This is a genomic window from Streptomyces sp. NPDC058295 (assembly GCF_042880655.1).
GTDB lineage: Bacteria > Actinomycetota > Actinomycetes > Streptomycetales > Streptomycetaceae > Streptomyces > Streptomyces coriariae.
This window is the reverse complement of sequence record NZ_JBHVYO010000011.1, coordinates 1-115,343: the sequence shown is the minus strand read 5'-3', so window position 1 is coordinate 115,343 and position 115,343 is coordinate 1. Positions and strand designations below refer to the sequence as shown.

Genomic DNA, 115,343 nt, shown 5'->3' with positions numbered 1-115,343 from the left:
GGGCGTTGACGGCCAGGTCGAGCAGCCAGGACCGGATGACCGTGCCCTCCTGCCAGGAGCGGAAGACCTCGCGCACGTCCGTGACGGAGTCGACCTTCTCCAGCAGCTCCCAGCCCTCGGCGTAGGCCTGCATCATGGCGTACTCGATGCCGTTGTGGACCATCTTCGCGAAGTGGCCGGCGCCGACCTTGCCGGCGTGCACCGCGCCGAAGTCGCCCTCGGGCTTGAGCGCGTCGAAGACGGGCTGCACCTTGGCCACGTGCTCCGCGTCGCCGCCGTACATCAGCGCGTAGCCGTTCTCCAGGCCCCAGACGCCGCCGGAGACTCCGCAGTCCACGAAGCCGATGCCCTTGGCGGCCAGTTCCCCGGCGTGCTTCTCGTCGTCCGTCCAGCGGGAGTTGCCGCCGTCCACGACGACGTCGCCCGGCTCCAGCAGCTCGGCGAGCTCGTCGACGGTCGACTGGGTGGCGGCACCGGCCGGGACCATCACCCAGACCACGCGCGGGCCCTTGAGCTTGCCCACAAGTTCTTCGAGGCTGTGGACATCGGCGAGGTCCGGGTTGCGGTCGTATCCGACGACGGTGTGGCCCGCGCGGCGGATCCGCTCGCGCATGTTGCCGCCCATCTTGCCGAGGCCGACGAGACCGAGCTCCATCAGTTGTTCCTTAGGTCGCTGTGTGGCGTGTGGGGCACCTTCGTACCCATGTCCGAGCCTAAACCCGGACGGTCACGCACACCTGTGGGCATACGCGCTCAGACGTACGACCCCACCTGGGGGTTCACCGGTGACTTCTCCCCAGGGACCGCCCCGGTCGTCCACCGCCTGTGGACGACCGGTCGGATCACGGCACGAGCGTCAGCCGCTGAGACGCACCGGCATGATCAGGTACTTGTAGGCCTCGTCCGCCTCCGCGTCCAGCGCCGGCTTGCCGCTGAGCAGCGCGGGCTTCGTGGACGTCGTGAAGGACAGCTGGGCGACCGGGGAGTCGATGGCGCTCAGGCCGTCCAGCAGGAAGGTCGGGTTGAAGGCGATCGAGATGTCGTCGCCCTCGAGCTGGGCGTCGACCCGCTCCACAGCCTGTGCGTCGTCACTGGAGCCGGCCTCCAGGATGAGCACGCCCTGCTCGAAGCTCAGCCGCACCGGAGTGTTGCGCTCGGCGACCAGGGCCACACGCTTGACGGCCTCCACGAAGGGGGCGGTCTCGATCACGGCGACGGAGTTGAACTCGGTCGGGAACAGCGTGCGGTACTTCGGGAGGTCGCCCTCCAGGAGGCGGGTCGTCGTACGCCGTCCCGCGCCCTCGAAACCGATCAGGCCCTCGCCCGCGCCGGATCCGGAGAGCGCCAGGATGACGCTGTCGCCGCTCGTGAGCGCCTTGGCGGTGTCCAGGAGCGTCTTGGCGGGCACCAGGGCGACCGCGGAGGCCTCCGGGTTCTCAGGCTTCCACAGGAACTCGCGGACCGCGAAGCGGTAGCGGTCGGTGGAGGCCAGCGTGACCGTGTCGCCCTCGATCTCGATGCGCACACCGGTGAGCACGGGCAGCGTGTCGTCACGGCCGGCGGCGATGGCGACCTGGGCGGCGGCGGAGGCGAAGACCTCGCCGGGGACCGTGCCCGTCGCGTTCGGCATCTGCGGCAGGGACGGGTACTCCTCCACAGGCAGTGTGTGGAGGGTGAAGCGCGAGGAACCGCAGACCACCGTGGCCCGTACACCGTCTGTGGAGATCTCCACCGGGCGGTTGGGCAGGGCCCGGCAGATGTCCGCGAGCAGACGGCCGGAGACGAGGACCGTGCCCTCCTCCTCGACCTCGGTGTCCACGGAGACCCGCGCGGAGACCTCGTAGTCGAAGCTGGACAGGCTCAGCTGGCCGTCCTCCGCCTTCAGCAGCAGGCCGGCGAGGACAGGCGCCGGCGGACGGGCAGGGAGGCTGCGTGCCGCCCAGGCCACGGCCTCCGCGAGTACGTCGCGTTCCACCCGGATCTTCACTCTTGCCGCCTCCTGCTGTTGCCGGCGCTTCTCGCCCTGCCTGGCCTTCGTCGTCTGTCTCGGTGTGGTCGGCCCCGGCGAGGGGCAGGACCAACGAGGACCAGTCTGACGCACCTCACTGACAGTCGGTGCCCCTCGGGGTCAAGTCGTGACGAGGGGCAGCCGGGCACCGAGGAGCGAGTTGTGCACAGGACCCCCTTCTAAACGGATTTCTCGCTCTCTCTAGTTGGGAGTAGTAGTAGGGGCTGTGGAAACGGTGGATAACCCTGTTTTCGCAGCTCAGAGGCGGAATTTTATCCACCGGGCCTGTGGGCGGAGGCGGTGGACAACCAGGGCCTTCTGTGGAGAACAGAAAGTTCTGCACACGCCGTGCACAGGCTGAGGCGAGTTCTCCCCAGCGGCGTCCCCAGGTTTACCCACGTTTCCCACAGGGCAACCCGGCACCTTCGTGTGACGCCTTTCACTCGACTCGGTGAGGAGCCGCGTCGTGTTGCCGAACAGTGGACAGACATGTGGAGAAGCCCGAGATCGCTGGGGACAACGGGCCGCAGCCTGTGGGTTGTCGGTGGACAACTTCATGCACAGCCTGTGGATCATTTTTTTGTCCACAGGCTGTGGATATCCTTCGTCCACGAATCCACAGCCAGGTGACCTGGTCCGATGGTCCCGCACCGGCGGCGCCTGTGGACACAGTCTGGACAACTTCCCGGTCCCCAGGGTGTGGACGGGAAAAAGTCACCGAATCTGTGGAGAGTGGCCGTAACCCGGCCGTTAATCGAACAACGGGTGAGCGGTGGACGACCGTCGGCGGGCGCGGTTCGGCCCGACTTCGGTGCCGGTTCGGCCCGGAAACGGCCTCGGAGTGGCCTCGGAGCGGCTCGGCAGCGGCCTCGGATCGGCATGGAGCGGCTCGGGATCGGGCTTGTGCTCAGCTCCGGGACAGCCCGGGATCAGCCACGGATCAGCCACGGATCAGCCTCGGATCGGACCTGCGGCCGTCCCGCGCCGGGCCCTGGCTCAAGCCCGGTAGCGGTCTCCCGGACCAAGCCCGGGTTGGGCGGCTGTCGGCTCGCGTCCGTCCCGCGCCGCCGTCCCGCGCCGCCGTCCGGCGCACGCCCCGCGCAGCCCCGCGTCGAGCCGGGTGGCCCCCGGTGGCCCCGGCGGGCCCGGCGGGCCCCGGAACGACGGAGGGCGCCCCCGGATCTCCCTCCGGGGGCGCCCTCCGTGCCGTCTGTGAGGCGTACTGCGGTGCCGTCAGCCGTTCTTGATGCGGTTGGTCAGCTCGGTGACCTGGTTGTAGATGGAGCGCCGCTCGGCCATCAGATTGCGGATCTTGCGGTCCGCGTGCATGACCGTCGTGTGGTCACGGCCGCCGAACAGCGCGCCGATCTTCGGCAGCGAAAGGTCCGTCAGCTCGCGGCACAGGTACATGGCGATCTGCCGGGCCGTCACCAGCGCGCGCCCGCGCGAGGTGCCGCACAGGTCCTCGACCGTCAGCCCGAAGTAGTCGGCGGTGGCGCCCATGATGGCCGTCGAGGTGATCTCGGGGGCGGAGTCCTCGCCACCGGGGATCAGGTCCTTCAGGACGATCTCCGTCAGGCCCAGGTCCACCGGCTGCCGGTTGAGCGAGGCGAACGCCGTCACCCGGATCAGCGCGCCCTCCAGCTCGCGGATGTTGCGCGAGATCCGGGACGCGATGAACTCGAGCACCTCCGGCGGCGCGTTCAGCTGCTCCTGGACCGCCTTCTTGCGGAGGATCGCGATCCGCGTCTCCAGCTCGGGCGGCTGCACATCGGTGATCAGGCCCCATTCGAAACGGTTCCGCAGCCGGTCCTCCAGCGTCACCAGCTGCTTCGGTGGCCGGTCGCTGGACAGCACGATCTGCTTGTTGGCGTTGTGGAGCGTGTTGAAGGTGTGGAAGAACTCCTCCTGCGTCGACTCCTTGTCCGCGAGGAACTGGATGTCGTCGACGAGCAGGATGTCCATCTCGCGATACCGCTTGCGGAAGCTGTCGCCCTTGCCGTCGCGGATGGAGTTGATGAACTCGTTGGTGAACTCCTCGGAGCTCACGTAGCGCACGCGCGTGCCCGGGTAGAGGCTCCGTGCGTAGTGCCCGATGGCATGCAGCAGGTGCGTCTTGCCGAGGCCCGACTCCCCGTAGATGAACAGGGGGTTGTAGGCCTTCGCGGGCGCCTCGGCGACGGCGACGGCGGCTGCGTGCGCGAACCGGTTGGAGGCGCCGATGACGAAGGTGTCGAAGAGGTACTTCGGATTCAGGCGCGCGGTCGGCTCACCGGGGCCGGGCGTCGGCGAGGACTGCTTGGCCGACTGACCGGGACCGCCGCCGGGACCCGCCGGGCCGCCGCGGTGCGGATGACCGGGGCCGGCCGACGGGTCGGACAGCTCGCGCCGGCCGGTGTCGCGCTGGTCGTAGTCGGAGCGCGACTGCTCGTACTCCGAGCGCTTCTGCCGGTACGGCGAGGGATCGTACGGCGGCCGCTCCATCGACTGGGGACGGTAGTCCTGCGACGGCGGGCCGTAGGAGTCCTGCTGCGGCGGGGCGCCGTACGGGGCCTGGGACGCGGGCCCGCCGTACGTGTCCTGCGACGAGGGCGACGCGTAGGGGTCGCGCTCCGGGAAGCCGAGCCGCTGCTGCTGCCAGCTGTGCTCGTCCTGCTGCGGTCGCGGCCAGGCGCCGGGCTCCGGGCGCTGGTACTCCGACGGGTACGCGGGCCGCGCGGTGGGCATCTGGTCCGGGCGCGAGCCGGGCAGCTGGTCGCCGGGCGTCGGGGGCAGCTGCTCGGCGCGGTGCCGGCCGTAGCCCTCGTACTGGCTCTCGTGCGACTTGTCGTAGCCGCTGTCGTAGCGGCCGTCCCCCTGACCTTCGTACCGGCCGTCCTGGCCGTCGTAGGGGCCGGCGGGAAGCTCGGTCTCCTCGTAGCGCGACTGCTGCTGCGCGGGCGGTGCCGACGGGGCCGGGGGTTCGCCGACGGAGTCGTCGACGGTGATCGCGATGCGGATCGGCCGCCCGCACTCGCGGCTCAGCGTGTCGCTGACGATCGGGGCGAGACGGCCTTCGAGGACGCCCTTCGCGAACTCGTTCGGCACGGCGAGCAGGGCGGTGTCGGCGACCAGCGCCAGCGGCTGGCAGCGCCGGATCCAGTGCTCGTCCTTCACCTCGACACCCTGGCCGCGGCCCTCCCCGAGGAGCTGCTCCAGTACTCGTGGCCACACTGCGGCAAGATCGGCAGGCACGTCAGCCACAGGGCACGCTCTCTCGTGGGTCCCACGAACGTGTGGTTGTGGGACGGTCGGGATTCATATCGGTGGGGGCAGGGACAAAGGAACGAATCGGAGTTCAGCCACGGTAGTCAGGGCGACGGCTACGGTTCAAGTTGTTGTCCCCAGCCTGTGGATAGTGTCTCCCGTGACCGCCGGTTTGACCGAATGGCGCAGCCGCGCGTACCGTAACCAGGTCGAGTTGTCGATGGCTGCTGCCGCCTGCCTCCGATGGGCACAGATCACGTCAGGTGATCGGGAAGCGGTGCACTCGGGCGTTTAACCGCGAGCTACCTCGTGGGCGCACGGTGACAGCCAGGACGGCACCCCGCCACCACCGATTGATTTCTGGAGCCCCCGAGTGAGCAAGCGCACCTTCCAGCCGAACAACCGTCGTCGTGCCAAGACCCACGGCTTCCGCCTGCGGATGCGCACCCGTGCCGGTCGCGCGATTCTCGCGAACCGCCGCAGCAAGGGTCGCACCAACCTGTCCGCCTGAGCCTGATCAGGTCATGACGTCGTGCTGCCTACCGAGCATCGGCTGAGGCGGCGCGAGGACTTCGCGACCGCTGTACGACGAGGTCGTCGGGCCGGCCGCCCGACCCTCGTGGTCCATCTTCGAAGCGGTGCCACGGACCCGCACGCGCCTGGGGAGAGCGCTCCCCCGACGCGTGCGGGTTTCGTCGTGAGCAAAGCCGTGGGCGGCGCGGTCGTGCGCAACAAGGTGAAGCGCAGACTGCGTCATCTGATGCGCGACCGAGTCACCCTGTTCCCCCCCGGTAGCCTGGTAGTCGTACGGGCGTTGCCCGGGGCGGGCGACGCCGACCACGCACAGCTGGCCCAAGACCTGGATGCCGCCCTTCAACGGCTACTGGGAGGGGGCGCGCGATGAAGTACCCGCTACTGGCTCTGATCAAGCTCTACCAGTGGACGATCAGTCCGCTGCTCGGGCCGGTGTGCAAGTACTACCCGTCGTGCTCCCACTACGGCTTTACGGCCATCGACCGGCACGGCGCGATCAAGGGAACGGCACTTACCGCCTGGCGGATCCTGCGGTGCAACCCGTGGTCGCTCGGTGGCGTGGACCATGTTCCGCCGCGCAAGCGCCCGCGGTGGCACGAAATGTTGCGTGACGCCTGGCGTGCACGCAGGGGCGGGACCTCCGCCGCCGAAACGGCCACCGAAGAGGGACTTCCTTCTCCTTCGAGCCCGGCCGCAGAGACACCGTCCCATGCCCAAGGAGCATGATTAGTGGACACGATTGCCAGCCTCTTCAGCTTCATCACGACACCTGTCTCCTGGGTCATCGTCCAGTTCCACAAGGTGTACGGGGCCATCTTCGGCCCTGACACCGGGTGGGCCTGGGGCCTGTCGATCGTGTCCCTGGTGATTCTGATCCGTATCTGCCTGATCCCGCTCTTCGTGAAGCAGATCAAGGCGACACGGGCGATGCAGACGCTGCAGCCCGAGATGAAGAAGATCCAGGAGCGCTACAAGAACGACAAACAGCGTCAGTCCGAAGAGATGATGAAGCTGTACAAGGAGACGGGCACCAACCCGCTCTCCTCGTGCCTTCCCATCCTGGCGCAGTCCCCGTTCTTCTTCGCCCTGTACCACGTGCTCAACGGCATCGCCAACGGTGACACCATTGGCGTGATCAACGAGAGCCTTCTGGCGAGCGCGCAGAAGGCGCACATCTTCGGTGCCCCGTTGGCCGCGAAGTTCACGGACAGCGCGTCGGACCTGGTGTCGTTCGACGCCTCGCTGACCAACGTCCGCATCGTGACCGCGATCATGATCATCATGATGTCGGCGTCGCAGTTCTTCACGCAGCGCCAGCTGATGACGAAGAACGTCGACACCTCGGTGAAGACCCCGTTCATGCAGCAGCAGAAGATGCTGATGTACGTCTTCCCCGTCATGTTCGCCGTCTTCGGCATCAACTTCCCCGTCGGTGTGCTCGTCTACTGGCTGACCACCAACGTGTGGACCATGGGCCAGCAGATGTACGTGATCCGCAACAACCCGACCCCGGGTTCCAAGGCTCAGGCCGCGTACCTGGAGCGCCTGTACAAGCACGTCACGCACCACGGCAAGACCCGCAGCCGCGGCGAGCGGGCCATCGTCAAGGCCATCGTGGCCAAGGGCCGCGAGCGCAACGACGCAGAGCGCAAGTTCATCAACGGTCTGACCAAGGTGGGCTTCGCCGCCCAGGCCGACGGCACCGTGATCAGGAGCGAGTCCCAGGCCGCGGCCCAGGCCGAGGACGGCACGCCCACGAGCGCGGCCGCCGCCAAGCGGCAGCAGCCCAAGCGGCAGTCCAAGTCGCAGCGCCAGTCCACGGCCGCGGCGAAGGGTGCCGACGAGACCATCTCCCTGAGCAAGTCCGACGAGCCGGAGGACGCCAAGCCCTCCGGAGCCGCCGGTACGGCCAAGCAGTCCGCTCCCAAGCCCGCCGGCAGCGGAGGCCGTAGCAAGGCCCAGTCCGGGCAGCGCAAGGGCGGCCCGCAGCGCCCCAAGTCCCCGTCCAAGAAGTAAGAAGGAGCCCATCCCGTGACGGAAGGCACCACCTCCGCCGCCGCCGAGGGTGCAGACACCCTGACCCGCCTGGAGCAAGAGGGCGAGATCGCGGCGGACTACCTCGAGGGTCTGCTGGACATCGCCGATCTCGACGGCGACATCGACATGGACGTCGAGGCCGACCGAGCCTCCGTGTCGATCATCAGCGACGCGGGCCCCCGTGACCTGCTCAAGCTGGTCGGCCGGGACGGCGAGGTGTTGGAGGCGCTCCAGGAACTCACGCGCCTGGCCGTCCACCGGGAGACCGGCGACCGCAGTCGGCTGATGCTGGACATCGCGGGCTACCGTGCCCAGAAGCGTGCCGAGCTCTCCGAGCTGGGTGCCAAGGCCGCGGCCGACGCGAAGAACAGCGGTGAGCCGGTCAAGCTGAAGCCGATGACGCCCTTCGAGCGGAAGGTCGTCCACGACGCGGTCAAGGTCGCCGGCCTGCGCAGCGAGTCCGAGGGCGAGGAGCCGCAGCGCTTCGTCGTCGTCCTGCCCAACTGATTCGGTACGTACGTGTCTCCGGCCCCGTCTGTTGCGCAGACGGGGCCGCACTTTGTCAGCCCGGTAGTTCTGGTGGTCGGCGCTCACAGCGCTGATGCGGTACGGAAGGACGGTCCCCGTGACGGAGGCAGCGGAGCTCCCCCCTGCGCCTGAGGTGGCACGAGAGGTATTCGGCGATCGCTTCGGTGATGCGGTCCGATACGCCGAGCTCCTGGCCGAGGCAGGCGTACAGCGTGGGCTCATCGGCCCACGAGAGGTACCCCGCCTCTGGGAGAGGCATATGTTGAACTGCGCGGTGCTCTCCGAGGTCGTGCCCGAGGGCGTGACCGTCTGCGACGTCGGTTCGGGTGCCGGACTGCCCGGCATTCCCCTGGCGCTCGTGCGGGAGGATCTGAAGATCACCCTGCTGGAGCCGCTCCTGCGACGGACCAACTTCCTCACCGAAGTCGTCGAGCTTCTCGGCCTGGACCATGTGACGGTCGCGCGTGGTCGTGCCGAGGAGGTCATGGGGACGATGCCGCCGGTGCACGTGGTGACCGCCCGTGCGGTGGCGCCGCTGGACCGCCTGGCAGCCTGGGGCATCCCGCTGCTGCGCCCCTACGGCGAGATGCTCGCCCTCAAGGGCGACACCGCCGAGGAGGAGCTGAAGAGCGCGTCCACCGCGCTGAGCAAGCTCGGAGCCGTGGGCACCTCGATCCTGCATGTCGGGGAGGGCGTGGTGGATCCGCTGTCCACGGTGGTGCGGGTCGAGGTCGGAGAGAGCCCGGGCGGTGTGAGGTTCGCCGCCAAACGGGCCAAGGCGGCCCGTACCAGTCGAACGCGCCGACGCCGCTGAGACGTACTCCACACAAGCTGCCAAACCTACGCATCACGGAGTGTCGCGAGGGATCCGGCCGTCGGGGCTGTGCATCGTGTTTCACGTGAAACGTCGCTCCCTGCTCCACGGCATCATCAGCCGCGGTCGCGCCGCAGCCGAACCCCGCGATCGTAAGCCTCTCGGTTCACTCGATGAGGGACGGGAGTTGTCCACAGAGGTGGATTTCTCCACAGAACAACAGGCCTCACTGGTTCACGACCCCGCAGCCATGGGAGGCTCTGTGCATTGCGAGCCTGAAGTCGAGGAGAGTGAATCCTTGCGGTCCGACGCCAACATCGCGGGACCGATGACCGATCCGGTCCCCGGTCCCCGTACCGAGTCCTTTGGGGAGGATGTTTCACGTGAAACACCGCCCCCGATGGACGACACCCCGATCGGTCGTGCTGCCCAACTCGCGGTGGAGGCTCTGGGCCGCGCCGGCGAGGGCCTGCCACGTCCTGAGCAGACCCGTGTGATCGTCGTAGCCAACCAGAAGGGCGGGGTGGGCAAGACGACGACGACCGTCAACCTTGCCGCTTCCCTGGCCTTGCACGGTGGCCGAGTCCTGGTGGTCGACCTCGACCCGCAGGGCAACGCGTCCACAGCCCTGGGAATCGACCACCACGCCGAGGTTCCGTCTATCTATGACGTGCTGGTCGACAGTCGCCCGCTCGCGGAGGTCGTTCAGCCCGTTCCTGATGTAGAAGGCCTCTTCTGTGCTCCCGCCACGATCGATCTCGCCGGCGCGGAGATCGAGTTGGTGTCCCTGGTGGCACGTGAGAGCCGCCTCCAGCGAGCGATCCAGGCCTACGAGCAGCCGCTGGACTACATCCTCATCGACTGCCCGCCGTCGCTCGGCCTGCTGACGGTCAACGCGATGGTGGCCGGCGCCGAGGTCCTCATCCCGATCCAGTGCGAGTACTACGCGCTGGAAGGTCTGGGACAGTTGCTGCGCAACGTCGACCTGGTGCGGGGACACCTCAATCCCACCCTGCATGTGTCGACCATTCTGCTCACCATGTACGACGGCCGGACGCGCCTCGCGTCGCAGGTCGCGGAGGAGGTGCGCACCCACTTCGTGGAGGAGGTACTGCGGACGAGCATTCCTCGCTCGGTCCGTATCTCCGAGGCGCCGAGCTATGGACAGACGGTGCTGACCTACGATCCGGGATCGAGCGGTGCTCTCTCCTACCTTGAGGCAGCACGAGAGCTGGCGCTGAGGGGTGTCGGGGTCAGCTACGACGCGACACACGCCCATATCGGCGCCCAGAACAACGCGAACATGGTGGAGGGCATTCAGTGAGTGAGCGACGGAGGGGGCTGGGCCGCGGTCTTGGTGCACTGATCCCTGCTGCCCCGACGGAGAAGACACCGGCGCAAGCCGCGCTGGGAGGCGGAGGATCCGCGTCCCCCGCAGCCCTGCCGGTTCTGACGACCGACCGCGGGGTGGCAGCGGCGAAGGTGGCCGCACTGCTGCCTGTTTCACGTGAAACAGAGGAGCTGTCGGCGAACAGCTCCGTGGAGATGCCCGCGCCGCCCGTCGGCGCGCACTTCGCCGAGATTCCCCTCGAGCACATCGCGCCGAACCCGCGTCAGCCCCGTGAGGTCTTCGACGAGGACGCGCTGCACGAGCTCATCACCTCCATCAAGGAGGTCGGTCTGCTCCAGCCGGTCGTCGTGCGCCAGTTGGGCCCCGCGCGCTATGAGCTGATCATGGGTGAGCGGCGTTTCCGGGCCTGCCGTGAGGCCGGCCTGGAGGCGATCCCCGCGATCGTGCGGGCCACGGATGACGAGAAGCTTCTCCTGGATGCTCTGCTGGAGAACCTCCACCGGGCCCAGCTGAACCCGCTGGAAGAGGCAGCCGCATACGACCAGTTGCTGAAGGACTTCAACTGCACGCACGACCAGCTGGCGGACCGCATCGGTCGATCCCGGCCGCAGGTCTCCAACACGCTGCGTCTGCTGAAGCTCTCGCCGGCTGTTCAGCGCCGGGTTGCGGCCGGAGTGCTCTCCGCCGGTCACGCCCGGGCCCTTCTCTCGGTCGATGACTCGGAGGAGCAGGACCGGCTGGCTCACCGCATCGTGGCCGAGGGACTTTCCGTACGGGCCGTCGAGGAGATCGTGACCCTCATGGGCTCGCGTCCGCAGACGGCTCAGCGTGCCAAGGGGCCGAGGGCCGGCGGCCGGGTCTCCCCGGCACTGACCGACCTCGCGACCCGGCTCTCGGACCGCTTCGAAACCCGGGTGAAGGTCGACCTGGGCCAGAAAAAGGGCAAGATCACCGTCGAGTTCGCCTCCATGGAGGACCTGGAGCGCATCCTCGACTCGCTCGCGCCCGGTGAAGGTCCCGTCCTGCAGAAGGGCCTCGTGGACGGCGACGCCGAGGAGTCGGAAGACTGAGCCGCGGCTTGGCCGAGCGCCTGTCGGCCGTGGGACCTGTGAGCGAGCCGTGTCCGGTGTGTACCGGAACACGGCTCGCTCTTTGCTTTCAGGCGCTATCGATGGAATCGCATCGTGGATACGATGCGATGAGGTTGTGGCGCATCCACCTGGCAGTACCTCGGAGCGGGAGGCTGGGGCCATGCGAACGATGAGCCGGACCGGACTGGTGAGCGCCGGGCTGGGCCTGGGCGCGGTCGGCGGCTTCGTCGGCAGCCTGCTCAGGGAACGGAGCGCTCTGACAGCCGCTCGCGATGCTGCGAGCGAAGGAAGCGAGGAACAGCCTTCATGGGGCGTCGGCTCGTACCGCTCACGCTGGACAACCTTCAAGACCTACCCAAGCGCTGTCGGGCGTGTGTCTTCTGGGAGCTGGACCCCGTCAGCAGTGCGGCCGCGGTAAGGGCGGGTACGCCCGCTCTGGAGAAGGAGTCCTGGATCTCCGCTGTCCTGTTGGACTGGGGGTCGTGTGGCCGGGTCGTCTATGTGGACGACGTTCCCGTGGGGTTTGTCCTCTACGCGCCGCCCGCCTACGTTCCCCGCTCGACCGCGTTCCCCACGAGCCCTGTGTCGCCGGATGCCGTGCAGTTGATGACCGCGTTCATCATGCCGGGCTACCAGGGGCAGGGGCTTGGCCGTGTGATGGTCCAGACCGTAGCCAAGGATCTGCTGCGGCGGGGCTTCAAGGCGATCGAGGCGTTCGGCGACGCACGCTGGAAGGAGCCGGCCTGTGTCCTGCCGGCCGACCATCTGCTGGCGGTGGGCTTCAAGACGGTGCGTCCCCATCCCGCGCATCCTCGGATGAGGCTGGAACTGCGGACCACGCTCTCCTGGAAAGAAGACGTGGAGATGGCGCTCGACCGGTTGCTGGGCGCGGTCCAGAAGGAGCCGGCGCTGCGCCCGCTCTGAAGAGTTCGGTCACGCAATGGGCCAGCCCCGAGGGGCTGGCCCATTCGTGTTTCACGTGAAACATCAGCCGTCGACGGGACGGCTCAGCGTGTCACTCGGAGATGAAGCTCTCCAGGTCGCGCACGAGCGCGGCCTTCGGCTTGGCGCCGACGATGGTCTTGGCGACCTCGCCACCCTGGTACACGTTCAGTGTCGGGATGGACATGACGCCGTACTTGGCGGCCGTACCCGGGTTCTCGTCGATGTTGAGCTTGACGACCTCGATCTTGTCGCCGTGCTCGGCGGCGATGGCCTCGAGCGAGGGGGCGATCTGGCGGCACGGACCGCACCATGCGGCCCAGAAGTCCACCAGGACGGGCTTGTCGCTCTTGAGGACGACCTCTTCGAAGTCGGCGTCGGTCACATTCTTCAGGGTGCCGGCCACAGGGGGCTCCTTAATTCTCTGTGCGGTGGGGCGGGGAGAGGGTCAGACGGCGGTCTTCTCGGGCTCGGCCTGCTCCTCGTCCGCGAGGGCGGCGAGGTAGCGCTCTGCGTCGAGAGCGGAGGAGCAGCCGGTGCCGGCGGCAGTGATCGCCTGGCGGTAGGTGTGGTCGACCACGTCGCCGGCGGCGAAGACACCGGTCTGGTTCGTCCGGGTGGAGGGCGCGGCGACCTTCAGGTAGCCCTCCTCGTCCAGGTCGAGCTGACCCTTGAAGAGCTCGGTGCGCGGGTCGTGGCCGATCGCGATGAAGAGGCCGGTCACCGCAAGGTCGGAGAGCTCACCCGTCTTGAGGTTGCGCAGCTTCAGCCCGGCCAGCTTCGGGTCGCCCTGGATCTCGGCGACCTCGCTGTCCCAGATGAACTTGATCTTCGGGTCGGCGAAGGCGCGTTCCTGCATCGCCTTGGAGGCGCGCAGGGTCTCCCGGCGGTGGACGATCGTCACGGACTTGGCGAAGCGGGAGAGGAAGGTGGCCTCCTCCATCGCGGTGTCGCCGCCGCCGATCACGGCGATGTCCTGGTCCTTGAAGAAGAAGCCGTCACAGGTGGCACACCAGGAGACACCACGGCCGGAGAGGGCGTCCTCGTTCGGCAGGCCGAGCTTGCGGTGCTGGGAGCCGGTGGTCACGATGACGGCCTTGGCCCGGTGGATCGTGCCCGCGGTGTCGGTGACGGTCTTGATCTCGCCCGTGAGGTCGACGGAGACGATGTCGTCGGGGATCAGCTCGGCACCGAAGCGCTCGGCCTGGGCGCGCATGTTGTCCATGAGCTCGGGGCCCATGATGCCGTCCTGGAAGCCGGGGAAGTTCTCCACCTCGGTGGTGTTCATCAGAGCGCCGCCCGCGGTGACGGCGCCTTCGAACACGAGCGGCTTCAGCGACGCGCGCGCGGTGTACAGCGCCGCGGTGTAGCCGGCGGGCCCGGAGCCGATGATGATCACGTTACGGACGTCGCTCACGGCTTGTTTCCTCGTCTCTGGACTGCATCGGTTGAGCGGTGGGAGCTACTTGGACTCTCACCCCACCCAACGGATCCTAAGGGGCGTGCATTCCCGGTGTGTCCGGGCACACGGAGGGACCACACCGTAGGGGATGACGGGGGGACACGGCGCAGCAGCGGGACGGGACGTCGGCCGTCAGTGACGCGTGTAGGAGTTCGTCAGCAGAACCTTCGCCGGACTCGACGCCGGATGATCCACACAGGTCTTGTCCATGAGGTAGGCGTCGATCCGCGTGCTGTCGGATGTGTCCGGCAGCACGACGAGAAGGGCGTCCTTCCCCTGGTACGTGCCGTCCTCGACGGCGAGTGCCGTGTCGCTGCGTCCGATGCCCTGCTGAACGCAGGAAGGCACCACGGGCTGCCGGAGGATCTTGGGCGATTGGTCACCGGGTGACGCGGCGTCGGATTGGCCTTGGATGCCCAGGCTGTGCGCGCCACGGGAGCCCGTGGCCTTGGCGAGGAGATCGGTGACCTGCCCCTCCAGCCCGCTCGCGGAGAAGGTGTCCGGCCTGGTCGACTGATGAGCCGAAGTGCCCGGCCCCGCGCCGTCCGTGAGCGACGACACCAGGACGGAACCGAGTCCCAGCGCCGCGACGGTGAGGACCGCCCCGAGGACGGCGATCCTGCGGCGGCCGCCCCGCTTGCGGTCCTTGCGGCCCGGGCCGGTGGCGGCGTGGGCGCGCCCGGCGGGTCGGTCCGTCGCCGTCGTTGTTTCACGTGAAACATGGAGCGCGTCGGTGTCGGTCGCGACCGCGTCGGCCGACGGCGAGGTGTCCGCGTTCTCCGGCACCGTGGCGTTCAGCAGTGCCTCGGCGGCGAGTGCGGCATCGATGCGGTGGGCGACATCGTCCGGCATGCGGGGTGGGCTGGGGAGGGTGCCCAGGAGGCTGCGGATCTCCTCGAGGGAGGCTTGGACGTCCGCGCAGAGCTCGCAGGCGTCCAGATGCCGACGTACGTCGGCGCTCCGGGAGGGAGCGAGCAAACCCTCGGTGAGGTCGGAGATCTCCGCGACGTCCGGATGCCCGGTCGTGTCCTTCGTCGAGGTCACGCTCGCCCACCTCCGCCCTTCACAGCAGCTGAATCGCCTGTCCCGGCGTTGCCCGGCCCCTCGTCCCGAGGTTCCGCTGCCGGTGGGACGGATGTCCCCTGCGCCCGGTTCCGTCCTGTGCCGTTTTCTCTGGCGCCGCCGGTGCCGGCCGGCCGCAGATGGGTGAGGAGCGGGAGGAGTCTGGCTCTGCCCCGGGCGCAGCGGCTCTTCACCGTCCCGGTCGGCACATCGAGGACGCGGGCGGCCTCGGCGACCGGGTAGCCCTGCATGTCCACGAGGACGAGGGCGGCTCGCTGGTCGGGAGGCAGGGTGCCGAGCGCTTCGAGGAGCTGGCGGTGCAGGTCGTTGCGTTCGACGGGCGCGGACGCCGATTCGTGCGGCTCGAGCAGCTGCTCCAGTCGCTCGGTGTCGTCGACCGGTGAGGTCTTGCGGGAAGCCGCTTTGCGGGCGCGGTCCAGACAGGCGTTCACCGTGATGCGGTGCAGCCAGGTGGTGACGGCGGACTGGCCGCGGAAGGTGTGGGCGGCCCGGTAGGCGGACACGAGGGCGTCCTGGACGGCGTCAGCGGCCTCCTCGCGGTCTCCCAGCGTGCGCAGCGCCACCGCCCAGAGTCGGTCGCGGTGGCGCCGTACGAGCTCACCGAAGGCGTCGGGATCGCCCTCTACGTGGCGGGTGAGGAGGTCCTGGTCGCTCGCTCCGTCATATCCGGCGCCTTCCGCCATCGGACCCCCTCCCCCTTCGGTGGGACGTCAGCCCGTGAACTTCACGTCGGTGATGGCCTGCTTGTAGCCGGGGTCGCTGTACTGGTCGCCCGGCGCTTGCGGCGCGGCGGTGATCCATACGAGAACGTACCGCGTCTTCACCGGTGTCTTGGCGGAGATCTTCAGTTCCTGTCCGGACGTCCGGGCGTCGGCGATCTTCGTCATGGACTCGAGTGAGGCCGACGACGAGAGCGAATCGGCTGCGTAGAGGCTCGCGGCGGTGTAGTTGCCGCCGTAGTGAAGTCCTATCGAGGCCGCTGAAACGCTCTGCTCGGAGCCGAGGTCGTAGACGATGCCCACGCCCTTCTTGAACGGCGCGAGTACGGGCCCGTCGTCGAAGGAGCGCGACCGCCAGTACGTGGAGGCGTCACCGTCGTAGGTGAGCTTGGCGTCGTCGGCGTGCTGAGGGGTGCCGTCCGGGTAGTACTCGGCGGCATCGTGGATCTTGAGCGTCTTGACGGGCTTGGGCGCGGTGCTGTTCTTGTCGCCCTCGTCCGTCGTCTGCGTCTGGTTGGTGTCGTCGGACTGGCTCTGGTCCATCAGGGCGTCAGCCAGCTGCCAGCTGCCCAGGCCGAGGGCGGCGATGAGGAGGGCGGAGACCGCCCACTTCAGTGCCTTGCCGGTGCGGCTCTGCAGCGGGGGCGGCGGGGTCGCCAGCTGCGGGGTGGCGCCCGCGTGTGGCGAGGGACGGCCGTAGGTGCCCTGCTGGTACGTCGTGCGCTGGTACTCGGGCGGGGCGGTGAACGCGGGCTCCGGCGGGCGGATGCGGGGCATCTCACCGATCGCCTTCACCAGCTCCTCCGGCGTCGTGCAGGCGGCCTCGTGCCGGGAGGCGGTCGCCCCGTCGTTGACGAGGGCGCGCATCGACAGCTCCGACAGACCCCGGTGGACGCCGGCGCGCACCTGGTCGGGGGCGATCAGACCGATGTCCTTGGGCAGCCCCGAGAGCCCGTAGGCGTCGTTCTCGTAGGGCCAGCGCTGGGTGAGCGCCGCGTACAGCAGGGCGCCGATCGCCTCGGTGTCGGTGCGTTGAGGGGTGTCGGTGGTGACACCGCGCAGGGCGGCGTTCACCGCAAGACCGCGGATGCGCCACTGGCCCGAGGAGGTGCGCAGAACGGCGTTGGGGTTCAGACGCAGATGCGCCAGGCCTTCGCGGTGGGCGGCGGCCATGGCGGAGGCGATCTGACTCACCATCTGGTAGGCGTCGTGCGGCTCCAGCGGGCCGGCCGCGAGCAACGCGGTCAGCTCGGTGGCGTCGGGCAGCCACTCATGGACCACGTAGACGAGGTCGTTCTCCTCGACGGCGTCCAGTACTTGGACGAACCGGGGATCTCCGAGCAGGGCGGACGAGCGGGCCGCTGCCAGTACCGAACGGGCCCGGGTGTGGTCCGCGGGCAGGATATGGACGCCCACGGCACGACGGAGTTTCTCGTCGACCGCACGCCAACTGCTGAAACCGTCCAGACGGGTGACGCACTCTTCGAGGCGATAGCGCCTGGCGAGCTTGTGACCACTGTGCAGTTCCGGCGGTGAGGCCTTCCCGGGACGCTCCGCCCCGCCGCTCCCCTGTGCCTCGTCGCTGTCCGTGTCCTGCTCCCGGTTCTTGACCACCCCGTCGGCCGTGGACTGGTCCGCTTGTGCGGTCAGCGGCTTGTCGCCGCTGTTGTCTGCCACGTCGACGGCAGCTGTGCTCCGTTCCGCCACCGTCGTTCCTGCCTCCCCATTCAGTGCGCGCGTCCGACCTCGTGCGCGCCGTGCGACGCCGAACCCAATTGTGCCCACAGTCCGCCGCTATGCACGACACGCGGCGGCGGACGATGGTTGTGCGCCTACCCCCTGACTCAGCGACCCAGGCGTCCGCGAACCATGCCGACGAGCGAATTGAGCTCCTCGATGCGCATGCGGCGGGCGGCGACGAAGAAGATGCCGAACAGCAGGACCCCGCCGGCCAGCAGCGCGGCAAAGGAACCCAGGACGCCCTGGCCCAGGCTGTGGCCGATGCCGTAGCAGGCCGCGCCGCTGATCAGGGCGGCCGGGACGGAGGCGATGCACAGTCGGGCGTAGGTCCGCAGGACATGGGAGCCGTCCAGGTCGCCGCCGAGCCGCTTGCGCAGCCGGTTCCAGGCGACACCGACGCCGATCGCGTACGCCAGGCCGTAGGAGGCCGCCATGCCGACCACGGCCCAGCGGGAGGGCAGGACGAAGTAACAGATCGCCGAGGCGCTCGCGTTGACCGCGGCCACGATGACGGTGTTGTAGAAGGGGGTCCGGGTGTCCTCGTAGGCGTAGAAGGCACGCAGCACGACGTACTGCACGGAGTAGGGGATCAGGCCGAGGCCGAAGGCCATCAGCATGAAGCCCATGTTCGTGGCCTCGTTGGTGCCGGAGGAACCGAAGATCAGCGTGCACATCGGGATGCCGAGTGCGAGGAAACCGAAGGCGATCGGGACGATCGCGACGGCCGTGGTGCGCAGGCCCTGGGAGATGTCGTCGCGGACCGCGCCGGCGTCGCCCTCGGCCGCCGAGCGGGAGATGCGGGGCAGCAGGGCGGCCATCAGGGAGACGGTGATGATGGCCTGTGGCAGTCCCCAGATCAGCTGGGCGTTGGCGTAGGCGGAGAAGCCGGTGCCGTCGACCGGCGAGTCCTTGCCCGCCGACGTGGACAGTTGGGTGACGACGAGCGCGCCGGCCTGGTTGGCCAGGACGAACAGGACGGTCCACTTCGCGAGGGTCGCCGCCTTGCCGAGGCCGTGGCCCTTCCAGTCGAAGCGCAGCCGCAGCCGGAAACCGGTCTCGCGCAGGTACGGGATCATGGCGAGGGCCTGCACGACGAGGCCGAGCAGAACCCCGATGCCGAGGAGCCGCTCGCCCTCCGGCGGGATGGTCGTGACCTTCATGCCGGAGTCGGCGGCGGTGCCGTAGACCCAGATGAACATGCCCAGCGTCACGATGATGACGATGTTGTTGAGGACCGGCGTCCACATCATCGCGCCGAACTTTTCGCGCGCGTTGAGGATCTGCCCCATCACCACATGGACACCCATGAAGAAGATCGAGGGCAGGAAGTAGCGGACGAACGTGATGCCGACCTCGTTGGCCGCCGGATCGCTGGCGACCGAGTCGGACAGGAGGCGGATCAGTACGGGCGCCGCGGCGACCGCGCCGACCGTGAGCAGGCCGAGCGCCACCATGACCAGCGTGAGCAGGCGGTTGGCGTACGCCTCGCCGCCGTCCTCGTCCTCCTTCATGGCCCGCACGAGCTGCGGCACGAAGACCGAGTTGAGGCCGCCGCCGACAGTCAGGATGTAGATCATCGTGGGCAGCTGGTAGGCGACCTGGAAGGTGTCGCCGAGCAGACCGACGCCCAGCGCCGAGACGATCAGCGCGGAGCGGACGAAGCCGGTGAGGCGGGACACCATCGTGCCCGCCGCCATGACGGCGCTGGACTTCAGCAGGCCACCGGCGCGCCCGCCCTTCTTGGCGGCTGCGGCTGCGGCGGGAGCGGCGGGGGGCGCGGCCGGCGTGGCCATGAGGTTCATGGTCTGCTCTGCCGCGGACGACGCGGCCACCGGAGCCTGGTACGCCGGTACCGCTCCCTGCCCGCCCGGAGCGGGCGCCGGGCCGGGTACCGACGGGGACTCCGCGGAGCGGGCGCCGCCCTGCTGCTGGTCCCGGAAGAGGTGGGCGAAGGCGTCGGGCGGGTGCTGCTCCTCGCTGGAGTGCGTGACCAGGTCGTCCACGCCCACGAACTGCGTCGTACGGGGGTCGTCGCCGTACGGCAGGTACTGGGTGGGGCCCTCCGGCTCGGGCGCCGGGGTCTGGGCCCACATCCGCGGGTCGGGGGCGTACGGGGACTGCGGGGGCCGCCCGTACAGCGGCTGCTGCGGCTGCTGCATGCCCGGTGGCGGCGGGGGGTGCGCGGCACGGTCGTAGAGCGCCTCGGCGACCGGGTCCTGCGCGGTGAGGTCCTGGGCCCGGTAGGGGTCCTGGTCGTAGGCGTCCTGGAGGTACATGTCCGCCGGGTGCTGCGGCGGCACCTGGCCAGGCTCGGGCGGCGGGCCCTCGGGGTGGCCCGAGCCGCCCGCGGCCTGGCCGCGGTCACCGTCGTACGGCGCGTTCATGGTTACCCCACCTCATCGTCCCGGGCCAACCGGCCACGACTTCCTCAACGGTCCACTCTCTCACCCGTGCCGGACGGGTCGGCGCTTTCCACTGCGGTGTCCGGTGTCTCGTCACTCGGCTGCCCCGGGTCGGCTGCCCCTGCTCGGCCGCCGGACTCTTTCTCGGGCCGATTCTCCCGGTCCTTGGCGTTCTCCGGGCCGTCGGCGGGCTCGCTCGCCCCGTCGGCACCGTTCTCGCCTTCGGCACCGTCCTCGCGATCTTCTTCGGTCTCGTCGGTCGCTTCCGTTTCCCGGGCCGCGGCGCGCTTGCGCTGGGTGTACATCCGGAAGCCGGCCAGCACGAGCAGCAGGACTCCGCCGCCGATGACCAGCATCACCGTGGCCGTGATCTCGGTGACCCGCACGTCGAAGGCGACCGCTTCGCCGTACTTCTGGCCGTCCTCGGTGTACAGCTGGGCAACCACCGTCGTCTGGCCGTTGACCTTGGCGGACGTGGTGAACTTCACCGTCGACGTGTGCCCGCCGGAGACCGTCACCGACTGCTCGGCGTAGGCCTCGTCGGAGATCTCGAGGCGGGTCGGGTTCTTCGAGGTGAGCCGCAGGACCAGGTGGTCGACGCCCTGCACCAGGTTGTTCTGCACGGTCACCGGGATCGTGGCGCTTCGTCCGGAGAGCTTGGTCTCGGACTTGTCGATCAGTTTGACCTGGCCGGTGAGGGTGTCGAGATAGGCCTGCACACCCTGACGGAACGAGTTCGCGGCGGTGCTCCGGCCCCGCCAGGACGTGGACATCTCACGGTTCATGGCCCGCCCGAAGGGGGTCACCACCCGGGCCTCGTTGGCGAGGATCACCTTGAAGTTGTCGAGTTTGTCCTGCGTGTACGCGATCTGCTCGAAAGCCGACCGGGGCAGCTCCTGCTTGCGCAGCGAGGAGGGGTACGCCGACCTCGACGGCACCTTCGTGGTGGCGCCCGGGTCGGGCTTGGCCTTGGCGGCTGCCGCGAGCTGCTGGGACTGCGACCAGGTGCCGCCCTGGAGGGTGCTGACGGCCTCCGCCAGCGACCGGGCCTGGCTCGTGGTCGGCATGCGCTGCGGGGCGACGACGGCGCTGCGCTGCTTGCCCGTCTGCAGGTTCAGGGCCAGGCTCTGCGCGAGGAACTCCTGCACGGCGAGCGTGGAGGTGGAGGCCATGGTCAGATCGCCCTTGAACGCCGTCGACAGCCGTGCGTCCGCGACCACCGCCGTGGTGCCGCCGCCGATCGGCCGGGCCGCGGAGGGGGTGTACGTGAGATCGCCGTTCTCCGTGAGGCTGTCGCTGCGCGCGATCACCTTGTCGGCGCCTGCCGAGGTGGCGACCTTGACGATCGACGGGTCGACGGCGCCGTCGACGGGCCAGGCGAAGTCGGTGTTCGGGGTCACATGGAGCACGGTCTCCACCGTGGTGGCGGCGACGTCGGTGGCCGCCTTGAGCTGGCTCAGGGAGCCGGCGACGCCGGTGCCGTTGTGGGCGAGCGAGGCCAGGTCGGGATCGGCGAAGGGCAGCGCCACGACCTCCTTGCCGAGCACCGCCTCCTGAAGATCGTCGAGCCACTGCTTGGCGACCGCCTGGTGGGTGCCGGCCGTGGTGGTGTCCCCGTCGCCCCGGACCCGGTAGGTGCCGGTCATGGCGTCGACGGACGCCAGCAGGTCAGGGTCGATCACCCAGGTGACGTCGAGCTCCTTGCCCAGGCTCAGAAGCTGCTCCAGGCGACCACCGGGCGAGAGCTCCTTGGCCAGGTCGTCGTTGAGGAAGACCGGCGTCTGCTGCGCGTTGGAACCGGTCTCCGCCGACATGTGGACGGTGGAGACCAGCGGCCACAGCACCGTCGTCCTGGTCGGGGTGTCCGCCTCCTCGGGCTGCCACGGCAGGAAGGTCCGCTGGACGCCCAGCACCTGCTCCCACGGCCGCGCGGCCGTCTCGCCCGCGAGGGAGACACCGAGCGGGTAGACGCCGTCGTCGTCCAGGTCGAGCTTGTCGACCGGGACGGAGATGCTGAAGTGCTCGGACACGCCCGGTGTGAGCTTGGCGAACTCGGCTACGTACTTGCCGCCCACCTCGGAGCCCTCATTGCCGGAGAGGGCGTCCGCGCGCTTGGAGGCACTGTCGATCGCCGAGCGGGTGGTGAGAGCGGAACCCACTTGCAGACCCACGTGCGCGTCGGTGACCGCCTGCTTGCCGTTGTTGGTCACCGTGCCGGAGACCGTCAGGGTGTCCCCGTCGGTGGGAGCGGCGGGGCTGAGCGAGTCGACGGTGACGGCGACCGTGCCGGCGTCGGAGGCCTCCTTGGCGGAGGTCTGGCCGGCGGCCTGCGCGGGGGCGGCGGGCAGCTGGAGAAGACCGGCCAGCAGGGGCGCCCCGGCGAGCAGTGTGCCGGTGCGCCGCAGCCACCGGCGGGCAGGTGAGGGAGTCATCCCCGGAAAGTCTGCCGCCTCGGCCACGCGTTCGCCGTCCCTCGTCGTCGTCAGTGGTCGTCGGAATGTGCGTCCACGCATGGTAACGATGCGCGCTGAGGGGAAGTGCCGCGGACTGCTCCACAAGATCGTGAAAGCCTGTCGGATCGTCCGCTATCTATGCGTATGAGAGGGAGTGGACGTATAGGCATCAAGAAACCGGATTGACCGGCTATCGAGAGTGATGTCCGCTGACCCAAATCAGGGCGCCCCGGGTCGGCCGGGCCACGTACCCTCTTCTGTTGTGCCGAACGCCAACGAAGACAATCTCAGCGTCCTGAGCCAGGTGCAGCACCGCGCGGTCAGTGAACTGCTGCGGGTCGCCCCTGTCGCCGACGACCTCGCCCGCCGTTTCCAGGAGGCCGGGTTCTCTCTCGCCCTGGTCGGCGGCTCGGTCCGGGACGCGCTGCTCGGCCGGCTCGGCAATGACCTCGACTTCACGACGGACGCCCGCCCCGAGGACGTACTGAAGATCGTCCGGCCATGGGCGGACGCCGTGTGGGAGGTCGGGATCGCGTTCGGCACCGTCGGGGTCCAGAAGGACGCCCGCGTCGGTGACGTCGATCGATGCTTCGAGATCGAGGTCACCACCTACCGGTCGGAGGCCTACGACCGCACCTCGCGCAAGCCCGAGGTCTCGTACGGCGACTCCATCGAGCAGGACCTCGTCCGGCGTGACTTCACCGTGAACGCCATGGCCGTGGCGCTTCCCGAGAAGGAGTTCATCGACCCGCACGGTGGCCTCGAGGACCTTGAGGCGCGTGTGCTGCGCACCCCGGGTACGCCGGAGGAGTCCTTCTCGGACGACCCGCTGCGCATGATGCGCGCCGCCCGCTTCGCCGCCCAGCTCGACTTCGAGGTCGACCCCGAGGTCGTCACGGCGATGAAGGAGATGGCCGGCCGCATCGAGATCGTCTCCGCCGAGCGGGTACGGGACGAGCTGAACAAGCTGATCCTTTCCGCGAACCCGCGCAAGGGGCTGTCGCTGCTGGTCGACACCGGCATCGCCGACCACGTGCTGCCCGAGCTGCCCGCCCTGCGGCTGGAGAGCGACGAACACCACCGGCACAAGGACGTCTACGAACACACCTTGATCGTCCTCGAGCAGGCGATCGCCCTGGAGGAGAACGGCCCCGACCTGGTTCTGCGGCTGGCCGCGCTGCTGCACGACATCGGCAAGCCGCGCACCCGCCGCTTCGAGAACGACGGCCGCGTCTCGTTCCACCACCACGAGGTGGTCGGCATGAAGATGACGAAGAAGCGCATGACGGCTCTGAAGTACTCCAACGAGCTGGTGAAGGACGTCTCCCGACTGGTCGAACTCCACCTGCGCTTCCACGGGTACGGCACCGGTGAGTGGACGGACTCCGCCGTGCGTCGCTATGTGCGGGACGCGGGACCGCTCCTCGACCGCCTGCACAAGCTGACCCGCTCGGACTGCACGACGCGGAACAAGCGCAGGGCGGCCGCGCTCTCGCGGGCGTACGACGGGCTGGAGGAGCGCATCTCCCAGCTGAAGGAGCGGGAGGAGCTGGACGCGATCCGTCCCGACCTCGACGGCAACCAGATCATGGAGATCCTGGGCGTCGGCCCCGGGCCTGCCATCGGCAAGGCGTACAAGCACCTGTTGGAACTGCGCCTGGAGAACGGGCCGATGGAGCACGACGCAGCGGTAGCGGCGCTCAAGGAGTGGTGGTCCGAGCAGGACTGAGGCTGAGAGGGCGGCCGTGTTTCACGTGAAACACGGCCGCCCTCCTTGCTGCCGTGGCGGTTGGCGGTGAGCGTCTGCTTCTTGTCGAACTGGACGGTGCCACCCGAAACGACGGCGCTGACGTTCCACAGGATGGTGGCTATGGCGGTGTGGCCACCGACGCAGCTGCCGCCGCGCTCGCAGAGCTGCTGCGTGCCGTGCTGCGTGCCGAGGGAGACTTCTTCGCCCTCTCCTTGAGACGCTCCGAATACGCAAGAGCGCCGCATCGGATGAGTCCGATGCGGCGCTCTTGCGGTGCTCGCGGGGATGTTTCACGTGAAACACCGCCTTGGTGCAGCTGCCTTACTTCGTGTAGTCCTTCAGGCAGAGCAGGAAGTTACTGCCGTCACCGGTCTCGGTGTACGAGTACTGGAAGTCCTTGGCCTTCTCCTCGCACTTGCTGTCGGCCGTGAGCGCGGTGTACGTGCCCTTGACCTTCGCCAGCACGATGTACTGCGCCTGCGAGGAGTCGCACTTGACGACCTCGAGGTCGGGGTTGTCGTCGCTGCTGCTGCCTCGGTGCATGCAGTCGCCGACTGCCGCCGTGTTGGCGTCGTCCTGGCTGGATATGTAGGCGGCGATGCCCACGCCGATGACAGCGAGAACGATGACGACGTTCTTGATCAGCTTGAAGCTGACCTTGCGGCGGGGCTGCTCCGGCGGGACCGCACCGTAGGGAGCGGCGCCCGGCTGCGGGTAGCCGGGCTGCGGCGGGTACGGCGCCTGGCCCTGGGGCTGGCCGTAGGGCTGCTGGCCCTGCTGCGCGAACGGGTTCTGGCCCTGAGGAGGCGGAGTCGACACTTGGAGGTCCCCCTAGAAAACTTTAGACGTGTGGCGCGAAATCACTCGCGAAGTAAGACTCACGTAAGTTACCGGCCCCCACTGACAACCCTGTAGCCAGAGCCGGAGTCTGTGTCATTGATGTGACACTGTCCGACGTTCAAAGCGGGCCATAGCGGTAGCAATTGCGCCGTAGATAACGGCGATCGTGACCACCAATGCGGTGGAACGTCCGTCAGGGGGCAGCATCAGTGCGGCGACGGCCGCGGCGCCGACGAAAGCGACGTTGAACAGGACGTCGTAGAGAGAGAAGATCCGGCCGCGGAAGCCGTCCTGCACGGACGACTGGACGATGGTGTCGGTGGCGATCTTCGCGCCCTGGGTGACGAGCCCCAGCACGAAGGCCGCGACGAACGTGGTGACCTGGGTGAACGGCGGCATGAGGGCGAGTACCAGGACCGCGGCGGCCGCGGAGCAGACGACGATCCAGCGTGCCGGGCCCAGTCGTCCCGCAGCCGACGGGGTGACCACCGCGGCGACGAAGAAGCCCACGCCGGAGACTCCTACCGCCAGCCCCAACAGGGCCAGCCCGTCGTCCGGGTCGGACGACCAGGCGTACCGGCACAGCATCAGCACCATGACGGTCAGGGCGCCGTAGCAGAACCGCATCAGCGAGATCGAGCCGAGCGCCCAGGCGGCCTCCCGGCGCTGCGGCTCGGCCAGGTGACGCAGGCCCGCCGAAAGGCCGCGGGCGGTGCCTCTGAGCGCGCTCGTCAGCCGGGGCTGGACCAGATCACGGTCGGGCCCGAGCAGATCCGCGGCCATGGCCAGGGAAGCGAGCGCGGCGGACAGATACAGCGCGCAGCCCAGCAGCACCACGGCGGCGTCGGAGTCCGCCGCCACCAGCCGGACGACGAAGGCGAGACCGCCGCCCGCGACCGCCGCCAGCGTTCCGGCGGTCGGGGAAAGGGAGTTGGCCATCACCAGGCGCTCGCCGTCGACGACGCGCGGCAGGGCCGCCGAAAGGCCGGCGAGGACGAAGCGGTTGACCGCGGTGACGCACAGCGCGGAGACGTAGAAGAGCCAGTCGGGGACATGGCCGATCATCAGGGCGGCCGTCACGAAGGCCAGCAGAGCGCGCAGCAGGTTGCCGTAGAGGAAGACCTGTCGGCGGCGCCAGCGGTCCAGCAGGACGCCGGCGAAGGGGCCGACGAGGGAGTACGGCAGCAGCAGGACCGCCATGGCGGAGGCGATCGCGCCGGCGGAGGTCTGTTTCTCCGGGGAGAAGACGACATAGGTGGCGAGCGCGACCTGGTAGACGCCGTCCGCGCACTGGGAGAGCAGCCGCACCGCGAGCAGTCGCCGGAAGTTCCCGAAGCGCAGCAGGACGCGCAGATCACGGACGACGGCCATGGGGGACAGCCTCACATACGGGGAGGGTCCCCGGGTCAGGTGACCCGGGGACCCTTCTCAGCCCTGGCAGGAGCGAATTTTCCGGCGCGTCGAGTTAGCGCTCGACCTCGCCGCGGATGAACTTCTCGACGTTCGCGTAGGCCTCGTCGTCGAAGTACTGGACCGGCGGGGACTTCATGAAGTACGAGGACGCCGACAGGATCGGGCCGCCGATGCCGCGGTCCTTGGCGATCTTCGCGGCGCGCAGGGCGTCGATGATGACACCCGCGGAGTTCGGGGAGTCCCAGACCTCGAGCTTGTACTCCAGGTTCAGCGGGACGTCACCGAACGCGCGGCCCTCGAGGCGGACGTACGCCCACTTGCGGTCGTCCAGCCAGGCCACGTAGTCCGAGGGACCGATGTGGACGTTCTTCTCGCCCATGTCGCGGTCAGGGATCTGCGAGGTGACGGCCTGCGTCTTCGAGATCTTCTTGGACTCGAGGCGGTCGCGCTCCAGCATGTTCTTGAAGTCCATGTTGCCGCCGACGTTGAGCTGCATGGTGCGCTCGAGCCGGACACCGCGGTCCTCGAACAGCTTCGCCATCACACGGTGGGTGATGGTGGCGCCGACCTGGGACTTGATGTCGTCACCGACGATCGGGACGCCCGCCTCGGTGAACTTGTCCGCCCACTCCTTGGTGCCGGCGATGAAGACCGGAAGGGCGTTGACGAACGCGACCTTGGCGTCGATGGCGGCCTGGGCGTAGAACTTCGCCGCGGCCTCGGAACCGACGGGCAGGTAGCAGACGAGGACGTCGACCTGGCGGTCCTTGAGGATCTGGACGATGTCGACCGGGGCCTCGGCGGACTCTTCGATGGTCTCGCGGTAGTACTTACCGAGACCGTCCAGGGTGTGGCCGCGCTGGACCGTGACGCCCTTGTTCGGGACGTCGCAGATCTTGATGGTGTTGTTCTCGCTGGCACCGATGGCGTCCGAGAGGTCGAGGCCGACCTTCTTCGCGTCGACGTCGAAGGCGGCGACGAACTCGACGTCACCGACGTGGTAGTCGCCGAACTGCACGTGCATCAGACCCGGGACCTTGGACGCCGGGTCGGCGTCCTTGTAGTACTCGACGCCCTGCACCAGCGAGGCGGCGCAGTTGCCTACGCCGACGATGGCTACGCGAACCGAACCCATTCCGGTTGCTCCCTGTGTGTACGAGTGAGGCCCTGAATGGGCGCTCACGTGGCGGTTTCGTCGGGCAGATCCGCCCCGGGGGTGTCCCCGGGGCGGGGCAGGCCGCCCGTCGATCCAGATGTGGTGTTCTGTTGAGCGGGCCCCCCGGAGGCGGGACCTGTCAGGTCCCGTCCGGCCCGCTCGCTCTCGATGAGCTCATTCAGCCAGCGCACTTCGCGCTCCACGGACTCCATGCCGTGGCGCTGCAGCTCAAGCGTGTAGTCGTCGAGGCGCTCCCGGGTGCGCGCCAGGGAGGCGCGCATCTTCTCGAGGCGCTCCTCCAGCCGGCTGCGACGGCCCTCGAGTACGCGCATACGAACGTCGCGCGACGTCTGTCCGAAGAAGGCGAAACGAGCGGCGAAGTGTTCGTCCTCGTACGCGTCGGGACCCGTCTGCGAGAGCAGATCCTCGAAGTGCTCCTTACCCTCCGCCGTCAACCGGTAGACGATCTTGGCGCGACGCCCTGCGAGTGGAGCGGCGAGGGCGTCCTCGTGGGTGTTTCCCGGTTCCTCGATCAACCAGCCGTTGGTGACCAGCGTCTTGAGGCAGGGGTAGAGCGTGCCGTAGCTGAACGCACGGAACACGCCCAGTGACGTATTGAGCCGTTTGCGCAGCTCATAGCCGTGCATCGGAGACTCGCGGAGAAGGCCCAGGACGGCGAACTCGAGGATCCCGGCACGCCGGCTCATCGTCGCCTCCTCTCGGCCTTATGTCGTGCTGATGTATCGACTCGATACATCACGACGATAGAACGGCGTTCCGGATGCGACAAGAGGGGAGAAGGTGAACGGGATCACATCAGCGATTCATTGAGGGCAAGTTGCCTGGTTTGGGATGAACTTCGGGGCTAGGCGGGTTTTGACGGTGCGTAGTCTGTGCGCCATGCACACCACCGGGACCCATGAGACGCCGGGGGGCGTCGAGGTCCTCGGTGCAGTACGGGTGAATGCGCGACCGACCGCATCCGTACTTCGGGGGGACAGGAAACCAGCCGCCCTTTCCAGGCGCGCACGGATGCGCCTGCCCGAGGAGTAATCGTTCGATGAGCGAGCACCGTCGCAAACCGCCGCAGCCGCAGGGAGGCGGACGTGCCGCGGCCCGACGCGGCCAGTCCGGTCCGTCCTCCGGCCGCCGCGCGGCACCGCGAGGCGCCACCGGATCTCCTGCCGACTACGGGTTGGGCCACGGGGCCGGAGGCGAGGAGCAGTCGCACAGCAGCCGTGCCGACGCCCGGCGCGCGTCCCAGAGAGACTCGGGCGGCCGGCGCAGAGCGGCCGAGCCCACAGGGGGCCGCCGCGGAGGCCCGACCGGCCCCGGACGGGGCAGAGGGCGACCGGCGCCCGACAGCAAGCGTCTGATCGACTACCCGCGCGCCGGCAAGTACGGCTGGCAGCGCTGGATGCCGTCCTGGAAGCTCGTCGCGGGCCTGTTCGTCGGCTTCGTGGGCAGCCTGGTGGCCGTTGCGGGCATCGGGTACGCCATGGTGGGCATCCCGGACGTCGCCAAGACGGCGACTGCGCAGAACAACGTCTACTACTGGAAGGACGGCAGCCAGATGGTTGCCACCGGTGGTGAGACGAACCGGCAGAACATCGACCTCTCGCAGATCCCGGAGGAGATGCGCTGGGCGGTGATCTCGCAGGAGAACAAGACCTTCTACGACGACAGCGGCATCGACCCCAAGGGCATCGCCCGTGCCGTGTTCAACATGGCGAGGGGCGGCCAGACGCAGGGTGGATCGACGATCACCCAGCAGTACGTCAAGAACGCCATGCTGAACGACCAGTCGCAGACGATCTCCCGGAAGTTCAAGGAGATCTTCGTGTCCATCAAGGTGGGCGCCGAGGTCGACAAGGACCAGATCATGCAGGGCTACCTGAACTCCGCGTACTACGGGCGCAACGCCTACGGAATCCAGGCCGCCTCCCGCGCCTACTTCAACAAGGACGCGATCAAGCTCAACCCCGGCGAGTGCGCGTTCCTGGCCGCCATGCTGAAGGGCGCCACGTACTACGACCCTGCCGGCACGACCTCCGTCGACCCGGTCGGCGCCACGTCCGCGGCCAACAGCAAGCGGGCCCGGCTCCAGATGCAGGACACCCTCGACAAGATGGTCGAGTACGGCCATCTGGACGCCTCGGTGCGGGCCAAGTACACCGACCTCCCCAAGTGGCAGAACCCCCGCTCGAACACCGACCTGAAGGGCCAGATCGGCTACCTCGTCGACCTCGCCAACGGCTACCTGGTCACCAACAGCAAGACGACCGGGATCACCCAGGACCTGCTCCAGCAGGGCGGCTACTCGATCTACACGACCTTCGACAAGAAGAAGGTCAAGGAGCTCGAGGCATCGGTCACGAAGGTCCAGAAGGCCAACATCAAGCCGAAGGAACGACCGGACACGGACACGCACGTCCAGTTCGGCGGGGCGTCCGTGGAACCGGACACCGGTGCCATCCGGGCTATCTACGGCGGTGAGGACGCCACCAGGCACTTCACCGACAACGCCGACCAGACCGGTGCCCAGGTCGGTTCGACGTTCAAGCCGTTCGTGCTGGCCGCCGCGATGACGTGGGGCGTGCGGGATCCGGATCTGGGGTCGTCGCAGGCTCAGGACGAACGCACCATCGTGTCGCCCAAGAGCCTGTTCAGCGGCAAGAACAAGCTCAAGATCGAGAACTACGACGGTTCGGTCTGGAAGAACGAGAAGGGCGAGGAGTGGCTTCAGACCAATGACGGCAACGTCTCTCTGGGGACTCCGCCCAAATACAAGATCGACCTCCGGGAGGCAATGCGCGAGTCGGTGAACTCCGCCTTCGTGCAGCTCGGCATGGACGTCGGTCTGGACAAGGTGAAGGATTCCGCCGTCAGCGCGGGCCTGAAGGAGTCCAGCCTGACCAACAGCGGCTTCCCGTCGTTCTCGATCGGCATCTCCGACCCGAGCGCGATCCGGATGGCGGGTGCGTACGGCACCTTCGCCGCCAGTGGTAAGCAGCGTGATCCCTACTCCGTGGAGAAGGTCACGAGCGAGAAGGGTCAGATCTTCACGCACGAGACCAAGACGGAGCAGGCGTTCACCGCGAAGGTCGCCGACAACGTCACGGACGTCCTGAAGACGGTTGTCGAGAAGGGCACCGGTACCAACGCCCAGCTGCCCGGCCGCGAGGTGGCTGGCAAGACCGGAACCACCGACGGCAACAAGTCGGCCTGGTTCGTGGGCTACACCCCGCAGCTGTCGACCGCGGTCACCATGTTCCGCTACGACGACGACGAGTCGAACAAGAACCGCACGTTCCTGAAGATGTTCGGAACGGGTGGCCAGGAGAAGATCCACGGTGCCTCGTTCCCGGCGCAGATCTGGCACGACTACATGGCCGAGGCGCTGAAGGGCACGAAGGCGGAGGACTTCCCGGAGCCCCAGCCGATCGGCGAGGTCGTGAACGCGGAACCGTCCCCGACCCCGACGCCTTCGGTCACCGAGACCGAAGAGGAGTCGCCGTCGCCGTCCGCGTCTCCCAGCGAGACGGAGGTCGAGCCCTCGCCTTCGGCGTCCGAGACCTGCTCGAACTTCTTCGACTGCCAGGACGACAGTGCGGGGACGACCGACGGAAACGAGAACGGCGGAACAGGGGAGACCACTCCGACACCGACGGCCACGGAATCGGACGGCAACAGCAGAGGCAACGGAAACGGTGGCTTCTTCGGAGGCCCGGGCGGCTAGCCGCACCGTCGTCCAGCTTGGGCGTTTCACGTGAAACATGCGCATGTTTCACGTGAAACGAGGGCCGCTCCACCGAACGAGGTGGGGCGGTCCTCGGCGTTTTCCTAGGTCCGTACGGCAGGATGTCGCTCATGCCCAGTGCAGAATCGACGCCGACGCGCGCGCACGAGCCGGATCCGGTGAAGCCGACCAGCGATGACCCGGTGGCCACGGCCGGCAGTGAGCTGATCGGCGGTCCCCTGGGCCGCCGGGCCCTGCTCGGGACGTCCTGGTGGACTCCCGTGCGGATCATCGCGCTCGTGGCGATCGGGATGTTCGCCCTAGGACTGATCCAGAAGGCGCCTTGCTACAACGGCGGCTGGTTCTTCGGTGCCACCACCCAGTACACGCACGCCTGCTACTCGGACATCCCGCACCTTTACCAGGGACGCGGTTTCGCCGACGGACTCGTGCCGTACTTCGACAAGCTCCCCGGCGACATGGACTACCTCGAGTACCCGGTGCTGACCGGCGTGTTCATGGAGGTGGCCAACTGGCTGACGCCGGGCAGCGGCAGCATCCAGGACCAGGAACAGTGGTACTGGATGGTCAACGCCGGGATGCTGATGGCGTGCGCGGCCGTCATCGCCGTCTGTGTGGCCCGGACCCACGCCCGGCGCCCCTGGGACGGCCTGCTGGTCGCCCTGGCGCCCGCCTTCGCGTTGACCGCCACCATCAACTGGGACCTGCTGGCGGTCGCTCTGACGGCCGCGGCGATGCTCATGTGGTCGCGGGGCCGGTCCCTCGCCTTCGGCGTCCTCCTGGGGCTCGCCACGGCCGCCAAGCTCTATCCCGTCTTCCTGCTCGGTCCGCTGTTCGTGCTGTGCTGGCGGGCGGGGAAGTGGCGGGACTTCGGAAAGGCCCTGGGCGGTACGGCCGTTGCCTGGCTGGTGGTGAACCTGCCGGTCATGCTCTTCGCCTTCGAGGGATGGTCGAAGTTCTACCGGTTCAGCCAGGAACGGGGCGTCGACTTCGGCTCCTTCTGGCTGATCATGGCGCAGAACTCCAGCGATCCCCTCACCACCGACAGCGTCAACACCCTCGCCACGCTTCTCGTCGTGTTGTGCGCCGCGGGCATCGCCGTACTGGCGCTGACCGCGCCCCGCCGGCCCCGGTTCGCCCAGCTGGCCTTCCTGATCGTGGCCGCCTTCATCCTCACCAACAAGGTCTACTCGCCGCAGTACGTCCTGTGGCTGGTGCCGCTGGCGGTGCTGGCCCGGCCGAAGTGGCGGGACTTCCTGATCTGGCAGGCGTGCGAGGTCGCCTACTTCCTGGGCATCTGGATGTACCTGGCGTACACGATGAGCGGAGACGCCCACAAGGGTCTGCCGACCGACGGCTACCACTGGGCCATCGGCGTGCACCTGTTGGGAACGCTCTACCTGTGCGGCGTGATCGTGCGGGACATCCTGATGCCGGAACGGGACGTGGTGCGGCAGGCGGGCGACGACGACCCCTCGGGCGGCGTGCTCGACGGGGCGGAGGACGTCTTCGTGCTCGGCGCCGCGGCCCATCCGCCCCGGCATGCCTCCCACTTCGACGGGCCGCAGGTGGACTGGGGCAAGCAGGACACCACCGACAGTTCGCTCTGAGCGAACAGGGTGCCGTCCGAGGCATCAAGGCCAGGCAGCGGGCCGACGGGAAAGGCCGTACACGGAGTCTTCGTGTACGGCCTTCTTCGTTGCTGCGTTCTTCGGCGCTCGCGCCTCAGCGGTCCACGATCCGGTCGAACTGGGTGGTGGTGTGCCGCAGATGGGCCACGAGCTCATCGCCGACGTGCGGCTCCGGCGCGTCCGAGGGCACGAACAGGATGGAGACCTGCATGTGCGGCGGCTCGGCGAACCAGCGCTGCTTGCCGCCCCAGACGAACGGAGAGAGGTTCCGGTTCACCGTGGCCAGGCCAGCCCGGGCGACGCCCTTGGCGCGCGGCATGACGCCGTGCAGGGCCTTGGGGGCCTCCAGACCCACGCCGTGCGACGTACCGCCCGCCACGACCACCAGGAAGCCGTCGGAGGCCGCCTTCTGCTGCCGGTAGCCGAAGCGGTCGCCCTTGGCGACCCGCGTGACGTCGAGGACGGCACCGCGGTACTCGGTGGCCTCGTGGTCCCCCAGCCACAGCCGCGTGCCGATACGGGCGCGGAAGCGGGTCTGCGGGAACTGCTGCCGCAGCCGGGCGAGTTCGTCGGCCTTGAGGTGGCTGACGAACATCGTGTGCAACGGCAGCCGGGCAGCGCGCAGCCGGTCCATCCAGCCGATGACCTCCTCGACGGCGTCGGAGCCGTCGGTGCGGTCCAGCGGGAGGTGGATGGCGAAACCCTCGAGCCTGACGTTCTCGATGGCGGCGTGCAGCTGCGGCAGGTCCTGCTCGCTGATGCCGTGCCGCTTCATCGACGACATCACCTCGATGACCACCCGAGCGCCCACGAGGCCGTACACGCCGTCGATCGACGACACGGAGCGCACGACCCGGTCGGGCAGCGGGACGGGCTCCTCACCGCGCCGGTAGGGCGTCAGCACCAACAGGTCGCCGCCGAAGAAGTCCTTGATGCGCGCGGCCTCGTACGTCGTGCCGACGGCGAGGACGTCCGAGCCCAGCCGGGTGGCCTCCTCGGCCAGCCGGTCGTGCCCGAAGCCGTAGCCGTTGCCCTTGCAGACCGGGACGAGTCCCGGGAACTGCTCCTGCACGTGCTTGTGATGCGCCCGCCAGCGCGCGGTGTCGACGTAGAGGGTGAGCGCCATGGCCGGACCTGGGACCTTTCTCGTGGCTGCGGTGTGGGGAAACGCGTCAGAGGTGTCAGAGGTATGGAATCACTGAACGTGACGTCAGCGGCGCGACATGTAGATGTCGAGAGCCTTGTGGAGCAGCTTGTTCAGCGGGAAGTCCCACTCGCCGAGGTACTCCGCGGCCTGTCCGCCGGTGCCGACCTTGAACTGGATCAGGCCGAAGAGGTGGTCGGTCTCGTCCAGCGAGTCGGAGATGCCTCGCAGGTCGTAGACGGTGGCGCCGAGCGCGTAGGCGTCGCGCAGCATCCGCCACTGCATCGCGTTCGAGGGGCGGAACTCACGGCCGATGTTGTCGGACGCGCCGTAGGAATACCAGACGTGACCGCCGACGATCAGCATCGTCGCCGCCGACAGGTTCACGCCGTTGTGGCGGGCGAAGTACAGCCGCATGCGGTTGGGGTCCTCGGTGTTGAGGGCCGACCACATGCGCTGGAAGTAGGAGAGCGGACGCGGCCGGAAGTGGTCCCGCACGGCCGTGATCTCGTACAGCCGCTGCCACTCCTCGAGGTCGTGGTAACCGCCCTGGACGACCTCGACGCCGGCCTTCTCGGCCTTCTTGATGTTGCGGCGCCACAGCTGGTTGAAGTTCTTGTGGACCTCTTCAAGGGAACGGTTCGCCAGCGGCACCTGATAGACGTAGCGGGGCTGGACGTCGCCGAAGCCGGCGCCGCCGTCCTCGCCCTGCTGCCAGCCCATGCGGCGCAGCTTGTCGGCCACCTCGAAGGCGCGCGGCTCGATGAAGTCGGCCTCGATGTCACGCAGTCTCTTCACGTCCGGGCTCTGGATGCCGGCCTTGATGGAGGTGGCCTCCCAGCGGCGGATGATCACCGGCGGGCCCATCTTCACCGAGAACGCGCCCTGCTGCTTGAGGTGCGCCAGCATCGGTTCCAGCCAGTCGGTCAGATTCGGCGCGTACCAGTTGATGACCGGGCCTTCGGGAAGGTAGGCCAGGTAGCGCTTGATCTTGGGCAGCTGTCGGTAGAGGACGAGGCCCACGCCGACCAGTTCACCGGTGCGCTCGTCGAACCAGCCGAGGCTCTCCGAACGCCACTCGGCCTTGACATCGGCCCAGGCCGGAACCTGCATGTGGCTCGCCGACGGCAGGCTCTGGATGTATGCCAGATGCTGCTCGCGGCTGATCGTCCTCAGGGTCAGGCTCATTCGGGGCGCTCCTCGGGCTGGTGTGTCCCCATGGGTACAGGGGCTCCGGCTCTCGCGCCGAAGCCTACTGCGCCTTGCGAGCTGCCTGACTGGGCGTACGGCACCTGCGCCCCGGCCCGCGTGCGGCCGGGGCGTTCCGTCCGGATTCGTAGGTGTCCTACGCGTCTTCCGGCGCGGACGGTGCCCGTGGTGCGGGCACCGTCCGTACCGGTCGGGTCACCAGATTCCGCCGAAGAGGCCGCCGTGAGCCATTCCGATGAAGAAGCCGAAGCCCGCGGCACCGAGACCCAGGATCAGACCGAAGCGCTCACGGGTGGTCTCGGAGATCCACTGTCCGTACGCGCCGGTCAGGATTCCCACCAGGCCGGCCCAGGAGCTGAGCAGATGAAGACTGTGGAAGAACGACGTGATGAAGGCCGTCAGGCCGAGCACCAGCGTCACTGCCAGCAGGGTGTCCTGGATTGGATGGGCTTTGCCGTCGGTGGCGAAGAGAGAACCGGCGGTATTGGGTCGCAATGCCTGTGCCATGGGGCACCTCCTGCGAAAGGCGGCGCATCGTAGCGCCATACACACCCGACGTGTACAGACTGACGGTCATCCACGCCGGATTTCAACCGGAAGCGTGTGTGCAGGTAGTCTGTACCCTCTGCACCGGTGTCTGCCCAGGCTTGCCAGGGTGTCCGTCCAGCTGAGAGCGGGGAAGTCGCCAGCCGACCCCCGATTGTCAGTGGCGGCCGATACCGTTGCGTACGCATCACAACCCTCCTGCCACGGATCGACCGTGGCCGCTGAGTCCAAAGGAGGTGGGTTCCACATGCGTCACTACGAAGTGATGGTCATCCTCGACCCCGATCTCGAGGAGCGCGCTGTCTCCCCGCTGATCGAGAACTTCCTCTCCGTTGTCCGTGAGGGCAACGGAAAGGTGGAGAAGGTCGACACCTGGGGCCGTCGTCGTCTCTCGTACGAGATCAAGAAGAAGCCCGAGGGCATCTACTCGGTCATCGACCTGCAGGCCGAGCCTGCGGTCGTCAAGGAGCTCGACCGCCAGATGAACCTGAACGAGTCGGTCCTCCGGACCAAGGTCCTCCGTCCCGAGACCCACTGAGCTCTCCCGCTCAGCTGATCTCGGGATTCTGAGTAGCAGCACTAGCAGCCAGCAGCAAACCCGCCGAGAGGTTCCCCCATGGCAGGCGAGACCGTCATCACGGTCGTCGGCAATCTTGTCGACGACCCCGAGCTGCGCTTCACCCCCTCCGGTGCGGCGGTCGCGAAGTTCCGTGTCGCGTCCACTCCCCGCACCTTCGATCGCCAGACGAACGAGTGGAAGGACGGCGAGAGCCTGTTCCTGACCTGCTCGGTCTGGCGTCAGGCGGCGGAGAACGTCGCGGAGTCGCTCCAGCGAGGCATGCGCGTCATCGTGCAGGGCCGGCTGAAGCAGCGGTCCTACGAGGACCGTGAGGGCGTCAAGCGCACGGTCTACGAACTGGACGTCGAGGAAGTCGGCGCCAGCCTGCGCAGTGCCACGGCCAAGGTCACCAAGGCTTCCGGCCGCAGTGGCCAGGGCGGCCAGGGTGGTTACGGCGGTGGTGGCGGTGGCGGCCAGCAGGGCGGCGGCTGGGGTGGAAACTCCGGCGGCGGCCAGCAGGGCGGCGCCGCTCCCGCCGAAGACCCCTGGGCCACGGGCGCTCCCGCCGGTGGCAACCAGGGTGCCGGTGGCGGTGGCGGCGGCTGGGGTGGAAACTCCGGCGGCAGCAGCGGTGGTGCCGGTGGCGGCTACTCGGACGAACCCCCCTTCTAGGCCGTTCGGGCCCGGATCTCCGGGCGCGTCCGGGTCGAGGGTGGGTCGTATCCCAACTTCTTGATCACACAGGAGAAACACCATGGCGAAGCCGCCTGTGCGCAAGCCTAAGAAGAAGGTCTGCGCTTTCTGCAAGGACAAGGTCACGTACGTGGACTACAAGGACACGAACATGCTGCGGAAGTTCATTTCCGACCGCGGCAAGATCCGTGCCCGCCGCGTGACCGGCAACTGCACGCAGCACCAGCGTGACGTCGCCACGGCCGTCAAGAACAGCCGTGAGATGGCGCTGCTGCCGTACACCGCTCAGGCGCGATAAGGGAAGGGTGACCGACAAATGAAGATCATCCTCACCCACGAGGTCTCTGGCCTCGGTGCCGCCGGCGACGTCGTCGACGTCAAGGACGGTTACGCTCGCAACTACCTGATCCCGCGGAATTTCGCTATCCGCTGGACCAAGGGTGGCGAGAAGGACGTCGAGCAGATCCGTCGTGCTCGCAAGATCCACGAGATCCAGACCATCGAGCAGGCCAACTCTGTGAAGGCCCAGCTCGAGGGCGTGAAGGTCCGTCTGGCCGTCCGCTCCGGCGACGCCGGTCGTCTCTTCGGTTCCGTCACCCCGGCTGACATCGCTTCCGCGATCAAGGCTGCCGGTGGCCCCGAGGTCGACAAGCGCCGCATCGAGCTCGGCTCGGCGATCAAGACCCTGGGCGCCCACGAGACGTCCGTGCGTCTGCACCCCGAGGTTGCCGCCAAGGTCAACATCGAGGTCGTCGCGGCCTGATCGCTGCGTTTGGCTCGAAGAGCTGAGAAGGGGCCGCACCCTGTGGGGTGCGGCCCCTTCTGCTTGCTTGTTTCACGTGAAACGGTCGGTCTGTGCGCAACCGGCGGCCGTTTCACGCGGCCGCCGGTTTCACGTGAAACAGTCAGCGCGTGGCGCCGGTGATGATCCAGCGGCCGGAGCGGGCACGCAGCCAGAGAGTCAGCATGCGGACCGCCATCATCAGCGTCATCGCTCCCCACACCGCGGTGAGACCACCGCCGAGAACCGGCACCAACAGGGCCACGGGAGTGAAGACTGCCAGGGTGAGCACCATCGCCCAGGCGAGATAGGGACCGTCTCCGGCACCCATCAGCACACCGTCCAGTACGAAGACGATGCCGCAGATGGGCTGGGAGAGCGCCACCACGAGAAGAGCCGGCAACGCGGCCTCCTTTACCGCAGGGTCGCTGGTGAAGAGCGGCAGGAACACGGGGCGGGCGATCACGACCAGCAGACCGAGCAGCGCACCCACGGCGATGCCCCACTGGACCATGCGGCGGCAGACGTCACGGGCGCCCTGGGCGTCGTCGGCACCGAGATACCGACCGATGATGGCCTGTCCGGCTATGGCGATGGCGTCGAGGGCGAAGGCCAGCAGGCTCCACAGGCCCAGAGCGATCTGATGTGCCGCGATGTCGTCGTCCCCGAGGCGGGCGGCCACGGCGGTGGCGATCATCAGAATGGCCCGCAGCGAGAGCGTGCGGACCAGCAGGGGAACCCCGGCCTGGGCGGAGGCCCTGATGCCGGCGGCGTCGGGGCGCAGAGACGCGCCGTGGCGCCGGGCTCCACGGACCACCACGGCGAGGTAGGCCACGGCCATGCCCCACTGGGCGATCACGGTGCCCCAGGCAGAGCCGGCGATTCCAAGGCCCGCGCCGTAGACGAGGCCGACGTTCAGCGCGGCGTTGGCGACGAAGCCTGCGACGGCAACATAGAGCGGTGTCCTTGTGTCCTGAAGTCCACGCAGGACACCGGTCGCGGCCAGGACGACGAGCATGGCCGGGATACCGAGTGCCGAGATGCGCAGATAGGTGGTCGCATAGGGGGCGGCGGTGTCCGAGGCGCCGAAGAGTTCCACGAGTGCCGGGGCAGCGGGAAGGGTGGCCGCGATCACGGCGGCGCCGAGCAGCAGCGCCAGCCAGATGCCGTCCATGCCCTGGCGGATGGCTGCCGGCAGGTCACCGGCGCCCACGCGGCGCGCTACGGCGGCGGTGGTGGCGTAGGCGAGGAAGACGAAGACGCTGACGGCTGTCATGAGAAGCGCGGAGGCGATGCCGAGCCCGGCCAGTTGGGCGGTGCCGAGATGGCCGACGATCGCGCTGTCGGCCATGACGAAGAGAGGCTCGGCGACGAGCGCGCCGAAGGCCGGGACGGCCAGTGCGACGATCTCTCGATCGTGCCGCCGTCGGACGGTCTCGGGGGACGCGGGAGCCTGTGTCATGAGCACCAATCTAATCGTCCACAGGTAAGAGATCCAGTCACCTTATGACCCTTACCCACCCTCACGCCGTGTAGTGTCTTGCGCGCCGTTCGAAGAGATCTTGGTCCGACCGGGAAACTTTTTCTTCTGCACAGCCGGTGGATGGTGAAGGTGCAGGTCAGCGGCGCTCCGCAAGAAAAGACGAGGGCTTGTTCACAGGGCTGTCCACCGGGTCGTGCACAGGTTTTGCGGAGTTCTCCACAGCATCGGGGCCGTCGTCCACATGGCCTGTGGATAACCAGATTGGCTGACGGTGCCGACGGGCCTACCGTGGTCCGGCGCCCGCTCCGTTCGTCGGCCGAGGAAACCCTCATAAAACCGACGCGCCACAACCGGAGTTGGCGCTCTCGATTGTCAGTGCCGTGCCGTAGAAAGAAGGCATGGCGAGGTCCGCTCGGCGGACGGGAGGAGGTTGCTCGGTGAGCATTTCCGAGCCCTTGGACGACCCGTGGGCCGACAGCGGGCCCAGTGATCGTCTGCCTCCTGCCCGGCGGCGCGGCCAAGGAGGGCGCGGTCGTGACGAACAGCACGATCGCGGCCGGGAAAGCGGCGAGTGGGAAGGCGGTGGCACCGCCTTCGAGCGGGTACCGCCGCAGGACCTCGACGCCGAACAGTCCGTCCTCGGCGGCATGCTGCTGTCCAAGGACGCCATCGCCGACGTGGTCGAGGTCCTCAAGGGCCACGACTTCTACAAGCCCGCGCACGAGACGATCTACCAGGCGATCCTGGACATCTATGCCAAGGGCGAGCCGGCCGACCCCATCACGATCGCCGCCGAGCTCACCAAGCGCGGCGAGATCAACAAGGTCGGCGGCGCGTCCTATCTGCACACCCTCGTCCAGACGGTGCCGACCGCCGCCAACGCCGAGTACTACGCGGAGATCGTCCACGAACGTGCCGTGCTGCGCCGCCTGGTCGAGGCCGGCACCCGCATCACGCAGATGGGATACGCGGGCGACGACGACGTCGACGAGATCGTCAACCGGGCCCAGGCCGAGATCTACGCGGTCACCGAGCAGCGCACCAGCGAGGACTACCTCCCGCTCGGCGACATCATGGAGGGCGCCCTCGACGAGATCGAGGCGATCGGCTCGCGCAGCGGCGAGATGACGGGTGTGCCCACCGGCTTCACGGACCTCGACTCGCTCACCAACGGTCTGCACCCGGGCCAGATGATCGTCATCGCGGCCCGTCCCGCCATGGGTAAGTCGACGCTCGCGCTGGACTTCGCGCGCGCGGCGTCGATCAAGCACAACCTGCCCAGCGTCATCTTCTCGCTGGAAATGGGACGCAACGAGATCGCGATGCGTCTGCTGTCCGCCGAGGCCCGCGTCGCCCTGCACCACATGCGCTCCGGCACCATGACGGACGAGGACTGGACCCGTCTGGCACGCCGGATGCCCGAGGTCTCCTCCGCACCGCTGTACATCGACGACTCCCCGAACCTGTCGATGATGGAGATCCGGGCCAAGTGCCGCCGCCTGAAGCAGCGCAACGACATCAAGCTCGTGATCATCGACTATCTCCAGCTGATGCAGGCCGGTGGCTCAAAGCGCTCCGAAAGCCGTCAGCAGGAGGTCTCGGACATGTCCCGTAACCTCAAGCTGCTGGCCAAGGAGCTGGAGGTCCCCGTGATCGCGCTCTCGCAGCTCAACCGTGGTCCCGAACAGCGCACGGACAAGAAGCCGATGGTGTCCGACCTGCGTGAGTCCGGCTCCATCGAGCAGGACGCCGACATGGTGATCCTGCTGCACCGTGAGGACGCCTACGAGAAGGAGTCTCCGCGCGCGGGCGAGGCGGACATCATCGTGGGCAAGCACCGTAACGGTCCGACGGCCACGATCACCGTCGCCTTCCAGGGCCACTACTCCCGCTTCGTGGACATGGCGCAGACCTGATCCGGTGTCCCGGGCGGAATGAACTCGACGCCGGCCGCGCGGGCGGGGTGGACTGGGCCCATGACAACACCTCAGGAAGAGCTGCTTCCCGGAACCCGGCGGGCGCTGCTGCACCGGATCGCCGTGGCCCAGGCCGAGGGGCGTGCCCCGTCTCTGGTCGCCGCGGTGGTACGGGACGGACGGGCCGTGTGGCACGGGGCGCGGACCTCGGTCGACGGGCACGCGCCGGACGAGAACGTGCAGTACCGGATCGGCTCGATCACCAAGACCTTCACCGCCGTGCTCGTCCTGCGACTGCGGGACGAAGGCGTGCTCGACCTCGAGGACCCGCTGGAGAAGCACCTGCCCGGATCCGGCGCGGGGGAGGCCACGGTGGCCGAACTGCTCGCCCACACCGGCGGGTTGGCGGCGGAGTCGCCCGGCCCCTGGTGGGAGCGGACCCCGGGTTCGCTGCGGCCCGAGCTCGCCGATGTCCTCGGCGACCAGGCCGCCCCGTTTCCGGCCGGCCGACGTCACCACTACTCGAACCCCGGCTACGCGCTCCTCGGTGCTCTCGTGGAAGAACTCCGTGGGGCTCCCTGGGAAGAGGTACTGCGACGGGAAGTACTAGAACCCCTGGGCCTCGACCGTACGACCGTCCGGTCGCAACCCCCGGCTGCGGGAGGCTGGGCGGTCCATCCCTGGGCCGACGTCTTGCTGCCCGAGCCCGCCGAGGACTTCGGACGGATGGCCGCGGCCGGCCAGCTCTGGTCCACGGCCGGCGATCTCGCGCGATTCGCCGCTTTCCTGGCCCGGGGTGACGACCGCGTCCTGAGCGTGGAGACCCTGCGCGAGATGTGGACGCCGGCGGCACCGGCCGGGCTGCCGGATGTGGCGGACGGATCCGCCTATGGACTGGGGCTGCAGATCCAGCACCGGGACGGCCGGTTGCTCGTGGGCCACTCCGGCTCGGTGCCGGGCTTCCTGGCCACCCTCACCATCGGTGTGGCGGACGACGTGGCCGCGGTGGTGCTCGCCAACTGCACGTCCGGCGTTCTCACGTCCCAGGTGGCCGCCGATCTCGTACGGATCGTCGCCGAGGCTGAGCCGCGGATTCCCGAGCCGTGGCGTCCGCTGCGGGAGGTGGACCCCGCCGTCCTGGACTTGGCGGGCCAGTGGCACTGGGGGACCAGCCCCTTCGCCCTGCGGGTGACGGCCGACGGGCTGGTCTCCCTGGGGCCGTTGTCCGGCGCCGGCCGGCGCTCCCGGTTCAGGCCGAACGGGGACGGGACCTGGACCGGCCTGGAGGGCTACTACGCCGGAGAGCTCCTGCGGGCCGTACGGCGGCCGGACGGGAGCGTGGACCACCTGGACCTCGGGTCGTTCGTGTTCACGCGTCAGCCGTACGACGAGCGGGCTGCTGTGCCCGGTGGCACCGCCCCGGAGGGCTGGCGCGGCATCGGCTAGCCCCACACGGGGAGGAAGCGCCCTGTTTCACGTGAAACAAGGCGCTTCTGTTCGGGCCCGGAGTCCTCAGAGCTGGAGCTTGAAGCCCACATGCGAGGCGACGAAGCCCAGGCGCTCATAGAAGCGGTGGGCGTCGGTGCGCGTGCTGTCGGAGGTGAGCTGTACCAACTGGCAGTTCTCACGCCGGGATTCCTCGATCGCCCACTCGATGAACCGCGTGCCCAGGCCACTGCCGCGCTCGTCGGCGTGCACCCGCACGCCTTCGATGATCGACCTGGTCGACCCGCGCCGGGACAGGCCCGGGACGATCGTCAGCTGGAGCGTCCCGACGACCTGCCCCTCACGGACGGCGACGACCAGGCGCTGGTTCGGGTCGGCGGTGAGCCGTTCCAAAGCGGTCAGATAGGGGCTGAGATCGTCCGGCGACTCGCGCTGTGCGCCCAGGGGGTCGTCCGCGAGCATGCCGACGATCGCGGGGATGTCCTCGGCGACGCCGGCCCGTATTTCAAGATCTCCCATGCTCGCACCCTATGTGCCCAAGGCGGCGACGGGCGCGTTCAGTGACTCCACGACCCGTACCAGCGGGGCCAGTTCCGCGTTCCTGGCGGCTTCGTCGAGCGCCTCGCGCAGGGCGGCGTCGTTGGTCGGACGGGCTTCGGCCAGCAGCTTCAGACCGGCTTCGGTGACATTGGTGTAGATGCCACGGCGGTCGGTGGGGCACAGGTAACGCTCGAGCAGCCCGCGGTCCTCGAGCCGGGTCACCAGTCGGGTGGTCGCGCTCTGGCTGAGGACGACCGCGTCGGCCACCTGCTTCATCTGGAGATGTCCTCCGTCGCCGTCGTGCTGGCGGCTGAGCACGTCGAGCAGGGAGTACTCGCGCACGCTCAGGTCGTGCCCGCTCTGCAGCGCGCGCTCGATGTGGGCCTCGATCCTCCCGTGCAGCAGGGAGAGGGCGCACCAGCCCTGGGCGAGAGCGGTGAGCGCGGGGTCCGTCGCAGTCATGGGGGTTCTCCTCCGTCCCGGAGCGGCTGAGACCAGGATAGAGCAATCCCGCAATATACGGCGATTGCACCTAGCCCGCGTGTGCAACTATTGTGAGAGCACGTAAAGCGCATCTGCAATCATCTCGGAAGGTGTTACCTCCTATGCCTCTCGCGCTTCTGGCCCTCGCGATCGGGGCCTTCGGAATCGGGACGACCGAGTTCGTGATCATGGGGCTGCTGCCCGAGGTCGCGGGCGACTTCGGGGTCTCCATCCCCACGGCCGGCTTCCTCGTGACCGGCTACGCGCTCGGTGTCATGTTCGGTGCCCCGCTCATGACGGTCCTCGGCACCAAGGTCTCCCGCAAGCGGATGCTGATGCTGCTGATGGGCCTGTTCATCGTCGGAAACCTGCTGTCCGCCGTTGCCCCCTCGTTCGCCGTGATGCTGATCGGCCGCGTGGTCGCCTCACTCGCCCACGGCGCCTTCTTCGGCATCGGCTCGGTCGTCGCGGCCGACCTGGTCGCCCCGGACAAGAAGGCCGGGGCCATCGCGATGATGTTCACCGGCCTCACCGTCGCCAACGTCGTGGGCGTTCCGCTGGGCACTCTCATCGGGCAGAGCGTCGGCTGGCGCGTCACCTTCGCCGTCGTCGCCGTACTCGGCGTCGTGGGCCTGGTCGGCATCGCCAGGCTCGTGCCCGACATGCCGCGGGCCGAGGGAGTGCACCTGCGAGACGAACTGGCCGCCTTCAAGAACGCCCAGGTGCTGCTCGCCATGGCGATGACCGTCCTCGGCTTCGGCGGAGTCTTCGCGGCCATCACCTACATCGCGCCGATGATGACGCACGTGGCCGGCTTCGCCGACGGATCCGTCACCTGGCTGCTGGTCCTCTTCGGGCTCGGCATGGTCGGTGGCAACCTCGTCGGCGGCAGGTACGCCGACCGCGCGCTGATGCCGATGCTGTACGTCTCTCTGGGCGCCCTGGCGGTCGTCCTGGCGCTCTTCACGCTCACCGCCCACAACAAGCTCCTGGCGGCCGTCACGATCGTCCTGATCGGCGCCCTGGGCTTCGCCACCGTCCCGCCGCTCCAGAAGCGCGTCCTGGACCAGGCCCACGGCGCGCCGACGCTGGCGTCGGCGGTGAACATCGGTGCCTTCAACCTCGGCAACGCGCTGTCCGCCTGGCTCGGCGGCCTCGTCATCGCCGCGGGCCTGGGCTACACCGCCCCCAACTGGGTCGGCGCCGCCCTCGCTGCGGGTGCCCTGCTCCTCGCCGTCGTCTCGGCCGCACTGGAGCGCCGTGGCAACGCCCCTGGCGGTGCCGGCGCCGTCGTCGCCGGTGGAACGCCCGTCGAGCGGCGGACGGCCGTCCAGCGATGAAACCCGCCGGTCACCTCGCTGGGCCAGGGCCGTCCCGGCGACCGTCCCTGATCACCGCGGACCTCGACCGCGTTCGGCCTCGGCAGCACCGGGACCTCGGTCACGCCGCACCTCGAAGAACCTCGCCCCGCCCCGACAATCTCGCAAGGAGAAGTTCCCCTCATGAGCACCACCACCTTCGCGCCCCTGACCATTCACGACGCCGAAGCCCTCGTCACGGCCGCCCGTCGTGCCGCCGAGGAAGCCGGGGTCACGGCCAGCGTCACCGTCCTGGACGCTGGCGGCCATCTGCTGGCCTTCCGCCGCGATGACCGGGCCGTACTGATCTCCGGGGAGACGAGCACGCGCAAGGCGTACACGGCGCTTCAGCTCAACGCCCCCACCGCCGACCTCGTCGACGCCGTGCAGCCGGGCGGACCCTTCCACACCCTGCCCACCGCGCTCGACCGGCCGCTGCTGTTCATCGCGGGTGGGGTGCCGGTGCACCGCGACGGCCGGCTGATCGGCGCGATCGGGGTCGGGGGCGGCGCCCCGGAGCAGGACCACGGCTTTGCCACCGCCGCTGTGGAGACGCTCGTCTGACCTGTCACGTCCACGAAGAACGCCGGTTTCCGACCATCACGGGAACCGGCGTTCCGTCGTGTCTCCCGGCTCAGCCGGCCGCCACCGTCAGCGGAGCGAACCGGCGGCGCCAGTCGCCGGGCACCTCCGTGATCCCGTGGGTCATCACCGCGTTGAAGGCAACGGACTCCAGGCCCCGTGCTTTCACCCACTCCAGCAGTTCCTCGTGCCGGACGTCGATGTCGGTGCGCAACGGCCGGTCCGTGCGGGCGGCGAGGGAGGCCAGCAGGGTCTTCGCGGTCCTCGTGTCCCTGGCGATCAGCGGGCCCACGACCTGGGTGTCCATGTTGGGCCATGCGGCCGCGTAACCGATGATCCGGCCGTCGTCCTCGGCGACCCGCAACTGGTCGGCGAAGGCGGGCAGACGGGTGATCACATGCGTCCGATCGGTGCCGAAGACCTCCTCGTCGAGCCGGAGGATCGCGGTGAGGTCCTCGGCCGTGGCCGCACGGGTGACGACGTCCGATGCCGTGTCGTCCGGTGTGAGACGCCCGCGCACCATTTCCGCCCGGCCCGTGGTCTTGAAGCCCAGCTCCTCGTAGAGCGGACGGCCGTTCGGCGTGGCGTGCAGGGTGAGCGGGGTGGTGCCCAGCAGGGAGACGACGTGCCGCATCAGCCGCCGACCGATGCCCTGCCGGGCGTACCGCTCGGCGACCAGCACCATGCCGATGGCGCCGAGGGTGGGGTGGCCGGGCGGGCCGTACTCGGTGACGACGCAGGCGGTGACGAGGCCGCCGTCGGGGTCGTCGATGCCATAGCCGCTTCCGGCCGAGAGAAGCAGGCCCCACTTGTGCTCCTCGCGCGGCCACCCCCGGTCCTCGGACAAGTCGGCACAGGCGGTGAGGTCGCGGTGCGTCAGACGACGGATGGGCAGAGCGGTGTGGGAAGGAGTCGGCACGCAGGTCAGGCTGTCCGACCCGCACCGTCGGCGTCCACCTGTTTCCCCGGGGACATACGTGCTTTTGGCCATGTCACGGCCCGCCATCCGACTCCACGGCCCATCGTCCGGCGCGACGGCAGTGCGGGAGTGCGGCAGTGCGGGAGTGTTTCACGTGAAACAGGGGCGAACGGCAGCTCGGGAGAGGCACTGTCAGGGAAGTATCTGGCCTGCCCGTTAGCCTCGGGCCATGGCGAGACTTCACCTCTTCGACCTTGACGGCACGCTGCTGCACGGGACGTCCGCTCCCTTGGAGATCTCGCGTCAACTCGGCCTGGAGGCCGAGACAGCGGTGCTGGAACAGTCGATCTCGGCGGGGTTGATCGGCCCGCCGGAGTACGCGGCGCAGGTGTACGAACTCTGGACGCAGCTCACCGAGGAGCATGTGACGGCGGCGTTCGAAGGAGCGCCGTGGCTGGCACGCATCCGTGATGTCTGGGCCGAGATAGGGCGCAGAGGGGAGTACTGCGCGGTCGTGTCGCTCTCGCCTTCCTTCTTCGTGGAAAGACTCACCGGGTGGGGCGCCCACGCGACGTATGGGTCGCGATTCCCGGCGGTCCCTTTCACCGAGCCCATGGACCCGGCGGGAGTGCTGAGCGCTGCGGCGAAGGTGCTGATCGCCGACCGACTCTGTGCGGAGTTCGGAGTGGCGCGGAACGACTGTGTCGCTTACGGCGATTCGCTCTCCGACAAGGATCTGTTCGGGGCCGTGCCGGTCTCTGTCGCGGTCAACTCGGACCGCCATCTGGCGGGCCTCGCGACCCACTCCTACGTAGGGAAGGACCTGTGGGATGCCTATGAATTGGTGGGCCACGATGGCTGATTGACCCCTCATTGACCCCGGATTGAAGAGAACCCGCGGTTCGCGTACCGAGCAGGTTCCGGGGACGGAAGGGGGGAACTTGTGTGGCGGACGGCGGCCGGTATGGTCGACTTCGGTTCGCTTCCGGGACGAAGTGCGCGCGACGCGGTGCAGACATTCCGCGCGAGCCGAGAACAGGGCAATGCAGCCTAACGGGACGGAGAGATCGAAGACCCGCATTTCCGGTGATGTGACCGAGGCGCCCGGACAGGATGGGATGCTGCGGTGAGAGTGCCGCCCCAACCTCGCACACCCGCCCCACGTGTGCATACGGACGGGAAATTCGGGTGGACCGTGGCGGTCCTCGCCGTGGAACCGAACGGAAAGGCAAGCCGTCTGCGGGGGAAGCAGGCACCTTCCGATCCAGGAAGTGCGCAGACCGACCGAAAGATGTTCGAGGCGAGGCACACCATGGACGCTCCGACCAGCAGGTCGGCCGACAACGGCATGTCCGACGGCGGGGACGGATGGTTCGCACCGCGCAAGCAGCCGGAGCCGGCTCCGCGGGGTGAGCAAGGGGCTTCCGAGGGCAGTCGTCTGGCCGCACTGCGCCCCGTGGGCAGGAACGCGGTCGACTCCCACGGCGAGGCGCCCCAGGGCGGCACCACGGACGTCGAGCACCGAATACACCCGGACCCGCCTGCCCCTGACGACGCGACGACCGCCCCCGCGAGCGCACCGCCCCCGTCGCCGCCCTGGCAGGAATCCCCCGTCGAGGGCCACCACCCCGCCGAGACACCACCCTTCGTGCCGTCTCGGCCACCGGCCCCGCCCGAGGCGCAGGCCCCGTGCGCGACAACCGACGCCTCTCGAGGCCGCGCAGAACCTGGGGCACCCGTCCAGCAGCGGGCGGCCCTACCGTCGCCGTCGTCGCTGCCGCTGACACAGCAGTCGCAGCCGCAGCCGCCGGTGTCCGCGGAAGTGGCAGGGACCCCCCAGCGGGCCGTGCTCACCGAGTCCCGTTCGGCCGAACGACAGGTCACCGCCTCGTCCGTCGATTCCCTGGTGTCCGCCCAAGGGCCGTCGCCTGTCGGCAACGCGTCTCCGGACGCCGTCCTCATCCGGCGCACGATGGCCGAGGTGGCCCCGGTGGCCGACAAGGTCACGTCGTACTTCTACGCGCTGCTGTTCGTCCGCCACCCCGACCTGCGCTCGCTGTTCCCGCCCGCGATGGACGCCCAACGGGACCGGCTGCTCAAGGCACTGCTCACCGCCGCCGAGCACGTGGACAACAGAGCGGTCCTCGTCGAATACCTCCAGAACCTGGGCCGTGGTCACCGTAAGTACGGCACCAGGGCCGAGCACTATCCCGCCGTCGGCGAGTGCCTCATCGGCGCGCTGAGCAAGTACGCGGGCGCCGTGTGGAACGCCGAGACGGAGGCGGCCTGGGTCCGGACCTACACCACGATCTCCCAGGTCATGATCGACGCGGCGGCCGTGGACGAACTGCGCGCCCCGCCCTGGTGGTACGCGGAGGTCGTCACGCACGACCTCAGAACGCCGGACGTGGCGGTCCTCACCGTCCGTCCCCACCAGCCCTACCCCTTCCTCGCCGGGCAGTACGCGAGCCTGGAGACGCCGTGGTGGCCGCGGATCTGGCGGCACTATTCCTTCGCCTCGGCACCGCGCTCAGACGGCCTGCTGGCGTTCCATGTGAAGGCCGTCCCCGCGGGCTGGGTCTCCAGTGCCCTGGTGCACCGCGCCCGGCCCGGCGACGTCGTCCGGCTCGGTCCCCCGGCCGGTTCGATGACCGTCGACCACACCAGGAACAGCGGGCTGCTCTGCCTGGGCGGTGGCACCGGCATAGCCCCCATCAAGGCGCTGGTCGAGGATGTCGCCGAGCACGGCACGCGGCGCCCCGTCGAGGTGCTCTACGGCGCGCGCAGCGACCACGACCTGTACGACATCGACACGATGCTCCGGCTCCAGCAGTCCCACCCCTGGCTGGAGGTCCGCCCGGTGGTCGACCGGCACGGTCTGCTCCAGTTGCCCGACGCGATACGCACCTTCGGACCCTGGGCCGAGTACGACGCCTATGTCGCCGGTCCGCCCGGCATGATCCGTAGCGGGGTGGACGCGCTGCGGGGCGTCGGCATCCCCTCGGAGCGCATACGGCACGACTCGGTCGAGGAACTCGTCGCAGCGGGGAGCTGACCCGGCGCCCCGGGGGCAGCCCCCGGCCGGGCTCAGCCCCTCAGCCGAGGTCGGGCGCGTGCATGGCGCGGACGCCCTCGATGTTGCCGTCGAGGTAGTGCCGCAGCGACAGCGGTACGAGGTGGACGGAGGCGATCCCGACCCGGGTGAACGGCACCCGGACGATCTCGTACTCGCCGGCGGGTTCCTCGATCTCCGGGCCGTGCCGCAGGGCCGGGTCCATGGACTCCAGACGGCAGACGAAGAAGTGCTGCACCTTCACGCCGGTCGCGCCCCCGTCGTCACCGATGTGCTCGACGGTGTCGACGAAGCAGGGCACCACGTCGGTGATCTTGGCGCCGAGTTCCTCGTGCACCTCGCGGTGCAAGGCGTCCACCACGGTCGCGTCATCAGGTTCGACCCCGCCACCGGGCGTGACCCAGTAGGGATCCACACCGGGCTTGGTGCGCTTGATCAGGATCAGATTGTCGCCGTCCAGCAGAACGGCTCGTGCGGTGCGCTTGACCACGGGTCGGACGGTCATGGGAGAAATGTGGCCCGGCTGGTTCCACGTGAAACATCGTGAGAGGACACCGGAGGAGATCATTCCCTGCCACCAGGTGGAAACCGGGTCAGTACCACGCGGTGGCCGCGCCCAGCAGCCATTCGTGAGCCCGGGCGATATGCGGCGTCGCCAGCGTTCCTGTGCGCGCCACGAGAACGTACGTCCGTAGCGGCGGCACCGCCGGCTCGTGCAGCGCGACGATGTCACCGCGTTCCAGAGCGGCCGCACACAGATAGCGGGGCAGGACCGCCAGACCGGCACCCGCGAGAGCACACGCGAGGACCGCGCGCAGATCGGGCACGATGACGGTGCCCGAGGCGGCGGGGCGCGAGTCGAAGACGGAGGCCCAGTAGCGGGAGACGAGGGGCAGGGACTCGTGGACCTCGACGACCGGGAGGTTCTCCAGCGCGGTCGCGCCCTCGCGGCACAGCTTCCCGGCATCGATCCGCTCGTCCCACTGCGGAGCGGCGACCAGGACGTGCTCCTCGTCGCACAGCGGAGTAGCCGTGAGCAGCGCCCCGCGCGGTCGCGCCGTGCTGATGGCCAGGTCGTGGTGGCCGGCGGCCAGGCCGTCCAGGACCTCCTCGGCGTTGCCGAAGGAGGCGCGCAGGGCGAACCCCTGACCGTCGTCGCCGGACAGCTCGGTGAGCGCGGGAAGGGCCCGCTCGGCGGTGAATTCGGGAGGCCCTGCGAGATGCAGCGTCCGCCCGGCGGACTCGTCGTCGGGGCCGGTTCCGGCGATCTCCACCAGGGCGTCGAGATGGGGAGCGGCCTTGTGGGCGAGTTCGTCGCCGATGCTCGTCGGCGTCACGCCGCGGGCCTGCCGCAGGAACAGGGGGCGGCCGAGCTGCCGCTCCAGCGTGCGGATCTGTGAGGTGACGGCCGGCTGGGACAGTCCCAGCAGCGCGGCGGCGCGAGTGAATGAGCCGGCCCGGTGCACGGTCACGAAGGTGCGCAGCAAGGCCAGATCCACGGAGCGTCCTCCCTTTCCCCGCCTTTCTCCAGCTCTGCGGCAGGGCCCAACTATAAATAAGTCGATAGGTCTCTGTCGCTACTGTGATTGGACACTGACACAGAGTCAACTAGCCTTGTGCGCGCGGTTCTTCGCGCGCAGAACCGAGGACGGTCCGAGCCACGAGGGGGGAGGTTCGGACCGTCCGTTGTGCGTAGCGGGGTCCCGACGGGGGGTCCGTAAGGCGGTCACCGCGCCGACTCCTCCAGCGCGCGCAGCACATCCGCCACCAGGTCCTCGGGGTCCTCGGCGCCGACGGACAGCCGGATGAAGCCCTCCGGCACCGCGTCCCCACCCCAGCGCCCGCGCCGCTCCGCGGTCGACCGCACCCCGCCGAAGCTCGTCGCGTCGTCCACGAGCCGCAGGGCATCGAGAAAACGCTCGGCGTGCGCGCGCGTGGACAGCGTGAAGGAGATCACGCACCCGTAGCGACGCATCTGCTGCGAGGCGACCTTGTGGGACGGGTCGTCCGGCAGCCCCGGGTACCGCAGCCCGCTCACCTCGGGCCTCCCCCGCAGTGCCCCGGCCACGGCCATGGCGGTGGTGTTCTGCCGCTCCACGCGCAACTGAAGGGTGGCGATCGACCGGTGCGCGAGCCAGGCCTCCATGGGCCCGGGGACCGCCCCGACGATCTTGCGCCAGCGCCGTACGGCTGTCATCGGCGTACCGGCCCGCCCGGTGACATAGCCGAGGAGGACGTCGCCGTGACCCGTGAGCTGCTTGGTGCCACTGGCCACCGAGAAGTCGGCGCCGAGTTCCAGCGGGCGCTGCCCGAGCGGGGTGGCGAGCGTGTTGTCCACAGCCACCAGAGCGCCACGCGCGTGTGCCGCCTCGACGAGCCGCCGGATGTCGCACACGTCGAGCCCGGGGTTCGAGGGGGACTCGATCCACAGCAGCTTCGCGCCGTCCAGGACGTTCAGCTGGGCGTCGCCGCCGGTCGGCGCGGTGCGTACCTCGATGCCGTACGCCTCCAACTGCGCGCGCACCAGGGGCAGCGCCTGGTAGCCGTCGTCGGGCAGCACGACGGTGTCCCCGGCCTTCAGCTGGGAGAACAGCACCGACGAGATCGCGGCCATGCCGGAGGCGAAGGCGAGCGTCTCGACGTCGTCCTGGCCCGGCGCCTCGAGCTCGCCGATGGCGTGCTCCAGGTGGGTCCAGGTCGGGTTCTCGTCACGACCGTAGGTGTACGGGCCCGTGGGCTCGCCCGGCAGGTGGAAGTGCGCTGCGAACACCGGCCCGGGAAGGGTCGGCTCGTACTTCACCGGCTCGGGCAGCCCCGCCCGCACCGCGCGCGTGCCCTCGCCGGGACCTCTGGAAAGCTCTCCGTCGGTGGCGGATCCGCTCATGACACTTGCCCTTCCACGTCGTCTCGTACGGCGGCGAGCAGACCGGCGCTCGCCTCCTCCACCATCTCAAGGCACTCCTCGAAGCCGCTCAGACCCCCGTAGTACGGGTCGGGGACGTCGAGGTCGTCGGCTGCCGCGGGAGCGTAGGACCGAAGCAGCCGTATCTTCGCCGCGTCCTCCTCGGCGGGTGCGAGGAGGCGCAGGGCCTCGAGATGGCCGGCGTCGAGGGCTATGACGAGGTCGAGGCGGGCGAACCACGACGGCTCGAAACGCCGGGCCGTGTGGTCGAGGGTGTACCCGTGCTCCTCCAGGACGGAGCGGGCACGAGGATCGGCGTCCTCGCCCTCGTGCCAGTCACCCGTGCCGGCGCTCTCGATCTCGACCAGTCCCTCGAGACCGGCGTCGTCCACGCGCGCGCGGAAGACCGACTCGGCCATCGGCGAGCGGCAGATGTTGCCGGTGCAGACGAAACAGACGCGGTAGGTCATCGCGGCCTCAGTCGCCGTCCGGCATGACGACGTTGAGGGCCCAGGAGACGACGGAAATGATCAGGCCGCCCAGGACCGCGGTCCAGAAGCCCTCCACGTGGAAGCTCAGGTCGACCTTGTCGGCCAGCCACGAGGTCAACAGCAGCATCAGGGCGTTGACCACCAGGGTGATCAGGCCGAGGGTGAGGATGAACAAGGGGAAGGTCAGTACCTTCACGATCGGCTTGACCAGGACGTTCACCAGGCCGAAAAGCAGTGCGACGACTATGAGGGTGCCGATCTTCTTGCCCGTGCTGTCACCGGTCAGGGTGATCTTGTCGAGCAGCCAGACGGCGACCGCCAGGGCGCCCGCGTTGGCGATCGTCTTGACTACGAAATTCTTCATGTGTCTGATCGTGGCAGAGAGATCGAGAACGAGCACCGGACGAGGGCGGACTAGGTCGATGAAGGCATTCCGGTTGGATGAACTGGAGGCGGAGCGAGCCGCCAACGACGGTGCCTACCTGCAGTTTCTGCGTGAACGGAACATGTCGGTCGGGCTGTACGCGCTCGACGCCGGCGCGCATGATCCACAGAATCCGCACAACCAGGACGAGGTGTACTTCGTCGTGAGCGGGCGCGCCTCGATCACTGTCGGTCTGGAGACGACTCAGGTGGCGCGGGGCAGTGTGGTGTACGTCCCGGCCGGGGTCGCCCACAAGTTCCATCACATCAGCGAGGACCTTCGGGTCCTGGTCGTCTTCTCGCCGGCCGAGGGCTGAACTCCTCCGTCCGGAGACCGTCCGTCATGAGGCCACCCGGAGTCCACCCGGAGTCCACCCGGAGTCCACCCGGAGTCCGTCCTGAGCAGGTCCGTACGGTGCCTGTGCGGCGTCTGACCGGGGCGTGTCCGACCGCTGATTGACCAGCGGTCTCGGGGTTCCCTAGGGGTTCGGTCAGGGGAGGACAAGGGGTGCGAGACCCCCGTCGGCACCCTCTTCGGACCTAGCATCGGCGGCAGGACATCGAATCGCTCCGGCCCGACAGGGGTGCCGGAGATCGAACGAAGAGGATGAGGACAAGGGCCATGCGAGAGATCTTCGCGGGAATGCCGTGGTGGGTGAAGTGGGTCGCGGTGCCGGTCATCGCCCTGGTCGTGTTCGGTGGCCTCATAGCCAGCGTCGTCGGATTCGTGATCGGTCTGCTCTTCAAGCTGCTGGTCTTCGTGGCGCTGGTCGGCGGACTGATCTACGTCGTAAGGAAGTTCACTTCGAGTTCCTCCTCGCGCAGCGACTGGTGAGCGGTGCGGGAGGCCGGTGAGCGGTAACAGGAATCGCCTGTTCCCTCGGCCGGGGGAAGTTTCCCTGACAGCCCGTCTGTACGCGGTGGCAGACGGTTAAAGTCCGGAACTCGTCGCGGGGACGGACCCCCGCGAGTGGCGCACACCCCCTCCCGTGTCCCCGCACGGACCTCCCCCTCGCGCTTCGGAAGTGACCCATGGTCATGGTTGACACCGCATCGGCAGAACCGTTCGCACCCCCCGCCCGGCCGCGGTCCGCCGCACCCCCGCTGCAACGCCCACCGAACACGACCACCCCCGAGCATCCACACCCCGCGGCCACCCTGATCGGCTCCGTCCAGCGCGCCATGCGGCTGCTGGAATCCGTCGCGGAGCACGAGTACGGGGCTCCGGCCAAACAGCTCGCCCGCGAGACCGGACTCGCGCTGCCCACGGCCTACCACCTGCTGCGCACCCTCGTGCACGAGGGCTATCTGCGACGCGACAGAGGGCTGTTCTTCCTCGGCGAGGCGGCTGAGCGGCTCGGCAGGAGCGGAGCCGCGCAGAAACGTCGCAGCACGGTCGCCGACACCCTCGCCCAGTGGCGCGATTCGATCGGTGTTCCGGTGTATTACGCCAGATACCGCGACGGCGAGATCGAGATCATGTGCGTCTCGGACACCCCGGGCAATCCGGCGGTCGAGGAGTGGGCCGACTTCGGCGAGACCGGACACGCGCACGCCATCGGCCAGTGTCTGCTGTCCCAGTTGGACGAGGACGCCCGCCGCGACCACCTGGCCCGCTACCCCGCGGAGTCGATCACCCCGTACACCGTGCGCGACAACCACACCCTGCTGCGGCGCCTGGAGCGCATGCGGCGTATGGAACCGGTCGTCGAACGGCAGGAGTACGCGTTGGGCACGGTGTGCGCCGCCGTCCCGATCACTGTGGGCACCACGGCGTCCACGATGGCGATCTCTCTGCCCGCCCACCACGCCGACCGGTTGCTGCCGGCCGCCCGGCAACTTCAGAGCGAGATCGGACGGCTGCTGGGGTCGCTGGCGATCTCTATCAGTATCTGAAAACTCACTCCTTGTGATCTGTTGTGTACTTTCAGCAAGATGCGTGCAGTGTCAGAAGGTCCATTCCCGGCCAGTCGGCGGCAAATGACGAGGTAAGGCGATGCGCGAGTCCGTACAGGCAGTACAGGCAGAGGTCATGATGAGCTTCCTCGTCTCCGAGGAGCTCTCGTTCCGCATTCCGGTGGAGCTGGGTTACGAGTCGTGCGATCCCTATGCCGTGCGACTCACCTTCCATCTGCCCGGTGATGCCCCGGTGACCTGGGCTTTCGGGCGGGAGTTGCTCATCGACGGTGTGGGCAGGCCGTGCGGCGAAGGGGACGTTCGTGTCTCGCCGGTGGATCCCGATGTGCTGGGGGAGGTCCTGATCCGGCTTCAGGTCGGTGGTGACCAGGCCCTGTTCCGCTCCTCGGCCGCCCCGCTCGTGGCCTTCCTCGACCGCACCGACAAGCTGGTCCCGCTGGGCCAGGAGGGTGCTCTCGCCGATTTCGATGCGCATCTGGACGAGGCGTTGGACCGGATCCTGGCGGAGGAGCAGAGCGCCGGCTGACGTGAGGGCGATGCGAGTGGTGGCGAAGCGGGTGTGGCGAAGGCTTCGCTGCGGTCGGTGTTGTGCAGGAACGCTTCTTCAGGGGGTGGCGCAGGCGCCGAACGGCCCTGTCGAGCGGAGTGAGGCGTGCGCCCGAGTCGGCCGGTGTGGTCAGCACTCGGGCGCCCTCCCGCCTCAGCGCTTGCGCCGCCTGCCCCGGCCGCCCCGGGTCTGGGCGCTGCCCGCGGCCGCCGCAGCCGGAGCCGCAGGAGTCGCTTCCGGAGCCGTCACGGGTGCCTTTCCAGGGCCTGTCCGGTCGGCGGAGACCACCAGGGCCGCCAGGACCGTGGTGACGGGCACGGAGGCGACCAGGCCGATCGAGCCCACCAGGGTGCGCACGATCTCCTCGGCCACCAGTTCGCTGTTGGCGACGCTGCCCACGCTGCTCTGCGCGATCGAGAAGAGCAGCAACAGCGGCAGCGCGGCACCGGCGTAGGCGAGGACGAGCGTGTTGACCACGGACGCGATGTGGTCGCGGCCGATGCGGATGCCGGCCCGGTACAGGCCGCGCCAGCCCATGGCGGGGTTGGCCTCGTGCAGTTCCCAGACCGCCGAGGTCTGAGTGACCGTCACGTCGTCGAGGACGCCGAGCGAGCCGATGATGATGCCGGCCAGCAGCAGACCGCTCATGTCGATCGACGGGTACAGGCCGTGGATCAGGCCGGTGTTGTCGTCCGTGTTGCCGGTCAGCGCGGCCCAGTCGATGAACAGCGAGCCGAGGACGCCGATCAGCAGGAGCGAGATCAGCGTGCCGAGCACCGCGACGGAGGTGCGGGCCGAGAGCCCGTGGCAGAGATACAGCGCGATCAGCATGATGGCGCTCGACCCCACCACCGCCACGACCAGCGGGTTCGACCCCTGGAGGATCGCGGGCAGCACGAAGAAGTTCAGCACCATGAAGCTGATGGCCAGCGCGACCAGCGCCATGACGCCCCGCAGCCGCCCGACGACCACGACGGCGACCGCGAAGATGATCGCCAGGACCGCCATGGGGATGCGGCGGTTCACGTCGGTCACCGAGTACTGGAGATCCTTCGGCGCGGAGGGCTCGTAGGCGACCACGACCTTCTCGCCCTGCTCCAACTGCCGTGACTGGTCGGGCTGGACGATCTCCGTGAACGTACGGCCCTTGTCGTCGCCGGTGTCCACCCGGATCGTGGCCCTCTTGCAGGTGCCGCCCGCCTGCTGCTGCGCGGAGGAGCCCTCGGCCGTGGAGGTGTGGCCGGTAGGGGTGTCACCCGAGGCGTTCACCGACGCGCAGCTCAAGCTCACGACCTTGGTGACCGTGGCCTGCTGGGTCTGCCGGTCGAAGCCGACTCCGGTGCGCTCGTGCGCAGGGGCTCCGCCGGGCCACAGCACCACGAGCCCCACCAGTACCGCGGCACCGAACGGGATGAGGATGGCCGCGATGACCTTGCGCAGGTGCTGGGAGACAGGGGCGGCCGGGCCGTGACTGTGGCTGTGCGAATGCCCGTGCCCGCCGTCGGAACCGGATCCGGAACCGTGCCCGTCGCCCGGGCCATGGCCGTGTCCGCCGCCGTGGCCCTCTCCGGAACCGTTCCCGGGGCCACCGCCATGACCGCCGTCGTGACTCTGCCCATGACCGTGTTCGCGGTCGAAGCCATATCCGTCACCAGGGCCGGGACCAGAACCAGGAACAGGACCAGAGCCACGTTCAGGACGAGGGCCCGGGCCGGGACGAGGGCCGGAATCATGGTCGGGTCCGTACTCCTGCCCGGGCACGGACCCATCCCCGTCGTCGTACCCGCGGCCGTTCCCGTATCCCTGGCCGTCCCCGTATCCCTGGTCGTTCTCGGGCCCTTGCCCGCTGCGGTACTCCTGCCCGCTCCGGTATCCCCGGCGGGTCCCGGGCTCTGGACCGTTGCCGTAGCCCAGGCCGCTTCCCGCCCCCGACCCAGACCGCGCCCCCGGTCCCGACTGCGTCCCCGGGCCTGCCCCGCGGCCCTCGATCGGGCGGGGGCGTTGCCCGCCAGGGGTTCCGGCACGTCTCAGTCCGCCGAGGCCGCCTGCGTATCCCGGCCCGTGGTCGGGACTGCGCGGGTGATCGTGACCGTTGCCGGAGTCGCGGTCCCCTCTGGGGCCGCCGGCAGAACCGCTTCCGGAGCCATTGCCGGAGCCATTGCCGGGACCGCTGCCGGCGCCCGGTCGGCGGGGCGGCTCGGGCGGCGGGTACGGGGGCTGGTGTGTCGTGGTCACCGACCGATCATCGCAAGAACGACACGGGCCCTCTGTTCACCGCGCCAGAATTGACGCTAGCGTGGAGACAACCTTTGCACACGCGGGAGCTCGGAGCACCGGGCTGAGAGGGCGCTGACCTCCGTCTTCGCGATGTCTCACGTGGAACGTCTCTCGAATCGAGTGATGTTTCACATGAAACATCGGCAGGCGGTAGCCGCTGCGTCGACCGCCGAACCTGTTACCGGGTAATGCCGGCGTAGGGAGTAGGTCTCATGACCAACAAGGACGCACGCACGCCTGCCTTCACGCAGCACGCGACCAGCGAAAGCACGGTCGACGTGAATGCCTCGGAGGCCGGGAAGTCCATCGGCTGGCACAAGGGGTACGTCGAGGGCACCCGCCCCGATCTACAGGTGCCGGTTCGTCAGGTGCATCTCACCAACGGGCAGTCGGTCAGCCTGTACGACACCTCCGGCCCGTACACCGATCCACTCGTCGAGACGGAGGTCCGCAGGGGCCTGTCGCCGTTGCGCGAGAACTGGATCATCGCCCGGGGCGACACCGAGGAGTACGCGGGCCGGCCGGTCCGTCCCGAGGACGACGGACTCAAGCACACCTCACCGCGCGGCGGGCTGCGTAACCTCGACGCGGTCTTCCCTGGCCGGCCGCGCCTGCCGCGCCGCGGGCGGGACGGCGAGGCGGTCACCCAGCTCGCGTATGCGCGCCGGGGGGAGATCACACCCGAGATGGAGTTCGTGGCCATCCGAGAGAACGTTTCCCCCGAGGTGGTTCGCGAGGAGATCGCGGCGGGCCGCGCCGTGCTGCCGGCCAACGTCAACCACCCGGAGATCGAGCCGATGATCATCGGCAAGCGGTTCCTGGTGAAGGTCAACGCCAACATCGGCAACTCGGCGGTGACGTCCTCCATCGAGGAGGAGGTCGAGAAGATGACCTGGGCGACCCGCTGGGGCGCCGACACGGTCATGGACCTGTCGACCGGCCGCAACATCCACACCACCCGCGAGTGGGTGCTGCGCAACTCCCCCGTTCCCATCGGCACGGTGCCGCTGTACCAGGCGCTGGAGAAGGTCGACGGCCGCGCCGAGGAGCTGACCTGGGAGATCTACAAGGACACCGTCATCGAGCAGGCCGAGCAGGGCGTGGACTACATGACGGTCCACGCCGGTGTCCGCCTTTCGTACGTCCCGCTCACCGCCAACCGCAAGACCGGCATCGTGTCCCGGGGCGGCTCGATCATGGCGGCCTGGTGCCTCGCGCACCACAAGGAGTCGTTCCTCTACGAGAACTTCGAGGAACTCTGCGAGATCCTCGCCGCCTACGACGTCACGTACTCGCTGGGCGACGGCCTGCGGCCGGGTTCCATCGCGGACGCCAACGACGCGGCTCAGTTCGCGGAGTTGAGGACCCTCGGGGAACTCAACCGGGTCGCGAAGCGTTTCCATGTTCAGACGATGATCGAAGGCCCGGGCCATGTCCCGATGCACAAGATCAAGGAGAACATCGACCTTCAGCAGGAGATCTGTGATGAAGCTCCGTTCTATACGCTCGGCCCGCTGACGACGGACGTCGCGCCGGCGTACGACCACATCACCTCCGGCATCGGTGCCGCGATGATCGCCTGGTGGGGCACGGCGATGCTCTGCTACGTCACGCCCAAGGAGCATCTGGGCCTGCCCAACCGTGACGACGTCAAGACCGGTGTCATCACCTACAAGATCGCCGCCCACGCAGCCGACCTCGCCAAGGGGCACCCCGGTGCGCAGGAATGGGACGACGCGCTGTCGGACGCCCGCTTCGAGTTCCGCTGGGAGGACCAGTTCAACCTGGCCCTCGATCCTGACACGGCACGGGAGTTCCACGACGAGACACTCCCCGCGGAGCCGGCGAAGACGGCGCACTTCTGCTCGATGTGCGGGCCGAAGTTCTGCTCGATGAAGATCAGCCAGAGCATCAACGAGCGGTTCGGCGCCGGGGCGGCCGAGGGGGCCTCGGCGGAGGAGATCGCCGAGGGCATGCTGGAGAAGTCGAAGGAGTTCGCGGCGAGCGGGAACCGGGTGTACCTGCCGCTGGCTGACTGACGTACGCGGAACGGCGCTGTCCCCGGAGGTCCGAGGCCTGGGGACAGCGCCATCAGCGACCGGCGCGGAGGGGGGAGAGAGGGCGTTGTTGCGATCGGGGGGAGAGGGACCTTGGAGTGGATGAAGTCGACGGCGCCGGTCCGGTCATTGGCCTGGCGGGGCGATGAGCTGGTCGATGCGGTGGGCGGCCGGGCGTGGAGCACCGATGGTGTGGAGCGCCGGACGGCCACCGATCACGGCCCCGGCTTCGACAGAAGTGTCGTCTCCCCCTCCGGCCGCTACAGCGTCGTCTATGCGGAACGGGGGACCGAAGCGCTGCTGCTGGAGGGCACGCACCCCCTCCGTGCGCTGACGCGCAGCCCGGAGCACGCCGAGGACTACGACTACCCCGTGGCCCTGGGGGTCCTGAGGGACGGCCGGGAGATCCTGGTCCACTGCCCGGAGGAGTACAACGTTCTCCAGATCGAGGACGCGGCGTCAGGGCAGCGGCTCACCACCGGCGCCCGCGAGGCGAAGGACGTGTTCCATTCCCGGCTGTCGGTGAGCGGGGACGGCCGGCACGTGCTGGTGGCCGGCTGGGTGTGGCATCCGTACGGAATCGTCGAGGTCTTCGATCTGGAGAGCGCCTTGGCGGACCCGGCCGTACTGGACGGGCGTGGGGTGTTGCCGACGCAGCCGGGGATCGACGCCGAGGTGGAGTCGGCCTGCTGGCTCGACGACGACCGACTGGCGGTGACGACCGGAGACGAACTCCTCGACGACGAGGGGATCGTCTCGCTCGGGCGCCATCAGATCGGGGTGTGGTCACTGTCCCAGCGCGCGTGGCTGCACCGGAGCTCTGCCGATTTCGAGGTAGGCACGCTGCTCGCGGGCGGTGGTCGCGGCGTCTCCTTGCACGGGCACCCTCGGCTGATCGACGTCACCACCGGTGAGGTACTGGCGGAGTGGCCCGAGGTGAAGGTGTCACGCCGTGTGGGTGCCTTTGGAGTCACCCACATACCGACACCGGTCGCGGTGCTGCGTCCCGACGGCACGCTCTTGGCGGTCGCCCAGGAGGAAGGCATCGCGCTCGTTCGGTTGCCCCAGGGCGCCGGCTCGGCAGACTTGCCTCCATGACAGCGCGATCCCTGAGCAAGGGTGCCAATCTGCCGGTCGACGTGCCGGACGTACGGGTCGAACTCAGCTGGGCCGAAGGGGCCGGTGGACCGGACATCGATGCCTCGGCGTTGCTGCTGGCGCAGGACGGACGGGTGCGTGACGACGGGGACTTCGTCTTCTACAACCAGCCGCTGCACGCGTCCGGCGCCGTGCGGCACGCCGGCAAGAGGAGCGAAGCCGGTGTCATGACCGACACCGTCCAGGTGGACCTCCGGTCCCTGGAGGCCGGCATCACGCGCGTGGTGTTGTGCGCGTCGGCCGACGGGGGCATGTTCGGCCAGGTGACCGGCCTGACGTTGAGGCTCTTCGGTGGTGACGGGCGCTCCGAAGTGGCCCGCTTCGAGATGCAGGCCGACACGGAGACGGCGTTCATCGCCGGTGAGCTGTACCTGCGCGAGGGGCGCTGGAAGTTCCGGGCGGTCGGGCAGGGGTACGCCTCCGGGCTCGCGGGGGTGGCCAGGGACTTCGGGATCACGGTCGACGACGAGCCGGAGCAGGCGGCCACCCCACCGCACCGCCCAACCCCTCCGTACCGCCCGGCGGCCACCCCACCTGCCGTCGCCCCACCCGCGGTCACCCCATGGACCATCACCCCACCCGCACCCACCCCACCGACAACCACCTCACCGTCGGGCCCCCGTCTGACCAAGGGGGAGGAACGGCTTCCCGTCGACATGCGCAAGCGGCTGTCGCTGCGCAAGGAGCAGGTCGCCGTCAGTCTGAGCAAGCGGGGGGCGGTGGGGATCAGCGCGCGGGTCGTGCTCGTCCTCGATGCCTCCGGGTCCATGGCGTTCCTGTACTCACGCGGTGTGGTGGCGGACGTCGTGGAGCGCATGGCCGCGGTGGCGGCAGAACTCGACGACGACGGCGAGATGCAGGCCTGGACCTTCGCCAGCGATGCCGCTCGCCTTCCCGACCTGCGGTTGGGTGAACTCCCCGAGTGGCTGCGGCTGCATGTGCGGGTGGGTGAGATCAGTCTGTTCCGGCGAGGCAAGAAGCCGCGCAAGGGGATGGAGCCGGGGCAGGTCGACATGCGCTCGGTCGGCATCCAGAACGAGGAACAGAAGGCGATCGCCCAGGTCAGGTCGTATGTCCGGGAGAATCCGGCGGCCGCCCCGACCTTGGTGCTGTTCTTCTCCGACGGAGGGGTCTACCGCGACGCGGCGATCGAGCGGGAGCTGCGTGCGGCGGTCGAGGAGCCGATCTTCTGGCAGTTCGTGGGGCTGGGCCGGTCCAACTACGGGGTCCTGGAGCGGTTCGACACACTGCCCGGACGCCGCGTCGACAACGTGGGCTTCTTCTCCGTGGACGACATCAGCACCCTCCCGGACCAGGAGCTCTACGACCGGCTGCTGTCCGAGTTCCCCAGTTGGATCGCCGCGGCCGGCCGGGCGGGCATTCTCTGACCGGATGCCGGATGCCGGATGCCGGATGCCGGATGCCGGAAGCCGGAAGCCGGAGGCCGGAAGCCGGAAGGCCGGGAAGCCCGGAAGCCCGGACGTACGACTCCGCGCTGCCACCCCTGTGACTTCGACCCGTACAGGGCAGCGCTGAGCACCGCAGGGCAGCACCGATCCGTAGGGTGGCTCTCCGTCAGAGCCGTCCGGCGCCCGGCGTACGGCTTGCGCTCCCCTCGGCGGGGTCGGCGGGGGCGCAAGCCGAGTGCCTATTCCGGGTGGTGCTCCGGGCCGCCGAAGTCCGGGCTGCTGTAGTCCGGGCTGCTGAAGCTCGGCCGCGGGCCGGTCGAGCGGCCGTCGTCGGGGCTGCTGAAGCCCGGGCGGTCATAGCCGATCTTCGGGAGGCGACCGGTCGGGGCCGGTGGCGCCGGGTCGGTGTGCAAAGCGGCCGCCGTGCCGGGATCGGCGAGGGCCTCCCGGAGGAACGGCAGGATGCCGCGTTCCAGCAGGGCATCTCGCCAGGCTTCCCGGGCCTGGTCGACCTCCTCGCTCAGTTCGCCGTACGGTCCGGCCTCCAGGGAGGGCCGGTTGCGCAGGGCGGTGAGCAGCAGCGCGACGGTGGCGACGAGGATCGCGGCCACGGCCACGGCCCCGAACGTCCAGCCGGCGGTGACCATGGTCCGGGCGAACGCCTGCTCGGGGTCCAGCGCCCTGAGGAGGTAGCCGACGAGCAGGAAGATCAACGCGGCGGTCCCGGCGAGGACGGGGGTGAGGACGGCGGCGACGGCGCCCGCCCCGGCGGCTTCGGCGGCCTGGACCGCCTCCCCCATGGTGGTGGCGAGCCCCACCGCGGCCGCGCCCGGCTCCGCGGAGCCGGTCTCGGACGGGGACGACGGGGTGGACGGCGCGGGGTGGCGCAGTTCCTCGCGGACCTTCACGTAGTGCTGGTACTCGGCCGCCGCGGCCACCGTGATGAGTGCGGAGGCGTTGAGCGCCATGGTGCGCAGTTGTTCGGGGTTGAGCCGCTGTCCGACTGCGGCCAGTTCCGGGTGGTATGGGGCGGAGCGCAGCGCCTCGTCGAGGATCCGCTCGTACTCTTGGCGGTCCTCGCTGTTCAGGTGCTGCGGAACGCTGTTCATCTGCATCCCCCGATGCTCCGTAGGGCTTGGGGCTCGCATGCCAACGAGCCGTCGGGCAGAAACGGAGGGGAGCCTGCTACGGATAACCCGATGGTAGAGCGGTGACGGCATGAGGTGACAGGGGGTTTGCCGAAATTGGCCCCTGGCCTGCGATGTCGCCGACGGGAACACAGTGGGGTACTTCTGCCCCGGGAACTGCCCCGGGAATACTCAGATTTCCAGGGGCAGTTGCTGGACCAGCAGTTTTCCGGCCATCGTCACGCCGCCGTCCATCGCGATGGCCAGCCCGTCCGCGTAGAGGTGCGGTCCCTCGACGTGCGGACCGCCGTTGTCCTCGCCGTCCTCGGAGCCGACTTCGCCCAGCAGGTAGGGAATCGGGCTGTGGCCGTGAACGATGCGGGTGCCGCCGTACGTATCGAGCAGGGAGCGTACGGCGTCGGCGCCGCCCTCGTCGCGGAAGGAGAAGCGCTTGGTGAACTTGCGGAACAGATCCCACACCTCGTCCGCGTCGTTGCGCGTGATCGTCTCGCGGACGGTGTCGTTGACCGCCTCGATCGAGTCCCCGTAGTCGAGGTAGGCGGTGGTGTCGGAGTGCACGAGCAGATGGCCGTCGACCTCCTCGACCGCGTCGAGGCGGGCCATCCACTGGAGGTGGTGATCCTGGAGACGGTCCATGTCGTACTTCTGGCCGCCGTTGAGCAGCCAGGCCGCCTGGAAGGTGGCGGTGCCCGCGCCGGAGTTGACGGGTGTGTCGCCGAAGCGCTTGGCGCCGAGCAGCAGCAGTTCGTGGTTGCCCATGAGGGCCTTGCAGTACCCGCCGGCCGCGGCGGCCTCGGCGGACAACCGCATGACGAGGTCGATGACGCCGATGCCGTCCGGGCCGCGGTCGGTGAAGTCACCGAGGAACCACAGCCGGGCGGTGCCCGCGCACCAGTTGGCTGCGGAGTCGACCAGGCCCTTCTCCTGAAGCGCGGCCACCAGTTCGTCGAGGTAGCCGTGGACGTCGCCGACGACGAACAGCGGTCCCGGGCCGGTCGCGGCCGGCGGGGCCTGGACGGCTGCCGGGTCCACGGTCACCTGGAGGGTGTCGCCGCGCCGGTTGATGACGGGCAGGTCGCGCTGGGTGGGCGTGTAGCCGTCCGGGTGCTCCAGCGGCTCTTCGAGAGGCGGCGCGGTGTTTCCCGGTTCCGTGCCGGGGTCGTACGGACCGGTCTCGTGGACGTACGCGGGCACCCGGAAGTCGCGCAACGTCGCCGTCCGCTCCACCTCGGGTCCCTGACCGGCCCCCTGAGTCATCAGACCCCTCCACCATCGCGCCGCATCTGCACCGTTCGGGCTGCCTGGTCGCAGCGGCCCGCGGTGCCGTGCGTCCATCATAGGAATGCGGATCGTGCCGTGTGATGACCCAGGGGTGGTGAATCGGAGCAAGGCTCCAGTTCATCGCGGCTTTCGCCCCGATTGGGCCGGGCTTCGGTAGTCCGCGCTCACCCGGCGCGCGCCTTGCCCGCACCCGCCCCCCACCCCTGCGGGCTGCTCCGTCGGACGGAGCGGGGGACGGCATCGGCCGCGCAAGGGTGATTTGGGCGGCCGGAGCGAGGTCGATGAGGCGGCTGTGACCGACGCGACGTCTGATGTCTCCAGCACCGCCGGAAATCGCCCGTACGTGCCTCCCGCCAACTTTCGTTGACGCGGCCCGCCCGGCCGCCCGGCCCGCCCCGCCCCTACAGCCCCGGATTGCCCGGCCCGCCCGCCTCGGCCGCCGCGAACGGACCTCACCCCCGCCCCCCGGCCGCCCCGGAACAGGCCGCCGCTCCCCACGAACCGCACCGTGGCGTCGGTGTCGGCTGTGGGGAGCGGCGGCGGGCTACTTCTCCTCCGGCGCCCGGGGTGGGCTGACCGTGGTCCGAGGGGGGCGTCGCTGCGAAGAGGTCCGTACGAACAGTTCGGTCGGTATGACCTGCTCGACCGGGCGGTCCGCCTCCTCGCCCTCGATCGCGTCGATGAGGAGTTGCACCACCGCCGTACCGATGCGGCGCGGCTTCAACGAGAGGGTCGTGACGGGCGGCTCGGTGTTGGCGTACACCGTGGACTCGCTGCAACACACGATCAGCAGGTCCTCGGGGACCCGCAGCCCGTAGCGGCGGGCCGCGGCGAGCAGATCGGTGCCGTTGGGGTCGAACAGGCCGTAGACGGCGTCGGGGCGGTCGGGGCGGGCCAGCAGCCGGTCGGCGGCCACGGCGCCCGCGCACGGGTCGTGCGCGGGGTAGGCCTCGTAGACCGGATCCTGACCGACCCGCTCGCACCACCGCAGGTAGGCGCTGGTCGACAGGTGGGTGTAGGTGTCCGTGGTGGTGCCGGTGAGGAGGCCGATGCGGCGGGCGCCGGCGTCGGCCAGGTGGTCGAGGATGTCGAGGACGGCGGCCTCGTGGTCGTTGTCCACCCACGCGGTGACCGGGAGCGTGCCGGCGGGGCGGCCGTCGGAGACGACCGGTAAGCCCTGCCTGACCAGCTCGCTGACCACCGGATCCTGGTCGGACGGGTCGATGACGACCGTGCCGTCCAGAGCCACGTTGGACCAGACGTCGTGGCGCGAGGTCGCGGGGAGGATGACGAGCGCGTAGCCGCGGGCGAGCGCGGCCGAGGTGGCGGCGCGCGCCATCTCCGCGAAGTAGGCGAACTCGGTGAAGGTGAAAGGTTCATCCCCGTAGGTCGTCACGGTCAGGCCGATCAGGCCGGACTTGCCGGTACGGAGGGTTCGGGCCGCCGCCGAAGGGCGGTAGCCGAGTCGGTCTGCGACCTCGCGGACATGGCGTCGGGTGGCATCCGGAAGCCTGCCCTTGCCGTTGAGGGCGTCGGAGACGGTCGTGATGGAGACTCCGGCGGCGGCGGCCACGTCCCTGATGCCCGCCCGGCCCGGCCGGCTGCCTCGGCGTGAGGTTTCCGCGCGGCTCACCTGGTGCTTCCCTGCTGCTGTCATGGCGAGCCGATAGTAGGGCTCATCCGGTGGGGTAGGGCGGACGCATATGCACGCATTGACAGGCACGTTTCTGCAAGGCTAAGTGGGGTCAAGTGCCTTGGAAACAATGGTAGTTGACTCCATCAATGCCAAGACGTGACGCGTCGGCACGGATGAGCCTGCCAACGCACCGATGTTTCGAAGAGGTCTCAACTCACCTGCACGAGGGATGCGCGCCACGGAGTGCACTACCGGCGCGTAGATATATGTGCAGCGCGCCCCCTGGCGCGTACGCCTTCGTGCGGCTTCGTCCTCAGAAGTCGCAGAGGTCCCTCCGTTTCGGGCGCCGGTCCCTGCTCGGCTGTACGCACCCGCGCCGAATCCTCATAAGGTGAGCAGTATTGAAGCCGGTGGTGGTCACGAGGAGGACTGCGGTGAGCGAGACGAGCCCCAAGCTGCGCGCCGAGCTGGAGGGGATCCCCACCTACAAGCCGGGCAAGCCGGCCGCGGGCGGTGGTCCGGTGGCCTACAAGCTGTCCTCCAACGAGAACCCCTATCCGCCGCTGCCGGGCGTGATGGAGTCGGTGACGGCGGCGGCCGCCTCCTTCAACCGTTACCCGGATCTGGCCTGCACGGTCCTGATCAACGAGCTGTCCGAGCGGTTCGGCGTCCCCACCTCTCACCTGGCAACCGGCACCGGTTCGGTCGGTGTCGCCCAGCAGCTGGTCCAGGCCACCTCGGGTCCCGGCGACGAGGTGATCTACGCCTGGCGGTCCTTCGAGGCCTACCCGATCATCACGCAGATCAGCGGCGCGACGGCGGTGCAGGTGCCGCTGACGCCGGGGGATGTGCACGACCTGGACGCGATGGCCGACGCGATCACCGAGCGGACCCGGCTGATCTTCGTCTGCAACCCCAACAACCCCACGGGCACCGTGGTGAAGCGGGCCGAGCTGGAACGGTTCCTCGACCGGGTGCCGCGTGATGTGCTGGTCGTGCTCGACGAGGCGTACCGGGAGTTCATCCGCGACCCCGAGGTGCCGGACGGCGTGGAGCTGTACCGGAAGCGGCCGAATGTCTGTGTCCTGCGGACCTTCTCCAAGGCCTACGGCCTGGCCGGCCTGCGCATCGGCTTTGCCATCGCGCACGAGCCGGTGGCGGAGGCCCTGCGCAAGACGGCGGTGCCGTTCGGTGTGAGCCAGCTCGCGCAGGAGGCCGCGATCGCCTCGCTGCGTGCCGAGGACGCGCTGCTCGGCCGGGTCGGTTCCCTGGTGTGCGAGCGCCTCCGGGTGGTCGAGGGGCTGCGCGCGCAGGGCTGGACGGTGCCCGAGACCCAGGCCAACTTCGTGTGGCTGCGGCTCGGCGAGCACACGGTCCCCTTCGCGGCCGCTTGTGAGCAGGCGGGCGTCGTGGTGCGGCCGTTCCCGGGCGAGGGAGTGCGGGTGACGATCGGGGAGAACGAGGCGAACGACATCTTCCTGAAGGTGACGGAAGGGTTCCGCAACGAGCTCTAGCGAGTCACTGCGCCGGTTTTGGCTGGTCAGCAGGGGTCACAGGGGGGTTTCCGCGAGTAGGCGGGGACCCCCCTTCGCCTATCGAAAATCGGTGAGTCATACTAGCTTGTGAATGTGAACGCTTTCACAAGCGTGATCCACGAGCGTGAGGTAAGGAGTGACGACGTGGACCTGGCTCTGGCGCCGGAGACCCTGGCGCGCTGGCAGTTCGGCATCACCACCGTCTACCACTTCCTCTTCGTCCCCCTGACGATCTCCCTCGCGGCCCTCACCGCCGGGCTGCAGACCGCCTGGGTGCGCACGGAGAACGAGAAGTACCTCAGGGCGACGAAGTTCTGGGGCAAGCTCTTCCTGATCAACATCGCGATGGGTGTCGTCACCGGCATCGTGCAGGAGTTCCAGTTCGGCATGAACTGGTCCGACTATTCGCGCTTCGTCGGAGACGTCTTCGGCGCCCCGCTGGCCTTCGAGGCCCTGATCGCCTTCTTCTTCGAGTCCACCTTCATCGGCCTGTGGATCTTCGGCTGGGACAAGCTGCCGAAGAAGATCCACCTGGCCTGCATCTGGATGGTCTCGATCGGCACGATCCTGTCGGCCTACTTCATCCTCGCGGCCAACTCGTGGATGCAGCACCCCGTCGGCTACCAGATCAACAAGGAGAAGGGGCGGGCCGAGCTCACCGACTTCTGGGCCGTGCTGACCCAGAACACCGCGCTCAGCCAGGTCTTCCACACCATGTCCGCGGCCTTCCTCACCGGTGGCGCCTTCATGGTCGGCATCGCCGCCTTCCACCTGTACCGCAAGAAGCACATCCCGGTGATGAAGACCTCGCTGCGGCTCGGTCTGGTCACGGTGGTCATCGCCGGTCTGCTCACCGCCATCAGCGGTGACACCCTCGGCAAGGTCATGTTCAAGCAGCAGCCGATGAAGATGGCCGCCGCCGAGGCCCTGTGGGACGGCGAGGCGCCCGCACCGTTCTCGGTCTTCGCCTACGGCGATGTCGAGAAGGGGCACAACAAGGTCGCCATAGAGATCCCGGGCCTGTTGTCCTTCCTCGCGAACGACGACTTCAGTTCGTACGTCCCCGGCATCAACGACGTGAACAAGGCCGAGCAGGAGAAGTACGGTCCAGGCGACTACCGGCCCAACATCCCCGTCGCCTACTGGGGCTTCCGCTGGATGATCGGCTTCGGCATGACGTCCTTCGCGCTCGGGCTGGCGGGACTCTGGCTCACCCGCAAGAAGTTCCTGCTGCCACAGCACCTGAGGGTCGGCGAGGACGAGGTGCCGCATGTGGTGCTGTTCAGGAACAAGGCGCTCAGTCCGAAGCTCACCAAGCTCTACTGGCTGGCGGCGATCTGGACGCTGGGCTTCCCGCTGATCGCCAACTCCTGGGGCTGGATCTTCACCGAGATGGGCCGCCAGCCCTGGGTCGTCTACGGCGTCCTCCAGACCCGTGACGCGGTCTCCCCCGGGGTCTCCCAGGGCGAGGTCCTCACGTCCATGATCGTCTTCACGGCGCTCTACGCGATCCTTGCCGTCATCGAGGTCAAGCTGCTGGTGAAGTACGTGAAGGCCGGCCCGCCCGAGCTCACCGAGGCCGACCTCAACCCGCCCACGAAGATCGGCGGCGACTCCCGTGACGCCGACAAGCCGATGGCCTTCTCCTACTAGGCCGAGGGAGCTGCACAGTCATGGAACTGCACGACGTCTGGTTCATCCTGATCGCCGTCCTGTGGACCGGCTACTTCTTCCTGGAGGGCTTCGACTTCGGGGTCGGCATCCTCACCAAGCTGCTCGCCCGCGACCGGCCCGAGCGGCGGGTGCTCATCAACACCATCGGGCCCGTCTGGGACGGCAACGAGGTGTGGCTGCTCACGGCGGGCGGCGCGACCTTCGCCGCCTTCCCCGAGTGGTACGCCACGCTCTTCTCCGGCTTCTACCTGCCCCTGCTGCTCATCCTGGTCTGTCTGATCGTGCGGGGTGTCGCCTTCGAGTACCGGGCGAAGCGGGCCGAGGAGAACTGGCAGCGCAACTGGGAGACCGCGATCTTCTGGACCTCGCTCCTTCCCGCGTTCCTGTGGGGTGTCGCCTTCGGCAACATCGTGGGGGGTGTCAAGATCGACCAGGACTTCGAGTACGTGGGCAACCTTTGGGACCTGCTCAACCCGCACGCGCTGCTGGGCGGTCTGGTGACCCTGACGCTGTTCACCTTCCACGGTGCGGTGTTCACGGCGCTCAAGACCGTCGGCGAGATCCGGGAACGGGCGCGGAAGCTGGCGCTGAAGGTGGGGCTCGCCACCGCCGTGTTCGCTTCGATCTTCCTGCTGTGGACGCAGATCGACAGTGGTGACGCCAAGAGTCTGGTCGCCCTGGTCGTGGCGGTCGGAGCCCTGGTCGCGGCGCTTGTGGCGAACCAGGCGGGACGCGAGGGCTGGTCGTTCGCGTTCTCAGGCGTCACCATCGTGGCGGCCGTTGCGATGCTCTTCCTGACGCTCTTCCCGAACGTCATGCCGTCGACGCTCGACGAGAACTGGAGCCTCACGGTGACCAACGCCTCGTCGAGCCCGTACACCTTGAAGATCATGACCTGGTGCGCGGGGATCGCCACACCGATCGTGCTGCTCTACCAGGGCTGGACGTATTGGGTGTTCCGTAAGCGGATCGGTACGCAGCACATCGCCGAGGCCGCGCACTGAGTCTGATGTGGGGTGTGTTTCACGTGAAACACACCCCATGAGGAGAAGGCGTGTTTCACGTGGAACACGCTTTTTGAGAAGAGGGTGTTTCACGTGAAACCGATCGACCCGCGCCTCCTCCGGTACGCCCGCGCCACCCGCCTCTTCCTGGTGGCGGTCGTCGGTCTGGGTGCCGTCGGAGCGGTCCTGGTCATCGCGCAGGCGATGCTCATCGCCGAGGTCGTGGTGGGGGCCTTCCAGCACGGTCAGTCCCTCGCCGAACTGCGCACCCCCCTGCTGCTGTTGGTGGCCGTGGCGGTCGGCCGGGCGCTGGTGGCCTGGCTCACCGAACTCGCCGCCCACCGTGCGAGTGCCGCCGTGAAGTCGGAGCTGCGGGGTCGGCTCCTGGAGCGGGCGACCGCGTTGGGGCCGAACTGGCTCAGCGGCCGGCGTACCGGTTCGCTGGTCGCCCTCGCCACGCGGGGCGTGGACGCCCTCGACGACTATTTCTCCCGCTATCTGCCGCAGCTGGGGCTGGCGGTGGTCGTACCGGTCGCGGTGCTCGCCCGGATCGTGACCGAGGACTGGGTGTCCGCCGCGATCATCGTCGGCACCCTGCCCCTGGTCCCGGTCTTCATGGTGCTGATCGGCTGGGCCACACAGTCGCGGATGGACCGTCAGTGGCGGCTGCTGTCCCGGCTGTCCGGCCACTTCCTGGACGTTGTCGCCGGGCTGCCCACGCTCAAGGTGTTCGGGCGGGCCAAGGCGCAGGCCGAGTCGATCCGGCGCATCACCGGCGAGTACCGGCAGGCGACCATGCGGACGCTGCGGATCGCCTTCATCTCGTCGTTCGCCCTGGAGCTGCTGGCGACGCTCTCGGTCGCTCTGGTGGCCGTGACGATCGGCATGCGGCTCGTGCACGGCGAGATGGACCTGTACATCGTCCTGGTGATCCTCGTGCTCGCGCCGGAGGCGTATCTCCCGCTGCGTCAGGTCGGGGCGCAGTACCACGCGGCCGCCGAGGGGCTGGCTGCCGCCGAGGAGATCTTCGAGGTGCTGGAGACGCCGGCACCGGCGTCGGGCACGGTCGCGGTGGCCGAGGGAGGGGTGGCCTTCGAAGGCGTGACCGTCCGCTACCCAGGGCGCTCCGCCGACGCCGTCACGGACGTGTCGTTCACCGTCGAACCCGGGGAGACGGTCGCACTGGTCGGACCGAGCGGTGCGGGCAAGTCGACCCTGCTGAACGCGCTGCTGGGGTTCGTCCGGCCGGCCGCGGGCCGGGTGCTGGCCGGGGGAGTCGACCTCGCGACGGCCGACCTGGAGCAGTGGCGCTCTCGGATCGCGTGGGTGCCGCAGCGCCCGCACCTCTACGCCGGGACGATCGACGAGAACGTGCGGCTGGCGCGTCCCGACGCGGACGACGAGGCCGTACACCGGGCGCTGGCGGACGCGGGGGCGCTGGCGTTCGTCGAGGCGCTGCCCGCCGGGGCCGACACGGTGCTCGGCGAGGACGGAGCCGGGCTGTCCGCCGGGCAACGGCAGCGCCTGGCGTTGGCCAGGGCGTTCCTCGCGGACCGGCCCGTGCTGCTGCTGGACGAGCCGACGGCCGCGCTCGACGGGGAGACCGAGGCGGAGGTGGTGGCGGCCGTGCGGCGCCTCGCGGCCGGTCGGACCGTCCTGCTGGTCGTGCACCGGCCGGCTCTGCTGGCGGTGGCGGACCGTGTGGTGCGGCTGGCCGAGGCCGAGGCGCCCGTGCCCGTGGAGGCCGCGCCCAAGAACGCTCCCGCCCCGTCGGAAGAGGCGGCCGCTCTGCCCGTCGGCGGTGAGTCCGCGACGGGGCTCGTCGTGACCGGCGGGGGCGTCCTCGCGCGGGTCCGCGCCATGGCCGGCGCCCGACGCGGCCGGCTCGCCCTCGCGCTGCTGCTCGGCAGCCTCGCCCTCGGCAGTGCCGTGGGCCTCATGGCCACCTCCGGATGGCTCATCTCGCGGGCCTCGCAGCAGCCACCGGTGCTCTACCTGATGGTGGCCGTGACGGCGACCCGTGCCTTCGGCATCGGGCGGGCGGTGTTCCGGTACGCGGAGCGGCTCGTGTCGCACGACGCCGTGCTGCGGATGCTGGCCGACACCCGGGTCGCCGTCTGGCGCCGGCTGGAGCGGCTGGCGCCCGCGGGGCTGCGCTCGACCCGGCGGGGCGACCTGCTGACGCGGCTCGTCGCCGATGTGGACGCCCTCCAGGACTACTGGCTGCGCTGGCTGCTGCCCGCCGGTTCCGCCGTGCTCGTCTCGGCCGGGTCCGTCGCCTTCACGGCGTGGCTGCTGCCGGAGGCCGGGGCGGTGCTCGCCGCCGGGCTGCTGACGGCCGGAATCGGCGTTCCCGTGATCACCGGTGCCGTGGCGCGTCGGGCCGAGCGGCGGCTCGCCCCCGCCCGAGGGGTGCTCGCCACCCACACGGCCGACCTGCTCACCGGCACCGCCGAGCTGACCGTCGCGGGAGCGTTGCCCGTCCGTACCGCGGGGGTGCGCGCGGCCGACTCCGTGCTCACCCGGATCGCCTCGCGCGCGGCGACCGCCACCGCCCTCGGCGACGGACTGACCGCGCTCGTCTCCGGGCTGACCGTCACGGCCGCCGCCCTGGTGGGTGCGCAAGCCGTCGCCGACGGACGGCTGAGCGGCGTGACCATGGCCGTGGTCGTCCTCACCCCGTTGGCCGCCTTCGAAGCCGTCCTGGGGCTGCCCCTGGCCGTGCAGTACCGCCAACGGGTGCGCAGGAGCGCCGAGCGGGTGTACGAGGTCCTGGACTCCCCCGAGCCCGTGCGCGAGCCGGAGAGTCCCCGTCAGGCACCCGCGTCGCCCTTCCCGCTGGTCCTGCGAGGGCTGGCCGCCCGGCATGCCGGGCAGGGTCGGGACGCGATCGCCGAGGTCGACCTCACCCTGACGCAGGGACACCGGATCGCCGTCGTCGGGCCCTCCGGCTCCGGCAAGACCACGCTCGCGCAGGTGCTGCTGCGGTTCCTGGACGCCGACGCGGGCTCGTACACGCTCGGCGGGGTGGACGCGCAGGCCCTGGACGGCGACGACGTACGCCGGCTCGTCGGGCTGTGCGCGCAGGACGCGCACCTCTTCGACAGTTCGGTCCGCGAGAACCTCTTGCTCGCGAAGAAGGCGGCGGACGAGGAGGAACTGCGGGACGCGCTGGCGCGGGCCCGGCTGCTGGAGTGGGCCGACGGTCTGCCCGACGGGCTCGACACGCTCGTGGGCGAGCACGGCGCCCGGCTCTCCGGCGGGCAGCGGCAGCGGCTCGCGCTGGCCCGGGCGCTGCTCGCCGACTTCCCGGTCCTGGTGCTCGACGAGCCGGCCGAGCATCTGGACCTGCCGACCGCCGACGCGCTCACCCAGGACCTGCTGGCGGCCACCGAGGGTCGTACGACCCTGCTCATCACCCACCGGCTGGCCGGTCTCGAGGCGGTCGACGAGGTGATCGTGCTGGACGAGGGACGGGTGGTGCAGCGGGGTTCCTACGCGGCACTGGCGGCGGTGGAGGGACCGTTGCGGAGGATGGCCGAACGGGAGGAAGCCACGGAGCTGTTGGTGGCGGCGCGTTGACTGGCCGAGTCCAGCCCGGCTTTCCATGACAAACAGGGCTTATGAGGCTCAGGTCATGTCCATGGATCCGCTCCCCACGCCCCTGCCGGAACCGTGTTCCACCCTGGAGCGGATCTGTGAGACCGCGGTGTAGTCGACCCGGGCCCGCCATGCGCTGATCGGGGTCGTCGGCTAGGGCCGCGACGGTCCGACCGACGTCGTCTTCCACGGTGTCGACGAGGCGACCGCCCGCCGTATCGGCCGACTGCCGGACGGGCACAGGGGGTTGCGCCTGCCGATCCGGGTCCACGGGGAGGTCTTCGGCACCCTCTGTCTGGCGGAGAAGCGGGACGGGCGGCCGTTCGACGATCAGCGGCTCTCCGGGAGGCCCTCTCCAACACCTTCCGGCACGCGGGTGCCTCCCGTGTCGACGTCGTCGTCGACGCGACGGCGCCCCTCCCCGACGGCCGGCCGGGTGTGCGGCTGACCGTCGCCGACGACGGTGTGGGCATCCCCGAGGGCGGCGGCCCAGCGGTCTGCGGAACCTGCGGCGGGGTGCCGAGGCGCTGGGCGGCGACAGCGCGCACGGCCCGGGCATCGGGGCGGACGGCGCCGGTACGACGGTGGTGTGGCAGGCGCCGTACTGAGCCATCAGGGGCGGGGCGTCCCCCAGGCGTACGACTTGAACAGGACCGGGGCCCGGTAGCCGGGTCACGATCGCTGATATGCGCTCACCTCGCGGTCGTGTCCTGCTCGTTCCGGTTCTGCTGTGTGTGTCCGGGCTGCTCGCGACCTGGCCCACGGCCGCCGAGGGGGAGCCCGGCGACGGCTCGGACTCCCGGATCAGTGCGCAGGTGGCGCGGCTCTACGAGGAAGCGGCGGTGGCGACCCAGCGGTACGAGACGGGGCGACGCGAGGCGGAGAAGCAGCGGGGGCAGGCCCGGCGTGCGGAGGAACTCCTCACACGTGAGCGGCAGGAGATCACCGTGCTGCGCGAGGACCTGGGCCGTATCGCCCGCGCCCAGTACCGCGGCGGTGGTGGTCTGCCGGTCGTCGCGCAGCTGGTGCTGGCGGGCAGCCCCGACAAGCTGATGCGCGGCCAGCACGTCTTCTCGCAGGCGAACCTCGCCGTCGACAACGCGATCGGCAAGAACCGGCGGGCGGAGGCACGGCTGGCCGCCGACGAGGCGAAGGCCGTCGAAGCCTGGCAGGCCGTGGAGCGGCGTGCCCGGGAACTCGCGCGGCTGAAGAAGGACATCGACGACAAGCTCGAACAGGCACGATGGCAGTTGCAGGGCCGGGCGGACGCCTCGGTGGCGGCGGGCTCCTGCCGCGGCGCGGTGCGTCTGGACCAGCCGCCGACGCACTTCGTGGGCGACTGGGTCACACCGGTCGAGACGTACGCCCTGTCCGCGTCGTACGGCAGCGGTGGCACGCGCTGGGCGAACCGGCACACCGGGCAGGATTTCGCGGTGCCGATCGGGACACCGGTACGGGCGGTCGGTGCGGGACGCGTGGTGCGGGTCTCGTGCGGGGGCGCGTTCGGGATCGAGGTCGTGGTGCAGCATTCCGACGGCTACTACACGCAGTACGCGCACCTTGCCGCCGTCACCGTCGACCAGGGCGACACAGTGACCACCGGGCAGTGGATCGGTCAGTCGGGCACCTCGGGCAACTCGACCGGCCCGCACCTGCACTTCGAGGTGCGGGTCACGCCCGACGCGGGCTCGGCGCTCGACCCGGTGCCCTGGCTGGCGGCACGCGGAGCGCCCGTCGGCTGAGGCTCTCCCCGCGCACCCGACCTGATCGGGCACAGGATGTCGGGTCCGGCCGGGTGGCCGCCGCCTAGCGTGGTGAGCGCAACAGCGGAAGGAGGCCGGAGTGCTGGAGCGGCTCAACCAGGCCATGGAGTACGTCGAGGACCACCTCGACGAGCCGATCGACGTGTCGGCGCTGGCGCACGGCGCTGCCACCTCGGAGTACCACCTGCGCCGGATGTTCTCCGCGCTCGCCGGTATGCCTCTGTCGGAGTACATCCGGCGCAGGCGGCTGACCGTCGCGGGCGCCGAGGTGCTCGCCGGCGGGGACTCACTGCTGGAGATCGCGGTGCGCTACGGCTACGGCTCGGGTGAGGCGTTCGCCCGGGCGTTCCGTGGCGTGCACGGTGTCGGGCCGGGCGAGGCACGCCGTACCGGCGCCGCGCTCGTCTCCCAGCCCCGGCTGGCCTTCCGCCTCACCGTCGAAGGGAGCAGCAGCATGCGCTATCGCGTAGTGGACCGGCCGGCGTTCACCGTCGCCGGCCTGAAGGCCCGGGTGCCCTTGGTGCACACGGGGCCGAACCAGGCGATCATCGACTTCGTCCGCGGGATCGACCCGCAGGTCCTGGAAGGCCTGGAGAAGCTGTCGGACCAGGAGCCCCAGGGCATCGTCGCGGTCTGCGACGACCTGGATCCGAGCCGGGCCGAGGGCACCGAACTCGACTACTACCAAGGGGTGATCACGTCCGCGGCCGCTCCCGAGGGCACGACCGCCCTGGCCGTGCCGGCCGGCTCCTGGGCCGTCTTCACCACGTCCGGGCCGGCCCCGCAGGCCATCCAGGAGCTGTGGCGGGACGTGTTCACGCAGTGGTTCCCGTCCAACCCGTACCGCAGCCGTCCCGGCCCGGAGATCCTGCGCACCCGGCTGTCACCGGACGGGACCGAGGCCGACGCCGAACTGTGGCTGCCGGTGGAGCGGGAGAAGAGCTGACGTCCCTCGGGGGAGCTACGCCCGCTCGGCGATCAGCTGCTCGATGACGACGGCGACCCCGTCCTCGTTGTTGGCGACGGTCTGTCCGGAGGCGGCCGCGAGCACGTCCGGGTGCGCGTTGCCCATCGCGTACGACCGGCCGGCCCAGGTGAGCATCTCGACGTCGTTCGGCATGTCGCCGAACGCGACGACCTCCTCGTGGGAGATTCCGCGTTCCGCGCAGCACAGGGCGAGCGTGCTGGCCTTGGAGACATCGGGGCCGCTGATCTCCAGCAGGGCGCTGGGGCTGGAGCGGGTGACGTTGGCGCGGTCGCCGATGGCCAGCCGGGCGAGGGTGAGGAAGGCGTCGGGGTCGATCGTGGGATGGAACGCGAGGATCTTCAGCACCGGCTCGCCGGCCCCGGGGGCGTCCGGCGCGAGCAGTCGCTCGGCCGACGCGAGGGTGTCGGGTATCTCCATGTGCATCTTGGGATACTCCGGCTCCTGGTAGAAGCCGTACGTCTGCTCGATGGCGTACAGGGTGCCGGGCGCAGCGTCCCGCAGCAGCCGTACGGCGTCCAGCGCGTTCTCCCGCGCCAGCTCGCGCACCTTCACGAACCGGTGGGCGCCGGGGCCGCCGTGCAGATCGACCACGGCGGCGCCGTTGCCGCAGATCGCCAGGCCGTGCCCGTGGACGTGCTCGCTGACGACGTCCATCCAGCGGGCCGGGCGGCCGGTGACGAAGAAGACCTCGATGCCGGCCTCCTCGGCGGCGGCGAGGGCGGCGACCGTGCGCGGGGACACCGACTTGTCGTCGCGCAGCAGAGTGCCGTCGAGATCGGTGGCGATCAACCGGGGCGGGAGGGTGGCGGCCGGGGTCTCGGGCTGTCGAGTCGCTGAGGTCACCGGGCCATTCTCGCGCATATGCCCGCACGGTCGGGCGCGAGCCCGCACACATGAGACACCGCCGGCACACGGGACGGCCTGATGCCGAGGTCAGCGCAGTTGCGCCGGGGCCTCCATGGCGATCTGCTCGAAGACCTTCTCGTCCGCGGCGAAGACGGAGTCGGCGATGGGCCAGTGGACCACGATCTCCGTGAAGCCGAGCTCCCGGTGCCGGCCCGCGAAGTCGACGAAGGCGTCCAGGGACTCCAGCGGACGCCCGCGGTCCGGGGTGAACCCGGTGAGCAGGATCTTGTCCAGCTCCTGTGTGTCCCGCCCGATCTCCGCGCAGGTGTCGGTGAGCTTGTCCACCTGGCCGCGAATGGCCTGAACCGACTGCTCGGGGGTGCCGCTCTCGTAGAGCTTGGGGTCGCCCGTGGTCACCCAGGCCTGTCCGTACCGCGCGGCGAGCCGCAGCCCGCGGGGGCCGGTCGCGGCGACCGCGAAGGGCAGCCGGGGGCGCTGGACGCAGCCGGGGATGTTCCGTGCCTCGTGCGCCGAGTAGTGGTCGCCCTCGTACGACACGGAGTCCTCGGTGAGCAACCGGTCCAGCAGCGGCACGAACTCGGCGAGGCGGTCGGCCCGCTCACGCGGGGTCCACGGTTCCTGGCCGAGGGCGGTGGCGTCGAAGCCGGTGCCACCCGCGCCGATCCCCAGGGTCACCCGGCCGGCGGAGACATCGTCCAGGGAGATCAGTTCCTTGGCGAGGGTCACCGGGTGCCGGAAGTTCGGCGAGGTCACCAGCGTGCCCAGACGCAGGCGGTCGGTGACGGCCGCCGCGGCGGTCAGCGTCGGGATCGCGCCGAACCACGGCCCGTCACGGAAGGTGCGCCAGGACAGGTGGTCGTAGGTGTACGCGGTGTGGAAGCCGAGCTGCTCGGCCCGTGTCCACGTGGAACGGCCTCCCTCGTGCCAACGCAGGTGCGGGAGGATCACGGTGCTCAGACGCAGACTCATGTCATCGAGCGTATGCGGACGAGCGTGTTTCACGTGAAACAGTCACCGTACGCGTCCGCCCAGCCACGGGCTGAGGCCGACCAGGATGAACTCCTTGTGCACGCGGTCGTGCGGCAGCGGCACCATCAGGAAGTGGGCGGGCGGAAAGCGCCGGATCTTCACCCAGGCGTGGCCGTCGTAGAGGGCGCGGAGAAAGGCGGGGACGTCGTCGCGGTCGACGTCGGGGCACTCCACTCCGTCGACGGTGATCAGGGCGTCGTCGTCGGGGTAGAGGCGCACGCTCACGCTCGGACGGCCGCCGAGCTCGACGTAGGCCTCGTGCGGCAGCGAGCCGTCCGGGTCGGTGGTGACGCCGACGCCGGCGGAGGTGCGGCGGGAGGTCTGGTCGGCGCCGATGTCGTGGGTGACCTTGATCTCGAGCGCGTACTGGGCGGCGATCGACCGAAGGGCGGTGACGGCGGCCTCAGTGGTGGGGAGGTGGTCCATACCTGTGATCATGCCGAAAGAAGACAGGGCGCGGCAGCCGAAGCCGCGCCTCAGTGCCGCTCGGGAAAGCGCAGGTACCGCGGGGGCACGGCCTTCGTCAGCCACACCCCGTTCGCGCTGACGTGGAAGACATGGCCGTCGCGGTGCATGGCTCCCGCGTCGACGGCGAGGACCACGGGGCGGCCCCGGCGCGCTCCGACCCGGGTCGCGGTCTCCCGGTCGGCCGAGAGGTGCACGTCGTGCCGGTTCATGGGCCGCAGCCCCTCGGCGCGGATCGCGTCCAGGGAGCCGGCCACGGTCCCGTGGTAGAGGTACGACGGCGGGGTCGCCGGGGGCAGTCCGAGGTCGACCTCGACGCTGTGGCCCTGGCTGGCGCGGATCCGGGTGCCGTCGATCGCGAAACGCTTCTTGTCGTTGGCTGCGACGACGTGGTCCAACTCGTCCCGGGTGAAGCGGAAGCCGTGCGCGGCGCAGGCCGCGATCAGTTCGTCGATCTCCACCCAGCCGGCCTCGTCGAGCGTGAGGCCGATCCGCTCGGGCTGGTGTCGCAGGTGCTTCGAGAGGTACTTCGACACCTTCACGGTGCGTCTCTCGTCCCGGTCCATTTCGTTCATCCGCTCAGCATGACGTGAGAGACGCAGATCACGCACTTTGTTTTGGGCCGCAGGTTTGGTCCACAGCCAACTGTAGTTATCCACAGGCAAGTTGGTGATTCTGTGGACAACGAGCCGCCGTTTCACCCCTCTTCATCAAGATCACCTGACGACGCATGACTTGAGACGAGACGGTCCAAGGCGCGTGCACGCAGCTCCCGTTCGGCCGCCAGCGCGAGAAAGCCCGCGGCATGCTCCGGGCCAACCAGCGCCTCCACGGCCCGCATTGTCTCCACCGGAACCGAGACCGTCCGTGTCCCCGACAGGGACGGCGGGGGGTCGTCCGCCCCGAGGTGTCGACGCAGGTGACGGCCGGCGAACAGGCGCATGGCCCGAGCGAGTTCGGCATCCACGGTCTGCCGGGCGAGCGGTCGCAGCCGTCGGACGAGCGAGGCCGCCTCGGCCGCGTCGGCATCGGTCGGACGGTGCGGTCCGTCGAGGTAGCGCGCGAAGACGTGCTCGGTGGTGAACTCAAGGAAACGGGCCGCGATCTGCTCGACCTGGCCCCGCAACTCCCGCAGCTGGGAGGTGATCGCGCCCAGCGGAACCCCGGCGGCGTGCAACTCCACCGCCACCGCCAGCTCTTGGGGACTGGGCACGAGGAAGGTGTCCCCGTCACCGGGGACGGGTTCCAGCACGCCGAGTGCCACGGCGTCGGCGATCGCCCTGTCGTCGGTGGTGCCCCCGAAGCGGGCGGCCAGGTCGGAGCGGGAGACGCGGGAGGGCTCCTCGTCCGTCCACGGGCCGTCCACCTCGGCGACCAGCCCCAGGACACCGCCCAGGCCAAGGCCGGTGTCGTGGGCGTCCAGGAGTTCCTTGATGGAGGCGAGGGTGTAGCCGCGGTCCAGGAGGTCGGCGATCTGATGGAGCCGGGTGCGATGGGCGTCGGAGTAGTGGTTGGCCCGCCCCTGACGCTCGGGGCGGGGGAGCAGACCACGGTCCTGGTAGGCGCGGATGGTGCGGACGGTGGCGCCGGTGAGATGCGCCAGCGTCTCTATGCGGTACGGCGGCCCGGCGAGCCGGTCGGTGGTCAAGGCGTCTTTCCTCGCACGGTCGTTGCCATGACGCATGCCGAGTCCGCCGCCGGGCGCCGCGGGGCCGAGCGGCGGCTCACAGCGGCGGTCCCACCCGCGCCAGCGCCCGCAACGCCCTGGGCAGGAAACGCGACAGCGCATACGAGCCCCGCGCCTCCGGAGTGACCGGAACCATCGCCTTGTTGAGCACGACCGCCCGCAGAACGGCGTCCGCTACCTTCTCCGGCGGGTAGTTCCGCAGCCCGTACACGCGCGTGGAGCGTTTCTGGCGGCGCCGCTCCTCCTGCGCGTCCACTCCCACGAAGGTCGCCGTGGCGGTGATGTTGGTGTTCACCAGGCCGGGGCATATCGCCGTGACGCCGATGCCCTGGTCGGCCAGTTCCGCGCGCAGGCACTCGCTCAGCATCAGGACCGCCGCCTTGGAGGTGCTGTAGGCGGGCAGCGCCTTGGACGGCTGATAGGCGGCCGCCGAGGCGGTGTTGACGATGTGGCCGCCCTGCCCGCGCTCGGCCATCTGCCGGCCGAAGAGACGGCAACCGTGGATGACTCCCCACAGGTTGACGTCCAGGACCCTGCGCCAGTCCTCGGGTGTCGTGTCGAAGAACGAGCCCGACAGTCCGATGCCCGCGTTGTTCACCAGCACGTCCACCACACCGTGTTCCGTGTGGACCTTCGCCGCGAGTTTCTCCATCGCCTGCTCGTCGGAGACGTCCACCGCCTCCGCCCAGGCCTCGGGCGCGCCGACCAGGAGCGACATCTCGGCGGTGCGGGCCGCGCTCTCGGCGTCCCGGTCGACGGCGATCACCCGGGCGCCCGCCTCGGCGAACGCGAACGCCGTGGCCCGTCCGATGCCGCTGCCCGCACCGGTGACCAGCACCAGCTGACCCCCGAAGCGCTCGGCGTACCGGCCGGTGGCGGCCTTGCGCACCGGCCCGCCCAGGCCGTCCCCGCGGGCCTCTCCCGCCGCCTCGGCCTCCCGCTCCCTCTCGACCGACCGGACGAAGTCGTCGATCCAGGAGGCGAGCCGGTCGGGCCGGGTGCGCGGGATCCAGTGCCCGGCCGGGAGGGTGCGCCGGGTCAACCGCGGGACCCAGTCCTCCAGTTCGTCGTACAGCCGCTCCGACAGGAACCGGTCCCCCGAAGGCGTGATGAGCTGCACGGGCGCGTGGGCGTACGCGTCCGTACGCGGGTGGCGCAGGCGGGGCCGTACGTTGTCCCGGTACAGCCAGGCTCCGTGCGCCGCGTCCGACGCCAGCGACGGCGTCGGGTAGTCGCCGGCGGGAACCTTCTCGATCCGCCGCAGGATGCCGGGCCAGCGCCTGCCGAGCGGTCCGCGCCAGGCCAGTTCGGGCAGGACGGGGGTGTGCAGCAGGTACACGTACCAGGACTTGGCGCCCTGGCCGAGGAGTTGACCGATCCGGCGCGGAGTCGGCCTGGTCAGCCGCTTGTTGATCCAGTGGCCGAAGTGGTCGAGGGACGGCCCCGACATCGAGGTGAAGGAGGCGATGCGGCCCCTGGTGCGCTCGACGGTCACGAACTCCCAGGACTGCACCGAGCCCCAGTCGTGCCCGACGAGGTGCACCGGCCGGTCCGGGCTGACCGCGTCCACGACCGCCAGGAAGTCGTCCGTGAGCTTCTCCAGGGTGAACCCGCCCCGCAGCGGCTTCGGCACGCCGGAACGGCCGTGCCCGCGGACGTCGTACAGCACCACATGGAACCCGTGGTGGTCGACCAGCCGGGACGCGACCTCGGACCACACCTCCTTGCTGTCCGGATAGCCGTGCACCAGGACGACCGTCGGCCGCTCCGGGTCGCCCAGCTCGGCCACGCACAGCTCGATCCCGCCGGTCCGCACCCGCCGCTCACGCGCGCCCTCTGGCAACGTCACTTCCCCTCCGCCTTCCCTGCCGTGTCCGCTGTCGCTCCCGTGCCCGCCCAGCCCCGGACATGCGGCAGATCGTCGTCGAGCCAGAACGCGCTCTCTTCGGGATCCGCGGAGTCGGTGACCACGAGGATCTCCTCGAACTTCGCGCCCGTGCCCCGGAACCCGAGATGGGGTTCGACCGCCCACAGGCCCGGCTGCGGCGGATGGTCGGAGAAGCGGTACGGCGACCACAGCGGCGACCAGCCCTCCCGATGACCGCGCAGCGCGTCGGACACCAGACCCTTGAGGGACTGCGTGCCGAACCCGAACAGCCGGGGCGAGAAGCGGCGCTCCCTGACCCGGTCCACCTTGTGCGCGATCACGCCGAAGGGATACGCGCGGTGCCGGTTGTCGTAGCCCTGGCGGACCATGAGGCGGTCCACGTCGGCGTAGATCTCGCGCAGCGAACGCCGCTCGCGCACCTCGCGCAGGATCAGCTCCCGGTGTGCCGCGAGGTCGGCCATCAGTTTCTCCTGCACGGGATGGGCGCCGAGCGCGCCCGAGTACCCGATGTCCGCCGTGTACCCCTGGTACACCGGTGCCAGGTCGAGGATGAACGGCATCCCCGGCTCCAGCCGGCGGTCGGTGGGGAAGAACTGCAACGGGACGCGGAAGCCGGTGAACGCCGTGCGGTCCCCGAACCAGGCGAACGGCAGGTGGAACCAGTCGCGCACGCCCCGCTCGCGCAGCCACTCCCGCTGCGTCCGCGCCGCCTCGCGCTCCGTCACACCCGGTCGCAGTCCGGCGGCCACGGCCTGCGCGCAGTCGTACGCCAGCCGCTGCACCCGTCTGAATCCCCGCAGCTCGGCGGAGAGTTCGCGTGTCCCTGCCGTCGGTGCCGTCGTCATGCCACCCCGTCCCAGCCAGTCCTCGTCGACTGCGCTACGTGTCCGTAACTTGACATCGCCGAATGTGACAGTTGTTAGAGGCCGCGTCAATAGGAGGGTTCGGGCCTGTGGACAACCTGCCGTCGCCGCCCCCGTAGCTCTCAGGCACTGCATCCCCTACGGACCCGTACATCTGAGGTCTGATGCGAAGACGGCTCTGAGGTCTGACGATTTTCGTGGCGTGCGTCACTAATTTCGATGACGTGACTGTGATCGCGACCGAAAGCCTGAGCAAGCGGTTCCCCCGGGTGACCGCTCTTGACCGGCTCTCTGTGGACGTCGGGCCCGGTGTGACCGGCCTCGTCGGAGCCAACGGGGCCGGCAAGTCCACATTGATCAAGATCCTTCTGGGTCTGTCGCCCGCCACGGAGGGCCGAGCCGAGGTGCTCGGCCTCGACGTCGCGAGCAAGGGCGCCGACATCCGCGAGCGGGTCGGCTACATGCCGGAGCACGACTGCCTGCCGCCCGACGTCTCGGCCACCGAGTTCGTCGTGCACATGGCCCGTATGTCCGGCCTGCCGCCCACCGCCGCACGGGAGCGCACCGCGGACACCCTGCGACATGTCGGCCTGTACGAGGAGCGCTACCGCCCCATCGGCGGCTACTCCACCGGCATGAAGCAGCGCGTGAAGCTCGCCCAGGCCCTCGTCCACGACCCCCAGCTGGTCTTCCTGGACGAACCGACCAACGGCCTCGACCCGGTCGGCCGTGACGAGATGCTGGGCCTGATCCGCCGTATCCACACCGACTTCGGCATCTCGGTCCTGGTCACCTCCCACCTGCTGGGCGAACTGGAGCGCACCTGCGACCACGTCGTGGTCGTCGACGGCGGCAAGCTCCTGCGCTCCAGCTCCACCACCGACTTCACCCAGACCACGACCACCCTCGCGATCGAGGTCACCGACACCGACGACCACCCGGACGGCACCCGCGCGGTCCGCGAAGCGCTCCACGCGCGCGGGGTCGACGTCCTGGACGGCAACAGCGGCCTGCCGGGCGCCGGCCACGTCCTGCTGCTGACCGCGCAGGGCGAGGAAACCTACGACGTCGTCCGGGACGTGGTCGCCGACCTCGGCCTCGGCCTCGTGCGCATGGAACAGCGCAGGCACCACATCTCCGAGGTCTTCACGGACAGCGACGCCACCAACGACCAGCAGCGGAAGGAGGCCGTCGGCCATGGCAGTTGAGCACCCGGTCACCGCCCCCTCGGGTGACCAGACCCGCATCCACAACATCGGCTACCGCAGCTACGACGGCCCCCGGCTGGGCCGCGCCTACGCCCGCCGCTCCCTCTACTCGCAGTCCCTGCGCGGCGCCTACGGCCTCGGCCGCTCGGTGAAGTCCAAGGTGCTGCCGATGCTGCTCTTCGTGGTGATGTGCGTACCCGCGGCCATCATGGTCGCCGTCGCGGTCGCCACCAAGGCCGACGAACTTCCGGTGGACTACACGCGGTACGCGATCATCATGCAGGCCGTCATCAGCCTGTACGTCGCCTCGCAGGCGCCCCAGTCCGTCTCGCGCGACCTCCGCTTCAAGACCGTGCCGCTGTACTTCTCGCGGCCCATCGAGACCGCGGACTACGTACGCGCCAAGTTCGCGGCGCTGGCCTCGGCGCTCTTCGTCCTCACCGCCGCCCCGCTGCTGGTGCTGTACATCGGCGCGCTGCTGGCCAAGCTGGACTTCGCCGACCAGACCAAGGGATTCGCTCAAGGACTCGTCTCCGTGGCCCTGCTCTCGCTGCTCTTCGCCGGTCTCGGCCTGGTCATCGCCTCGGTGACCCCGCGGCGCGGCTTCGGCATCGCCGCCGTCATCGCCGTCCTGACCATCTCCTACGGCGCCGTCTCCACGCTCCAGGCCATCGCCGAAGCGCAGAACAGCACCGGCTCCATCCCCTGGATCGGCCTCTTCTCGCCGGTCACCCTCATCGACGGCGTGCAGTCCGCGTTCCTGGGCGCCACCTCCGCCTTCCCGGGCGGGATCGGCCCCTCCAACGGGGAGGGCGTCGTCTACGTCCTCGCCGTCCTCGGCCTCATCGCCGCGAGCTACGGCCTCCTGATGCGCCGCTACCGAAGGGTCGGACTGTGACCACGCTCAGCATCGACCACGTCTCCCGCTGGTTCGGCAACGTGGTCGCCGTCAACGACATCACCATGACCATCGGCCCCGGCGTCACCGGCCTGCTCGGCCCCAACGGCGCCGGAAAGTCCACCCTCATCAACATGATGGGCGGCTTCCTGGCCCCCTCCACCGGCACGGTCACCCTCGACGGCCGGCCGGTCTGGCGCAACGAGGCGATCTACCAGCACATCGGCATCGTCCCCGAGCGCGAGGCGATGTACGACTTCCTCACCGGCCGCGAATTCGTCGTCGCCAACGCCGAGTTGCACGGCCTGGGTGCCAAGGCCGCGCAGAAGGCACTGGCCACGGTCGAGATGGAGTACGCGCAGGACCGCAAGATCTCCACGTACTCCAAGGGCATGCGCCAGCGCGTCAAGATGGCGTCCGCCCTGGTCCACGACCCGTCGCTGCTGCTGCTCGACGAGCCCTTCAACGGCATGGACCCGCGCCAGCGCATGCAGCTCATGGACCTGCTGCGGCGGATGGGCGACGAGGGCCGCACCGTGCTGTTCTCCTCGCACATCCTCGAAGAGGTCGAGCAACTCGCCTGGCACATCGAGGTCGTCGTCGCGGGCCGGCACGCGGCCAGCGGCGACTTCCGCAGGATCCGCCGTCTGATGACCGACCGCCCGCACCGCTACCTGGTGCGTTCGAGCGACGACCGCGCACTCGCGGCCGCGCTGATCGCCGACCCGTCGACGTCCGGCATCGAAGTCGACCTCGCCGAGGGCGCGTTGCGTATCCAGGCCGTCGACTTCGGCCGCTTCACCGCGCTGCTGCCGAGGGTCGCCAGGGACCACGGCATCCGGCTGCTGACGGTCTCGCCGTCCGACGAGTCCCTCGAGTCCGTGTTCTCTTACCTGGTCGCGGCGTAGGAGGCCCTGATGTACGACCCCACAGTCGCCCGGCTCACATACCGGGCCCTGCTCGGCCGTCGCCGGGCCCTCATCCTGGGCGCCCTGCCCCTGCTGCTGATCGCCATCTCCGTGGTGGTGCGCGGCCTCGCCGGCGCCGACGACCAGACGGCGTCCGACCTGCTCGGCGGGCTCGCGCTCGCCACCATGGTGCCGATCATCGGCGTCATCGCGGGCACGGGCGCGATCGGCCCGGAGATCGACGACGGCTCCGTGGTGTACCTGCTGTCCAAGCCGCTGAAGCGGCCGACGATCATCTTCACCAAGCTGATCGTGGCGGTCGCGGTGACGATGGTGTTCTCGGCGCTGCCCACGCTCATCGCCGGCTTCATCCTCAACGGCAACGGCCAGCAGATCGCCGTCGCCTACACGGTGGCCGCGCTGGTCTCCTCCATCGCCTACGCGGCGGTCTTCCTGCTGCTGGGCACGGTGTCCCGGCACGCGGTGGTCTTCGGCCTCGTCTACGCCCTCGTCTGGGAGGCCCTGTTCGGCTCCCTGGTACCGGGTGCGCGCACGCTCAGCGTCCAGCAGTGGTCGCTGGCCGTCGCCCAGAAGGTGGCGGGCGGTGACCTCATCACCTCGGACGTCGGACTGACCACGGCGACGGTGCTGCTGGTCGTGGTGACCGTGCTGGCCACCTGGTACGCGGGACAGAAGCTGCGGGCGCTGACGCTCGCCGGCGAGGAGTGACCGGTCCTGCCGGGGCGCGGGGCGGCCGCTCTTGACGGCGGCTTCACCTGCGCCCCGGCACACTGGGCCGAACGGACCTGGCTAGGAGGACGGGGATGGCGGACGACGATCCGGGGAGCGGCCGTCGCGAGCGGTCCGAGGGCGAGGTGTGGAACGACCTCGTGCTGGACGAGGACTTCATACGTGCCGCCGATACGTCCGAACCGTCCGCCCGGGCCCGGATGCTGGCCGCGCGCTGGCGGGCGGAGGAGCCCGAGCCGCAGCCCTGGCGCTCCGACGATCCGCCCGCGGGCTGGTTCTTCAGCAAGGCCCGCCGACGCAGGTGGCGCCGCCGGTAGCCGTCCCTCGGCCTCGCCCGTCGCACGGGTGTTTTATTCGGTGGCGCCCAACTCGCCCCCCGGGCACAGTGGTTGTACCCGCAGGGCCGGAAGGGTTCCGGTGTCACAGACTGGGAGGAGCTCGACGATGTCCATGCACGACAGTCCGTCGAGTTCCCTTCAGGGCAGCCAGGAGCGGGTTCCGGAGTAGTTAGCCCTCCGTCGAACCCGTTCCGTACAGGGGAGCTGCCCGGGGCGGCCGCTTCGAGCACGCGATTGTCGCTCTCGCGTGGGCCGCCCACCCGGAGGATTGGCCGAGAGGCAAGGCACCGGCTTGCTAAGCCGTGGTCGGGGGCAACCCCGCGCACGTTCGATCCGTGCATCCTCCGCGAGGCGTTGTCACTGGGACTGGGCAGGAGTTGTGCGGGGGGCGCGGCTTGGCGCCGGCGCGTGGGCCTTGTGCCGGTGGAGTGCGGGTGCGGGTCCGTCGTGGCTGGTCGCGCAGTTCCCCGCGCCCCTGATCGCTGCGGCGATCGGCCGCCCGTTGCGGCCCTGCGTCCCTGGTCGCTTACGGCGATCGCGCCCCGCGTCCCTGTGCTCCTGGACGCCTGCGGCGAACTACCGCCCGTCGTGCCTCCGCGTCCCTGAGCGCCTGCGGCGATCGGCCGCCTGCCGCGTCCCCGCGTCCCTGGTTGTCTGCGGGGATCGGCCGCCTGTCGCGGCCCTGCGTCCCTGGTTGTCTGCGGCGATCGGCCGCCCGTTGCGCCCCTGGTCGCTTACGGCGATCGCGCCCCGCGTGCCCGTGCTCCTGGTTGCCTGCGGCGATCGGCGCGCCCCCGTGCTCGCGGCTCGGTGTTTCTGCGGCCTGTGGCCTGCCGCCTGGGGTGGTCGGGGTGGGCACGCGTTCTCGGGGTTCCGTGTCGTTGGTCGCCCGGGGTGGTCGGCGCATTGGCGGCGTGTTTTCGTGGGGCTCCCCAGAGCCTTGGCCTGGCGGGGGAGGGAAGCAGCTTTCGCTTCCCTCCATCCATGCGGGCCCGTACCGCCTATGCGGCCAGCATGCCTTCCAGGGTTACGGCGATGCCGTCCTCGTCGTTCGAGGTGGTTACCTCGTCTGCCACGGCCTTCAGTTCCTCGTGGGCGTTGGCCATGGCTACGCCGTGGGACGCCCAGGCGAACATCGGGATGTCGTTGGGCATGTCGCCGAAAGCGATCGTGTCGGCGGCCTTCAGGCCGAGGCGACGGGCCGCCAGGGAGAGGCCCGTGGCCTTGGAGAGGCCAAGGGGGAGCAGTTCCACGATGCCCGCGCCGGCCATCGCGACGGTGACGAAGCCGCCCGCGGCCCGCCGGGCCGCCGCGGCCAGCTCGTCGTCCGACAGCTCGGGATGCTGTATGTAGATCTTGCTCAGCGGGGCGGACCAGAGGTCGGACGCGTCCGTGAACGGCGTCGACGGCAGGGCGCCGGTGACCGCGTAACCGGGGCCGACCAGCACGTCCCCGTCCAGGCCGTCACGGCTGGCCGCCAGGTACAGCGGGCCGACCTCCGCCTCGATCTTGGCCAGCGCCACACCGGCCAGCTGCCGGTCCAGGGTCACCGAGGTCAGCAGGCGGTGCGCGCCGGCGTCGTAGACCTGGGCGCCCTGGCCGCAGACCGCGAGGCCGTCGTAACCGAGGTCGTCGAGGATGTGCCGGGTCCACGGAACCCCGCGGCCCGTCACCACGATGTGCGCCGCGCCCGCCGCGGTGGCCGCGGCGAGGGCGTCACGGGTGCGCTGCGAGATCGAGTCGTCGGAGCGCAGCAGCGTCCCGTCGAGGTCGGTCGCGACCAGGCGGTAGGGGAACGCGGCGGTCACTTGGCCACCGGCTCCAGGATCTCCCGGCCGCCGAGGTACGGGCGCAGCACCTCGGGCACGTACACGGAACCGTCGGGCTGCTGGTGGTTCTCCAGGATCGCGACGATCGTGCGCGGGACGGCGCAGAGCGTGCCGTTGAGCGTGGCCAGCGGGCGGACCTGCTTGCCCTCACGGAACCGGATCGACAGCCGGCGGGACTGGAACTCGGTGCAGTCCGAGGTCGAGGTCAGCTCGCGGTACTTGCCCTGGGTCGGGATCCACGCCTCGCAGTCGAACTTGCGGGCGGCCGAGGAGCCGAGGTCACCGGAGGCGACGTCGATGACCCGGAACGGCAGCTCCAGGGAGGACAGCCACTGCTTCTCCCACGCCAGCAGACGCTGGTGCTCGGCCTGCGAGTCCTCGGGCCTGACGTACGAGAACATCTCGACCTTGTCGAACTGGTGGACACGGAAGATGCCCTTGGTGTCCTTGCCGTGCGAACCGGCCTCGCGGCGGAAGCAGGGCGAGAAGCCCGCGTAGCGCAGCGGCAGCTTGTCCGCGTCGATGATCTCGTCCATGTGGTACGCGGCGAGCGGGACCTCGGAGGTGCCGACCAGGTAGAGGTCGTCCTTGTCGAGGTGGTAGACGTCCTGGGCCGCCTGCCCGAGGAAGCCGGTACCGGCCATGGACTGGGGGCGGACCAGCGCCGGGGTGAGCATCGGCGTGAAGCCGGCGGCCGTGGCCTGCGCGATCGCCGCGTTGACCAGGGCCAGCTCGAGCAGGGCGCCGACGCCGGTGAGGAAGTAGAAGCGGGAGCCGGAGACCTTCGCGCCGCGCTCGACGTCGATCGCGCCGAGGATCTGGCCGAGCTCCAGGTGGTCCTTGGGTGCGAAGCCCTCGGCGCCGAAGTCGCGGATCGTGCCGTGCGTCTCGAGGGTGACGAAGTCCTCCTCGCCGCCCACGGGCACGTCGGGGTGCACGAGGTTGCCGAGGCGCTGCAGCAGCTCCTGGGTCTCGGCGTCGGCGGCGTCGCGCTCGGCGTCGGCCACCTTGACGTCGGCGGCGAGCTGGCTCGCCTTCTTCAGCAGCTCGGCCTTCTCGTCCGCGGAGGCCTTGGGGATGAGCTTGCCGAGCGACTTCTGCTCGGCGCGCAGCTCGTCGAAGCGGACGCCGGACGACCTGCGTCGCTCGTCGGCGGACAGGAGGGAGTCGACGAGCGCGACGTCCTCTCCACGGGCGCGCTGGGAAGCGCGCGCACGGTCGGGGTCCTCACGGAGCAGGCGAAGGTCAATCACGCGGTCAAGGCTACCCGTGCGGGGTTGCGGCTCACGACACCATTCCGTACGGTGCGCGGCCCGTTCCGAATCATGGCTTACGTTCCGTTATGAGTGAATTGCCCAACGTGTCAATAAAAAGTGTCTCACTCCCTGGGACGGGGCATGTGGCGGGCGTCTCGTTGACCCGATTCCCTTGCGGGAGCCGGGACTTGGGGGAGCTGTTGTCCACAGGTGTCCGCACTTCCCGAATAGTTATCCACAGGGTGTGCGAAAGATCTGTGGACATTGGAATTGATCATTCCGATACGGCTGTACGGGGTAGGTAATTCCTTGCCCAAACCTGGCTCCGACCCACTTTCGGGTGGAAATGGGTCGCCCCAAAGGATTGATCGAAGGAAACAGGTGGACGAAGGGTGACCCGGCGGGTGAGGGTCACCGTGGGGTGCTGTAGGGCGATTTGTCGACTGGATGACGGTTCGTTGTCGACTTGTCCCCAGGTCGAGAACCAGGCCTGTGGATAACTTCTGTGGATAACGAAGATGTGCAGATAGGACCGGCCGGAACGGCTCCTAGAACCGGCCGTCCTGGCAGCGCGCCACCCAGTCCGCCGCCGCCACGAACTCCCCGTCCGAGGTCCCGCGCAGCGGAGCCGCCACATCCGCCACGTTCACTTCCGCACGCGGGTACGAGCCCAGGAAGCGCACCTCACGGCAGATCCGCTTCAGCCCCATGAGGGCTTCGGCCATCCGACGGTCGGAGATGTGCCCCTCGGCGTCGATGCAGAAGCAGTAGTTGCCGATACCGGCGCCGGTCGGGCGGGACTGGAGCAGCATGAGGTTGACGCCCCGGGTGGCGAACTCGCCCAGCAGGTCGCGCAGGCCACCGGGGTGGTCGTCGCGCTGCCACAGGACGACGGACGTCTTGTCCGCGCCGGTCGGTGCCGCGGGCCGGGCGGGCCTGCCCACCAGCACGAACCGGGTCTGGGCGTTCTCGGCGTCGTGGATCTCGGTCTCCAGGGCGGTCAGCCCGTACCGGGCGGCCGCGAACTCGCCCGCGAAGGCGGCGTCGTAACGGCCCTCCTGGACCAGCCGGGCCGCGTCCGCGTTCGAGGCGGCCGACTCCCAGGCGGCTTCCGGCAGGTTCGCCTTCAGCCAGTTGCGCACCTGCGGCTGCGCGGCCGGATGCGCGGAGACCGTCTTGATGTCCGTGAGCTGCGTACCGGGCCGGACCAGCAGCGCGAAGGTGATCGACAGCAGCACCTCGCGGTAGATCATCAGCGGTGTGCCCGCGACCAGCTCGTCCAGGGTCGTGGTGATCCCGCCCTCGACGGAGTTCTCGATGGGCACGAAGGCGGCCTCGGCCTCGCCGGTGCGCACCGCGTCCAGGGCGGACTGCACCGAGACGTACGGGATCAGCTGCCGGGTGGCCGCCTCCGGAAGCGTGCGCAGGGCGACCTCCGTGAAGGTGCCCTCGGGGCCGAGATACGCATAGCTCGCTGGCATGACCTCACCCTAATGGCCCTTGCCGAAGCAGGAGTACGTGTCTCAAGACAGCCCCACGCAGGGATGAATCCACCCGAGGAGGTAATTTCCCGCTCCCGGACTCCCGGCTTCCGGGTGCCCCGGCCGCATGGGCTCCCCGGCTCCCCGGGCCTCACGCCTCCAGCAGGCGCTGTCCCACGTACTCGCCCTCCGCCGCCCCGCCCGGTACCGCGAACAGGCCGCTCGACTCGTGGCGGATGTACTTCGACAGGGCGTCGCCGCGGTCCAGCTTGCGCTGCACGGTGACGAAGCCGCGCAGCGGGTCCGCCTGCCAGCAGACGAACAGCAGGCCCGCGTCCGGGGTGCCGTCCGGGTCGATGCCGTCGTGGTAGGAGAAGGGCCGCCGCAGCATGGCCGCTCCGCCGTTCTGATCGGGGCGGGTGATGCGGGCGTGCGCGTTGATGGGGACGACGAGATCGCCGTTCGCGTCGGTCTTCTCCAGGTCCATCGCGGTCGTCTCGGCGCCGCCGGACAGCGCGGCCCCGTCGGATTTGCGGCGCCCGATGACCTGTTCCTGAGCCGTGACCGGCAGCTTCTCCCAGTCGTCGAGGAGCATGCGGATACGGCGTACGACGGCGTAGGAGCCGTCGGCCATCCAAGCGGGGTCCTTGGCGCTGTCCGACGGGACGAAGATGCGCTGGTCGAAGTCCGGGTCGGCCGGCTTGGGGTTGCGGGTGCCGTCCAGCTGGCCCATCAGGTTGCGGGCCGTCATGGGGTGGGCGGTGGCGCCCGGCGTCCGGTTGAAGCCGTTCATCTGCCAGCGGACCCTGGCCGCTGTGCCCGCGTCCTTCTGGATCGCGCGCAGGGCGTGAAAGGCGACCAGGGCGTCGTTCGCGCCGATCTGTACCCAGAGGTCGCCGTTGCTGCGTGTCTTGTCGAGGTGGTCGGAGGAGAAGTCGGGGAGCGGGTCCAGGGCGACCGGGCGCTGCTTCTCCAGGCCGGTGCGGGCGAAGAAGCTGTTGCCGAAGCCGAAGGTGACCGTCAGCGAGGAGGGTCCCGCGTCCCGGGCCACGTCGGTGTCGTCGGTGGCGGCGGCCTCGCCCGCCATCAGCCGCCGGGCCGTCTCCGACCAGCGGCGCAGCAGTGCGGCGGCCTCTTTCCGGCTCGCGCCGGCCGCGAGGTCGAAGGCGACGAGATGGCCGCGGGCCTGGAGGCCCTGGGTGATGCCCGGCTGATGTTTCACGTGGAACATCGCCTCGTCGGCGCCGATCGAGGACAGCGGAGTCGCCTGCGAGGGGGCGGCCGTGTAGCCGACGGCCCCGCCGGCCGCACCGAGCGCGAGCCCGGTGGCGCCGGCGGTGCCGAGCAGCCTGCGCCGCGTCAGCCCCTCGGGGGCGGGGGTTTCCGAGGAGACCCCTTCTGCTGCATCCACGGGAGGCCGGGCCTCGGGGAGGGACTGCGGAATGGACTGGTCGGGCATGGTGCGGTTCAGCCGATCTGCGCGTTCTTGGAGACGGTCACCTGGTCGATGTCGGAGGTCCGCACGGTCACGGAGATCTCCCACTCGCCGGCCATGGGGATCTGCACCCCGTTGGCCGACCAGTGGCCGGTGGTGATGTGGTCGGGGACGACCGGCAACGGCCCGATGTCCTTGGCCTCGAGGGTGAAGGCGACCTTGACCTCGGGCACGTCGAAGGCGCGGCCGTTGGGCCGGGTCACATAGACGTGCATCTCGTTGGCGCCGGTGCGCGCGGGGTCGAGGTCGACGCTGACCACGCCCTTGCCGTCCGTGCCGCCGGTGTCGAACGACATGTCCAGCGTCAGGGCACCCGACGCGGAGTCCCCCGCGGAGGACGAGGAGGACGAGGCCCGGTTGGCCGCGGCGGCGTCCTGTTCCGTACGGCCGGGTTCGGTCGACGTCAGGACGGTGGTGACGGCGAGCACCACGACGGCGACGCCGGCCTCGGCGAGCACCGAGCGGCGCAGGCCGGAGCGGTGGGTGTCGGAGTCCCGCAGCCGCTTCTGCCGGGTGGCGTCGACGGCGGCCTGCTGCCGGGCGAGCTGAGCGGCCCGCTTGGCGCTTCCGGAGCCGGGCTTGGCGTCGCCGGACGTCTGCTGGGCGGTGTCGGCGGTCCCGGCCGACGTCGTGACGCGCTCCTTCTCGGGTGCGGACTTCCGTACCGCTTCCTCGTTCGTCGTGTCCGCCAGCCGTGCCGTCCACCGCCGCGAGATCCACGCGACGCCGACGAGCAGCGCCACGAGCCCGATCTTGAGGAGCAGCAGTTGGCCGTAGCGGGTGTCGGTGAAGGCGGACCAGGAGCCGAGCTGGCGCCAGGACTGGTAGGTGCCGGTGGCGACCACGACGGAGACGCTGCCGAGGGCCAGCCGGGAGAACCGGCGCGCGGCGGGGGCCTCGACGGGTCGGTCGGCGGGCGCCCGGTACAGGGCGACGAGGAGCGCGGTGAGTCCACCGAGCCAGGTCGCGACCGCCAGCAGGTGCAGCACGTCGACCGGCATGGCGATGCCCGGCTGGAGTCCGGTCGAGGCGTGCTCGGCCATGGCCCAGCTGGCCGCGAGTCCGGCGGCCACGACGGTTCCGCCGATGGCGAGCCCGAAGGTCAGGTCCCGCTTCTCCTCGCCCTCGCGCTTGTCGTACGCGCCGAAGAGCACGGCGATGAACAGCGCGGCCGCGGCGAGCAGCAGCAGTCGCGACACCAGGGCCGCGCCCGTCTTGGTCTGCAGGACCTCCCCGAGGAGCTCGAGGTCGAAGACGTCGCCGAGCTTGCCGGAGCTGGTGTAGGAGCCGCGCAGGAGAAGCAGGAACAGGGTGGCCGCGGTCATCGCGACCCAGCCGGTGACGACGAGCCGCTGCAGGACCCGTACCCCGGTGCCGCGCTGCCAGCAGGCGAGCACGAAGGCGGCCCCGCCGGTCATCACGATGAACCCGGCGTACGACGCGTACCGGCCGAAGCCGTAGAGCCAGCCGACGACACCTCCGCCGGCCTTCTGGTCGGACACCGAGACGCTGGTCGCGGAGGGGGAGCCGATGGAGAAGGTGTAGGCGCCGGCGACGGGATGACTGTCGGCCGACACCACCTGGTAGGTCACCGTGTAGGTGCCGTCGGGCAGCCCGGAGTGCAGTTGCACGGCGTAGGTCGTGCCGCTGACCTCGGACGGTTTGCCGGTGTCGACCCGGGCGCCCTTGGGGTCCAGGACGCGCAGCGAGTCGTCGTTCATCGAAACGGTCTCGGAGAAGGTCAGCGTCACCTGTGTGGGCGCCTTGTCGACCACCACCCCCTGTGCGGGGTCGCTGCCGGTCAGCGCGGCGTGCGCGGCTGCGGGCCCGGCGCCGGCCAGGAGCGCACCGGTGACCGCCAGGAACAGCAGCACGAGCATCCGGACGCGGGGGGCGATGGTCTGCGTCAAGGTGGTCCCTCCCTCAGTGGCCGGTGTTCGGGGTGTACGTGGCGGACTCCACCGGCATCTCGACCTCGACGGGGTCGGACGCGGCGAAGTGCAGCTCGACGGTCACCGTCCCGCCCCGCACCGGCTTGCTCTTCAGCTTCTCGAACATCAGATGGTTTCCGCCGCTCTTGAAGACGAGTTGACCGTGCGCGGGCACGTCCAGGGACGTGACCTCCTCCATGGAGGACCCGACGGTCTCGTGGAGGGTGACGCTGCCCGCGGCGGTGCTCGTGACGGAGGTCAGCTCGTCCTTCGTACCGCCGTTGTTGACGATGGTCAGGAAACCGGCGGCCATGGTGTCGGAGACGGGCTGCGGGATGTAGGCGGCCCGGACGGACAGTTCGGCCCGCCCGCCGGAGTCCGATCCGCACCCCGTGAGCAGCAGTACCGTCCCGGTGATCACAGCGATGGGTACGGCGAACAGCCGCACGGGCCCGGCGGGCATCACACGCCTCACGGGTTCGCGCCCTTGAGGATCTTGGGGAGGTCCTTGGTGTAGTCGTCGACGTCGGCATCCTCGCCGTACAGGAGGTATCCCCCGTCGGTCTTCGGGGAGAAGGCGACGACCTGGGTGCCGTGGGTGGAGACGATCTTGCCGTTCTTGTCCTTGTGCGGTGCCTCGACGGAGATGCCGACGGTGCGGGCGGCGGCCTGGATCGTCGCGAACTTCCCGGTCAGGCCGACGACCTGTGGGTCGATGCCCTTGAGCCACTTGCCGAGCGCGGCCGGGGTGTCACGGTCCGGGTCGGTGGTGACGAACACGACGCGCAGTTCGTCCTGCTCGGCCTGGGACAGCTGCTTCTTGGCGACGGCGATGTTGCTCATCGTCAGCGGGCAGACGTCCGGGCAGTTGGTGTAGCCGAAGTAGATCAGCGTCGGGTGGCCCGCGGTCTGCTTGCGGAGGTCGTAGCTCTTGCCCTGGGTGTCGGTGAGGACCAGGTCGGGCTTGGGGAAGGGCTGGTCGAGCACGGTCGCGGCCTGCTGCTTGCCGTCCTCGGAGACGGCGGCGACGGGGCTGCTGCCGCTGTCGCCGCTGCCGCAGGCGGAGAGGGTGAGGGTGGCGGCGGCGAGCAGCGCGGCCACGGCGAACGTCTTCTTGCGCATAGAAAAATGTCCCAGATGTGTGAACTCCGGCGCGCACCGGGGGGTACGGGTCGGGCTGTACGACAGGGCGTACGGCCCGGTGCGCGCCGTCGAGAAGCAGGCGTCGGGCGACGGCGGCCGCCCGACGCGGGGGGTGCGGCTCAGGCCTCGGTCGTGGTCCGACGGCGGCCGGCGAGCACGCCGTACGCCACACCGGCGGCGCCGACGACGATGCCGACCACGCCGAGGACCCGGGCGGTCGTGTCACTGCTGTCCGAGTCGGAGGCCGCCTCGGTCGTCGAGGCGGCCGCCTTGGCGTCGTCGGCGGACTCGTCGGAGGCGTCCTCGGCGGTCGTGCCGTGGGAGTGCTCGTCCTCGGAGGCGGCGGCCAGGGCGAGCACCGGGGCCGGGTTCTCCGGCTCCTCGGCGCCGTCCTCCTGGACCTCGATCCAGCGCACGACCTCCTTGTTGGAGTACGTCTGGATCGCCTTGAAGACGAGCTCGTCGGCGTCCTCGGGGAGCGCGCCGACGGAGACCGGGAACTTCTGGAAGTAACCGGCCTCGATGCCCTTGCCGGTGGCGGTCCAGGTGATCTTGGAGACGGCCTCGGAGATCTGCTTGCCGTGCAGCTCGATGGGCTTGGCGAGCTTCGACTTGGTGACCACGATCTTCCAGCCGTTGATCGGCTCCGGCATCGCGGAGGCCAGCGGGTGGTCGGTCGGGAAGGCGACCTCGAGCTTGGTGGTCGAGGCGTTGTCCCGCTCGTTGGGAACCTTGAAGTCGACGACCGCGTAGCCGCCCTTGGCGGCGGTGCCCTCGGCGGCGACGCTGACGTGCGCGAAGGCGGGCGAGGACAGGACGAGAACGGCGGAACCGGCGACGGCAGCGGCGGCGGCGACGCGGGAGGCGATACGAGAGGCCTTCATGAAAGCGAGCACTCCACTCTGAGTGAATCTGCGGGTGGGAGAGGCGTGGGCACGGATGTGCGCACACGCGCGTGCCGCACGACGGCGGCCGTTCCCCCCGGGTGTGGAGTGCTGGTCGTGTCGTGTCAGGCAGCGAGGACGAGGAGGGATACGTCCGGCGGACCGCGCCTGATCACCGAGTGCTGGAGTGCGGCGGTCCGGGGCGCGGGCGCCTCCGCGAGCAGGGCGGTGCGCGGGACGCGCGGTCCCGCCCCGGGCGCGGCGGGCAGCCCGGCGAGCAGGGCGCGCACCAGTGCGAGCGCCCCGCGCAGGGAGCGTACGAGCGCCCCCTCGGCGACGCCGTGGGCCGACAGGGCGAGCAGCCGCAGCACGGCCGTGTCACCGCGTCGCAGCAGCCATCCGGCGGCGACGGCCGCGAGGACGTGGCCGAGCAGCATGGGCAGGGACGGCAGCAGGGACATCGACGTGCCGGCGGTGGTCAGGGCATCCGCGGGATGATGCGCGGAACCCATCCCGCTCATGCCGCTCATGTCCGTACCGCCCCCGGCGGTGTGGCCGGCGCCGCTCGTGTAGAGCCGCGCGTCGACGAGGATCCGCTGGGCCTGGGCGGGGCTGATCGGCGCCGCGGCGGCCCCGCACACCAGCCGGGCCGCCCGTTCGACGAGCGTGGCGTCGGACATGGCCGACGCCGTGGTGGAGGCGGCGGCAGTGACGGAGGCGGTGTGCTGGCCGAGTCCGAACAGCGTGTGCAGCACGGTCTGTCCGACCGCGAGCAGTACCGCTATGCCCGGCAGTGACCGCTCGCGTCCGGCGAACGGCACCACGACCGCGAGGGCGCCCAGGAATCCCGCGCCCAGCGTCCACAGCGGAACCGTGGCGCACGAGGCCATGGTGTGCCCGGCCGCGGCCAGCACGACGCAGACCGCGGCGAACACCGCGGACCGCAGCAGCCGTAGATCGCGACCTGAGCGCTCGCTGTGGGGGGCAGTCATGGCGGGGTCATCATCGCACTGGCTTCACCGCGGCCATACGGCAGGTCCACAAGATTCCGTACGATGCGGAAGATCACCTTCTGTTAGGACTGGTGCGACTGATGACCCTGAGTCCCACATACACCGATTTCAGGGCCGCAGGCATCCCCCATATGGGCGGCATCACGTGGAATTCGCGCTTACACAGGGCCTTGAGGGGCAATACGTATCGGTATGTCGAGCCGCGGCCTGGAGGCTGGAGCATGAGCATCTGGTGGTCACTCCATCTGCGGCGCGATGCCGCGAGCGTTCCGCTCGCCCGCCGCCTGCTGCTCGGCACCATGGAGACGGCGGGCGTCGATCCCGACGTCTGTTACGACCTTTCCGTCGCCCTGAGCGAAGCCTGTGCCAACGCCGTCGAGCACGGCGGGGGAGCCGCGCGCGGCGGCTGTTCGGAGGCGTACCGCGTCACCGCCTACCTCGACGGCGAGAAGTGCCGCATCGAAGTCGCCGACTCGGGGCCGGGTTTCGCCCGCGGGCGCACCCCCCGCGTCGACCGCTCCGCGCACGGCGACACCTACGCCGAGCACGGCCGCGGCCTCTACCTCATTCAGGAACTCGCCGACCACGTCCACATCGGCAACATGCCGGGACGCAGCGGTGCGGTGGTCAGCTTCGACAAGATCCTCAAGTGGCGCAAGGACGCTCCCCTGATGGCCGTCTGACCGTCCATCAGGCCGTACGGTCGCCGATCTTGGCCGGTCAGGGCCGGTAGGAGCCCTCGGGGAGCGGGAGTTCAGCTTTCTCAGCACTCACAGGTCGCTCTCAGCGTTCCCCCATGTCGCTGACTGGTGGCGTTCCTACGTTCATGTCCATGACGGGAAACCACAAAGACTCCACCATCACGCGGCGCCGCGCCCTCGCGGTGACCGGCGGCACGGTCGCGGCCGGCGGACTCGCCGTCGCCGGGTACCAGTCGGCCTTCGCCGACACGGCCGCGGACGACGGGGCGAGCGCGTCGGCGTCCGCCGCCTCGACCTCCACGAGCAGCAGCTGTATGACGCTGATGACGAGCGTCACGGAAGGGCCCTACTACCTCGACGGTGCCTTGGTGCGCAAGGACATCACCGAGGGCAAGAACGGTGTGCCGCTGACCCTGCGCCTCACCGTCGTCGACGCCACCGACGGCTGCACGCCGGTCTCCGGAGCCGCTGTCGAGATCTGGCACTGCGACGCCTGGGGTTACTACTCCGGCTACACGACCGCCAACCCCGGCGGTTCGGCCCCGGCGGAGAGCGAGGACGGCTCCACCGCCGACGACGACACCTACCTGCGTGGCTACCAGATCGCCAACGCCAACGGGGTCGTCAAGTTCGAGACGATCTTCCCGGGCTGGTACACCCCGCGCACCTGCCACATCCACCTCAAGGTGCACACGGGCGGCCAGAAGGAGGACGGCACCTACGAGGGCGGCAAGGTCAACTACACCGGCCAGCTCTTCTTCCCCGACGCCGCCGCCGAGGAGATCTTCACCCTGGAGCCCTACTCCAAGCACTCCGGCAGCTACACCACCCTCGACAACGACATGGTCTACGACGGCGGCGGCACCTCCAGCGGCCTGCTGACCCTGAAGGCCGTGCACAAGGCCGACCCCTCCAAGGGCTACAAGGGCTCCATCACCCTGGGTGTCGACCCCGACGCCGAGAACACCGGCGCGGGCGGCGGCGGAGGCGGCGGCGGTACGCCCCCCAGCGGCGCCCCGAGCGACGCCCCGACGGGCACCCCGCCGAGCGACGCCCCGTCGGCCTCCGCCTCCTCATAGGGTCGGGACATGACAAGCCGTGAGGACGAGGCGCTCGCGCAGGCCGCGGTGGCCGCGCTGACGGGGCAACTGGCCCTGGCTCCCAAGCCGGGCCTGCCCGACCCACGTGACCTGGCCGCCCGCGTCACCCGCAAGGACCACTGCGGGCTGCGCTGGTCGGCCAAGGCGCTCGCACCCGGCCTCGCGGCGATGGCCGCGGCCGCCCGCCGCACCGGCGAACCCACGCCCCGGCTCCGCGCGGAGCTGGGCGCGATCGGAAGGTGCACCGAACACTCGGTGGGCCTGGCCGGGGGCGGGCACCGGGGTGCGCTGTGGACGCTCGGCCTGCTGGTCGCGGCGGCCGCCCTCGACACCCGCGCGCGGGGCGTCGAGGTCGCCGCGACCGCCAAGCGGATCGCCGCCCATCCCGACCGGGCCGCTCCACGGCGGCCCTCGCGGGGCGCGACGGTCTCGGCGAAGTACGGCGCGGCCGGCGCCCGTGGCGAGGCACGCGCCGGGTTCCCGCACGTACGGCGGGCCCTGGACGCGCTCGCCGCGGCCCGCTCGGCCGGCGCGGACGAGCCCGAGGCACGGCTCGACGCCCTGCTCACCGTCATGTCCACCCTCCAGGACACCGAACTCCTGCACACCGCGGGCCCGCTGGGGCTGCGTCATGTGCAGGCCGGTGCCCGCGGCATCCTGGAGGCGGGCGGAACGGCGACCCCGGCCGGCCGCGCGGCCCTGACCGACCTCGACACCGACCTCCACACGCGCGCGTGGAGCCCACGCGGCAGCGCGGGCCTCCTGGCGGGCGCACTTTTCGTGGACTCCCTACCGGTCACCGCACTCACCCGGGCGGCTTGAGCCGGACGACGACGAACGACGGTGACCGGTGACCGGTGACCGGTGAGCGGTGAGCGGTGACGGCGGCGAGGGGTGACGGCGGCGAGGGGTGACGGCGGCGAGGGGTGAGGGCGGCGGTGCTCTGCGGGCCGGCTCAGGGCGTGCTCCGGGCGTGCTCAGGGCGTGTTCCGGGCCGCCTCAGGGCGTGCTCAAGCGTGCTGAGGGGAGTGCGGCGCCGTCAGCCCGCCGGGACCAACGCGGCCGAGTGCTCGGTCGTCCGGACGGCCGCGGCCCTCCGGGCCGCCGGGCCCATCGCGTAGGACGCCGCGACCATCGCCGCGCCCAGCAGCAGCCAGCCCGGTGTGCCCCACTCGACCAGCAGCCAGGTCAGGACCAGCGGACCGAGGGTGCGGGCCACCGTGACGCCGGTGCCGAACAACCCCTGGTACTCGCCGACCCGGTCGGCCGGCGCCAGGTCGAAGGAGAGCTGCCAGGAGCCCGCGGACTGCCCCATCTCCGCGACCACCTGAAGCACCGACCCCAGCACCAGCACGCCCGCCGCCACCCAGGGCGAGGCACCCGCGGACAGGGCGAACACCGCGCACGCGGCGCACATCACCCAGCCCGCCCGACGCACCGCGCGCGTGGCGCTCGCCAGTCCCGTCACGCCACGCGCCGCCCGCACCTGGAACACCGTCACCACGGCGGTGTTGAGCACGAACAGCGCGGAGACCAGCCAGGCGGGCGCCCCGGTCCGCTCGGTGATCCACAGCGGCAGCACCAGACTGAGCAACGGCATCCGCAGCAGCAGCACGGTGTTCAGGAGCGCCACCAGGGCGTACGGCCGGTCCCGCAGCACACCCAGGCCGCTCCCGCGCGGCCGGACCTTTCCGGGCGCCACCCGGGGCAGCCCGGCGAGCAGTGCCGCGCACACCAGGAAGCTCACCGCGTCGACCACGAACACCCCGAGGTACGCCTCCCGTGTCCCGGCGTTCAGCGCGAGCCCGCCGAGGCCGGCGCCCACCGCCAGACCCGCGTTCAGGGTCGCCTGGAGCCGCGCGAGCAGCCCGGTCCGCTCCCCGGCGGGCACCAGCCCGGCCAGCAGGGCCTGCCGGGCCGCCGCGAGCCCCGACTGCGCGGCCGCGTATCCGCACGCCACGAGCACGAACGGCACGAACCCGCGTACGAGGGTGAAGGACGCCACCGCGAGCCCGGTCGCGAGGGCCAGCAGCACCGCCGTCCCGCGCGCCCCGCGCCGGTCGGCCAGTCGCCCCAGCGGCACCCCGGCCAGCGAGCCGACCGCCCACCCGAGGGTGAGCCCGAGCCCCACGTGCGCGGGGCCGAGACCGATCACCTGAGTGAAGTACAGGGCCGACGTCGTGTAGTACGCGCCGTCCCCGACCGAGTTGCTCAACTGGGCGAGCGCGAGCAGCCGCCGTGGGCGAGTCTTCGACATACCGATGACGCTAGAGCCGCAGTGGGCCGCTCGACAGCACCAATCAGGGGTCGTGAAACTGGCCCAATTCCGTTCCGATCATGGTGCGTCCGATCCGACCGATCATGGCCCGGTCCCGCTCGGGTCCGCTCGGGTCCGGTCGGGACCCGCTCCGGTCAGTCCCGGCCCAGCACCTTCGTCAGCGCGTCCAGGGCCTCCGGATACAGCCGCTCGCGGGGCGTGCCGTACCCCACGACCAACCCCTGCGGGCGTCCCGGGCCGGGAGTGTGCCAGTGCTCGCCCAGCCGGCCCACCGCGAGCCCCTCCGCCTCCGCCCGCGCCAGCACCTCCGCCTCGTCGCCGACCTCCACCAGCGCGTGCAGCCCGGCCGCGATGCCGCGCACGCCCCGGTCCGTGCCCACCCGTTCCAGGAGCAGGTCCCTGCGGCGGCGGTAGCGCAGCCGGCACGCGCGTACGTGCCGGTCGTAGGCGTGGCTGTGGATCAGCTCGGTCAGCGCGAGCTGCCCGATGGACTCGGTGTGGTGGTCGCTGTGCAGCTTGGCGTCGGCGACCGCGTCCACCAGCTGCGGCGGCAGCACCATCCAGCCGAGCCGCAGCGCGGGCCCGAGCGTCTTGGAGGCGGTGCCCAGATACACGACCTGGCCGGGCGCCATCCCCTGGAGCGCGCCGACCGGCTGCCGGTCGTAGCGGAACTCCCCGTCGTAGTCGTCCTCGACGATCAGCCCGTCACGCGCGCGTGCCCACTCCGTGAGCGCCCGCCGCCGCCCCGGGTGCAGCGTCACACCGGTCGGGTACTGGTGCGCGGGCGTGACGACCACGGCTCCGGCGTCGCCGAGTTCCCCGACGCGTACCCCGCGCTCGTCCACCGGTACCGGCGTCACGGTCCCGCCGTTGCGTCGTACGACCTCGCGGTGGAAGGGCAGCCCGGGGTCCTCCATCGCGATCCCGGCGCCGCCCAGCACGCGCGTGAGGAGCGCGAGGCCCTGCACGTACCCGGAGGTGATCACGATCCGCTCGGGCGGCGCGATGACGCCCCGCGCCCGCCCCAGATAGCCCGAGAGCGCGGTGCGCAGTTCGATGCGGCCGCGCGGGTCGCCGTAGTCGTACGCCAGTGAGGGCGCCGTCGCGATGGCGCGGCGCAGCGCGCGGAGCCAGGCCGCGGCCGGGAACGCCCCGACGTCCGGGCTCCCGGGCCGCAGGTCGAAACGCGGCTCACGCGCGCGTGCGGCGGCGCCCGGCGGTTCGGCGGCGTCGGACGGCAGGGCCGCGACCCGGGTGCCCGAGCCCTGCCGCGCCGTCAGATAGCCCTCGGCGACCAGCTGGTCGTAGGCGGCCTTCACCGTGTTGCGCGAGATGCCGGTCTCGGCCGCGAGCCGCCGGGTGGCCGGCAACCGGCTGCCGGGCGCTAGCCGCCCCTCCCGCACGGCGTCCCGCAGAGCCCGTTCCAGCCCGGCCCGCCGCCCTTCGGCGGCATCCGGTTCCAGGTGCAGGTCGACGCCGACACCGGACCAGAAGTCGTTCACGCAGTCCCCCTAGACAGAAGCGCCCCTGGACGGAAGTCCCTCTGGACGGAAGCCCCCCGGACGGCAGCGCCCCCGGACAGAAGTCCTCCTGGACAGGTGAATGGCCGGGTACCCACCAGTACCCGGCCATCGATCAGCGAATGTGTCAGCCCTTCAGCGAAGCCATCCACGCCTCGACCTCGTCCGAGCGGCGCGGCAGGCCGTCCGACAGGTTCCGGTTGCCGTCCTGCGTGACGAGGATGTCGTCCTCGATCCGGACGCCGATCCCCCGGTACTCCTCGGGCACCGTCAGATCGTCGGCCTGGAAGTACAGACCGGGCTCGACCGTCAGCACCATGCCCGGCTCCAGCGTCCCGTCGACGTACGACTCCACGCGCGCGGCGGCGCAGTCGTGGACGTCCATGCCGAGCATGTGACCGGTGCCGTGCAGCGTCCAGCGGCGCTGGAGGCCGAGCTCCAGGACACGCTCGACCGGGCCCTCGACCAGGCCCCACTCGACGAGCCGCTCGGTCAGCACGCGCTGCGCGGCGTCGTGGAAGTCGCGGTACTTGCCGCCCGGCTTGACGGCCTCGATACCGGCCTCCTGGGCGTCGTACACGGCGTCGTAGATCTTCTTCTGGATCTCGCTGTAACGGCCGTTGACCGGCAGCGTGCGCGTGACGTCGGCGGTGTAGTACGTGTGGGTCTCGACGCCCGCGTCGAGCAGCAGCAGGTCGCCGGAGCGGACCGGGCCGTCGTTGCGCACCCAGTGCAGCGTGCAGGCGTGCGGACCGGCGGCGGCGATGGTGCCGTAGCCGATGTCGTTGCCCTCCACGCGCGCGCGGAGGAAGAACGTGCCCTCGATGTAGCGCTCGCTCGTCGCCTCGGCCTTGTCCAGGACCTTCACGACGTCCTCGAAGCCGCGGACCGTCGAGTCGACGGCCTTCTGCAGCTCGCCGATCTCGAAGTCGTCCTTGACGAGGCGGGCCTCGGAGAGGAAGACGCGCAGTTCCGCGTCGCGCTCGGCGGTGACCTTGTCGGTCAGGGCCGCCTCGATGCCCGCGTCATGGCCGCGCACGACCCGCACCGGGCCGGTGGCCTCGCGCAGCTTGTCCGCCAGCTCGCGCACGTCGGAGGCCGGGATGCCGTACAGCCGCTCCGCCTCGGTGAGCGAGTGCCTGCGGCCGACCCACAGCTCGCCCTGGCCGGACAGCCAGAACTCGCCGTTCTCGCGGTCGGAGCGCGGCAGCAGGTAGATGGTGGCCTTGTGGCCGTCGGCGACGGGCTCCAGTACGAGGACGCCGTCCTCCGTCTGGTTGCCGGTGAGGTACGCGTACTCGACGGAGGCGCGGAAGGCGTATTCCGTGTCGTTCGAGCGGGTCTTCAGGTTGCCCGCGGGAACCACCAGGCGCTCGCCCGGGAAGCGCGCGGAGAGCGCGGCGCGGCGGGCGGCGGTCTCGGCGGCCTGGGCGATCGGCTCCAGGTCACGCAGTTCCGTGTCGGCCCAGCCGGACTTCATGCTCTCGGCCAGCTCGTCGGAGACGCCTGGGTACAGGCCGTTCTTCCGCTGCTTGATGGGCTCCTCGGACTCAGTCTCCGGGCCCGCTGCGGTAGCAGCGTCGTCCGGCACAGCCGGGGTGAGCTCGTCGGCCACGGTCATCCTCCTTGATACGGCACTGGACCCCCTCCATCGTACGGACGTACGTAAGGGGGTCCAGGGCCGACGGACCTGTTGCCGGGCCGGTCACCCGATGTCACCGCTGCGCTACTCGAAGCGGGCCGCCAGCAGCACCACGTCCTCGTCGCTGTCCCGCTCGGCCGCGCCGTCCGGCAGGAGGGTGCGCAGCACGTGGTCGGCGATCGCGCCCGGGTCGTGCCGCAGCGGTCTGGGAACCCCCGCGGCGGCCGCGTGCAGCCGGGCGAAGGCACGGTCGACGGGCTCGCCGGTGCGGTGCAGCAGGCCGTCCGTGTAGAGCAGCACCGTCTCGCCCGGTTCGGCCTCCATCTCGACGCTCGGCGCCTCCCAGCAGGCCAGCATGCCCAGCGGGGCGGAGACGGAGGTCTCGACGAACTCCGTGCGCCGCTCGCCGACCAGCAGCGGCGGGCAGTGCCCGGCGCCGGCCAGAGTGATCTTGCGCAGGGCGGGTTCGCAGTAGGCGAACAGGGCGGTGGCGGACCGGGCCGGCTCGGTCAGCCGCAGCAGCAGCTCCAGGTCGGACAGGACGGCGACGGGGTCCTCGCCCTCCATCACGGCGTACGCCCGCAAGGAGGCGCGCAGTCGGCCCATCGCGGCGACCGCGCTCGGCCCGGACCCGGTGACGGATCCGACGGCGAGGCCCAGCGCGGCGTCCGGCAGCGGCAGCGCGTCGTACCAGTCGCCTCCCCCGCGCGGGCCGCTGTGATGCCGGGCGGCGAGCTGGACGCCGGGCACGCGCGGCAGCCGGGAGGGCAGCAGCTCCTCGGCCATCGTCTTCATGCACGCGCGGGTGCGTTCGAGCTCCAGGAGCCGCGCCAGGTGCTCGGCGGCGTACCGGACGTACAGGCCGATCAGGTGGCGCTGACGCTCGTCCGGCTCGGCGGGCTCGTCGTAGAGCCATACGGCCGCGCCCAGGCGGCCGGGAGCGCCGTCCGTCTTCAGGGGCAGCGCGTAGCTGGCGGCGTAGCCGAGGCGGGCGGCCACCTCCCGGTGACGGGGGTCCATGCCGTCCTCGGCGAACAGGTCGGGCTCGGCGATCTCCCCCTCGCCGCCGGGCAGCCCCTCGAGGATGCGGCCGTAGGACAGGGCACTGCGCGGCACGGTCTCGATATGGCCGAGATCGGCGCGGCCGAGGCCCAGTCCGATCATGGTGTCCGGCCCGAGCCGGTCGGCGGGCTCGAGGACGACGAGACCGCGCCGGGCGCCCACGAGGGCGGCTCCGGCGTGCAGCATTTCCTGGAGGGTCTCCGGCAGCGTGTCCGTACGGGCCAGGCGTTCGGTGAGTTCGTGAAGGGTGGTGAGATCGGAGACCCAGCCGGCGAGCCGGTCGGTCAGGAGGGCGCCCGGGCCGGTGGAGCCGGATGCGCTGGTGGGGGCGGCAGGGACCGTCGGGGCGCCCGAGGTGGCGGGCGCGGGCGCGACAGTGTGTGCGGGCGAGGGAACCGTTGAATCGATTCCAGCCACTTTCGGAGGGTGAGGGGCGTTCATGGCGTCCGGCTCTCGGACCGGAGCGTATTGCTCAAAAGCATCGCAAACCCCCATGTCATTCTGCGCCGCTAGCGGTGTCTCCACATGTACACGCACTCGTAAGGGGATGTCCAGCATTGTCCTGCTGGGCTTGCTGGTGTCCGTGGGCTCTTTGGGAGAATCGGGCACAGTTCTTCCGGCTCCCTTGCGGAATTGTAAAGTTGGCTTAAAAATGCCTCGGGTAACGGGTGATTGCGGTCGACTGGGCTTGCTCCACGGAGCGTCACAGCGGTCGTGATGGGTACGTACTCGGTAAGGGCCAGGTGTCGTCGGGAGCTCGTAGGGAGCCTTCCGGAACCTGGTGACCGGCCCGGGCGTCATAGTCATCGACGACCGTGCCCCATCCTCCCGTGGCGGAGGCGGAGAGAAATACGCGCGACGGTAAACGCCAGACTTCGCCACCCCACGCCACGCCCAGCATTAGATGGATGCAAGTCGGACGGAGTGGCCGCGGAAGCAGCCACCGCTCGACCCTGAGGGGTTCCCCTTGTCTCGTACAGGGGTGTGATGCGCCAACAGGTACGCACAGTGAAGTGATCGACACATGATGTGATGTGGCCCACGGTGTTGCCAGCGGTGCAACGGAAAGGAACGAGCGCTCATGCGCGAGATCCTCGGAAAGCGACGCAGGCTCCTGTCCCAGTCCAGCGACAGAGGACCTGAGTTGATCGACTCGGCCCTGACCTTCGCGACGGAATGGCAGTGGCCCGTCCTCCCGGGCGTGACGGCGGACCCGCAGGGGCGTTCCCGCTGTGGCTGTCCCGACCCGGAGTGCACGGTCCCCGGTGCTCACCCCTTCGACCCCGGCCTGCTCGCGGCCACCACCGAGGCGCGCATGGTGCGCTGGTGGTGGACCAACCGGCCGACCGCACCGATCATCCTGGCCACCGGGGGCACGGCCCCCTGCGCGGTCAGCCTCCCCGCACTCGCGGCCTCGCGGGCGCTCGTGGCGCTCGACCGGCAGGGCATCCGCCTCGGCCCGGTCGTAGCCTCGCCCACCCGCTGGTCGATCCTCGTCCGGCCGTACACGATGGAGCAGCTGGGTGAGCTGCTCTACGCCAAGGACTTCGTGCCCGGCTCCCTCCGCTTCCACGGCGAGGGCGGCTACATCGCCCTGCCGCCGTCCGAGACGGGCCGCGGCGACATCCGGTGGGAGCGCGCCCCGCTGCCCGGTTCGGCCTCGCCCTGGGTGCCCGACGTCGAGGCCGTGGTGGACGCCGTCGTCGACGCCCTCACTCGTACGGGTGTGAGCGCACCCGAGTTGTAGGGGTGTCGGGCGCGCGCCGGACAGGACACCGGCGTTCGCCCTCTATCTTCCGCTACATGAACCTTCGTCTCCTCGCCCTCGTGGGCGCCGTGGCAGGCGCGATCGCGCTGCCCCTGGCCATGGCGTCCGCGGGGCAGGTCGGCGACGAAGGGCGTACGGCCGGCGCGGTCGAACTGGCCGATACCCGTGGCCCCGGCGGCACGGATCCGAAGGCGCCGCCCGTCGAAGCCTCCCGGTCCCCGCTGCTGCTCGGCCTGGGGCTGGCCACCGCCGCCCGCTGCGGCCCCGAACTCGCCTCCCCCGACGGCGTGGAGGCGCAGACCTGCGTGCTGTCCCAGGGTGACGACAGCTGGGCGCGCACCTACTACCGCAACGCCACCGGACGCGCCCTGGACGCCTTCCTGAGCCTCATGGGGCCCGAGGGGCGCACCGTGCGGACGCGCTGCGCCGTGGCGGCCGAGGACGAGCCGGAATCCTGCGAGACACCCCATGAACGGACCCGGGGCGAACTGGCGGCGTACACGGCGGTCGCGGAGTTCGCGCGAGCGACCGGCGACGGACCGCTGCTGCTGCGCTCCGGGAGCAACTCCAAGGCGGATGCGGGCAGTTGACGTGCGACCGAACCCTGTAAACGGCGCCGGACATGAAAAGACCCGGTTGCTGACGACGGGGGATGCATCAGCAACCGGGCAACTCGAACGGTAACAAGAGATCTGCTCTACGCAAATTCGATCTCTTGTTTTCATCGGTATTCCGGACACCGGCGAAACGGCGCTTCTCACGCCGACTCGCCCTGAGCGGACGGGAGTTGTGAGCGGAGTCACGCCACCCGCCGGCGCAAGGGGTGCTGACCGGTCGGTCAGTTCGGCCGGGGTCCGGATCCGTGCGTCAGCTGAGCGTCACCTGTCGGTTGGTCAGACCGCCCCGCGCGCGGCGCTCGTCGGCCGTGAGCGGGGCATCCGAGACCAGGGCGGTGGCGAGCCGCTCGGCGAACTCGGCCGCCGGCTTCTCCACGTCGTCCGCCGTGACGGCGCTCGGCAGGTCCCAGACCGGCACCGTCAGACCGTGCGCCCGGAAGGAGCCGACCAGGCGCGTGCCCTCGCCGAGGCTCGAACGGCCCGCCGCGTGCAGCCGCGCGAGGGCGTCCAAAAGCCGCTCCTCCGGATACGGCATGACCCAGCGCAGGTGGTTCTTCTCCGGCGTCTCGCACCAGTACGCGGCGTCCACACCGGTGAGCTTCACGGTCGGGATCGCCGCGGCGTTGGCGCGCTCCAGGGAGGCGGCCACCTCCGGCGCGGCGTTCTCCGGGTCCGGGACCCAGAACTCGAAACCGCTGTGCACAACTGGCTCGAACACGCCTTCGGTGTCGAGCAGATCCTGCATCCGCGGACCGTCGGCCGGCGCGCGGCGCGCCTGCACCGGAGTGCCGGGGTCGGCGTCCAGGGCCCGCCGCAGGGTGTCGGCCAGGTCGCGGCTGATGTCGCCCGACGGCGTGTCGTTCTGCAGGCCGAGCAGCACCGAGCCGTCGTCGCGGCGCAGCGCCGGCCAGGCCATCGGCAGCACCGTGGCGAGCGTGACGGACGGGACGCCCTCGGGCAGACCGCCCTTGAGCGGCAGCTCGACCGTGGCGGCCGGCACCAACTCACGCAGCGCCACCCAGTCGCCCTCGCCCGGCAGGCCCTCGAAGGGGCGCTGCACCAGCTCGGTCACGGCATGTGCGGCGGCCCGGCCGTGACAGGCCTTGTAGCGGCGGCCGCTGCCGCACGGGCAGGGCTCCCGTGCGCCGACGACCGGGATGTCCGCGTCGGTGGGCTGCGGCCGCTTGGCCTTCGTCTGGGGGCGCTTCTTGGCCATCTGGGTGTCTCCCGGTTACGGCTCGTCTGGTACGGCGGGAGCCTAGCCGTTCGTACGCTCCGTCACGGGAACCTGTGGACGACGCGGGGGCTGTGGACGACGATCACCGCGCCGGCCCCGCGGATCTTCCCGGCCCCGTCGGCGACTCGCTCCGACCGTCTCCGGCTGCCTTCGGCGGCTCACTCCGACCGGCTACGGCTGTTTGGGCGACCGTTCCGAGCGTCTCCGGCCGGTCTGGCGACCGTTCCGACTGTCTCCGGTCTAGTCCAGGTCGTCGAACGCGTCCGCGAAGTCCAGGCCGGGCATCGTGGCGACCGAGGGGGCCGCGACCCGGGAGGCGAAGTCGTCGCGCCGGCAGCCCGCGTCGGGGTCGTAGACGTCCGCGTGGACGACGACCCACACCGTGACCTCGCCGCGGGCGTCGTCCCGGACGCCCCAGTCGTCGGCCAGCGCCGTGATGATGTTGAGCCCGCGGCCGCCGTGCGCGGTGACGGAGGGGGTGGCCGGGGCCGGACGGGTCGGGCCGCCGCCGTCGGTCACCTCGACCACCAGGCGGCCACCCTGATCGACACGCCATGCGGCCCGGACGTCGCCGTCCCCGGACAAAGCGTCGCCCAGTGGCCTGCCGTGCTTGCACGCATTGCTCAAAAGTTCGGAAAGGATCAGTACGGCGTCGTCGATGACCGATTCCGACACCCCGCCGGTGCGCAACTGATCGCGCATGCGGTGTCTCGCATTACCCACGCCCGCAGGGCCATGGGGTACGGCCATGCTCGACGACGCGGGCACCTCCTGTGCCACCACCAACGCCACCCCCGAGACCTCCTTCGCCCCACGCCACGGTGTGGATGCCCCATTGGCCTGTACCGGAAACCGGCCAATGCGGCCCCGGCGACGCATTCGTCCTGATCGAACACGGACTGAACGCGCCGGAGCACTCCCTGTGAGGGGCCTGTCAGTGAGTGGCTAAAATTGAACGGTATGGCTGAGAACGGAGGATGCTGTAACGGCGCTGTGGGGTCAAGAGGTATGGACGGGGCTTCTGTGACTTCTGTGACTTCCGCGGGGCACGGCTCAGCCGTCGGCTCAGCGGCCCAGCCGTCGCAGCACCTCGCCCGGGCGGTTGGTGATGATGGCGTCGATGCCCAGCTCGACGCAGAGGTCGACGTCCTCCGTCTCGTTCACGGTCCACACGTGCACCTGGTGACCGGCCGCCTTCAGGCGCTCGATGTACGCCGGATGGTTGCGCACGATCCGGATCGAGGGGCCGGCGATCCCGACCCCCGCGGGCAGCCGCCCGTCGCGCAGCCGGGGCGAGACGAACTGCATCAGGTAGACCGTCGGCACCGTGGGCGCGGCGGCACGCACGCGATGCAGCGAGCGGGCCGAGAAGCTCATGATCCGTACCGGGGACTCGGCCGCCGAGGCCGGCGCGTCCAGGCCGAACCGCTTCAGCAGCACCAGCAGCCGCTCCTCCACCTGTCCGGCCCAGCGCGTCGGATGCTTGGTCTCGATGGCCAGCTCCACCCGGCGCCCCGCGTCGGAGACGAGCTCCAGCAGCCGCTCCAGGGTCAGGACGGAGGTCTCCTCGCGGTCCTCGGGCCGGACCTCCCAGTCGGGGTCCTCCTCGCGCGTGTGCCAGGCCTCGCGGGCCTCCCGTGTCTTCCAGGAGCCGAAGTCCAGCGCCGCGAGGTCGGCGAGCTCCAGGGCGGAGACCGCCCCGCGGCCGTTCGACGTACGGTTGACGCGACGGTCGTGTACGCAGACGAGATGGCCGTCCGCGGTCAGCCGTACATCGCACTCGAGGGCGTCCGCACCGTCCTCGATCGCCTTCTTGTACGCGGCCAGGGTGTGCTCGGGGGCCTCCTCGGAAGCCCCGCGGTGGGCGACGACTTGAATGTGGTGCTGCCGTGCGTGGGTCACCGCGTCATGGTGCCATCGGCGCCCGGTCGTCTGAGAACCCTCTGAGATGTTTCGATGATGCGCACTTATTGTGCGTAATGACCTATATAAGGAATGGCCAAGGACCCACAGCCACCGCTTATGGTGCTCTGACGGCCCGTGGGAAAAGCTGAGACGTACAAAAGCACATGCACAGCTTCAGCGCGCGGGGTCGACGACAAAGCGCGCGAAAGCGCGACAAGCGCCGACGAGCGTGACCCAGTGCGACCGACGACAACAGCCGTGGATCGAGGAGAAGAGCTGTGAGCACCGAGAACGAGGGCAAGAACGAGGGCACCCAGGTACCCCCGGCCCCGTCCGCACCTCCCGTGCCGGTGGATTCTCCCTCGGCCTCCCCGCAGGCGCCCGCGCCCGACGCCGGCGCGCCCACGACTCCGCTCCCGGCGGCGCCCGCGCAGGCACCGGAAGCCGGTCACGCCTCAGCGGGTGCGCCCGAGGGCCACTGGCCGCCGCCCACCGCCCCGCAGGGAGCGCCGGCCCCGGTCGACGGCGACTGGCCGCCGCCGGCCGCTCCGCAGGCCGCCCCGGCCCCGCAGGGAGCCCCGGCCGCCGCCGACGACTGGCCGAACCCGGCCCCGGCGACGCCCCTCTACGCCGACGCCGGTGCCGGCACGCACGCGTACGGCACCCCCGGCTCCGCCGACGTCGCAGCCGGTGGCCCCGGTGTGGCCGGCGGCCCGAGCGGCCCCGGTGGCCCCAGTGGCCCCGCCGGGACCGTCTGGGGTGCCTCCTACCAGCAGCCCGCGCCCAAGTCGGGCCGTGGCCGTGGCGGGCTCGTCGCCGCGATCCTGGTCGCCGCTCTGGTGGCGGGCGGCCTGGGCGGCGGACTCGGCTACACCCTGGCCAAGAACGACGACGACACCGGCTCGACGACCGTCTCCGCCTCCACCAACGGCGGTGACGTCAAGCGCGACCCGGGCACGGTCGCCGGGGTCGCCGCCAAGGCGCTGCCCAGCACGGTCACGATCCAGGCCGAGTCCAGCAGCGGCGAGGGCGGCACCGGCACCGGCTTCGTCTTCGACACCCAGGGTCACATCGTCACCAACAACCACGTCGTCGCGGACGCGGTCGACGGCGGCAAGGTGACGGCCACCTTCCCGGACGGCAAGAAGTACGACGCCGAGGTCGTCGGGCACGCCCAGGGCTACGACGTCGCCGTCATCAAGCTCAAGAACGCCCCGTCGGACCTGAAGCCGCTCACCCTCGGCGACTCCGACAAGGTGGCGGTCGGCGACTCGACGATCGCCATCGGAGCCCCCTTCGGCCTGTCCAACACGGTCACGACGGGCATCATCAGCGCGAAGAACCGCCCGGTGGCCTCCAGCGACGGCACCAGCAGCGCCGCCTCCTACATGAGCGCCCTCCAGACGGACGCCTCGATCAACCCGGGCAACTCCGGCGGCCCGCTGCTGGACGCCTCGGGCAACGTCATCGGCATCAACTCCGCGATCCAGTCCACCGGCAGCGGCGGCCTGGGCGGCACCACCCAGTCCGGCTCGATCGGCCTCGGCTTCGCCATCCCGATCAACCAGGCCAGGTATGTCGCCCAGCAGCTGATCAAGACCGGCGAGCCGGTGTACGCCAAGATCGGCGCGTCCGTCTCCCTGGCGGACTCCACGGAGGGCGCGAAGATCACCGACACGGCCGAGGGCGGCTCCTCCGCGGTCGAGTCGGGCGGCCCGGCGGCCCAGGCCGGCCTCAAGCCCGGCGACGTCATCGTCAAGCTCGACGACATGGTGATCGACAGCGGCCCGACCCTCATCGGCGAGATCTGGACGCACCAGCCCGGCGACAAGGTCACGATCACCTACGAGCGCGACGGCAAGTCCCACACCGTGGACCTCACCCTCGGCGCCCGCAAGGGCGACAGCTGACGCCCACGCGCGCGTGCCCACCCGTTGCTCCGGTCCCCGCGCCGCCGATCAAGAACGGCGCGGGGCGTGCGGCCCTAGCGGCCTACGGGAACGGTCACTGAGGGAACGGCCACTGAGGGAACGGTCACTGAAAGAGGCGGTCTGCCGGAAGCGTGGCTTCCGGCAGAC

At 69.9% G+C, this 115,343-nt stretch carries 99 protein-coding genes, 1 tRNA gene, 1 pseudogene and 1 riboswitch (1 of these 102 running past the window's edge); of the genes and pseudogenes, 48 read left to right on the top strand and 53 right to left on the bottom strand.

Translation table 11 applies throughout. The annotated features are described in order from the left end of the window. The 3 genes from gnd to dnaA form a co-directional block, all read right to left on the bottom strand. Positions 1-655, bottom strand: the 5' portion of a protein-coding gene (gene gnd, locus ACFVYS_RS14355) for a phosphogluconate dehydrogenase (NAD(+)-dependent, decarboxylating) (protein WP_057606303.1). It extends 221 nt beyond the left edge of the window; the window shows 655 of its 876 coding nt (coding positions 1-655); the start codon lies at positions 653-655; its stop codon lies beyond the left edge, outside the window. 201 nt (positions 656-856) lie between these two features. Then, a complete protein-coding gene (gene dnaN / locus ACFVYS_RS14350; RefSeq protein ID WP_020130644.1) occupies positions 857-1,987 on the bottom strand; it encodes a DNA polymerase III subunit beta in 1,131 nt (376 codons plus the stop codon). Between the two features lie 1,254 nt (positions 1,988-3,241). Beyond that, entirely contained in the window at positions 3,242-5,251 is a 2,010-nt protein-coding gene (gene dnaA, locus ACFVYS_RS14345) for a chromosomal replication initiator protein DnaA (protein ID WP_389501951.1), read from the bottom strand. Between the two features lie 376 nt (positions 5,252-5,627). Between dnaA and rpmH the strand changes: the two genes are divergently transcribed. The 9 genes from rpmH (at position 5,628) to ACFVYS_RS14300 (ending at position 12,533) form a co-directional block, all read left to right on the top strand. Then, complete coding sequence (rpmH, locus tag ACFVYS_RS14340) at positions 5,628-5,765, top strand: 50S ribosomal protein L34 (protein ID WP_020130646.1); 138 nt, start codon at positions 5,628-5,630, stop codon at positions 5,763-5,765. Positions 5,766-5,786: 21 nt separating this feature from the next. After that, the gene (gene rnpA / locus ACFVYS_RS14335; protein WP_078615780.1) at positions 5,787-6,158 is read left to right on the top strand and encodes a ribonuclease P protein component; all 372 of its coding nucleotides are present in this window, start codon (positions 5,787-5,789) and stop codon (positions 6,156-6,158) included. Beyond that, positions 6,155-6,514, top strand: coding sequence for a membrane protein insertion efficiency factor YidD (gene yidD, locus ACFVYS_RS14330; RefSeq protein WP_078615782.1), 360 nt, complete (start codon positions 6,155-6,157; stop codon positions 6,512-6,514). Before rnpA ends, yidD begins: the two co-directional genes overlap by 4 nt. 3 nt (positions 6,515-6,517) lie before the next feature. Beyond that, positions 6,518-7,804 (top strand): membrane protein insertase YidC, encoded by a 1,287-nt coding sequence (gene yidC / locus ACFVYS_RS14325; RefSeq protein WP_389501948.1) that lies wholly within the window; start codon positions 6,518-6,520, stop codon positions 7,802-7,804. 15 nt (positions 7,805-7,819) lie between these two features. Beyond that, positions 7,820-8,332, top strand: a complete 513-nt coding sequence (locus tag ACFVYS_RS14320; protein WP_314224788.1) for a R3H domain-containing nucleic acid-binding protein — start codon at positions 7,820-7,822, stop codon at positions 8,330-8,332. 118 nt (positions 8,333-8,450) lie between these two features. After that, positions 8,451-9,167 (top strand): 16S rRNA (guanine(527)-N(7))-methyltransferase RsmG, encoded by a 717-nt coding sequence (gene rsmG / locus ACFVYS_RS14315; protein ID WP_054242116.1) that lies wholly within the window; start codon positions 8,451-8,453, stop codon positions 9,165-9,167. A 250-nt stretch (positions 9,168-9,417) separates the two neighbouring features. Beyond that, complete coding sequence (locus tag ACFVYS_RS14310) at positions 9,418-10,491, top strand: AAA family ATPase (protein WP_078615788.1); 1,074 nt, start codon at positions 9,418-9,420, stop codon at positions 10,489-10,491. Continuing rightward, positions 10,488-11,588 carry a ParB/RepB/Spo0J family partition protein gene (locus tag ACFVYS_RS14305; protein ID WP_389501946.1) on the top strand — a complete coding sequence of 367 codons (1,101 nt, stop codon included), beginning with the start codon at positions 10,488-10,490 and terminating at the stop codon, positions 11,586-11,588. Before ACFVYS_RS14310 ends, ACFVYS_RS14305 begins: the two co-directional genes overlap by 4 nt. A gap of 327 nt (positions 11,589-11,915) precedes the next feature. After that, positions 11,916-12,533 carry a GNAT family N-acetyltransferase gene (locus ACFVYS_RS14300; RefSeq protein WP_054242119.1) on the top strand — a complete coding sequence of 206 codons (618 nt, stop codon included), beginning with the start codon at positions 11,916-11,918 and terminating at the stop codon, positions 12,531-12,533. Positions 12,534-12,624: 91 nt separating this feature from the next. On the opposite strand, the gene trxA is transcribed toward ACFVYS_RS14300, so the two are convergent. From trxA to ACFVYS_RS14265, 7 genes are all read right to left on the bottom strand, one after another. Continuing rightward, positions 12,625-12,957: a thioredoxin gene (gene trxA, locus ACFVYS_RS14295; protein ID WP_389501944.1), complete on the bottom strand. Its 333-nt coding sequence runs from the start codon at positions 12,955-12,957 to the stop codon at positions 12,625-12,627. 42 nt (positions 12,958-12,999) lie between these two features. Continuing rightward, positions 13,000-13,968, bottom strand: a complete 969-nt coding sequence (gene trxB, locus ACFVYS_RS14290) for a thioredoxin-disulfide reductase (protein ID WP_389501942.1) — start codon at positions 13,966-13,968, stop codon at positions 13,000-13,002. 177 nt (positions 13,969-14,145) lie between these two features. Continuing rightward, positions 14,146-15,057: a hypothetical protein gene (locus tag ACFVYS_RS14285; protein WP_389501940.1), complete on the bottom strand. Its 912-nt coding sequence runs from the start codon at positions 15,055-15,057 to the stop codon at positions 14,146-14,148. Next, positions 15,054-15,779, bottom strand: a complete 726-nt coding sequence (gene sigM / locus ACFVYS_RS14280) for an RNA polymerase sigma factor SigM (RefSeq protein ID WP_389501938.1) — start codon at positions 15,777-15,779, stop codon at positions 15,054-15,056. Before sigM ends, ACFVYS_RS14285 begins: the two co-directional genes overlap by 4 nt. 27 nt (positions 15,780-15,806) lie before the next feature. Next, positions 15,807-17,522: a protein kinase family protein gene (locus tag ACFVYS_RS14275; protein WP_389501936.1), complete on the bottom strand. Its 1,716-nt coding sequence runs from the start codon at positions 17,520-17,522 to the stop codon at positions 15,807-15,809. 137 nt (positions 17,523-17,659) lie between these two features. Then, on the bottom strand, positions 17,660-19,939 hold the full coding sequence (gene murJ / locus ACFVYS_RS14270) for a murein biosynthesis integral membrane protein MurJ (RefSeq protein ID WP_389501934.1): 2,280 nt from the start codon (positions 19,937-19,939) through the stop codon (positions 17,660-17,662). 44 nt (positions 19,940-19,983) lie between these two features. Further along, positions 19,984-22,416: a DUF6049 family protein gene (locus ACFVYS_RS14265; RefSeq protein WP_389501932.1), complete on the bottom strand. Its 2,433-nt coding sequence runs from the start codon at positions 22,414-22,416 to the stop codon at positions 19,984-19,986. Positions 22,417-22,672: 256 nt separating this feature from the next. Here ACFVYS_RS14265 and ACFVYS_RS14260 point away from each other — a divergent pair, with 256 nt between their 5' ends. After that, complete coding sequence (locus ACFVYS_RS14260; protein WP_389501930.1) at positions 22,673-24,139, top strand: CCA tRNA nucleotidyltransferase; 1,467 nt, start codon at positions 22,673-22,675, stop codon at positions 24,137-24,139. 342 nt (positions 24,140-24,481) lie between these two features. On the opposite strand, the gene ACFVYS_RS14255 is transcribed toward ACFVYS_RS14260, so the two are convergent. The 4 genes from ACFVYS_RS14255 to ACFVYS_RS14240 form a co-directional block, all read right to left on the bottom strand. Continuing rightward, a complete protein-coding gene (locus tag ACFVYS_RS14255) occupies positions 24,482-24,979 on the bottom strand; it encodes a hypothetical protein (protein WP_389501928.1) in 498 nt (165 codons plus the stop codon). 114 nt (positions 24,980-25,093) lie between these two features. Continuing rightward, a complete protein-coding gene (locus ACFVYS_RS14250; RefSeq protein ID WP_389501926.1) occupies positions 25,094-26,371 on the bottom strand; it encodes an MFS transporter in 1,278 nt (425 codons plus the stop codon). Between the two features lie 94 nt (positions 26,372-26,465). Then, complete coding sequence (locus tag ACFVYS_RS14245; protein ID WP_389501924.1) at positions 26,466-27,548, bottom strand: inositol-3-phosphate synthase; 1,083 nt, start codon at positions 27,546-27,548, stop codon at positions 26,466-26,468. Positions 27,549-27,592: 44 nt separating this feature from the next. Further along, positions 27,593-28,276, bottom strand: coding sequence for a PadR family transcriptional regulator (locus tag ACFVYS_RS14240; protein ID WP_267019417.1), 684 nt, complete (start codon positions 28,274-28,276; stop codon positions 27,593-27,595). Positions 28,277-28,629: 353 nt separating this feature from the next. Here ACFVYS_RS14240 and ACFVYS_RS14235 point away from each other — a divergent pair, with 353 nt between their 5' ends. After that, positions 28,630-31,308, top strand: a complete 2,679-nt coding sequence (locus ACFVYS_RS14235) for a transglycosylase domain-containing protein (protein ID WP_389501922.1) — start codon at positions 28,630-28,632, stop codon at positions 31,306-31,308. A gap of 131 nt (positions 31,309-31,439) precedes the next feature. Then, positions 31,440-32,939, top strand: a complete 1,500-nt coding sequence (locus ACFVYS_RS14230) for a glycosyltransferase family 87 protein (RefSeq protein ID WP_389501920.1) — start codon at positions 31,440-31,442, stop codon at positions 32,937-32,939. A 115-nt stretch (positions 32,940-33,054) separates the two neighbouring features. Here ACFVYS_RS14230 and ACFVYS_RS14225 read toward each other — a convergent pair whose 3' ends face one another. From ACFVYS_RS14225 to ACFVYS_RS14215, 3 genes are all read right to left on the bottom strand, one after another. Next, positions 33,055-34,086: an alanine racemase gene (locus ACFVYS_RS14225; protein ID WP_020130668.1), complete on the bottom strand. Its 1,032-nt coding sequence runs from the start codon at positions 34,084-34,086 to the stop codon at positions 33,055-33,057. A gap of 84 nt (positions 34,087-34,170) precedes the next feature. After that, a complete protein-coding gene (gene femX, locus ACFVYS_RS14220) occupies positions 34,171-35,292 on the bottom strand; it encodes a peptidoglycan bridge formation glycyltransferase FemX (RefSeq protein WP_020130669.1) in 1,122 nt (373 codons plus the stop codon). Between the two features lie 216 nt (positions 35,293-35,508). Beyond that, on the bottom strand, positions 35,509-35,820 hold the full coding sequence (locus ACFVYS_RS14215; protein WP_389501918.1) for a hypothetical protein: 312 nt from the start codon (positions 35,818-35,820) through the stop codon (positions 35,509-35,511). A 286-nt stretch (positions 35,821-36,106) separates the two neighbouring features. On the opposite strand from ACFVYS_RS14215, the gene rpsF reads away from it, so the two are divergent. From rpsF to rplI, 4 genes are all read left to right on the top strand, one after another. Next, positions 36,107-36,397, top strand: a complete 291-nt coding sequence (rpsF, locus tag ACFVYS_RS14210) for a 30S ribosomal protein S6 (protein WP_006604399.1) — start codon at positions 36,107-36,109, stop codon at positions 36,395-36,397. A gap of 78 nt (positions 36,398-36,475) precedes the next feature. Continuing rightward, a complete protein-coding gene (locus ACFVYS_RS14205) occupies positions 36,476-37,090 on the top strand; it encodes a single-stranded DNA-binding protein (RefSeq protein ID WP_020130671.1) in 615 nt (204 codons plus the stop codon). An 82-nt stretch (positions 37,091-37,172) separates the two neighbouring features. Further along, positions 37,173-37,409, top strand: a complete 237-nt coding sequence (rpsR, locus tag ACFVYS_RS14200; protein WP_020130672.1) for a 30S ribosomal protein S18 — start codon at positions 37,173-37,175, stop codon at positions 37,407-37,409. Between the two features lie 18 nt (positions 37,410-37,427). Further along, on the top strand, positions 37,428-37,874 hold the full coding sequence (gene rplI, locus ACFVYS_RS14195) for a 50S ribosomal protein L9 (protein ID WP_020130673.1): 447 nt from the start codon (positions 37,428-37,430) through the stop codon (positions 37,872-37,874). A 142-nt stretch (positions 37,875-38,016) separates the two neighbouring features. Here rplI and ACFVYS_RS14190 read toward each other — a convergent pair whose 3' ends face one another. Further along, positions 38,017-39,354, bottom strand: coding sequence for an MATE family efflux transporter (locus tag ACFVYS_RS14190; protein WP_389501916.1), 1,338 nt, complete (start codon positions 39,352-39,354; stop codon positions 38,017-38,019). A 458-nt stretch (positions 39,355-39,812) separates the two neighbouring features. On the opposite strand from ACFVYS_RS14190, the gene dnaB reads away from it, so the two are divergent. Both dnaB and ACFVYS_RS14180 read left to right on the top strand, forming a co-directional pair. Further along, entirely contained in the window at positions 39,813-41,291 is a 1,479-nt protein-coding gene (dnaB, locus tag ACFVYS_RS14185; RefSeq protein WP_389501915.1) for a replicative DNA helicase, read from the top strand. A gap of 60 nt (positions 41,292-41,351) precedes the next feature. Further along, positions 41,352-42,737, top strand: a complete 1,386-nt coding sequence (locus ACFVYS_RS14180; protein WP_389501914.1) for a serine hydrolase domain-containing protein — start codon at positions 41,352-41,354, stop codon at positions 42,735-42,737. Between the two features lie 66 nt (positions 42,738-42,803). Here ACFVYS_RS14180 and ACFVYS_RS14175 read toward each other — a convergent pair whose 3' ends face one another. Further along, positions 42,804-43,256: a GNAT family N-acetyltransferase gene (locus ACFVYS_RS14175; RefSeq protein ID WP_389501912.1), complete on the bottom strand. Its 453-nt coding sequence runs from the start codon at positions 43,254-43,256 to the stop codon at positions 42,804-42,806. 9 nt (positions 43,257-43,265) lie between these two features. After that, positions 43,266-43,739, bottom strand: coding sequence for a MarR family winged helix-turn-helix transcriptional regulator (locus tag ACFVYS_RS14170; RefSeq protein WP_389501910.1), 474 nt, complete (start codon positions 43,737-43,739; stop codon positions 43,266-43,268). Positions 43,740-43,882: 143 nt separating this feature from the next. Here ACFVYS_RS14170 and ACFVYS_RS14165 point away from each other — a divergent pair, with 143 nt between their 5' ends. Together ACFVYS_RS14165 and ACFVYS_RS14160 are read left to right on the top strand one after the other, a co-directional pair. After that, positions 43,883-45,100, top strand: a complete 1,218-nt coding sequence (locus ACFVYS_RS14165; RefSeq protein ID WP_389501908.1) for an MFS transporter — start codon at positions 43,883-43,885, stop codon at positions 45,098-45,100. A gap of 162 nt (positions 45,101-45,262) precedes the next feature. Then, positions 45,263-45,682 (top strand): heme-binding protein, encoded by a 420-nt coding sequence (locus ACFVYS_RS14160; protein WP_389501906.1) that lies wholly within the window; start codon positions 45,263-45,265, stop codon positions 45,680-45,682. Positions 45,683-45,752: 70 nt separating this feature from the next. On the opposite strand, the gene ACFVYS_RS14155 is transcribed toward ACFVYS_RS14160, so the two are convergent. Continuing rightward, on the bottom strand, positions 45,753-46,619 hold the full coding sequence (locus ACFVYS_RS14155; protein WP_389501904.1) for a GNAT family N-acetyltransferase: 867 nt from the start codon (positions 46,617-46,619) through the stop codon (positions 45,753-45,755). A gap of 229 nt (positions 46,620-46,848) precedes the next feature. Here ACFVYS_RS14155 and ACFVYS_RS14150 point away from each other — a divergent pair, with 229 nt between their 5' ends. Together ACFVYS_RS14150 and ACFVYS_RS14145 are read left to right on the top strand one after the other, a co-directional pair. Then, positions 46,849-47,481 carry an HAD family hydrolase gene (locus tag ACFVYS_RS14150; RefSeq protein ID WP_389501903.1) on the top strand — a complete coding sequence of 211 codons (633 nt, stop codon included), beginning with the start codon at positions 46,849-46,851 and terminating at the stop codon, positions 47,479-47,481. 429 nt (positions 47,482-47,910) lie between these two features. Then, entirely contained in the window at positions 47,911-49,674 is a 1,764-nt protein-coding gene (locus ACFVYS_RS14145; RefSeq protein WP_389501901.1) for a globin domain-containing protein, read from the top strand. Between the two features lie 40 nt (positions 49,675-49,714). Here the strand turns inward: ACFVYS_RS14145 and ACFVYS_RS14140 are convergent, their stop codons facing one another. The 5 genes from ACFVYS_RS14140 to ACFVYS_RS14120 form a co-directional block, all read right to left on the bottom strand. Beyond that, a complete protein-coding gene (locus tag ACFVYS_RS14140) occupies positions 49,715-50,197 on the bottom strand; it encodes an NUDIX domain-containing protein (protein ID WP_057606335.1) in 483 nt (160 codons plus the stop codon). Between the two features lie 88 nt (positions 50,198-50,285). Continuing rightward, entirely contained in the window at positions 50,286-51,191 is a 906-nt protein-coding gene (locus ACFVYS_RS14135; protein ID WP_389501898.1) for a LysR family transcriptional regulator, read from the bottom strand. A gap of 227 nt (positions 51,192-51,418) precedes the next feature. Continuing rightward, positions 51,419-52,576, bottom strand: coding sequence for a cystathionine gamma-lyase (locus ACFVYS_RS14130; protein WP_389501897.1), 1,158 nt, complete (start codon positions 52,574-52,576; stop codon positions 51,419-51,421). Next, positions 52,573-53,064 carry a low molecular weight protein-tyrosine-phosphatase gene (locus ACFVYS_RS14125; protein ID WP_389501895.1) on the bottom strand — a complete coding sequence of 164 codons (492 nt, stop codon included), beginning with the start codon at positions 53,062-53,064 and terminating at the stop codon, positions 52,573-52,575. The genes ACFVYS_RS14130 and ACFVYS_RS14125 overlap by 4 nt, the downstream gene beginning before the upstream one ends. 7 nt (positions 53,065-53,071) lie before the next feature. After that, positions 53,072-53,449 carry a phage holin family protein gene (locus ACFVYS_RS14120; RefSeq protein WP_389501894.1) on the bottom strand — a complete coding sequence of 126 codons (378 nt, stop codon included), beginning with the start codon at positions 53,447-53,449 and terminating at the stop codon, positions 53,072-53,074. Between the two features lie 58 nt (positions 53,450-53,507). Between ACFVYS_RS14120 and ACFVYS_RS14115 the strand changes: the two genes are divergently transcribed. The 4 genes from ACFVYS_RS14115 (at position 53,508) to ACFVYS_RS14100 (ending at position 55,951) form a co-directional block, all read left to right on the top strand. Continuing rightward, the gene (locus ACFVYS_RS14115) at positions 53,508-53,825 is read left to right on the top strand and encodes a cupin domain-containing protein (protein WP_020130690.1); all 318 of its coding nucleotides are present in this window, start codon (positions 53,508-53,510) and stop codon (positions 53,823-53,825) included. 305 nt (positions 53,826-54,130) lie between these two features. Next, the gene (locus tag ACFVYS_RS14110) at positions 54,131-54,343 is read left to right on the top strand and encodes a DUF5326 family protein (protein WP_020130691.1); all 213 of its coding nucleotides are present in this window, start codon (positions 54,131-54,133) and stop codon (positions 54,341-54,343) included. 197 nt (positions 54,344-54,540) lie between these two features. Then, positions 54,541-55,404, top strand: coding sequence for an IclR family transcriptional regulator (locus ACFVYS_RS14105; protein WP_389501891.1), 864 nt, complete (start codon positions 54,541-54,543; stop codon positions 55,402-55,404). Positions 55,405-55,504: 100 nt separating this feature from the next. Beyond that, positions 55,505-55,951, top strand: coding sequence for an SsgA family sporulation/cell division regulator (locus tag ACFVYS_RS14100; RefSeq protein ID WP_020130693.1), 447 nt, complete (start codon positions 55,505-55,507; stop codon positions 55,949-55,951). Positions 55,952-56,125: 174 nt separating this feature from the next. Here ACFVYS_RS14100 and ACFVYS_RS14095 read toward each other — a convergent pair whose 3' ends face one another. Then, positions 56,126-57,733 carry a YibE/F family protein gene (locus tag ACFVYS_RS14095; RefSeq protein WP_389501889.1) on the bottom strand — a complete coding sequence of 536 codons (1,608 nt, stop codon included), beginning with the start codon at positions 57,731-57,733 and terminating at the stop codon, positions 56,126-56,128. 546 nt (positions 57,734-58,279) lie between these two features. Continuing rightward, a riboswitch (TPP riboswitch) is annotated at positions 58,280-58,469 on the top strand. Between ACFVYS_RS14095 and thiC the strand changes: the two genes are divergently transcribed. The 3 genes from thiC (at position 58,462) to ACFVYS_RS14080 (ending at position 62,852) form a co-directional block, all read left to right on the top strand. Continuing rightward, complete coding sequence (gene thiC, locus ACFVYS_RS14090) at positions 58,462-60,288, top strand: phosphomethylpyrimidine synthase ThiC (protein ID WP_389501887.1); 1,827 nt, start codon at positions 58,462-58,464, stop codon at positions 60,286-60,288. Its footprint overlaps the riboswitch before it by 8 nt. Positions 60,289-60,408: 120 nt before the next feature. Continuing rightward, positions 60,409-61,404, top strand: a complete 996-nt coding sequence (locus ACFVYS_RS14085; RefSeq protein ID WP_389501885.1) for a hypothetical protein — start codon at positions 60,409-60,411, stop codon at positions 61,402-61,404. Then, positions 61,401-62,852: a VWA domain-containing protein gene (locus ACFVYS_RS14080; protein WP_389501883.1), complete on the top strand. Its 1,452-nt coding sequence runs from the start codon at positions 61,401-61,403 to the stop codon at positions 62,850-62,852. Before ACFVYS_RS14085 ends, ACFVYS_RS14080 begins: the two co-directional genes overlap by 4 nt. A 260-nt stretch (positions 62,853-63,112) precedes the next feature. On the opposite strand, the gene ACFVYS_RS14075 is transcribed toward ACFVYS_RS14080, so the two are convergent. The 3 genes from ACFVYS_RS14075 to ACFVYS_RS14065 form a co-directional block, all read right to left on the bottom strand. Beyond that, entirely contained in the window at positions 63,113-63,988 is an 876-nt protein-coding gene (locus ACFVYS_RS14075; protein WP_389501881.1) for a hypothetical protein, read from the bottom strand. Positions 63,989-64,192: 204 nt separating this feature from the next. Beyond that, positions 64,193-65,278, bottom strand: coding sequence for a metallophosphoesterase (locus tag ACFVYS_RS14070; RefSeq protein ID WP_389501879.1), 1,086 nt, complete (start codon positions 65,276-65,278; stop codon positions 64,193-64,195). Positions 65,279-65,846: 568 nt separating this feature from the next. Next, positions 65,847-66,959, bottom strand: coding sequence for a LacI family DNA-binding transcriptional regulator (locus ACFVYS_RS14065; protein ID WP_078616089.1), 1,113 nt, complete (start codon positions 66,957-66,959; stop codon positions 65,847-65,849). A gap of 413 nt (positions 66,960-67,372) precedes the next feature. Between ACFVYS_RS14065 and hisC the strand changes: the two genes are divergently transcribed. The 7 genes and pseudogenes from hisC to ACFVYS_RS14030 all read left to right on the top strand — a co-directional run bounded on the left by hisC (position 67,373) and on the right by ACFVYS_RS14030 (position 77,460). Then, positions 67,373-68,452: a histidinol-phosphate transaminase gene (gene hisC, locus ACFVYS_RS14060; RefSeq protein WP_389501877.1), complete on the top strand. Its 1,080-nt coding sequence runs from the start codon at positions 67,373-67,375 to the stop codon at positions 68,450-68,452. Positions 68,453-68,617: 165 nt separating this feature from the next. After that, positions 68,618-70,126: a cytochrome ubiquinol oxidase subunit I gene (locus ACFVYS_RS14055; RefSeq protein ID WP_389501875.1), complete on the top strand. Its 1,509-nt coding sequence runs from the start codon at positions 68,618-68,620 to the stop codon at positions 70,124-70,126. A 20-nt stretch (positions 70,127-70,146) separates the two neighbouring features. Then, positions 70,147-71,151, top strand: a complete 1,005-nt coding sequence (cydB, locus tag ACFVYS_RS14050) for a cytochrome d ubiquinol oxidase subunit II (protein ID WP_389501873.1) — start codon at positions 70,147-70,149, stop codon at positions 71,149-71,151. 93 nt (positions 71,152-71,244) lie between these two features. Continuing rightward, positions 71,245-74,733 carry a thiol reductant ABC exporter subunit CydD gene (gene cydD, locus ACFVYS_RS14045; protein WP_389501871.1) on the top strand — a complete coding sequence of 1,163 codons (3,489 nt, stop codon included), beginning with the start codon at positions 71,245-71,247 and terminating at the stop codon, positions 74,731-74,733. A gap of 351 nt (positions 74,734-75,084) precedes the next feature. Further along, positions 75,085-75,359, top strand: a pseudogene (locus ACFVYS_RS14040) (ATP-binding protein); the annotation flags it as partial. A 78-nt stretch (positions 75,360-75,437) separates the two neighbouring features. After that, entirely contained in the window at positions 75,438-76,493 is a 1,056-nt protein-coding gene (locus tag ACFVYS_RS14035) for a peptidoglycan DD-metalloendopeptidase family protein (RefSeq protein WP_389501869.1), read from the top strand. A gap of 100 nt (positions 76,494-76,593) precedes the next feature. Then, the gene (locus tag ACFVYS_RS14030) at positions 76,594-77,460 is read left to right on the top strand and encodes an effector binding domain-containing protein (RefSeq protein ID WP_389501867.1); all 867 of its coding nucleotides are present in this window, start codon (positions 76,594-76,596) and stop codon (positions 77,458-77,460) included. Positions 77,461-77,475: 15 nt separating this feature from the next. On the opposite strand, the gene ACFVYS_RS14025 is transcribed toward ACFVYS_RS14030, so the two are convergent. The 7 genes from ACFVYS_RS14025 to ACFVYS_RS13995 form a co-directional block, all read right to left on the bottom strand. Beyond that, complete coding sequence (locus tag ACFVYS_RS14025; protein WP_389501865.1) at positions 77,476-78,363, bottom strand: HAD hydrolase family protein; 888 nt, start codon at positions 78,361-78,363, stop codon at positions 77,476-77,478. Positions 78,364-78,435: 72 nt separating this feature from the next. Continuing rightward, positions 78,436-79,338 carry an LLM class flavin-dependent oxidoreductase gene (locus ACFVYS_RS14020; protein ID WP_389501863.1) on the bottom strand — a complete coding sequence of 301 codons (903 nt, stop codon included), beginning with the start codon at positions 79,336-79,338 and terminating at the stop codon, positions 78,436-78,438. A 42-nt stretch (positions 79,339-79,380) separates the two neighbouring features. After that, positions 79,381-79,824, bottom strand: a complete 444-nt coding sequence (locus ACFVYS_RS14015; protein ID WP_389501861.1) for a hypothetical protein — start codon at positions 79,822-79,824, stop codon at positions 79,381-79,383. A gap of 50 nt (positions 79,825-79,874) precedes the next feature. Further along, entirely contained in the window at positions 79,875-80,438 is a 564-nt protein-coding gene (locus ACFVYS_RS14010) for an RNA 2'-phosphotransferase (protein ID WP_389501859.1), read from the bottom strand. A 122-nt stretch (positions 80,439-80,560) separates the two neighbouring features. Continuing rightward, on the bottom strand, positions 80,561-81,511 hold the full coding sequence (locus ACFVYS_RS14005; protein WP_389501857.1) for a MerR family transcriptional regulator: 951 nt from the start codon (positions 81,509-81,511) through the stop codon (positions 80,561-80,563). Positions 81,512-81,587: 76 nt separating this feature from the next. Beyond that, on the bottom strand, positions 81,588-83,399 hold the full coding sequence (locus ACFVYS_RS14000; RefSeq protein ID WP_389501855.1) for an SDR family oxidoreductase: 1,812 nt from the start codon (positions 83,397-83,399) through the stop codon (positions 81,588-81,590). Continuing rightward, on the bottom strand, positions 83,396-84,283 hold the full coding sequence (locus ACFVYS_RS13995) for a M24 family metallopeptidase (RefSeq protein WP_389501853.1): 888 nt from the start codon (positions 84,281-84,283) through the stop codon (positions 83,396-83,398). Before ACFVYS_RS13995 ends, ACFVYS_RS14000 begins: the two co-directional genes overlap by 4 nt. 248 nt (positions 84,284-84,531) lie before the next feature. Between ACFVYS_RS13995 and ACFVYS_RS13990 the strand changes: the two genes are divergently transcribed. The 6 genes from ACFVYS_RS13990 (at position 84,532) to ACFVYS_RS13965 (ending at position 88,750) form a co-directional block, all read left to right on the top strand. Beyond that, the gene (locus ACFVYS_RS13990) at positions 84,532-85,509 is read left to right on the top strand and encodes an ABC transporter ATP-binding protein (protein ID WP_389502131.1); all 978 of its coding nucleotides are present in this window, start codon (positions 84,532-84,534) and stop codon (positions 85,507-85,509) included. Further along, positions 85,499-86,407 carry an ABC transporter permease gene (locus ACFVYS_RS13985; RefSeq protein WP_389501851.1) on the top strand — a complete coding sequence of 303 codons (909 nt, stop codon included), beginning with the start codon at positions 85,499-85,501 and terminating at the stop codon, positions 86,405-86,407. Before ACFVYS_RS13990 ends, ACFVYS_RS13985 begins: the two co-directional genes overlap by 11 nt. Next, positions 86,404-87,315 carry an ABC transporter ATP-binding protein gene (locus ACFVYS_RS13980; protein WP_171398211.1) on the top strand — a complete coding sequence of 304 codons (912 nt, stop codon included), beginning with the start codon at positions 86,404-86,406 and terminating at the stop codon, positions 87,313-87,315. The genes ACFVYS_RS13985 and ACFVYS_RS13980 overlap by 4 nt, the downstream gene beginning before the upstream one ends. 9 nt (positions 87,316-87,324) lie before the next feature. Then, positions 87,325-88,044 carry an ABC transporter permease subunit gene (locus ACFVYS_RS13975; RefSeq protein WP_389501849.1) on the top strand — a complete coding sequence of 240 codons (720 nt, stop codon included), beginning with the start codon at positions 87,325-87,327 and terminating at the stop codon, positions 88,042-88,044. 95 nt (positions 88,045-88,139) lie between these two features. Further along, entirely contained in the window at positions 88,140-88,382 is a 243-nt protein-coding gene (locus ACFVYS_RS13970; protein WP_389501847.1) for a hypothetical protein, read from the top strand. 283 nt (positions 88,383-88,665) lie between these two features. Beyond that, positions 88,666-88,750 (top strand) — tRNA-Ser (locus ACFVYS_RS13965). A 654-nt stretch (positions 88,751-89,404) separates the two neighbouring features. On the opposite strand, the gene ACFVYS_RS13960 is transcribed toward ACFVYS_RS13965, so the two are convergent. The 9 genes from ACFVYS_RS13960 to ACFVYS_RS13920 all read right to left on the bottom strand — a co-directional run bounded on the left by ACFVYS_RS13960 (position 89,405) and on the right by ACFVYS_RS13920 (position 99,414). After that, positions 89,405-90,211 carry an HAD family hydrolase gene (locus tag ACFVYS_RS13960; RefSeq protein WP_389501845.1) on the bottom strand — a complete coding sequence of 269 codons (807 nt, stop codon included), beginning with the start codon at positions 90,209-90,211 and terminating at the stop codon, positions 89,405-89,407. After that, complete coding sequence (serS, locus tag ACFVYS_RS13955) at positions 90,208-91,485, bottom strand: serine--tRNA ligase (protein ID WP_389501843.1); 1,278 nt, start codon at positions 91,483-91,485, stop codon at positions 90,208-90,210. The genes ACFVYS_RS13960 and serS overlap by 4 nt, the downstream gene beginning before the upstream one ends. Positions 91,486-92,036: 551 nt before the next feature. Further along, complete coding sequence (pheA, locus tag ACFVYS_RS13950) at positions 92,037-92,969, bottom strand: prephenate dehydratase (RefSeq protein WP_327183971.1); 933 nt, start codon at positions 92,967-92,969, stop codon at positions 92,037-92,039. A 151-nt stretch (positions 92,970-93,120) separates the two neighbouring features. Next, positions 93,121-94,428: an iron uptake transporter deferrochelatase/peroxidase subunit gene (gene efeB / locus ACFVYS_RS13945; protein WP_389501841.1), complete on the bottom strand. Its 1,308-nt coding sequence runs from the start codon at positions 94,426-94,428 to the stop codon at positions 93,121-93,123. Between the two features lie 8 nt (positions 94,429-94,436). Then, positions 94,437-96,374, bottom strand: a complete 1,938-nt coding sequence (locus ACFVYS_RS13940; RefSeq protein WP_389501839.1) for a copper resistance CopC/CopD family protein — start codon at positions 96,372-96,374, stop codon at positions 94,437-94,439. 13 nt (positions 96,375-96,387) lie between these two features. Further along, positions 96,388-96,858 (bottom strand): copper chaperone PCu(A)C, encoded by a 471-nt coding sequence (locus ACFVYS_RS13935; protein ID WP_389501837.1) that lies wholly within the window; start codon positions 96,856-96,858, stop codon positions 96,388-96,390. An 8-nt stretch (positions 96,859-96,866) separates the two neighbouring features. Then, positions 96,867-97,517 carry an SCO family protein gene (locus tag ACFVYS_RS13930; protein ID WP_389501835.1) on the bottom strand — a complete coding sequence of 217 codons (651 nt, stop codon included), beginning with the start codon at positions 97,515-97,517 and terminating at the stop codon, positions 96,867-96,869. Positions 97,518-97,657: 140 nt separating this feature from the next. After that, positions 97,658-98,422 (bottom strand): YcnI family protein, encoded by a 765-nt coding sequence (locus ACFVYS_RS13925; RefSeq protein WP_389501833.1) that lies wholly within the window; start codon positions 98,420-98,422, stop codon positions 97,658-97,660. A 125-nt stretch (positions 98,423-98,547) separates the two neighbouring features. Then, a complete protein-coding gene (locus ACFVYS_RS13920) occupies positions 98,548-99,414 on the bottom strand; it encodes a hypothetical protein (RefSeq protein ID WP_389501831.1) in 867 nt (288 codons plus the stop codon). 242 nt (positions 99,415-99,656) lie between these two features. Between ACFVYS_RS13920 and ACFVYS_RS13915 the strand changes: the two genes are divergently transcribed. The 3 genes from ACFVYS_RS13915 to ACFVYS_RS13905 all read left to right on the top strand — a co-directional run bounded on the left by ACFVYS_RS13915 (position 99,657) and on the right by ACFVYS_RS13905 (position 102,058). Then, the gene (locus ACFVYS_RS13915) at positions 99,657-100,118 is read left to right on the top strand and encodes an ATP-binding protein (protein WP_389501830.1); all 462 of its coding nucleotides are present in this window, start codon (positions 99,657-99,659) and stop codon (positions 100,116-100,118) included. Between the two features lie 149 nt (positions 100,119-100,267). After that, positions 100,268-101,215: an intradiol ring-cleavage dioxygenase gene (locus ACFVYS_RS13910; RefSeq protein ID WP_389501828.1), complete on the top strand. Its 948-nt coding sequence runs from the start codon at positions 100,268-100,270 to the stop codon at positions 101,213-101,215. A 9-nt stretch (positions 101,216-101,224) separates the two neighbouring features. Then, complete coding sequence (locus tag ACFVYS_RS13905) at positions 101,225-102,058, top strand: triphosphoribosyl-dephospho-CoA synthase (protein WP_389501827.1); 834 nt, start codon at positions 101,225-101,227, stop codon at positions 102,056-102,058. 217 nt (positions 102,059-102,275) lie between these two features. On the opposite strand, the gene ACFVYS_RS13900 is transcribed toward ACFVYS_RS13905, so the two are convergent. From ACFVYS_RS13900 to ACFVYS_RS13885, 4 genes are all read right to left on the bottom strand, one after another. Further along, a complete protein-coding gene (locus tag ACFVYS_RS13900; protein WP_389501825.1) occupies positions 102,276-103,493 on the bottom strand; it encodes an MFS transporter in 1,218 nt (405 codons plus the stop codon). A gap of 155 nt (positions 103,494-103,648) precedes the next feature. Beyond that, positions 103,649-105,016: a PLP-dependent aminotransferase family protein gene (locus ACFVYS_RS13895; protein WP_389501824.1), complete on the bottom strand. Its 1,368-nt coding sequence runs from the start codon at positions 105,014-105,016 to the stop codon at positions 103,649-103,651. A 145-nt stretch (positions 105,017-105,161) separates the two neighbouring features. Further along, positions 105,162-106,655, bottom strand: coding sequence for an aminopeptidase P family protein (locus ACFVYS_RS13890; RefSeq protein WP_389501822.1), 1,494 nt, complete (start codon positions 106,653-106,655; stop codon positions 105,162-105,164). 105 nt (positions 106,656-106,760) lie between these two features. After that, entirely contained in the window at positions 106,761-108,296 is a 1,536-nt protein-coding gene (locus ACFVYS_RS13885) for a PP2C family protein-serine/threonine phosphatase (RefSeq protein WP_389502129.1), read from the bottom strand. A gap of 523 nt (positions 108,297-108,819) precedes the next feature. Here ACFVYS_RS13885 and ACFVYS_RS13880 point away from each other — a divergent pair. Continuing rightward, entirely contained in the window at positions 108,820-109,485 is a 666-nt protein-coding gene (locus tag ACFVYS_RS13880) for a bifunctional DNA primase/polymerase (protein ID WP_020132756.1), read from the top strand. A gap of 56 nt (positions 109,486-109,541) precedes the next feature. Beyond that, complete coding sequence (locus ACFVYS_RS13875) at positions 109,542-110,096, top strand: hypothetical protein (RefSeq protein WP_389501820.1); 555 nt, start codon at positions 109,542-109,544, stop codon at positions 110,094-110,096. A 277-nt stretch (positions 110,097-110,373) separates the two neighbouring features. Here ACFVYS_RS13875 and ACFVYS_RS13870 read toward each other — a convergent pair whose 3' ends face one another. From ACFVYS_RS13870 to ACFVYS_RS13860, 3 genes are all read right to left on the bottom strand, one after another. Then, positions 110,374-111,339, bottom strand: coding sequence for a DUF5926 family protein (locus ACFVYS_RS13870; protein ID WP_389501818.1), 966 nt, complete (start codon positions 111,337-111,339; stop codon positions 110,374-110,376). Positions 111,340-111,600: 261 nt separating this feature from the next. Further along, positions 111,601-112,239 carry an ATP-binding protein gene (locus tag ACFVYS_RS13865; RefSeq protein WP_389501816.1) on the bottom strand — a complete coding sequence of 213 codons (639 nt, stop codon included), beginning with the start codon at positions 112,237-112,239 and terminating at the stop codon, positions 111,601-111,603. A gap of 186 nt (positions 112,240-112,425) precedes the next feature. Further along, a complete protein-coding gene (locus ACFVYS_RS13860; protein WP_389501814.1) occupies positions 112,426-113,262 on the bottom strand; it encodes a glycerophosphodiester phosphodiesterase in 837 nt (278 codons plus the stop codon). A 281-nt stretch (positions 113,263-113,543) separates the two neighbouring features. Between ACFVYS_RS13860 and ACFVYS_RS13855 the strand changes: the two genes are divergently transcribed. After that, positions 113,544-115,175 (top strand): S1C family serine protease, encoded by a 1,632-nt coding sequence (locus ACFVYS_RS13855; protein WP_389501813.1) that lies wholly within the window; start codon positions 113,544-113,546, stop codon positions 115,173-115,175. The last annotated feature ends 168 nt before the right edge of the window (positions 115,176-115,343 follow it).

Coding starts and splice junctions, on each gene's coding strand:
- ACFVYS_RS14175 (WP_389501912.1), bottom strand. CDS start 43,256: ATGGGAGATCTTGAAATACGGGCCGGCGTCGCCGAGGACATCCCCGCG.
- ACFVYS_RS13910 (WP_389501828.1), top strand. CDS start 100,268: ATGACGGGAAACCACAAAGACTCCACCATCACGCGGCGCCGCGCCCTC.
- ACFVYS_RS14250 (WP_389501926.1), bottom strand. CDS start 26,371: ATGGCCGTCGTCCGTGATCTGCGCGTCCTGCTGCGCTTCGGGAACTTC.
- ACFVYS_RS14215 (WP_389501918.1), bottom strand. CDS start 35,820: ATGGCACAGGCATTGCGACCCAATACCGCCGGTTCTCTCTTCGCCACC.
- ACFVYS_RS14230 (WP_389501920.1), top strand. CDS start 31,440: ATGCCCAGTGCAGAATCGACGCCGACGCGCGCGCACGAGCCGGATCCG.
- ACFVYS_RS13890 (WP_389501822.1), bottom strand. CDS start 106,655: ATGACCGTGGCCGACGAGCTCACCCCGGCTGTGCCGGACGACGCTGCT.
- ACFVYS_RS13905 (WP_389501827.1), top strand. CDS start 101,225: ATGACAAGCCGTGAGGACGAGGCGCTCGCGCAGGCCGCGGTGGCCGCG.
- ACFVYS_RS13935 (WP_389501837.1), bottom strand. CDS start 96,858: ATGCCCGCCGGGCCCGTGCGGCTGTTCGCCGTACCCATCGCTGTGATC.
- ACFVYS_RS13925 (WP_389501833.1), bottom strand. CDS start 98,422: ATGAAGGCCTCTCGTATCGCCTCCCGCGTCGCCGCCGCCGCTGCCGTC.
- ACFVYS_RS14145 (WP_389501901.1), top strand. CDS start 47,911: ATGTTCGAGGCGAGGCACACCATGGACGCTCCGACCAGCAGGTCGGCC.
- ACFVYS_RS14235 (WP_389501922.1), top strand. CDS start 28,630: ATGAGCGAGCACCGTCGCAAACCGCCGCAGCCGCAGGGAGGCGGACGT.
- ACFVYS_RS13975 (WP_389501849.1), top strand. CDS start 87,325: ATGTACGACCCCACAGTCGCCCGGCTCACATACCGGGCCCTGCTCGGC.
- ACFVYS_RS13915 (WP_389501830.1), top strand. CDS start 99,657: ATGAGCATCTGGTGGTCACTCCATCTGCGGCGCGATGCCGCGAGCGTT.
- ACFVYS_RS14035 (WP_389501869.1), top strand. CDS start 75,438: ATGCGCTCACCTCGCGGTCGTGTCCTGCTCGTTCCGGTTCTGCTGTGT.
- ACFVYS_RS13920 (WP_389501831.1), bottom strand. CDS start 99,414: ATGACTGCCCCCCACAGCGAGCGCTCAGGTCGCGATCTACGGCTGCTG.
- ACFVYS_RS14025 (WP_389501865.1), bottom strand. CDS start 78,363: ATGCGCGAGAATGGCCCGGTGACCTCAGCGACTCGACAGCCCGAGACC.
- ACFVYS_RS14160 (WP_389501906.1), top strand. CDS start 45,263: ATGAGCACCACCACCTTCGCGCCCCTGACCATTCACGACGCCGAAGCC.
- femX (WP_020130669.1), bottom strand. CDS start 35,292: ATGAGCCTGACCCTGAGGACGATCAGCCGCGAGCAGCATCTGGCATAC.
- rpsF (WP_006604399.1), top strand. CDS start 36,107: ATGCGTCACTACGAAGTGATGGTCATCCTCGACCCCGATCTCGAGGAG.
- yidD (WP_078615782.1), top strand. CDS start 6,155: ATGAAGTACCCGCTACTGGCTCTGATCAAGCTCTACCAGTGGACGATC.
- sigM (WP_389501938.1), bottom strand. CDS start 15,779: ATGGCGGAAGGCGCCGGATATGACGGAGCGAGCGACCAGGACCTCCTC.
- ACFVYS_RS14150 (WP_389501903.1), top strand. CDS start 46,849: ATGGCGAGACTTCACCTCTTCGACCTTGACGGCACGCTGCTGCACGGG.
- ACFVYS_RS13870 (WP_389501818.1), bottom strand. CDS start 111,339: ATGGCCAAGAAGCGCCCCCAGACGAAGGCCAAGCGGCCGCAGCCCACC.
- ACFVYS_RS14020 (WP_389501863.1), bottom strand. CDS start 79,338: ATGAGTCTGCGTCTGAGCACCGTGATCCTCCCGCACCTGCGTTGGCAC.
- ACFVYS_RS14080 (WP_389501883.1), top strand. CDS start 61,401: ATGACAGCGCGATCCCTGAGCAAGGGTGCCAATCTGCCGGTCGACGTG.
- ACFVYS_RS13875 (WP_389501820.1), top strand. CDS start 109,542: ATGAACCTTCGTCTCCTCGCCCTCGTGGGCGCCGTGGCAGGCGCGATC.
- ACFVYS_RS14170 (WP_389501910.1), bottom strand. CDS start 43,739: ATGACTGCGACGGACCCCGCGCTCACCGCTCTCGCCCAGGGCTGGTGC.
- efeB (WP_389501841.1), bottom strand. CDS start 94,428: ATGCCCGACCAGTCCATTCCGCAGTCCCTCCCCGAGGCCCGGCCTCCC.
- pheA (WP_327183971.1), bottom strand. CDS start 92,969: ATGCCAGCGAGCTATGCGTATCTCGGCCCCGAGGGCACCTTCACGGAG.
- ACFVYS_RS14075 (WP_389501881.1), bottom strand. CDS start 63,988: ATGCAGATGAACAGCGTTCCGCAGCACCTGAACAGCGAGGACCGCCAA.
- ACFVYS_RS13865 (WP_389501816.1), bottom strand. CDS start 112,239: ATGCGTCGCCGGGGCCGCATTGGCCGGTTTCCGGTACAGGCCAATGGG.
- ACFVYS_RS14245 (WP_389501924.1), bottom strand. CDS start 27,548: ATGGGTTCGGTTCGCGTAGCCATCGTCGGCGTAGGCAACTGCGCCGCC.
- ACFVYS_RS14065 (WP_078616089.1), bottom strand. CDS start 66,959: ATGACAGCAGCAGGGAAGCACCAGGTGAGCCGCGCGGAAACCTCACGC.
- ACFVYS_RS13880 (WP_020132756.1), top strand. CDS start 108,820: ATGCGCGAGATCCTCGGAAAGCGACGCAGGCTCCTGTCCCAGTCCAGC.
- ACFVYS_RS14300 (WP_054242119.1), top strand. CDS start 11,916: ATGGGGCGTCGGCTCGTACCGCTCACGCTGGACAACCTTCAAGACCTA.
- ACFVYS_RS14165 (WP_389501908.1), top strand. CDS start 43,883: ATGCCTCTCGCGCTTCTGGCCCTCGCGATCGGGGCCTTCGGAATCGGG.
- ACFVYS_RS14070 (WP_389501879.1), bottom strand. CDS start 65,278: ATGACTCAGGGGGCCGGTCAGGGACCCGAGGTGGAGCGGACGGCGACG.
- ACFVYS_RS13970 (WP_389501847.1), top strand. CDS start 88,140: ATGGCGGACGACGATCCGGGGAGCGGCCGTCGCGAGCGGTCCGAGGGC.
- ACFVYS_RS13995 (WP_389501853.1), bottom strand. CDS start 84,283: ATGACGACGGCACCGACGGCAGGGACACGCGAACTCTCCGCCGAGCTG.
- ACFVYS_RS14190 (WP_389501916.1), bottom strand. CDS start 39,354: ATGACACAGGCTCCCGCGTCCCCCGAGACCGTCCGACGGCGGCACGAT.
- ACFVYS_RS14130 (WP_389501897.1), bottom strand. CDS start 52,576: ATGAGCGGATCCGCCACCGACGGAGAGCTTTCCAGAGGTCCCGGCGAG.
- rpsR (WP_020130672.1), top strand. CDS start 37,173: ATGGCGAAGCCGCCTGTGCGCAAGCCTAAGAAGAAGGTCTGCGCTTTC.
- ACFVYS_RS14085 (WP_389501885.1), top strand. CDS start 60,409: ATGAAGTCGACGGCGCCGGTCCGGTCATTGGCCTGGCGGGGCGATGAG.
- ACFVYS_RS13900 (WP_389501825.1), bottom strand. CDS start 103,493: ATGTCGAAGACTCGCCCACGGCGGCTGCTCGCGCTCGCCCAGTTGAGC.
- murJ (WP_389501934.1), bottom strand. CDS start 19,939: ATGAACGCGCCGTACGACGGTGACCGCGGCCAGGCCGCGGGCGGCTCG.
- rplI (WP_020130673.1), top strand. CDS start 37,428: ATGAAGATCATCCTCACCCACGAGGTCTCTGGCCTCGGTGCCGCCGGC.
- ACFVYS_RS14225 (WP_020130668.1), bottom strand. CDS start 34,086: ATGGCGCTCACCCTCTACGTCGACACCGCGCGCTGGCGGGCGCATCAC.
- ACFVYS_RS14115 (WP_020130690.1), top strand. CDS start 53,508: ATGAAGGCATTCCGGTTGGATGAACTGGAGGCGGAGCGAGCCGCCAAC.
- ACFVYS_RS14180 (WP_389501914.1), top strand. CDS start 41,352: ATGACAACACCTCAGGAAGAGCTGCTTCCCGGAACCCGGCGGGCGCTG.
- ACFVYS_RS14010 (WP_389501859.1), bottom strand. CDS start 80,438: ATGAACGAAATGGACCGGGACGAGAGACGCACCGTGAAGGTGTCGAAG.
- ACFVYS_RS14120 (WP_389501894.1), bottom strand. CDS start 53,449: ATGAAGAATTTCGTAGTCAAGACGATCGCCAACGCGGGCGCCCTGGCG.
- ACFVYS_RS14015 (WP_389501861.1), bottom strand. CDS start 79,824: ATGGACCACCTCCCCACCACTGAGGCCGCCGTCACCGCCCTTCGGTCG.
- ACFVYS_RS14140 (WP_057606335.1), bottom strand. CDS start 50,197: ATGACCGTCCGACCCGTGGTCAAGCGCACCGCACGAGCCGTTCTGCTG.
- cydB (WP_389501873.1), top strand. CDS start 70,147: ATGGAACTGCACGACGTCTGGTTCATCCTGATCGCCGTCCTGTGGACC.
- ACFVYS_RS13930 (WP_389501835.1), bottom strand. CDS start 97,517: ATGCGCAAGAAGACGTTCGCCGTGGCCGCGCTGCTCGCCGCCGCCACC.
- thiC (WP_389501887.1), top strand. CDS start 58,462: ATGACCAACAAGGACGCACGCACGCCTGCCTTCACGCAGCACGCGACC.
- ACFVYS_RS14310 (WP_078615788.1), top strand. CDS start 9,418: ATGGGAGGCTCTGTGCATTGCGAGCCTGAAGTCGAGGAGAGTGAATCC.
- ACFVYS_RS14205 (WP_020130671.1), top strand. CDS start 36,476: ATGGCAGGCGAGACCGTCATCACGGTCGTCGGCAATCTTGTCGACGAC.
- ACFVYS_RS14100 (WP_020130693.1), top strand. CDS start 55,505: ATGCGCGAGTCCGTACAGGCAGTACAGGCAGAGGTCATGATGAGCTTC.
- ACFVYS_RS14240 (WP_267019417.1), bottom strand. CDS start 28,276: ATGAGCCGGCGTGCCGGGATCCTCGAGTTCGCCGTCCTGGGCCTTCTC.
- ACFVYS_RS13885 (WP_389502129.1), bottom strand. CDS start 108,296: ATGCTGGACATCCCCTTACGAGTGCGTGTACATGTGGAGACACCGCTA.
- ACFVYS_RS13985 (WP_389501851.1), top strand. CDS start 85,499: ATGGCAGTTGAGCACCCGGTCACCGCCCCCTCGGGTGACCAGACCCGC.
- ACFVYS_RS14105 (WP_389501891.1), top strand. CDS start 54,541: ATGGTCATGGTTGACACCGCATCGGCAGAACCGTTCGCACCCCCCGCC.
- ACFVYS_RS14125 (WP_389501895.1), bottom strand. CDS start 53,064: ATGACCTACCGCGTCTGTTTCGTCTGCACCGGCAACATCTGCCGCTCG.
- ACFVYS_RS14110 (WP_020130691.1), top strand. CDS start 54,131: ATGCGAGAGATCTTCGCGGGAATGCCGTGGTGGGTGAAGTGGGTCGCG.